Raw genomic sequence first — 113502 nt, forward strand, 5'->3', positions numbered from 1 at the left:
GCCCCGACCACGATGAAGGCCGAGCGCCAGCCGTACCGCACCGCCAGCAGACCGCCCACCAGCGTCCCGGCCGCCGTGCCCAGCGGGATGCCGAACGCGTAGGCGGCCAGGGCCCGGGCGCGCTGCTGCTTGGGGAAATAGTCCGCGATCAGAGAATAGGCCGGCGCCACGCCGCCCGCCTCGCCGATGCCGACGCCCATCCTGGCCAGGAACAGCTGGCCGAAGCCGCCGACGAAACCGCACAGGGCGGTGAAGCCGCTCCACAAGGTGAGGGCGGCGGTCATGATCCAGACCCGGCTGAAGCGGTCGGCCAGCCAGGCGATCGGAATGGCCAGGGTCGTGTAGAGCAGCGCGAAGGCCAGACCGCCCATCAGGCCGAACTGGGCGTCGGTGAGATGGAACTCATCCTTGATCGGCTTGGCCAGGATGCCGAGGATCTGCCGGTCCAGGAAGTTGAACGTGTAGGCCAGGATCAGCATCGCCAGGACGACATAGCGATAGCCTGACGGCTTCGCCGCCCCCGGGCCGGCCGCCGCCGCGTTGTGCTGTTCGCTCATCCGTCGCCCCTTACGCCGCCGCTACATAAAAATGGGCCGGGCTTGTCGCGACAAGCCCGGCCCCAGCTTTCGCCTAGAGGGTTAGAACGCCACCTCGACGGTTCCCGTCACCGTGCGCGGCGGGCCGTAGAAGCCGATGACCGAGTTGTTGTAGGTCGGGGCGCCGAAATTGTAGCCGCCGGTGCGATAGCGCTCGTCGGTCAGGTTCTTGCCGGTCAGCACGAACTTGTACTTGCCGCCCGGCGCGGTCCAGACGGCGGTCAGGTCGACGAGGGTGAAGGCCTTCTGGTCCAGGGCCGGCAGCGGTTGCTCGAACTGCTGGTACTTGTCGCGGTAGCTGACCATCGGGGTGATGGCCAGGGTCCCGCCGGCCAGGTCGCCGCGCCAGGTCAGGCTGACATTGCCCGTGAACTTCGGCGTGTTCTGGAAGCCGTAGAGGTCGGCGACATTGACGATCTGGCCCGTCGCCAGGGTCTGGGACGGATTGACCGGGTTCGGCGCGCCGGCCGGCACGAAGCGGTTGAACGTGTCGTACTTGGCGTGGATGTAGCCCACCGACACGTTGCCCGACAGGCTGTGGCTGAGCTTGGCGCTGGCCTCGAACTCGGCGCCGTACAGCGTCGACGAGCCGGCGTTGTCGACCGAGCTGGCGATGCCCGACGGCACGACGACCTGGGTCGTGACCTGCTGGTCGGTGTACTTGGACAGGAAAACCGCCGACGAGAACGACACGCGGCGGTCCAGGGCGAAGCCCTTCAGGCCGGCCTCGTAGGTCTTCACGACCTCGGGCTTGTAGCCGTTGACCGTCTGCGGGGTGATGAACGCGTCGCCGCGCATGTCCCAGCCGCCCGACTTGAAGCCTTCCGAGAACGAGACGTAGCCCGTCAGATCCGGCGTCAGCTCATACGAGGCCGAGATGCGCGGGGTGAACTTCTCGAAGGTGGTCGCGGCGCTGTAGTTGGTGCGTGTCTGCAGGATCGGACGCTGGGCGCCGCCCTGATACGGCGACGGCGTCGCGCCCAGATAGAAGAAGCGGAAGACGTTGGCGTGCTTGGCGTCGCGGGTGGCGCGGCCGCCCAGCGAGACCTTGAACTTGTCGGTCAGATTGGCGCTGAAGTCGAAGAAGGCCGCGAAGCTCTGGGTGCTGACCTTGCCGCCGTCGGCGATCGAGACGCCCAGATTGCCGGCGATGGTGTCGAACTCGCCCGAGGCTTGGCTGTTCATGTAGTAGAGACCGAAGACGCCCTGGACGATCTCGTCCGAATAGACGGCCTGCAGTTCCTGCGAGAACGAGCGGTCGTCATAGGTGGCCGGCACGTCCAGCGTCGGCAGCGGCGTGCCGTCGAAGTCGATCATGGTCTGGGTGTGACCGCGACGGTTGGCGGTGATCGACTTGAACGTCAGGTGGTTGGTGGCGTCCCACTGACCGGTGAGCGACACGCCCTTGGTCATCACGTGGTTCTTGTCGCCCAGGCCGGCCTGGGTGTCGTAGACGCCGAGGATCGGGTAGTTGCCCGTCGTCGGCAGCGTCTCGCGGTGGCCGTGGCGCGGGTTGGAGTCGTCGGCCACGTGGTCATAGGCCAGGCGGAAGAACAGGGTGTCGGTCGGCTTGTACTCGGCGCTCAGGCGATAGGCCTGGACGTCCTTGTTGTACTGGTCCGCGCCCGTGGTCAGGTTCTTGCCGTAGCCGTCGTGCTTGTACAGCGCGTAGGTCGCGCCGATCGACAGGCCGGTCCCGTCGATCGGGGTCTGGGCTTGGACCAGCAGGTCGCGCTCGTTATAGCTGCCGTAGGTCGCGCGGATTTTGCCGCCGGACTCGTCGCCCAGGCGCCTGGTCACGTACTTGATCGCGCCGCCGATGGTGTTGCGGCCGTACAGCGTGCCTTGCGGGCCGCGCAGCACTTCGATGTGATCGATGTCGAAGATGTCCAGCACCGCGCCCTGCGGCCGGTAGATATAGACGTCGTCGACATACAGACCCACGCCCGGCTCGTAGCCCCACAGCGGGTCCTGCTGGCCGACGCCGCGGATATAGCTGATCAGGGTCGAGTTCGAACCGCGCGCGGTCTGAACGGTGATGTTCGGCGTGGTCTGCTGCAGGACCGTGATATCCGTGCCGCCCTGCTGCTCCAGCTTGGCCGACGAGTAGGCCGAGACCGCGACCGGCACGTCCTTGAGGTTTTCCTCGCGCCGGCGGGCCGTGACGACCACCTGCTCGACGGACACCGAATTGTCGCCGGCCGGAGCCTTCTCCTGAGCCGAGGCGACGCTCGTGACGGCGCTCCACGCCGCGCCGGCCAGCAGCGCGGCCTTCCACATCGAATTCATGGGTTTCCCCTCCCTTGCTTCCGCCCTCCCGAGCATGGTCCTTCTCACGCGGACGTATGCTTGGGCCTCGCCTATTCATCGAACAGCGAATTGCGGACACAATCACCCGAACCGGCGACGGACGCCAGCGTTTTTTCATCAGGTGATGAAAATGAACCGCCGGCTGACGGTCAGGCGGCGGAGGAGGCCTTGGCGATCACCGCCTCGAAGCCGGCGGCGCAGTACGAGAACAGCCGCGCCCGAACGGCCTCGAGGTCGCTGGAGTGGCACTCGCCTTCCGACAGGCTGTCGATCCGTCCGGTCTCGGACAGGGACAGCATCATCGACCCGGTCAGGAACTGGTAGCACCAGTAGAGGTCGCGATACTCCGCCTGCGGCCGAACGATCTTCAGCGTCTCGACCAGCTGATGGACCACGGGATCGAAGAACCGCGCCATGGTCTCGCCGCCCCAGGCCGGCGTGTTGTTCACCTGGGCCACCAGCGCGAAATAGCTCTTCCAGCCGGGTCCGCCGTCCTGGGAGATGCGCAGCAGCGGGGCGATGAAGGCCTCGATCACCCCCTCCACCGTCATGGCCCCGGCCCCCGGAGTTTCGGGGTCGTGCGCCTTCACATAGGCGTTCATCGACGCCTCGCGCGCCTGGTTGAGGATCTCGGCCCGTCGCAGGAACACCGCGTCGAACAGTTCGCGCTTGGCGCCGAAGTAGTAGTGGATCAGGGCGGTGTCGACGCCGGCCTCGGCCGCGACCTGGCGGGTCGTGACGCCGTGGAAGCCATGGCGCGCGAACAGGCCCTCGGCCGCGTCGAGGATGGTCTCCTTCAAATCCAGGCCCTTGGCCTTGGAAGGACGGCCCCGCCCGCTGACGCGGGTCTTGGCTGCGGTCATGAATATGGGCCCGCTTGGTTGCGCTCCGTCCCCGGATAGGCGCAACCAAGCGCGGCTGGCAAGAGACCCTGGGTTATCGAGACCCGCGCAAGGCCGCCGGCGCCCCGGCTCAGCCAAAGAAAACCGCCCACATCAGGCGGCCCGGGATGAAGGTGAAGAGACCCGCCAGCAGCAGTCCGCCGACGAACATTCCGGTCATGGCCCGGCGGTGCGCGGCGACCATGCCCCGCTTGATGGCGTAGACCGCGCCGGGCAGGCCGACGATCACCCAGCCGGACAGCAGGTGGATGAAGCTGAAATGGCCCGGATTGACCACCCGGATGAACAGCGAGCTGACCGCCGTCGCGCCCATGGCCAGCACCCAGGTCCAGCCCAGCAGCTTGTGCGCGGCCGTGCCCTTGACCCGCATCATCAGCGCCGCCCCAATCATCAACGCCGTCAGGGCCGAGAACAGGTGGATCCGGATGACCAGCGACGCCTGTGCGATCTTGTCCAGGTCCGGCGCGTGCGGATGAAAGGACAGCGCGGCCGCGTGGCCGGCGAAACGCGGCGCGATCACCGCGACGATGACGCTGGCCGTCACCGCGCCGATCAGGCCCATCCGAACTCCGATCCAGCGGGCGTCCTGAGACATTGACTTGCCTTGCTCGGCCATCTTCCCTCACTCCGATCCTGGCGGGCCTCCCAGCGCCGCGCCGTCGGAAACCTGAGTGGAGTGGGCGGGTTCGTGTCTCAATCGTCGTTGCGCCAGTCGCCGGCCTCGTTTCGTGAACGGCTGGGGGATGTCGTTCGCGCTTCGCGAATGGCGATGACCTCGAAGGAGAGCCTGCGCGGCCTGGCGGTGTCGGCGGCGGCGGGCGTGTTCCTGGCCCTGATCGGCGCGTTCGGCACCGATGGCATCCCGGTGCTTACCCGCGTCGCGTACTGGGTCGGCCTGTGCTTCACCGGCGCGGTCGTCGGCACCGGGCTCAGCCGGACCATCGGCCGGAACGGGCGGGCCTATGCGCGGCCCTGGCTCTATGGAAGCCTGACCTCGATCGGCGTCACCCTGCCTTTCACCGTGGTGGTCTGGCTGGTCAGCGAGATGACCTTCCAGGGCCGCCCCCGCCTGGCGGCCCTGCCCCTGTACCTGCCGCCGGTGTTCATCGTCACCGTGGCCATGACCGGCCTGAACTTCCTGGCGCAGCGCCCACTGACCGCGACCCACGCCGCCCCGGCGTGCGGGCCCGCGCCCCGGTTCCTGGCCCGCCTGCCGGCCAAGCTGCGCGGCGCGGACCTGTTCGCCGTCGAGGCCGAGGATCACTATCTGCGCCTGCACACCTCGCGCGGCCAGGACCTCATCCTGATGCGCCTGGCGGACGCGGTGGCCGAGCTGGAGGGCATCGAGGGCGCCCAGGTCCACCGCTCCTGGTGGGTGGCCCGGGCCGCCGTCGAAGGCGCCCGGCGCGGCGACGGCCGGGCGACCCTCAAGCTCAAGGGCGAGATCGAAGCGCCGGTCAGCCGCGCCTACGCCAAGGCCCTGCGCGAGGCGGGTTGGTTCTGAACCCGGTCCTCGCCGGCGCGGACGTTTCGGCTCACCCCGTCCATCCGCCACCCAACGCCTTGTAGATCGCCACCACGTCGGTGTTGACGCCGGTCTCGGCGACGCTGAGGGCGTCCTCGGCGGCCAGCAGGGTGCGCTCGGCGTCGAGCAGCACCAGGAAGTCGATGCCGCCTTCCCTGTACTGGATGCGCGCCAGCTCGGCCGCGCGCCGGGAGGCGGCGGCCTGGTCGGTCAGGCTCTTCAGCTGGGCCTGCTGCTGGCGATAGGCGACCAGGGCGTTCTCCAGATCCTCCAGCGCCCGCAGGACGGTCTGGTCGTAGTTGGCCAGGGCCGCGTCATCGCGGGCCCGCGCCGCGCGCAGGCGGGCGTGGGCGCTGCCGAGGTCCAGGGCCGGCCAGCTGACGGTGGGCGCCACCGACCAGGCTTTGCTGGCGCTGTCGCCGAAGCCCGCCGACGTCCCCGACAGGAAGCCGACGAAGCCGCTCACCGAGACGCGCGGGAAGAGGTCGGCCGTGGCCACCCCGACCTGGGCGGTCTGGGCCGCCAGACGACGCTCGGCCGCCTGCACGTCCGGGCGACGGCGCAAGAGGTCGCCGGCCTCGCCGATCGGCAGGGCCGTAACCAACGGCCGCGTATCGGTCGCGCGGGCGACCAGCAGGGCGTCCAGCGCGCCGGGCCGCTGGCCAGTCAGCACGGCCAGGCGGTAGTTGGCGCGTTTCTCGGCCGTGATCAGGCCTGGGATCGCCGCCTCCGTGGCGTTGAGGCGGGCTTGGGCCGAGGCCACGTCGATCGGGCCGCCGGCCCCGGCGTCGAACCGCACCTTGGTCAGCCGCAGGGTCTCGCGCTGGGTCTCGAGATTGCGGTAGGCGACCTTCAGACGGGCCTGGGCGCCGCGCAGTTCGAGATAGTTTCGAGCGACTTCCGCCGCGACCGTGACCTGGGCGTCGCGCAAGTCGGCCTGGGCCGCGCCCGCCTCGGCGCCGGCCGCTTCCACGCCGCGCCGGACGCGGCCGAAGAGATCGATCTCCCAGCCGGCGTCGAAGCCGGCCTGATAGGTCTGGCTCTCGACGCGCCGGCCGTTCGAGCCGGGCTGCTGCTGGTCGCTCTTGGCGTAGGTCCCATCGGCCACGACGTGCGGCAGGAGGTCCAGCTTCTGCTCGGTGAACAACGCCCGGGCCTCGGCGACCCGAGCGACGGCGATCTTGAGATCCAGATTGGCCGAAAGGGCCTGGCCGATCAGTTGATCCAGCACCGGATCGCCGAACGCCTTCCACCACTCCGCTTCCGGATTGGCGGCGTTGAAGACGGCCGGGTCGGCGTTCTGGAAGGCCGCCGGCGGGGTCGCCGGCGCCTTGTAGTTCGGACCCACCGCGCAGGCGGCGGCGGTCAGGGAGACGCCGGCGATAAGGAAGAGTCTGAGAGCGTTCATGACAGACCTCGAAGGTCTCCATTCCCCCTTGGATGGGGGAAGGGTGGGGATGGGGGTGAAAGCGGGTCCGGAGGTGACGCGGCCGAGCTGAAGCCCGCCGGCGGTGTCACCCCCACCCCTGCCCCTCCCCCATCGAAGGGGGAGGGAAACGCGTGTCCCGGCGGTCATCAGTGGGCCTCGACCGCCGCCGGATTGGCCGCCTTCAGCGCGGCCCGGCGGGCCGTGTTGCGGCGGATCACGTAGTAGAAGATCGGGGTCAGGATCAGGCCGAAGACGGTCACGCCCAGCATCCCCGCGAACACCGCCACGCCCATGGCGCGACGCATCTCGGCCCCGGCTCCGTGCGACACCACCAGGGGATAGACCCCCATGATGAAGGCGATCGAGGTCATCAGGATCGGCCGCAGGCGCAGGCGGCAGGCCTCCAGCACCGCCTGAAGCGGGCTTTCGCCATGCTCCTCGCGCTCCTTGGCGAACTCCACGATCAGGATGGCGTTCTTGCAGGCCAACCCCACCAGCACGATCAGGCCGATCTGGGTGAAGATGTTGTTGTCGCCCTTGCTGATCCATACGCCGGCCAGGGCCGACAGCAGGGTCATCGGCACGATCAGGATGACGACCAGCGGCAGGCTCCAGCTCTCGTACTGGGCGACCAGCACCAGGAAGGCCAGCAGCACGCAGAGCGGGAAGATGAAGACCGCCGTGTTGCCCGCCAGGATCTGCTGGTAGGTCAGCTCGGTCCATTCGTAGCCCATGCCGTTGGGCAGCTCCTTCTTGGCGAGGTCTTCCAGGGCCTTCTGGGCCTGGCCGGTCGAGTAGCCGGGCGCCGGGCCGCCGTTGATCTCGGCGGTCAGCATGCCGTTGTAGTGGCTCTCGCGGTCGGGACCGGTGGTCTCGTGGAAGTTCACGAAGGCGCCCAGCGGGATCATCTGGCCCGACCCGTTGCGGGTCTGCAGGCGCAGCATCTGCTCGGGCTGCAGGCGGAAGCGCTGGTCGGCCTGGACATTGACCTCGTAGGTCCGCCCGAAGCGGTTGAAGTCGTTGACGTACAGCGAGCCCAGATAGACCTGCATCGTCTCGAAGAGGTCGGTCAGGGAGACGCCCTGGGCCCTCGCCTTCTCGCGGTCGATATCGGCCTGAATCTTCGGCACGCTGACCTGATAGCTGGAGAAGATCCCCGCCAGGGCCGGGTCCTTGCGCGCCTTGTCCATCAGGTTCTGGGTGGCCTTGTTCAGCTCTTCCGGACCCAGGCCCGCCTTGTCGACGATCTGCATCCGGAAGCCGCCGATCGTGCCCAGGCCCTGGACGGACGGCGGCGGGAAGACGGCGATCTGGGCGTCGGGGATGGCGCCGAACTTCTGGTTCAGGGCGGCCACGATCGCGCCGGCCTGCTTGTCCTTGTCGCGACGGTTCTTGAAGTCGTCGAGCGGATAGAACACCGCGCCGGAGTTGGGGCTGTTGATCAGCCCGTTCACCGATAGGCCCGGGAAGGCCACCGAGTGCTTGAGGCCCGGCACGGTCTTGGCGATCTCGCCCATCTGGCGGATGACCGCCTCGGTGCGGTCCAGCGAGGCCGCGTCGGGCAGCTGCACGACGGCGACCACATAGGCCTTGTCCTGCTGCGGCACGAAGCCGGTCGGGGTCTTGGCGAAGGCGAAGACCGTCAGGGCCAGCAGGGCCGCATAGATGACCAGGCCCGCCGTGGAGCGTCCCAGGGTCTTGGCCACGCCGCCGACATAGCCGTTCGAGGCCTTGGCGAAGAAGCGGTTGAACGGATTGAACAGCCAGCCCAGGCCTGCGTCGATCAGCTTCTGGAAGCGGTCCTTGGGCGCGTCATGCGACTTCAGCAGCACCGCGGCCAGGGCCGGCGACAGGGTCAGGGAGTTGAAGGCCGAGATCACCGTCGAGATGGCGATGGTCAGGGCGAACTGGCGGTAGAACTGGCCCGACAGGCCGCTGATGAAGGCGGTGGGAATGAACACCGCGCACAGCACCAGCGCCGTGGAGACGATGGGTCCCGTCACCTCGGTCATCGCCTTGCGGGTGGCGTCGGGCGGCGCGAGGCCGAGGCTGATGTTCCGCTCGACGTTCTCGACCACCACGATGGCGTCGTCCACCACGATGCCGATGGCCAGCACCAGGCCGAACAGGGTCAGGGCGTTGAGGCCAAAGCCCAGCATCAGCATCACGGCGAAGGTGCCGATCAAGGACACGGGCACGGCGATCAGCGGGATCACCGAGGCGCGCCAGCCCTGCAGGAAGATCACCACCACGATGACGACCAGGATGATCGCCTCGATCAAGGTGTGAACCACCGAGTCGATGCTCTGCTGCACGAAGGCGGTCGTGTCGTAGATGATCTCGTAGTCGACGCCCTCGGGGAACTCCTTCTTGAGTTCCTTCATGGTCTTCTTGACCTCTGCCGCCATCTGCAGGGCGTTGGAGCCGGGACGCTGGAAGATCGGCATGGCGACGGCTGACTTGTTGTCCAGGAGCGAGCGCAGGGCGTAGTTGTTGGCGCCCAGCTCGACCCGCGCCACGTCGCCCAGGCGGGTGATCTGGCCGTCGGGACCCGAGCGGACGATGACCTGGCGGAACTGCTCCTCATCGGTCAGGCGGCCGGGCGCGTTGACCGACAGCTGGAAGTCCGCGCCCGAGCCCGCGTTGGGCGGCGCGCCTAGCTGGCCGGCGGCGACCTGGACGTTCTGCTCGCGCAGGGCCTGGACTACGTCGCCGGTCGTCATGGACAGGGCCGCCAGCTTCTCGGGGTCCAGCCAGATCCGCATCGAATAGGCGCCGGCGCCGAAGATCTGCACGTCGCCGACGCCGTTGATCCGCTTCAGCCGATCGCGAACGTTCAGCTGCGCGTAATTGCTGAGGTACAGCATGTCGTAGCGATTGTTCGGCGAGATCATGTGCACGACCAGGGTCAGGTCGGGCGAGGCCTTGTCCGTCGTCACGCCGATCCGCTGCACTTCTTGAGGAAGCTTCGGCAGGGCCTGGGCGACGCGGTTCTGGACCTGCACCTGGGCCTTGTCGAGGTCGGTGCCCAGGGCGAAGGTCACGGTCAGCACCATGGCCCCGTCGGCGGCCGACTGGGACGACTGATAGATCATCCCCTCGACGCCGTTGATCGCCTGCTCCAGCGGCGCGGCGACGGTCTGGCCGATGACGGACGGGTTGGCGCCGGGATAGGCCGCGCGCACGACCACGGTCGGCGGCACCACTTCCGGATATTCGCTGATCGGCAGCTGCGGCAGCGACACCAGACCGGCGATGAAGATGATGATGGAGAGCACGGCCGCGAAACGCGGTCGGCTCACGAAGAACTTGGAAAAGGACATCGTTGTCGTCCTGGGGAGAGGAGCGCGTTTGGCGAACCCCTCCCCCTTGATGGGGGAGGGGCAGGGGTGGGGGTGATCACCGAGGGGGAAGGCGAGCGCGGCGCTAAGCTTCAGGCGCCGTGGTCACCCCCATCCCCGCCCTTCCCCCATCGAGGGGGAAGGGAGAGTTAGTTCTGGCCTGCGGACCGGCCCTCGACGATCTGGCGGCCGCCGACTTCCAGCTGTCCAAGGTCCGCCAGCTCGGTCTTGACCTTGACCGGCGCGACGGTGTCGCCCGGCTTGACCTTCTGCAGGCCGCCGACGATCACCCGGTCGCCGGGCTTCAGGCCCGAGCGGATGATGCGCAGATTGCCGGCCAGCGGACCGATCTCGACCGGGCGATACTCGGCCTTGTTGGAACCGTTGACGACGACGACGTAGCGCTTGCCAAGGTCGGTCGCGACGGCGCGGTCGGGGGCCAGGGCCACCTCCCGCGACTCGGCGCTGACCAGGCGAATGCGCGCGAACAGGCCCGGCGTGAACTTGCCGTCGGCGTTGGCGAAGATCGCCCGGCCGTTGATCGTGCCGCTCTTGGCGTCCAGCGCGTTGTCGATGAAGGTCAGCTTGCCGACATGCGGATAGCCGTCCTCGGTCATCAGGCCCATATAGACCGGGCTTTCCTTGCCGCGCTCGGCGGCGGCGTATTTCAGGAAGGTCTGCTCGTCGGCGTTGAAGGCCGCGTAGATCGGGGTGTCGGACACCACGGTCGTCAGCAGCGACGCCTGGGTGACCAGGTTGCCTCGGGTGATGATGGCCTTGGAGACCCGGCCGTCGATCGGCGAGGTGACCTTGGTCCATTGCAGATTGAGGCGCGCGGTCTGGAGCGCGGCCTGGGCGGCCGAGACATTGGCCTGGGCGGCGCGCTCTTCCGACGACAGTCGGTCGAATTCGCTCTGGGCCAGGGCGTTCTGCTCGATCAGGCGGCGACCGCGTTCGCGATTGACCACGGCCAGGTCCAGCTGGGCCTTGGCGCGGGCCACCTCGGCGGCGGCGCGGTCGGCCTCGGCCTGGTACGGACGCGGATCGATCTGGAACAGCACCTGGCCCTTGGACACCCGCGCGCCCTCGGCGAAGCGGGCGCCGTCGATATAGCCCGAGACGCGCGGACGGATCTCCACGGTGTCGATCGGCTCGAGGCGGCCGGTGAAGTCATCCCATTGGCGCAGCGATTTGAACGCGACGTCGGTGACGGTGACCTGGACGGGCGGAGCGGCGGCGGTCTGTTCTTGCTTGGCCTGGGCGGAGCAGGCGGCAAGCACGGCCACCGCGGCCAGGCCGGCGAAGGAGGTGATGACGGGCTGGAGACGCATGGGGAGGAACCCTGTCGGACGGTGAAGCGGGGAGGAACGGCGGACGTGTCTGATTGTCATTCCCAAACGGGCCGGCGGGCGGCGCGTCGGGTGTTCGAAGTCCAGGTATCGCCCAGAGCCCGGACCGTGGCGCGGCCAAGCCAGCGATGGCTGGCGCGGACCTCGGGCTTGAGGAAAGCCAGAAACCCCTTGGAAGACTTGGCTTGGGGCGCGTCGGCGTGAACGTTTGTTTGCGGGGGCATTGGCGCGCGCTCCTTTTTTGGGGTTAAAGAGTGAAATGTCGCAGGGCCTGTTACTTGACCCGAGCGACCTGAGAGACGATTTAGGATGTGACGAGACCGTTCGGTATCATCGCGCCACGGCGGAGAGATACTGACCGGTAACTCTCACGTCAAGGAGAGGCCTGCCAAAATGGCGACAAGAAATTCTGGGGACGTTGTCGGGGGCGACACGGAAGCAGCGGTCGGGGCTCCCCCCGGTTCGCCCGCGTCCAAGCGTCCGGCGCGCGACCGGATCTTCGAAACCGCCCGCGAGCTGTTTTATCAGCACGGCATCCGGGCGGTCGGCGTCGAGACCATCGCCGCCGAGGCCGAAGCCACCAAGATGACGCTCTATCGGAACTTCCCGTCCAAGGACGAGCTGGTCGCCGAGGTCCTGCGCGAGCAGGAGCGAGAGTACTGGGCCTGGTGGGAAGAGGTGACGGCCTGCTGCTGCGCCGACCCGCGCGCGCAACTGGAAGCCATCTTCGACGCCTTCGAGACCAAGGCCTGCAACAAGGACGTGCTGGGCTGCCCGCTGTCGAACGCGGCCATCGAGCTGCACGAGGAGGGCCACCCCGCCCAGGTGGTGTCGGTCAACTACAAGAAGGAGCTGTACCGCCGGCTGGTCGACCTGACCCGTCGCGCCGGCGCCAAGGACGACGACTTGGCCGACGCCTTGATGCTTCTGATGGAAGGCGCGTCCGGCGCCCGCGTGACGCTCGGCGCCGGCGGCCCGGTGCGCGCCGTGGCCCGGTCAGCCCGGGCGCTGATCAAGTACCACCTGGACGGCTGCTGAACGGTCCGCGCTCCCGAACTCTCGAAGGGCGAGCGCCCTCGGTCTCGGCGGCGGGAGCCGATCGGCCCGCTCACGATCGGGCGCGGCTGGGGTTCTTCGCGCGCCGCTCCAGCGCCAGCAACGCCAGCAGCGCCAGGAAAGCGAAGACCAGCAGCATCAGCGACAGGCGGTGGGCCTCTCCCCACTCCAGCGCCTCGACCAGGCGATAGATCTCGGTCGACAGCACGGCGGTGTGGCCGGGGATGTTCCCGCCCAGCATCATCACCACCCCGAACTCCCCGATCGTATGGGCGAAGACCAGGATCGCGGCGGCGACATAGCCGGGCAGCGACAGCGGCAGGGCCACGCGCCAGAACCGCGCCCAGGGCGAGGCGCCCAGGGTGGCGGCCGCCTCCAGCGCCTCGTCGCCGACGGCCAGGAAGGCGTTGCGCAACGGCTGCACCGCGAAGGGCAGCGCGTAGATCAGCGATCCGATCACGAGCCCCTCAAAGGTGAAGGCCAGGGTGCGGATCCCGAACGGATGCAGCAACGTCATCAGGGGACTCTTCGGCCCCAGGGCGATCAGCAGATAGAACCCCAGCACCGTCGGCGGCAGCACGATCGGCAGGGCGACCAGCGCCGTCACCGGGGTTCGCAAGGCCGAACGCCCGCGCGCCAGCCACCAGGACAGCGGCGTGGCCAGGGCCAGCAGCAGCAGGGTGGTCAGCCCCGCCAGCTTGGCCGTCAGCCACAGGACATCCGTCACCTCAGCGCGCCTCGTAGCCGTAGCGCCGGATGATCGCCTTCGCCTCCGGCCCCTTCAGGAACGCGAGAAAGGCCCTGGCCGCCTCGCTTTTTTCGCCGGTCTTCAGCAGAACCGCCTGCTGATCGATCGGGGCGTGGTCGGCGGCCGGGATCAGCCAACGCGAACCGCCCGGCTCGTTGATCACCTGCGACAGGGCCACGAAGCCCAGCTCGGCCGCGCCGGTCTGGACGTACTGGAAGGCCTGGGTGATCGAGCTGCCCTGAACGATCTTGGGCTTCAGCGCGTCATAGAGCTTCAGCTTGGTCAGGGTCTCGACCGCCGCCTCGCCATAGGGCGCGGTCTTGGGGTCGGCGATCGACAGCTTCTCGAACTTGCCGGTCTTGAGGACCGCCCCCTTGCCGTCCACCAGGCCCGGCGTCTTGCTGTAGAGCACCAGCCGACCCGTGGCGTAGGTGAAGCGCGATCCCGGAACCGCCAAGCCCTCCGCCTCGGCTTTCAGCGGCCGCTCAGCGTCGGCCGACAGGAACACCTCGAACGGCGCGCCATTGGCGATCTGGGTGTAGAATTGGCCCGACGAGCCGAAGCTCAGGTTCGCCTCATGCCCGGTCTTGGCCTTGAAGCGCGCGGCGATCTCCTTGGCGGCGTCGGTGAAGTTGGCGGCCACGGCCACCTTGATCTCACCGGCCAGGGCGGCGCCGCCCAGCGCCAGCGAAAGGACGCCGACGATGGCGGCGATCAGCATCGGACGACGGGCGATCATCTGGTAATCCTGGTCTTGGCGCAGTGGTTATGCAGCGCAACTACATAACGATGGAAACGCGGGCCGACCAGTGACGGATGACTTCAGCGCCTCCCTGATCCTGAAACGCGGCGGATTGGCGCGCGTGGGGCTTGAGCGCATCGCGCTTCTGGAGGCGATCGCGCGGCTGGGATCGATCAGCGCGGCGGCCAAGGACACCGGCCTTTCCTACAAGGGCGCCTGGGACGGGGTTCAGGCGCTGAACAACCTGTTCGACGCGCCCCTGGTGAGCGCCGCGCCAGGCGGCAGGTCCGGCGGAACGGCCGAGGTCACGCCGCGCGGCCGGGCGGTGATCCGCGCCTTCCGCGCCGCCGAGCGCGAGATCGGCGCCGCCTTCGCTCGATTGGAAGCCGACCTCTCGGGCGACGCGGAGCTTCTCTGGAGCCTGGGCCTGCGCACCAGCGCCCGCAACGCCCTGCGCGGCGTCGTGACCGCGATCGACGGCGACGGCGTCACCGCGACCGTCTCCCTGTCCATGGCCGAGGACCTGTCGTTGCGCGCCGCGATCACCCGGCGCAGCGTCGAGGACCTGGGTCTCGCGGCCGGCCGGACGGCGATCGCCCTGATCAAGTCCAGCCTCGTGCGGGTGGAGGACGGCGACGGCGAGAACCGACTCGCCGGCCAGATCGTCGACCGCGAGGCCAGCGAGACCTCCGCCGAGGCGACGATCGCCCTCCCGGCTGGCAAGACCCTGACCGCCACCCTGAAGCCCGGCGACGCGGCCTGGACCCTGCCCGTCGGGGCGCGCGTGGAAGCCCGGGTCGCCGCGTCCGACGTGATCCTGGCGGTCGACTAAGGTCTCCGGCCGCTCCGCCCGCGCCCCGGAGCCCAGACCGCCCAAGCTTTGCATTGGGCTAGCTGTCACAATCGGCTGATAGCAGACTTGGCCCATGACCCTGGCGACCCAAGAGCGGGCGATCTGGCTGGCGCGTAACGCGCTGCCGCACGAGCCGGCGCTGCGCGCCTGGCTCTCGCGTCGTCCGCTCGCCGGGCTGGAAGTCGACGACATCGTCCAAGAGACCTACGCGATCCTCGCGGCGCTGGAGGCGGTCGACCACATCCAAACGCCGCGCACCTATATGTTCGAGGTGGCCAAGTCGGTGATCCTGCGAAGTCTTCGCCGCAGCCGCATCGTGGCCTTCGAAGCCCTCGCGGAGGCCGAGGCCCTGGTCCCGCCCAGCGCCGAACCTTCGCCCGAGACCGTGGCGGCCGACCGCCAGGAATTGTCGCGCATCGCCGCCCTGATCGCGGGCCTGCCGACCAAGTGTCGAGAGGCCTTCACCCTGCGCAAGGTCCATGGCCTGTCGCAGCGCGAGGTCGCCCAACGTATGGGCGTTTCCGAAAACACGGTCGAGAAGCACGTTGGAAAAGGCATCGGCGTGCTGATGAAGGCGATGGGGCGTGGCGGAAACGGACGCTTCCAGGCATCTAAGGACCGTAGCAGCGAGGACCCGATCGAAGTTGACCACGATCCGAGAGAGCAGCGCCGACATTGACGCCGCCGCGGCCCGATGGGCCGCGCGCGTCGATCGAGGGCCGCTGTCGGACAAGGAGCAGGCCGATCTCGAAGCCTGGGCGGCGCGGGATCCCCGCCGGGCCGGCGCCTACGCCAGGGCCCTGGCGATCAGCGCCCACCTGGATCGCGCGCAAGGTCTCAGCGCCGCGTTTTCGCCCTCGACCCATCCCGTGGCCCGCGCCGCCGACCGGCGCCGCCTGTTGGCGACGGGCGGCGTCCTGGCCGCCGCCTCGGTGGTGGGCGCGGTTGGTTATGGCGCGATGAGCCTGCGCGGCCGCATGACCACCAGCAAGGGCGATATCCGCCGCGCGCCGCTCAGCGACGGCTCGGCCGTCACCCTGAACACCGCCACGACGATCCGCGCGGCCTTCGACGGCAAGATGCGGCGCGTCGACCTGCTGCGCGGCGAAGCTCTGTTCGATGTCGCCAAGGACCCCGCCCGACCCTTCGTGGTCGTGGCCGGCGACGTGCGCGTGCGCGCGGTCGGCACCAGCTTCACGGTGCGCGCCCACGCCGACGGCCAAGTCGGGGTGATCGTCCGGGAAGGCGTCGTCGAGGTCTGGCGTGGATCCCAGGGCAAGCCGGTGCGCCTGGCCGCCGAGCACGCCATACAGGTGGCCAGCCTGGGCGCCTTGACGCCCACCGTGGTCGGGGCGGCCGCTGTCGACCGGGCCCTGGCCTGGCGACAAGGCCAGATCGACTTGGACGGCTTGACACTGGGCCAGGCGGCCGAGGAGTTCGCGCGCTATTCCGATCGCCGGATCGTCATCGACGACCCGACGGTGGCCCGATTGAAAATGACCGGCCTGTTCTCGGCCAGCGACCCCGACGGCTTCGCCAAGGCCGCCGCCATGAGCCTGGGGCTGACCGCCACGCCGCGCGCCGACGGCGTCCGCCTGAGCCGCGGCTGAACTTTTTTCGGAGACGACATGGCGGGAGAGTCTTCGCCGAGGCTCCACCCCGATGAGGCCGGCGCGGGACCGGCGGAATTCGGGGCGACACCATGATGCGAAAGACACTCCTGGCCGGCGGCGTCGCCGCTCTGGCTCTCCTGGCCCACGCCGCGCCGGCGGCGGCCCAGCAGCGCGTCTTCGACGTGCCAGCTCAACCGGCGGCCTCGGCCATTTCGGCCTTCGCTCGTCAGGCCGGCCTTCAGGTCGTCGCGCCCGCCGACGGGCTGGAAGGCGTTCGCACCCAGGCCCTGAAGGGCGCGATGGACGCCCGCGCGGCCCTGCACAAGCTGATCGACGGAACCGGCCTGGAAATCGTCTCCGACAGCGCCGGCGTCATCGTCCTGCGCCGCGTCCCGGCGCCGGCCAAGGACACGGTCGCCGCCGAGCCCGCCGCGCTCGACACCATCATCGTCACCGCCCAGAAGCGCGAGGAAGCCGCCCAGGGCGTGCCGATCTCGCTGTCGGCCTTTTCCGGCCGCGCGGTCGAGACCTATCGGCTGGAAAGCCTGCGTGACATCTCGCGCTTGACGCCGGGCCTGCTGGTCTCGTCGTTCAGTCAGAGCAGCCCGACCATCGCCATCCGCGGCGCGACCAACACCTTCACCCAGATCGGCGCCAACAAGCCTGTCGCCGTGGTGATCGACGACCTGTTCATCCCCCGCAACAGCGCCGCCAGCTTCGAGCTCTACGGGCTGAATTCGGTGCAGGTCCTCAAGGGTCCGCAAGGCACGCTGTTCGGCCGCAACGTCACCGGCGGCGCGATCGTACTGGACACGGGCAAGCCGGCTTACGAAGACGCCGCGCGCTCGGTGCGGATTGGCGGCGGCGACTACGGCCTGAAGCAGGTCGACGGTCGCGTCGACATCCCGGTCGGCCAGGACGTGGCCCTTCGCCTGTCCGGCTCGTTCAAACAGCACGACGGTTACGGCCGCGACCGCCTGACCGGCCGCGAGGAGGACGATCTCGACAGCCGCGGCGTCCGCGCCCAGGCCCGTCTGCGCGCCGCCGACAACGTCGAGGTGCTGCTGGGCGCCGACTATGGCGAGGATCACAACGGCGGTCGCACCCTGTCTTCCAAAGGCGCCGGCTCGGACGGCGATCGCCGCACCTCGGAACTGGGCTATGTCCAGGACTTCGGTCGCAACCAGTGGGGCGCCTCGGCGCGGATCTATTGGACCGCGCCGGTCGGCCAGGTCACCTCGATCACCGGCTACCGCTGGTCGCAGTCGGGCGAGGACTATTCGGGCACCGGCGCCAGCTATGTGTTCCTGACCGGGACCAACACCCAGAGCGTCAATCGCGACGTCGACGACGTGGGGCTGTTCTCGCAGGAGGTCCGCTGGGCCAGCCCGAAATGGTCGCGTGGCGACGTCGTGGCCGGTGTCTACCTCGCCGACGAGAACGCCAAGCGCCAGCTGCGCACGCGCGGCCTAGCCGCCGTCACGGGCGTGGCTTCATCCGACGTGCTGACCGACCAAGCGGTGAGGACCCGCAGCTATGCCGGCTTCATCGATGGCACGCTCCACCTGCCCGCCGCCTTGGACCTGACCCTGGGCGCGCGCTACACCCACGACGAGAAGACCGCTTCGCTAGTGCGAACGGATTTCGTCAGGCCGGCCACCGGCAGCTTCACCGCCCGCGACCTGAAAGCCGACTGGAGCGAGGTCACGCCCCGCGCCGTGCTGAGCTGGACGCCACGCCAGGATCTCAAGGTCTATGGTAGCGTCACCCGCGGCTACACGGCCGGCGGCTTCAATACCGACGCGGCGACGCTGTCGGCCCTGGCGACGCCCTTCAATCCCGAGACCGTCACAAACTATGAGCTGGGGGTGAAGTCGCAATGGCTGGCCGACACCCTGCGGATCAACGCCTCGATTTTCCACATGGACTACAAGGATAAGCAGGAGCTGTTCTTCAACAACCTGACCCGCGTGCTGACCATCACCAACGCCGGCCAGGCCACGGTCAAGGGCGCGGAGCTGGAAGTGACCTGGCGTCCCCTGCCCTGGCTGAACCTGATGGGCAACTACGGCCTGCTCGACACTGTCTACGACAACTTCGTCATTCCGGGCGGGGCGGTGAACACCGGCAATCCGCTGGGCTCGTCGCCGCGGAACAAGGGCGCCTTGGCCGCCGACGTCCGCATCCCGTTGAACGGCAAGGGCTATCTCACCGGTGCGCTGAGCTGGGCCTATACCGACGGCTACTACACCGGCGCGACCAAGGACCCGAACCTGCACATCGACAGCTACGCCCTGACCAATCTGTCGGTGGGCTACGAAAGCCAGAACGGCCGCTGGCGACTGACGGCCTGGGTCAAGAACCTGGGCGATGTCGACTATCTGCTGACCCCTTCCACCCAAGGCGTGCTGGCCGAATATCTGGGCGAACCGCAGACCATGGGCGTCATGCTGTCGGCGAAGTTCTAGGCCATGGCGACAGTGTTCACCCGGCGCGCACTTCTGTCGGCCGCCGCGGCGCTGAGCGCGGCGCCCTTGACCGCCGCGGCGCCGTCGCGGGATGAGGACGTCGTCGGCCAACCGCTGCGCCCCTGGCGGCGCGGCGGCCTTGACATCCACCACATCGCCACCGGTCGCGGCGACTGCGCCCTGATCATAGGACCGGACGGGTCCAGCCTGATGATCGACGCCGGCGCCTCGGCCACGCCGCCGCCGGCCAGCCTGGACATACGCCCCGGCCCCCAACGCCGAGCCGGCGAATGGATCGGCCGCTACGCCCGCCGCCATCTGGCCGCGACGGGCGAGCCGAAGCTGGACGCCTTCCTGGTCACCCACCTGCATCCCGATCACGTCGGCGATGTGGGTCCCGACACGCCGTTGGCGCCCGGCGGGGCCTATCGCCTGACCGGCGTCAGCGACGTCGCCGCCTTGCTGCCGATCGGCCTGCTGGTCGATCGCGACTATCCCGACTATGCCTTCCCCAAGCCCTGGGACGCGCCGTTCGCCAAGAACTACAAGGCGTTTCTCCGCGAGCGCGCGCGGACGGGCGGCAGGGTCGAACGTTTCGAGGTCGGGGCGGCCGATCAGCTCAAGCTCCCCGGCGTCGAGATCCGCAACCTGGCGGCCAACGGCGAGGTCTGGACCGGTCGCGGGACCGAAACCCGTCGCCTCTTCCCGCCGATCGAGACCCTGGCCAAGGACGATATCCCCGACGAGAACGCCTGCTCGACGGCCATCCGCCTGCGCTATGGGGCGTTCGGCTATTTCGCGGCTGGAGACCTCACCAGTAGCAGCTTCGATGGAACTCAGCCCTGGCGCGACGTCGAAACGCCGGCGGCCCAGGTCGCCGGCCCGGTCGACGTCGCCGTCGCCGCGCACCACGGCATGTTCGACGCCACCGGCGCGGATGTCGTGCGAGCGCTTCGCCCCCGCGCCTGGATCATCCAGGGTTGGCACGCGGCCCATCCCAGTCCCGACGCTCTGGAACGGATGCTGAGCCAGCGGCTCTATGCCGGCGCGCGCGATGTCTTCTCCACCGGTCTGTCGTCAGCCAACGTGCTAGCCCACAAATGGCTGACCGATCGCCTGGTCGCTCAGAACGGGCACGTCGTGGTTAGGGTGGCGCCAGGCGGAGGACGCTACAGAATCGTGGTCACCGACAATTCGGATGAAACGGACAAGGTTCTATCCAGCTGGGGACCTTGGTCCGCTTGAGGCGCGTCCGCGCCATGGCCCGACAGGCCTTCCTTCGGACCCTGGACATTCGTCCACGCGATCGCGTGAGACGACGACCTTTCAACGGGTTCGCGCGCCCGCCCCGCAAAGGGCGATGAGCGAGGTCTTCTTATAAATCACGGCCCTGAGAGCGCCCACAAGGAAAGGTCGGCGCATGAGCGCCGACCCAAAGGGACGGAGGGCGGCCGGCGGGTCGCCCTCCGTCTTAACGCTTTCGGCGTCACGCTCTAGAACCGCGCGGTCACGCTGGCGTAGACGACGCGTCCCTCGACGTCGTAAGTCGCGGCGAACGTATTGTCCGACGGGGCCGACGATCCAACAATCGGGGGATTCTTGTCGAAGAGATTACGGAGCCCGGCGGTCAAGCTCACGGCCTTGTTCACTTCGTATCCGGCGGTCAGGTCGAAATAGTTTTGCGCCTTGATCACCGGGGTGGTCAGCGTCGCCTTGTCCGGGAACGCCGCGCCCAGGCGCTTGGGCAGCAGATAGGTGTCGACCGTCACCTCGCCGATATAGCGGTGACGCAGGCTCAACGTCGCCGGACCGGAACGCCAGGTGACGCGCGACACGCCCTTCCAACGGGGAATCGGCTGACCACAGGTCGGGCCGAAGGCGCCGATGCAATAGTTCTTAGTGGCCGGCAGCGCCTGGACGGGCGTGGCCGTGAACTCGTCGGTGTAGGTGAAGTTGGAGCCGATATCGAAGCGGCTGCCGCCGAAAGGCCCCCAGGCCAGGTTGAAGCGATAGTTGGCGTCGAAGTCGACGCCCGAGGTCTTCAGCCCGCCGGTATTGCCATTGGTCGTGGTGACATAGCCTGGGGCGGCGATCTGGCCGGTGAGCGGGTCACGGGTGATCGCCTTGCAGAAGACGCTGCTGGCGTCCTGGATGGTGTTGTAGCAGAGGCTCAGCGTGTTCGAGATGCCGCCCCCCAGCGGCGCGATGGCGCCGTCGAGGTTGATCTTGAAGTAGTCGACGCTCATCGCGAGGCCGGGGACGAACCGCGGCTGCAGCACGACGCCGAAGGTCGTGGTGTTCGACTTTTCCGGGCCCACATTGGGATTGCCGCCCGAAACCTGGCTGATGAAGGTGTTGGGCTGCACCGACAGCGTGAAGACCGAGGCCGCCGGCACGCCGGTGGCGACACAGACCGCCCGCACGGCCGCCGTCTGCTGGGCCGTCGGTTGGCGGCTGGAGCAGGGATCGACCGCCGAGGGGCCGCTGATGGTGTTGCCGCCGAACAGCTCGCCCACGTTCGGCGCGCGGATGGCGTGCTGGAACTGGCCGCGCAGGGTGATGTCGGAGATCGGCGCATACTCGCCGCCCACCGAGTAGGTCCAGACCCCGCCGACGCCCGACAGGTCGTAGTCCGAGTAACGGAACGCGCCGTTGACGCTGGCGCGTTCGCCCAGGGGCGAGTCCTTCAGCACCGGAACGCGGACTTCGCCATAGACTTCCTTGACCGACTCCGAGCCCTGGGTCGACTTCGCGGCGTTGAAGCCTGAAACGTCGCCGGAGGCCAGGAAGCTGTCGGGCACGAACCGCGCCGAGGCCTTGCGGTACTCGGCGCCGGCGCTGAAGTCGATTGGACCGGCCCAGGTGTCGAACAGCTCGCCAGCCAGGCTGGCGGCCAGGACCTGTTGCGAGGATTCGGTGTAGTTGGTCGACGCCACCGCGATCGAGGCCGCGGCCTGAGGCGACAGATTTGCGCCGAAGATGTTGAGCACCGGCGGCGCGCCGTTCGCCGACAGCAGGCCGGCCTGGACCTTGCTCAGCGAGATGGCGCCGCCCGAGGTGCTGGTGTCGGTGGTTCGGGTGTAGGTGTAGTAGGCATCGTATTTGAGGTTCCGAAGATAGCTTTCGGAGACGCTGCCAAGATCGCCGCGCACGCCGAGGGCCGTGCGGAAGGCCGAGCGGTCGGTGGTATTGGTGCGGGCGCCGATTTCCGGCACGCGCCGGTTGACGTTCAGGATCGCCAGGCCGTCGCCCGCCGTCGTGGTGAGCGAAGACGTGCCGTTGGTCGCCCGCACCGTGCCGACTTCCAGCTGGTCGAGCTGCCGCAGGACGTCCTGAAGCTGCGGCGTCAGGTACGGGTTGTTGACGTTGACCAGGAAGTTGCCGCTAAAGCCGCTGGGCGCCAGCTGCATCGATACTCGGTTGTTGCTGTAGTTGGCCTCGGCGTAGCCCGTCACGTGGGCGTTGAAGTCGTAGTGGGCGGCCATGTTGGCCAGCCAGCGACGCTGCGGGATCACGATGTAATTGGCCGGGGCCAGATCGTAGTCGTCGCCAGGCGTCGTCGCCGGGCGGGCCGCCTTACCGGCGTCGTCGAACGTGAAGCCGCGCGAGCCAAGGCCGCTCAAGCCGGCGGCCGCGAGGGCGGCGGTCAGGCCGGGGCTGGAGGGCGAACCGACCGGAACGAAGCGGCCGTTGGGAATGGTCCCGCTGCCGCCGAAGATCAGCCCCGGCCGCCCGCCGGCCGACAGGCAGGTCTGGCCGGCCGGGATGGCCAGGGGCGTGCCGGCGCGCGTGGCGCTATAGCTTGCGGCGGTGACGCAGCCGTCCGCCAGGGTCGGCATGGCCCAGCCGCCACGGTCCGCCCGCGAATATCCGCCGCGATCCAGGTAGTTGAGGGCCACCACGACATTGCCGCGATGATCGGCGAAATTGGTCCCGAAGGTGAGGTCGGCCGTATAGGTCTTGGTCTTGGTATGCGTGTCCTGACGGGCCTCGCCGGTCAGTTCGACGCCCTCGAAGTCGTCCTTCATGATGAAGTTGACCACGCCGGTGATCGCATCGGAGCCATAGACCGCCGAAGAGCCGCCCGTGACGGTCTCGACGCGCTTGATCAGCGCGGCAGGCACGGTGTTGATGTCGGTGGTCTGGTCCGGCCCGGTGATCGTGAACCGGCGGCCGTTGACCAGCACGAGGTTCCGTTGCGCGCCGAACCCACGAAGGTTCAGAGTGGCGGTCCCACCGGGCACCGTATTGGCGGTCGGCCCGTTGTTTTGCGAACCGAGAAACTGCGGCGTGTCATTCAGCAGGGTTTCGACGTTCTGGGTCCCCGAGAGGCCGATCTCCTCGGAGCCGATCACCGTGACCGGCGTGGGCGCCCTGAACCCGCGCGCGGCGAGGCGCGACCCGGTGACGACCACTTCGGCCACGGCCGTATCGGCGCCGGCTGGCGTCGAGCCAGTGGTCTGCGCTTGTGCCAGCGCTGGCACAATAAAGGCCGTGGCCAGAGCGATGGCGGTTTCACAGCCCATGAACACGCGGCGTTTGTGATTGGTCCTCATGCGTCCCTCCCAAGGTACCGCTATCATTCGCGGTGATTGGCGAGGACCGTAGAATGTAATTCCAATATATGCAATAGTATTTCATAAAATGGATCGCTTCCAGCCTTCGCGCCGCGAAGTCGGCGACACGGGGAGGACGCCTAGTGAAACCGCTTGCCCTATCGCGCAGGACCGCGCTCGCCGCCTTGGCGACCGCCGGTTGGGCGCCGCGAAGCGCGCTCGCGGCGCCGGAGCCTTGGACAGGGGCCGACGCGATCGAACGCTCAGCCCGGCCGCCACGGTTCAAGGACGCGCTGTGGAGCATAGCGGCCATGGGCGCGGTGGCGGATGACGTCGCGGCGACGACCACCGCCATTTCGCGGGCGATCGAGGCCTGCGCCGCGGCCGGCGGCGGGCGGGTGCTGATCCCCCCTGGCCGATGGCTAAGCGGCGCGATCCGCCTGCGAAGCGGCGTCGAGCTGCATGTCGCCGAGGGCGCGACGCTCGTCTTCAGCACCGATCCCGCGCACTATCCGCTGGTGGCCACGCGATGGGAGGGGGTCGAACTGATCAACTACTCCCCTCTGATCTTCGCCGACGGCGAGCGAGACGTCGCCATTACCGGACGTGGCGTTCTGGACGGTCAGGGACAGGCCTGGTGGTCCTGGAGCGGCGGTCATAGGTTTGGCTGGCGCCCAGGCCTGCCCGATCAGCGCAAGGCCCGGCAAGCCCTGTTCGAGATGGCTGAGCGCGGCGTTCCTGTCGCTGAAAGAATTTTCGGGGAGGGTCATTATCTGAGACCGATGATGGTCCAGTTCCAGAACTGCGCCAATGTTCTCATCGAGGGCGTCACGCTGCGCGACGCGCCCTGCTGGACCCTTCACCCCGACCTCTGCCGCGATGTGATCGTCAGGGACGTGCGCGTCTTCGGGCACGGCCCCAACACCGACGGCTGCGATCCCGAATCCGTCGAAGGCATGCTGATCGAGCGCTGCGTCTTCGACTGCGGCGACGACTGCATCGCCATCAAGTCGGGGCGCAACGCGGATGGCCGGCGCCTAGCCAGGCCCACGCGCGATATCCTGATCCAGGACTGCGTCATGAAGGACGGCCATGGCGGCGTGGTGATCGGCAGCGAGGTGTCCGGCGGCGTGGACAATGTCTTCGTGCGACGATGTACGATGGACAGCGACCAACTCTGGTACGCCATCCGCTTCAAGAACAACGCGATGCGAGGCGGGCGCGTCGAGAACATCTATGTTCGCGACGTCTCGGTGGGGCGGGTCTCCCGCGCGGCGATCACCTGTGACTTCAACTATGAGGAGGGCGCCAAGGGCGGCTTCACGCCAATGCTGCGCAAGGTGCGGATAGAGCGAATGCGCGTGCGGGCCGGTGCTCAGGCCGTGGACCTGCAAGGCCTGCCGCTCGCTCCGATCGAGGACTTTCAGATCAAGGACTGCCAGTTCGAGGGCGTGACGCGGCCAAGCGTCGTCAGCCACGTGACGGGCCTGACGCTGGCCCGCGTCGAGGTCAACGGTCGCGCCGTCGCCGCGCTATAAGCGCGGCTTCGTCGCGACCGGCGAGACTCATTTCTCGCCTCGCGCAACCCGCACCCAGTCGAAGTCGGCCACGCCTTCTATGGTCCGCGCTGGATCGCCGTAGCTGAACAGCGCGGGACGCGAGCCCTTCCACCAGCTGAAGCGCGGAAGAGGCGCTTCGCCGGCATGGATGAAGGTCTTGCCGCCGTCGAGGCTGTAGCTGTAGCGGGCGATCTGGTCGGCGACGGCCACGCGCAGAGTAACGGTCCGCCCCGGAAGCGACGGCCCGAGCGTGTCGTGGCCCATTGACGAAAAGACGATCCGCGGCGCGCCGTCGGTCTTGAGGACGCCGATGGCGCTGACGCCGGCCCCGAACATCGCGAGGCCCGCCCGCTGCCCATCGACGAGGCCGCCCGCGTCGAGACGCGTGGTGATGACCGAGGTCAGGCTTTGCAGCGACTGGGTCAGCGTATTGCGGGCGCTCACCAAATTAGGCGCGGCGCGGCCGGTCAGGCGCAGGAAGCCTGGGCGCGCGGTGAGACTCCATCGCCGATCATCGGGATTGTGGTTCCATTCCCACTGCGGCCCCAGGGTGGCGCGGTTGAACATGTCGGACGTCTGGGGCGAAACCGACGGGAAGCGCCCGCCCACGTCCGGCATGACGTGCTCGGCGACCGGCTGGCCCGCGGTCTCGTCAGGCCCGGCGCCGGGGATCGGCTCTCCGATGAACGGCCAATCGTCTTTCCAAACGACGGGCTGCAGATGAACGATGCGCCCATAGGCTCCCGCGCTGTTGAAGTGCACGAACCAGCCCTGCCCGGACGGGGTCTCGATCCAGCCGCCTTGGTGCGGGCCCTTTAGTGCTGACTTGCCAGGGGCCAGGATGACCCGGCGCTCGTAAGGCCCCCACGGGCTCTTGGCGCGCAGCGCGACCTGGGGGCCGGTCTCCACCCCGCCGATCGGCGCGAAGATGTAGTAGTAGCCGCCGCGCTTATAGAGCTTGGGCCCCTCCAGGATGGGAAGGGCCTTGGCGTCCTCGACGATCACCGTTCCTGGATCGAGGACCGACTTCCCGTCCGGCGCCATGCGATGCAGCACGAGCGGCCCCGCCCCCACCTTGCCATGGACGAGATAGGCTTGGCCGTCGTCGTCCCAGAACGGACAGGGATCCTCCAGGCCGGGACCGGAGATCACCGCGACGGGCGGGCTCCAGGGCCCTTCGGGACGGGCAGCGGTCGACATGAAGATCCCCTCGTAGGGGGTCGCGAAATAGACGTAGAACAGTCCGTCGTGATGCCGGATCGACGGCGCCCAGACTCCGCCGGCGTAGCGCTGGCCGGAAGCGCGCATGTCCCGGGGCATTCGCGCTCCGGCGTCGTCGGTGGGAACGGGCCCGGGCAGATCGTACTCGGGCGCGAATGGCAACCTTGGCAGGACGTGACCAATGATCGTCCAGTGCACGAGATCCTTGGACGACAGGATGGGTACGCCGGGCGAGAAGTGAAAGCTGGACGCCACGAGATAATAGGTGTCGCCCACGCGGATGACGTCGGGATCGGAATAGTCCGCCGGCAAGATCGGATTGCGGTAGACGGCCGGCGCCTGCCGGGGGGAGGACGCGGTCTCAATCGCCGCCGCGTGAGCCTGGCCGGCCAGCGCCGCGCCAGCCATCCCGAGGGCCGCGAACCATTTTACGCGCATCACATCGACCTTGGACGGAGATGAGGACCGCCTCCCCAGCGGGGCGGGCCTAGAAGGTTTGGCTGACGGTCTCGTCAAAGCGACGGTCCTCGATCCAGCGACTGCCGAACGATCTGAAGGCGCTCACCTGATCCAGATGAAAGCTCGGCCCCTTGGGCACCCGCAGCCGGAAGAAATCGGCCTCGACCACGTCGTTCAGCCAAAACGCCGGTCGGGCGTCGGCCGCCTCGGTGACGATCTCGACATTGCTCATCTCGATGTTGCGGGCATGGCGGATGAAGAATCCCGTCGCCGGGAGGTCGCCGAACATGTCCGGATCCGGATAGGCCTTGTCGGCCTCGGGCGGATTCCGCTTGGCAAGTTCGCTCGAGCCGCCCCCCAACTGATGGAAATAGACGTCGCTGATCTTGACGTCCTCGACGGGATGGCCGGCGACGCCGGCGATGATCGAGGGCTGAGGCGTCGCGCCGTAGCTGACGATGTTCTGGATCGTGATGCGACGCAGCTTGCCGACGGGAACGCCCGCCGGACCGCGCATACGGCTGCCCAGGCGCAGGAACAACGGCGGGAACCCCAGACCGCGCATGGTGATGTTGCTGATGGCGATATCCTCGGTGAGCGCGCCGTCCATGGTCTCGAGCGCGATGCCGTAGCAGTGGTCGAAGACGCAGTTGGTGATCGTCACGTTCTTGAAGCCGCCATTCGACTCCGTTCCGAGCTTGATCCGGCCATAGCCGTGGAAGCCGGCGGGCATTGTCTTCCAAGAGCCGTCGACGACCGAGCCCATCTCGTAATTGCCGGTCAGATAGCAGTCGGAGATCGTCAGGTTCTCGGTCGGCCGAGCATAGCCGAGCGCGAACGAGCTCTTGGGGCAGATGCCGTCGTCCCACGGCGAATTGATCGTGCAGTTGGTGACCCGGACGTTGCGGCAGCAGTCGATGTCGAGACCGTCGCGATTGGTGTCGACGATCAGGTTGTCGATCGTCATGTTATCGACGCCCGTCGCCAGCAGCGCGAACCAACCGCCCCGCAGGATCTTGAAGTCGCGCAAGAGCACATTGCGGCAGTTCTTCAGGGCGATCGCCTTGTCACCGACGCCCGGGCCGGAAACATCCGGAGGATCATCGGCGAAGCGGTGGCCGCGGGTCAGTCCCCTGCCCCAGATCAGCCCTGGCCCGGTGATGGCGATGTCATGCAGGCCTTCGCCGAAAATCAGGCTGTTGGCCCAATGGCTGTGGCCATAGTCCTGATAGGCGTTGCCCGGGCCGGGGCCGGGGTCATCGTAGCCGTTCGGGGCGACGCCGCTCGGCTCGGCCGCCAAGATCACGGCTCCCTGATCAAGATGCAGCGTGACCTTGCTCTTCAGGCGGATCGTGTAACAGGCGTAGGTTCCCGCCGGGAAATAGACGGTCCCGCCGCCCAGCGTCGCGGCGTGATCGATCGCCTTGTTGATGGCTGGAGAGTCGATCGTCGCGCCGTCGGCTCGCGCGCCGAAGTCGCGGACATTGACCCCTCGGGGCGGTGCGCCAACGGCCGGTCCCGCCCCGCCCGCGGCGCGGGCGGGATGATCCGACGCCATGGCCCCGACGCCGACGAGGCCGCCCAGCACCAGCCCTCTACGATCCATGCGCATCGTTCCTCCCGCTGCCCGTTCCTCGGGTCTCGGCTTCATGCAAACAAGGCGGACGGAAAGCTGTCAACGCCGAATGTTACCGGTAGCAAAGATAATGCTAGCGTTGGCAATACACGGCGCCAGCGCTGGCCTCACGCCTTGCGCTTTGGATACAGAAGCTTAATCGTTCGCCCGAGGGGAGCTCAAAAGCATGATCGGGAAACATCCCGCCGCCAGCCTGTCGGTTACGATCGATGACGTCGCCAGAGCGGCTGGCGTCTCCATCAGAACCGTCTCGAGGGTGCTCAACGACTCGCCCAAGGTCGGGGGAGCAACCCGCGAAGCGGTGCAGGCGATCATTCGGGAGCTTGGTTACAGCCCCAGCGCCAGGGCCCGGGCCTTGGCCACGGGTCGCTCCAATCTCATCGCCGTGGTCCAGGATGACCCCAACGCCCACGTGATTGGCGTGATGCAGCGGGGCATCGCCAATGTCTGCGCGCGGCATGGCTTTGAACTCGTCGTCCATCCGGTCCGATTCAGCGATCCCGACGTCGCCCAGAACGTCGAGAGGTTCGCTCAGCGTTCGCGGGTCGACGGGCTGATTGTCTTGCCCCCGGCTTCGGAAATCGATGCGATCCCCCAGCGCCTGACGGCCATGGGTGTGCCGTCGATTGGCATCGCCTCGATCGATGTGACGGCTTACCCTTGTATGCTGATCAGCGATGAGCGATCCGCCGCCGCCGAGCTCGGCCGCCACCTGCTGCAGCTCGGACACAGACGGATCGCCATAATCGAGGGTCCCCCTCGCTTCCAATCGGCTCAACAGCGCAAGGCGGGTTTCTTGGAGGCGCTGGCGGCGTCCGGCGCGCCCGTTGAACTTGAACGGCGCGAGGGCGACTACGGGTTTGAAAGCGGCATGACCGCGGCGGCTTCGTTGCTTGGCATGAAGGCGCGACCAACCGCGATTTTCGCCTGTAACGACATCATGGCCGCCGCGGTGGTCAAGGCCGCGCGTGAAGCCGGCCTCGATATGCCAAGCCAACTCTCCGTCGCCGGCTTCGACGATTCCGATCTCGCCTCGATGATCTCTCCGGCTCTGACGACGATAAGACGGCCGCTCAGCGAGATGGCGGAAACAGCCACTGAGCGGCTGCTGGCGATGATCAATGATCGACCGCCCGAGCTTCGCCGACAGGCGGTGCCCTTGAGCGTTGTGCGCAGGCAATCGACCGCCGCTATTGGAGTTGGCGACGCCCGCACGTGAGGGGAGGCGCAAGCGGACATGTTCGCCAAGGATACGCCCCGCGCCATGCGCCCAAGGCTCTTGAAGCGGCGCGGACCATCGGCTTCGAACTTGGGCTTTCCGCCTGAGGGCCGACAACGTCCACGCCGTCGCCGATGAGGCCTCGGCGCGGCAAAAGCCTCTCTGACCAACTTTCCAACCCTTCCATTTTGTGGCACAGAATTCCACATAATGACAATGACACCGGTTGCAGTGGCATTGCGCGGAGGAAATCAGGGATGTTTAGAGTCTTCTCCACCCCCCGCGGCTTGATCGCTGTCGCGCTGGCCGGAACGGCGTTGGCGAGCGGCGCGACCGCGGCCGCCACGCCAGCGCGCGCGCCACATTCGGTCATTGGAAAGACCGTCTCGACGAAGCAGGAGACGCTGCCTTCGCGCGAGGCGGTGCTGACCGTATTGAACCGCGCGAATTCCGCGCAGATGAAGGCCATGCGCGCCGAGCCTATTCCGCTGACCACGGGCGGCGCGGTGCGTGAGATCTCGTCCAACTGGGTCTCGGCGACCTATTACGTCGGCGCCGCGCGCCTGGCCCGCGTGACGCAGGACAAGGAAACCCTGAAGTTCCTGACCGACGCCGCCGAGCACTACAACTACGCCCTGCGCGGGGCGAAGTCGGGCAAGGCCATGCTGAACGCCGACGAGATGGCGATCGGCGATCTTTATGAAGAGCTCTACGCCCGTCGCCGCCAGGAAGGCGTGATCATGCCCCTGCGCCAGCGCCTGGACTGGGCGCTGCCGCACCTGACCCGCCAGCCGATCCCCGAGCATCTGGTCTGGTGGTGGAGCGACGCCCTGTTCATGGCGCCTCCGGTCCTGGCCAGGATGAGCGCCCTGACCGGCGACGCCAAGTACCTCAAGGCGATGGACACCCAGTGGTGGCGCACCTTCGCCCGGCTCTACGATCCGGACGAGAGCCTGTATTATCGCGACGAGCGCTTCATTGAGCGCCGCGACGAACAAGGGCGCAAGCTCTTCTGGTCGCGCGGCAACGGCTGGGTGATGGGCGGCATGGCCAGGGTGCTTGAGGCGATGCCGGCCGACTACATCCAGCGGCCGCGCTATATCGCCATCTTCCAAGCCATGGCCAAGCGGATCGCCGGCCTGCAACGCGCCGACGGCCTGTGGCCCTCCAGCCTGTTGCAGCCGGACAGGTTCCCGGAGGCCGAAACCTCGGGGTCGGCCTTCTTCGTCTATGCCCTGGCCTGGGGGATCAACCACGGCGTCCTGGATCGCGCGACCTACCTGCCGACGGTCGTCAAGGGCTGGAAGGGCCTGGAAGCCCAGGTTCTGCCCAACGGCATGCTCGGCGCGGTGCAGAAGACCGGCGACCAGCCCGTCGCCACGGCTCCCGACGACATTGGTCCCTACGGCGCCGGGGCCTTCCTGCTGGCCGGCCTTGAGGTCATGAATCTTGGCGAGCCGGCGACCGCCCTGCCCCTGGCCGAGCCCTCGCCAGACGCCGCCGCCTTCGTCGCCGCCACCAGCCCGACGCCGGCCGCGCCGCGCACCGTGCGCGGCCCGGAAGAAGAAGCCCGACACGCCACGGAGATGAAGGCGGTCGCCGCCCTCGCCTATGATCCGGCGATCGAGGGGCCGGGCCTTGCGCCCGCGCGGGTTCCGCCCGCCGCGCCGGGCCAACCGACGCCTCCGAAGATGATTTACCGCATGGCCCCGCCGCCCGTGGGCCAGGACAAGCCGCGCGCCACGGTTCGCTACGCGCCCGAGCGCTATGACGACATCCTGTGGGAGAACGACCGGACGGCCCACCGCATCTACGGTCCGGCCCTGGAGCAGTACGAACCGCCCTCCAGCTCGGGCATCGACGCCTGGGGCAAGAGCGTCCGCTATCCGTTCATGACCCGCCAGCTGAGGACCGGCGATCAGCACGCCTACCACGGCGAAGGCGTCGACTATTACAACGTCAAGACCTGGCGCGGCGCGGGCGGCCTGGGCGTCTGGGACGGCGGCAGGCTTTGGGTGTCGCGAAACTGGAAGGACTACAAGATCCTGAAGGATGGCCCGGACGTCGCGTCGTTCAGGGTCAGCTATGCGCCCTGGAAGGTCGGACAAAAGCGCCAGGTCTGGGAGACGCGGACCTTCGCCCTGCCCTTGGGTACGAACTTCACGCGAATGGTCTCGACCTTCGGCTCGAACGCCAAGGCGCCGATCACCGTGGCCATCGGGATAACCAAGGCCCCGACCGCCAAGACGGCCGGCGACCTGCGCGCCGACAAGGCCAGGGGCGTGTTCTCATTCTGGGACGTCACCGATCCCGACAAGGGCGCGATGGGCGTCGCCCTGCTGGTCGACCCGCGCCAGATCGTCGACCTGGTCGAGACCGAGAGCGACTGGCTGGTTCTAGTCAAGGTCACGCCCGGCAAGCCGTTCGTCTACTACATGGGCGCGGCCTGGGACAAAGGCCTGGACTTCCACTCGCGCGCGGACTGGGAGACCTACGTCTTCGCCCAGAAGCCCGACTTCAACCCGGCGCGCTAAGCCGAACTGCCGGCCCGCGCGGTCGAGGTCGGTTCCCGCTTCCACCCCTTCACTTTCAGCGCCTGAGGCTCCCATGCAACGACGCGCTCTTCTCCAGCTCGGTCTCGTGGCCGCTTCCGCCCCCACCCTGGCGCTCGCCGCCGGCAAGGCGATCTTGGCCAACGCCCACGGCGCGATCGGCGACGGCGAGACCCTGAACACCAAGGCCATACAGGCCGCCATCGACGCGGCCGCCAAGACCGGCGCGACGGTCGCGCTGAAACCCGGCGTCTATCGCACCGGCGCGATCTTCCTGAAGTCGGGCGTCACCCTGCGGCTGGACAAGGGCGTGACCCTGCTGGGCTCGCGGAACATCGCCGACTATCCCGAGATGCCGACCCGCGTCGCCGGCATCGAGCTCACCTGGCCGGCGGCGCTGGTGAACATCTACCGGCAAAAGAACGTCCGCATCGTCGGCGACGGGACGATCGACGGCGATGGGAAGGTGTTCTGGGACAGCTACTGGGCGCTTCGCCGCGAATATGATCCCAAGGGGCTGCGCTGGGCCGCCGACTACGACTGCAAGCGCCCTCGCCTGATCCAGGTGTTCGACAGCGAGAAGATCGAGCTGGCCGGTCCGCGCCTGCGCCGCGCCGGCTTCTGGACCGTGCATGTCTGCTACTCGCGCGACATCCACGTCGCCGACCTGAACATCCGCAACAACGAAGGCGGCCGTGGTCCGTCGACCGATGGCGTCGATATCGATTCCTCGCACGACGTGCTGGTCGAGCGGATCGACGTGGCCTGCAACGACGACGCCCTCTGCCTGAAGGCCGGCCGCGACGCCGACGGTCTGCGCGTGAACCGTCCGACCTACAACGTCACGATCCGCGATTGCGTGATCCGCGACGCCTCCGCCGGCGTCACCTTCGGCAGCGAAACCTCGGGCGGCTTCCACGACATCAAGGTTTCGGGCCTGACCGTGCACCACCCGACGCCGGTCGGCATCCTGTTCAAGTCGGCGCACACGCGCGGCGGCACGGTGAAGGACATCGACATCGCCGACATGCGGCTGCACGACGTCGCCACCGTGCTGCGGGTGAACCTGAACTGGAACCCCAGCTACAGCTACGCGGAGATCCCGCGGGGCATGGCCGATGTGCCGCCATACTGGAAAATAATGACCCAGCACGTCCCGCCAGAGCAGGGTCGCTGCCGCCTGAGCGACGTGCGGATCAGCGACATCAAGGCTGTCGGCGCCAAGACCGCGTTCGAGGTCGCCGCCTTCCCCGACCTGCCGCTGGAGCGCTTCGCGTTCGACAGTCTGGACCTGGACGCCCAGGCCGGCGGCCGCATCGCCAACGCCAAGGACTGGACCTTCACCCGCAGCAAGATCGACACCCTGGACGGCAGGCCGCCCGAGATCGCCGCCTCGACGGGCGTGAAGGGTCTCTAGCTCGAGGCCCGGGGGCGAGCGCAGAAGCCGCTCACGCTTTCGGTCGCCCGGCCTAGTTCGGGCGCTCCAGGGTGACGGCCATCAGCCCGATCACCACCTCGTTGGCCGTCGCGCGCACCGTCAGGTCGCGCAGCGGCTTGCGCGGGTCGAGCGCCAGGGAAAGCACCGTGGCCGCGCCCCCTGGGATCTCGCGGCCCTGCCCCTTGAAGGTCACGGGGTCCAGCACGCGCACCTGTCCGGTCGCGAGGTCAACCCGCGTCGGCGGCGGGGTATCGACCCGGAACTGATAGTCGTCGAGGAAATAGTCCTCCTCGATCGGCCACCAGGTGTCGGGATTGCGCAGGGCGAGGCGATCGATCGTCCCGTCCTGATAGGTCACCACCACCTCTCCGTTGTCGAAACGGCTCTGCATCGGATTGGTCGAGCCAGCCATCAGGAGGTGGACACGGGACGCCTTGCCCGACAGCGGGATGACGTCTTGCCTGGGGTAGTTGTCCCAAAGCGAGGTGAAGACGATGTTGGGCGCATCGGCCGCGCCCGGCGTCCGGAACACGACACCCGAGGGCGTCGCGAATTGGCCGCCCTGCCTGGCCGCGACGCGACGCAAGCCGGTGTCGTCGATCACGGCCATCTGATTCACGTGGCCGGCCCAGCCGCCGAGACCCTGGGCCGGCACGCCCAGCGAGGGCCCACGCGGTCGCGGCGAGCGATACTTGTTCTTCGCATAGATCGCCGTGACGCGGTCGTTGAAGGTCACGGCTACCGGATCCATTCGCCCCGTCACGGTAGTCGGCGCCGACATGAGCGGCGCCTTGACAGAAGCGGGTCCGGCGATCGGCGCCAGCCAGGTCAGCCCGTTGCGCGAGACGCGCTGGAAGCGCCTTGCCGGCCCGATCGCGGAACTGTCGACAGCGGCGCCGCTCCAGCGCACGACCGCCTCGACCGGCTTGTCGCCGGGCGCCGTGATCTCGATGGCCGGACCGCCCACGGCGTCCGCCGCCGATTTCCAGGCCGCCTTCACGCCATTGATAACGACACCCGCCACGGCCTCGCGCGGGGCTCGCAGACGCAGCACCACGGTCTTGAAGCGCCCGTCGCGCGGCGTCAGCGTCCAGTGATCCTCGTCGCCCTGGCGCTTGAACTCATAGGCGAAGACCGGATGCGTGATCGACGCATGCCGCCAGCTCGCGGGGAAACCAGGCCGGATCGTCAGCCTCCCGGCCAGCGCGTCGGGACGGAGACCGAACAACCCCTCGACAAGGGTCCGCGCGGTGACCCCGGCGCTGTCGGCGAAATCGCGCTGAGATTCTCGGCGATAGACATCAGGCCAAGCCAGCGTGCCCATGTTGCCAGGCGAGACCCCCATGAACATGCTGGCCAGCATGCCGCTCTTGGTCAGGCGAAAGGCCTCGTCGCTCCGCCCCGCTTCCCACAGGGCCAGCGCCGCGTGCAGGTTCTCCTGGGTGGCGACGTTGTTGATCGACCACGCATAGGGCATCCAGTCGGTCGTGGCGTAGAGGCCATAGGCGGCGTCGGCCGGCACGCCGGGTCCCTTGATCGGTATGCGCGGCAAGCGCTCGAGGGCGTCAGACATCCGCCAGGCGTCGGCCGGCGAAACGACCTCGGAATCGATGGCGTGGTAATAGGTCCATAGGGCGAACGCCGGGTGCAGCCTCTGCTCGCCCATCAGGTCCTTGTATTCGGCGAAGGCGCCGACGTCGGGCATCCAGAGCAGGCCGCGCATGGCCTCCTGGATGGCGTCGGCCTCCCGATCGTAGGGCGCGGGATCCTCGCCGATCAGCCGCGCGACCCTGGCCGCCATGCGGTTATGATAGGCCAGATAGGCCGACGAATGGGTAGCCCCGCCGCCGTTGTACGACAGGTGGTCACTGGCCCAGATCTGGGCGTAGGCCTCGTAGAGCGGCAGCTTGCGGGGGCCGAATTCGCGGCGGAACAGCCGGCGCTCCCAGGCCAGGTGCCGGGTGATCGTCGGCCACAGATCGCGGGCCAGCTTCAGATCGCCGGACCACATCAGGTGTCGGAACAGCGCGTCGATATAGACCGTGTTCATGTCGTAGTGCGAGTTCGAGAGATCCCCGTTCGAATGCAGCGCCTTTTCGGCGCGCGCCAGATTGGCGTCCTCGTCGGCCGGCGGGATCGCGTCCGGGATCGGCGAGACGTTCTGGCCCTTGGCCCAGTCGCGGAAATGCCGGTCGGCGCGATCAGCGCGCCCCAGGGCGTCCAGCCAGTAAGGGCCGCGCCACCCCAGCAGCTTGGTCCGCCAGGCGACCGCGCCGTGCATGACCGCTTGCTGTGGCCCGTCCCAGGTGGCCTCCGCCCCGACATTCAGGGCGGCCATGGCGGCGTTGATATAGGGGTCGGGCGTCTCGATCCGCACCTGATCCCGCAGGGCCTGGAAGTGGCGCCGCGCCTCCTCGAACCGCGCGGCCAGTTCGGCCCGGGCGAAGGCCGGCGGACGGCTGGCCGGCGCGGCCTTGTCCTCGGGACGGTCGGCGCGCACGGCTTTGTAATCCGCCAGATCGTCGGCGACGCCGGCGTCCACACGCTGCAAGGAGAGGATGAGCGGCGTGTCCGAAGTCAGGTCCGAGCGCCCAATGGCGACAGCGCCCTGTTCTGCCGCGCCGCCAGCCAGCAGGCGCGGCAGGTCGTTCCAGGCGCTCGCCTCGCCACGCTGATAGCGCGCGTGGCTGCTAGCGGCGCCGATGATGGTCGCCTGGGGCGCGCTGAGCCTGAAGCCGTCATCGCTCACGGCGACGCGGTTGGTCTCGGCGAAGGACGGCTTGAACTGGAACCACTCGGAGATCGGAACCTTCTCGGTGCCGATGTCGCCATCGCGAACGCCGCGCTGGCCGGTGATCCCGCCGAACGCCCAGATCAGCTCCAGGCCGGGCGGCAGGTCGACGCCCTCGATCCGCAAAGCCAGGCCTTCGGTGGCGGCGTAGGCCACGGCCTCGATACGCAGCACGCCGTGACCCAGCAGCGGATCGCGGACCTCATAGAGCAACTCGCCAGGACGATAGCGGGTGGTGATCCGCGCCGCTTCCTGCAACCAACGCGCCCCGGAAGGGCCAGCCAAGCCCAGGCGCAGATTGCCACCGCGCCCCGGCAGGTAGAAAACGAACTCTGGCTTATCGCCGCCGTCCACGCGGAACGCGGTGTCGCCGCCATAGAGCGGGCGATTGAAGGTCTCGACGCCATTCTCGATGACGAAGTCGCCGCCGTCCGGGCGGTAGCGGATCGGCCGCTCGATGTTGTCCACGAGATTGGGACGAGGTCCGCCGACCGCCGTCGGCGCGGTCTGGGCGTAGGCTCCGCCGCAGCCGAGTCCGGCGACCAGAACCAGCGCCAGACCGGCGCCGCGACGGATGAAGCTCATGCCCACTCCCTAGAGCCCGCCCGCTTCGAATGGAATCATTTGAAGCGGATAAACAAGCTATAAATTCAGATATTTAGAGCGCGTTCGAGCGGCTTTACGCTCCGGCCTTGGCGACCTCGACGGCGTACACATGATTGGCCCCATGCATGTTCGAGGTGAAGACGATCCACTTCTGGTCGGGGGTGAAGGTCAGGTTCGGCTCAAGACGGTAGTCGTGAGCCGACATGTCCACCAGCCGCTCGCTAGCCATCTTGTCCACGGTGATCAGGTCATCGGTGTAGAACTGGGTCGCCGCGTCGCGGATGGTCTCGGGCCGGAAGGCGTAGATCCATTTGCCGTCGGGCGCGTGGGCGACCATGTCGGCGTCGCCGCCGTCGCCGGCGAACAGCTTGCCGTCGGGCGCCACGTTGTAGTGAACCGACCACTCGTTCTGCTCGACCCGGCGATAGAGCTTCCTGCCCGTCGCCAGTTCGTGGCCGGCGATCCAGAACACCTGGCCGCGCGGGGTCTGCAGATCGTACCAGATCCATTTGCCGTCGGCCGAGAAGAACTCGTGTCCGGCGATCTCGAAGTTCATGGTCCGGGTGTGGATCTTGGCGAGGGCCGTCCCGTCGGCGCGGATCGTCCAGATGCGGTCGACGCGGTGCCAGGGCCCCTCGTGGCAGAACATCACCAGGGTCGGATCGGTCGGCGAGAACTGAGCGTGACCCAGCCACTTTTCGGAGGCGTGGACGACCTTGCGCTCGCCGGTCTTGAGATCGACCGTGAAGATCTCCATGGGCGTCGGCGTCTCGAAGCGCTCGGTCATCCGCACGCCCTTGGCCTTGGCGAACGACAGCGGCTTTCCGTCGGGCCCCAGCGCGGCGTACTCCGCCTGGCCGAAGCGCTTGAGATCGTCGGCGGTCTTGGGCTGCAAGGGCTTGCCGCCATAGGTCACGACGCCCAGCAACAGCGTCTCGTCGGCGTTGATCGACGTGATCCCGCCCTGGGCCAGCTTCGCCACGACCTTGGCTTCGCCGCTGTCGATATCGAGGGCGTGGATGGTCTTGGGGCGATCGGCCGGCTGACCTTCGCCAGGCGCCGTGACCGAGTAGTACAGCCGCCGCGACGCGCGTGGGAAAAAGAGCAGGTCCGCGCCCTTTGTGTTGGGCAGCGGCGTCAACTTGAAGGTCCCGAGATCCACGAGCGCGATGCCCGACGGCGTCGTGATCGCCAGCTTGTCTCCCCGCGGCGTGTAGCCGTGCTGGTGGAAATAGAGGTTCTTGCTGCCCCCCTCTTCCGACAGCCGCACGATGCGGTGACCCGTCTTGGGATCGATCCAGTCCTTGGGCGCGGGCGCGAGCGGACTCGGCGACGTTTCCCGCGCCAGGGCAGGCGCCGCCAGGCCCGCGGCGGCCAGGCCCAGAACGGTTCTGCGAGCGATCACGACTTTAACTCTCCAAAAAAACGGGGCCTGGCGGGAGGGAAGGCCCACGCCAGGCCCCAGGGAGGAGGCTCTTGAAACGTCAGTAGGTCCAGCGCACGCCCAGCAGAATCTCCCGCCCGGTGTGGCGGTAGTCGCTGACGCGGTCTGCGGCGTCGACATAGGCGTCGGTGAACTTGTCGCCGAGGTTGATGCCTTCCAGCGTCACGACGAGGTTCGGCCGCAGCTTATAGCTCGACGAGAAGTCGTAGTAGGTGCTGCCGTGCGTGCCGTGCTCGCTATTTCCGTTCGAGCCGGGGAACTGGGTGAGGAAGCCGGACCGACGCGCCAGCGAGGTGCGAGCGCTGAACTTGCCGCGCTCGAAGTACAGCGTGGCGTTCGCCGTGGTCTTCGACTGGCCGGTCAGCTTGTTGTAATTCGGCGCGGCCTTCGTGCCGTAGTTCACGCTCGAGTCGACGTAGGTGAAGTTGCCGATGAAGCCGAAGCCGCGCAGGTAGTCCGGCAGAAATTTGAACGGCTGCTGGTACTGGACCTCGACGCCCTTCAGCCAGCCGCCTTCGCCGTTGTACGGGTTGGTGACGTCGAAGATGTCGTTGACCGAGACGCCCGCGCTGGTGCTGAGCAGGCTCGCCGGCAGGCCCAGCGAACTGTAGACGGCGCGGGTGGTCTGGTTGGCGATGAAGCTATCGATCTTCTTGTAGAAGATCGCCACGCCGAGCAGCGATTCCGGGGCGAAATACCATTCCGCCGACAGGTCGAAATTGGTGGCGCGAAACGGCTCCAGGTCCGGATTGCCGAAGTTCACCGTGCGCGTCGAGGCGCCGACCGAACCGCCAGGCGTGAGGCTGCCCAGGGTCGGACGGGCCATGACCTTGGCGACGCCGCCGCGCAGGATGAAGTTGTCGCGCGGCTCCAGGGTGATGTTCATCGACGGAAGGACGTCGGTATAATCGTTGTTGGCCGTCAGATAGACGCCGCTGCCGATGAAGCCCCGCGAAGTGACCTTGGTGTGGGCCACGCGGAAGCCGAAGTCCGAACGCAGCGGCATGCCGCCGAAGATCGTGGCGTCGACCACGGCCTGACCGAAGCCCGAAAGGTCCTTTTCCTCGACATCGCGCGTGTCGCCTTGCAGGACGACCAGCGGGTAGCTCAGCAGGTTGGTGTAGGCCAAGGCCTTGCCGATGTCGGCGACCACGTACTTGCGATCGCCGCCCGGGAACGGAAAGTCGCGGCCGAACTCGACGATCTTGGAGAAAGCGCCCACGCCGACCACTTGGTTCGCGCCGGTCAGGACCTGGTTGCGATTGGCGCCCCGGTACTTGACCACATATTGCTGGGCGTCGAGCCCGCCGCGCAGCTTCAGGTGCTGGTCGACGTCGAACTCCAGATCGCCGCCGGCGGTGCGGGTGATGTTCAGCGAGGTCTGCACCGCCGAACGCATTTCGGTCAGGGTGAACAGCGCCGGATTGGTGACGTCGAAGCCGTAGGTGATGATCGGCGTGCGGTCGTTCTGGCGACCATCATAGATGTAGCCGTTGACGTCGTTGCGATCGAGCTGGAACGAGATCTGCTCGGGCATGCGGTAGTCGGAATTGGCCACGCCGATGCGGGCCTGGCCGCGCAGCCGGTCGCTGAACGCGTACTTTCCGGTCAGGGTGACCTGACTGAAGGTGGTGTGATCGCGCTGCGTGCCATTCTCCGAGCGGACGTCGACCTTGTCGAACACCCCATAGGTGAAGGTGTTGCGGTCGTTGATCGCGTAGTCGCGGACGATGGTCGCGCCGACGCCCGCCGCGTTCGAGCGGCTGAACGAGATGGCCTCCAGGTTCGGGCTTTCGGTGAACTGGTTGAGGTCCGAATACAGGACGTCCAGCGACAGTTCCGCCTTTGAACTCGGCCGCCACTGGGTGGAGAAGGTGACGCCCAGGCGTTCGGAGTCGATCTTGGAGGCGGTGTAGCGCGGGATGCGCGGGTAGAAGGCGTTCTGAACCTTCGCAAGCTCCGCGGGCGTCGCGCACTTCGAGCAACCGGCGAAGTTGTCGCTGGCGTCGGCGCCTTGCCAGCGCGTCGTATTGAAGCCCTCGGCCACCGGCTGGCGCTTGGAGTATGCCACCGAGGCCAGCACGCCGAAGGTCTTGTCCGGGTTGGACCAGCTGAGCAGGCCGGCCGCCCGCGGCAGGACGCGGTCGGTGATGCTGTTCAGGCTGCCTTGGGCCGACGCGGCGGCCTTGAAGCCGGTGTAGTCGAAGGGGCGACCGCTCTGCAGGTCGACCGTCGCGCCCAGCGATCCCTCGGCGATGTCGGCTGACTGGGTCTTGCGCACCGTGATGCTGTTGAAGAGTTCCGAGGCGAAGACGTTGAAGTCGAAGCCGCGGCTGCGATTGCCGCCGCCCGTGGCGATGGCTTCCACGCCGTTGATGCGCACGCGGGTGAAGTCGGCGTTCAGGCCGCGCACCGAGATCTGGCGACCTTCGCCGCCGACGCGATCGATGGTCACGCCCGGCAGGCGCTGGATGGCTTCGGCCAGGTTCTGGTCGGGAAAGGCGGCGATGTCCTCGGCCAGGATCGTGTCGATCGCGCCGATGCTGGCGCGCTTGGCGCCCAGAGCCTTGCCGAGGCTAGAACGGTAGCCGGTGACGATGACTTCCTCGACCTGGGTCTGGCCCGAGGCTGGAGGAGCGGCGGTCTGGGCGGAAGCTTTGCCAGCGCTGGCAAAGCCAGCAATGGTCATGGCCGCGCAAGAGACCAGCAGACGCGCCTTGAAGGTGCTCGACATCATCCTGTGTTTCTTCCCAAACGGCGCTTTGACACCGGTGTCTTCATTGCCCACAATTTTTCATATTGTGGGATATTTATCCATATATTGCTCATCATCTCGAAGAAACGCAACCCCCCGTTTTGCCATTTGGCCAGGATGTCCGGGAAATTGACGTGCGGATAGGGAGCGGTGGCTCGGGCGACGCACGCGCCGCGGCCGCGCCTAGAACGCGTTGGGTATGAGCGACTGAACCGCTCGACCGCGCTCCAAATATTGAGCTCTAGGGAAGCCGCTTAAAGCCTTCGGCGCGAACGGTCCATTTGCCGTTCTTCGGGAAGCCCGGCGCGGGCCCCTTCGAGCCGTCCCATCCCCCAGCCATCATCGCGACGGCCGCCAGCAGCGAGCCGTTCGACGGGAAATAGGTCTCGGCGGCTCGCGTGTAGCCAGGGCCGTCGGGACCGACCTCGCCCCCCTCCCCGGCCTTGGGCACGAAGGCCTGGGCGTGTTCGTCCAGATGCACGCGGGGCGTCATGCCCGACACGCCGAACTTGTTGTTCTTGGCGTCGTAGAACAGCCAGTCAACGGCCTTCTCGGGCTCGTTCAACCGGGCGGCGGTCATCGCCGCCATCGGATAGTCCCAGCCCCAGGTCTGGCGCAGATCCCAGTCGCTCTCCACCGCCCGCAACGTGCGCCGCATGGTCTCCGGATCCGCCTTGCCGGGGATCAGGCCATAAGCCATCAGGAACGAGGGGTGGTCGCGGTTCATACACTGGGCGCCAACGGCGCGCCTGGAACACGGCTGGCTCTTGGCGACGGCCCAGAAGTCGGGCGCGGACTCCGCGGGCAGGTATAGTCCATCCTTGGTCGCCAACGGGGCGAGACCGTTGATCACCGCGTCCCATTCGGGCTTGCGCGCCAGGCCGGCGCGTAGGCGCCATCGCTGCGCCGTCTCCAGGCCCCATCGGTAGTATTCCAACTCGAACGCGGGATTGAAGGTCGTCAGCGGATCGTGGTTTTCCTGTACCGGAATGATCGGCGGACCGACCACGAAGCGGCCCTTGTCGTCGCGATGCGGGAAGCTGGCCAGCAGGTCGGCGGTTTCGGAGACCAGTTGGCCGTACTTGGCCAAAGTCGCCTTGGTCGGCTTGTCACGCCAGATCAGCTCCGACATCCAGATCGGATGCGGTTGCTGCCACATGATGAAGGGCGAGACCTTGCTAGGACTGTCAACGCCGTCAGGTCCGACCATCTTGGGCCACCAGGCGCCTTTCAGGCCGTGACTAGCGGCGCGAGCCTTGGCGTCCTTCAGATGGCCAATGTACCAGGGCAGGCTACGCTCGAGATATTCCGGCTTGTTCCAAAGCGCGAAATGGCCGGCGTGCCAGGCATGCATCTCGAGATGGAACTTGCCATTCCAGCTGTTTGAGAACAGCCCCTCCTCCTGCGGCGGGACCTCGCCCGCGCCGTTCAGGGCCATCAGATATTGCGACAGCACGACCCGCCGCTCCAGCTCGGCGGCGCGCGGATCCGCGCTGCCCGAGAAGTCGACGGCGGCGCCTTCGGTCCAATAGGATCTCCAGTGCGATCGCGTCGCCTGATCGGCCGCCTTCACCGTCGGCAGTTTCGGCAAGGCCTGGCGCGAGAAGGCGACCTCGAGGCCCAACGTCCGGCTCCTGGCCTTGGGGCCGACGAGATAGGCGTGCGGCCCGGCCGCCGTGAAGTCCACGGCGCGATCGGCTTGCAGAGCGGCGAAGTAGCGCGTGTCGTCCAACCGGCGCGCGACGTCGAGGCGCGCGGCGCCCTCGGCCGTCACCTTGGTCGTGTGCAGCGCCGGATGGCTCCAGTCGGAGGGATCCGGGTTCAGCGTCCTTGAAACGCCCGGGAACTTCACCGACAGCTTCAGACGCCCCTGCTCGACCAGGGCGGACTCCACGTCGACGACGATCATGTCCAGTGTCGGATGCACCCGCGTGCGAACCGTCACGGTCTGGCCATCATAGACGAAGCGGCTGGTCAGGACGCCGGTCCAGAGATCGAGCGTCTGCTCCGTCCCGGTGAGGTCCTCGAACCTAGCCGGATTGCCAGCCCGATCCCGCAGATCCAACCCCACGCGCCCCAGCGAAAAGCGGTGGGGGTTTTCGCGTAGATAGGCCATGGCCGGGCGGCTCTCGGCCTCGCTCCAGTCCTTCATATAGGCGTAGGGCTGCTTGGTCCCGCGCACGTCGATCGGCGTCGTGACGTCGGCGTAGCTCCAGTTATTCGGGTTCGGAAAAGCGTGCCAGGCCCACTGCGCCTCCGTCAGGAGCGGCGCGAGTTTGGAATAGGCTTCCGGAAAGGTCTGCAGGCCCGTGATGTCGGCGGTGAACCCGATCTGGCCGTTGCCGACCATCAGAGGCGCGGAAGGGTCGACCTTGGCCAGCTTGACATTGTGGCGGGTGACGAGCGCGTGGCGGTCGATGGGCTGGGCCACAGCTGGCGCGACCAGAACAAGGGCGGCCAAGCCGGCCAGAAGCGCGCTTCGCATCGTCTACTCCCAGAACGCTTTGTCCGCGGTTGGACCACGGTTGAACGCCACGTCTACCACTTCGGGCCGGCGCCCATTACCCATTTTATCGGATCACATCTCATATTGTACGATTTCTAGCGATCGAGGCGTCGCCGGATGAAGACGCCTCGATCGGAGCGGTCTTTAGGGCAGGCCAAATCTCAGGGCGGGCTCGGAGATCAGGCCCGACGGCAAGGGTTTCAGCGCGCTCATGTTCTGCGGTTGGAAGCGGTCGCCGTAGACCCGCCGCAGGGCCGTATAGTCAGTCGGCGGACGGCCAGCCAAGCTGTTGATCGCGGTATTGTAGACGCGGATCTCCAGGCGATTTCGTCCAGCCCTCAGCCATGGCTTCACGTCCAGCCAGAATGGCGCGCACCAGATCGCGCCGGCCCGCTGGCCGTTGACAAAAACTTCGGCCGCGTCACGGACCGGCGCGTCGTATTGGGCGTAGTAGCCCGGCCCTTCGCGCTCGGTCGCGGCGCCGGGACCGCCCTGCCCCAGGTCGAGCATGATCACCGGCGCGGTCAGGTCCGTCGCCATCAGCTCGACCTCCCGAGTGTAAGTTCCGCGGCCGGAGAAGTGCTGAAGCGACGGCGCGTCGGTCCAGGACCCGAAGGCCCGCACCGGAAGCTCCCGCGCGTTGGCGCCGACCCGCAAACGCCATCCGCCCGACAGGGGAAAGCCACGCGCGCCGGCGGGAAAACTCTCGCTCGACGCGGGAAGGTCTCGACCAAAGACGAAGACCCGCGACTCGAACGGCGCCAGACGGATCTCGTCGCCCGGTCGGAAGTCGTCGATCGTTCCGGTGACCGGGCTCCAGGCCTGACCAAGCTTGGACGCCGCGCCGAAGGCCAACGGCGCGGCGATCGAGGCGTTGGTGGTATTGGCGACGAAATAAAGATCGCCGTCCGCGAGGCGGCGATGGACATAGCCCACGCCCTTGGGCGCCTGGCCAAGATCGGGCGGCAGGAAGCGGTTGAGCACGCCGATCAGTCCCGCCTCGTCGGTGATGGCGGCCCGCTTGGCGCCGAATACCGCCTTGGACAGAGCGTTGACGCGTCGGCTCCGGGCCTCGGCGTCCTTCAGGCCCGGCGCCGTGGACGGCGGCGCGCCAACGGCGATGACGACACCGCCGGCCTCGGCGAAGGCTCGGATCCGCTCGTAAACTTCGGGCGCGATCCGCTGGATGCGCGGCAGCAGCAGGACGTTGTGGCGGATCCCCCGCCGCAGGACGGCGTCACCGTCGATCAGGTCGAAGTTGTAGCCGCCGTCGATCAGCCCTTCGACAATGCCGACCGGAAGCGTTTCGCGCAGGGCGTCGTTGATCGAGACGCCCTTGCCCGGCTTGAAACCGGACATGATGTCCTCGGTGGGCGCGTAGATCGCGACATCGGCGACATTCTCGCCCTGGCGCAGCAGGTGGCTGAGGCGCTGGAGGTAGAGATTCACATCCGCCATCACCGGCCACCACGGATTGTGGTCGTTGAACACCGCGGCGGCATAGAGCGCCCAGCCAGGCTCGGCGACCTTTGGCGGCGAATAGGGCCAGCCATGAACAACGAACTGGTTGACGCCTTGCAGCATCAGCACGTCGGCCTCGGCCTTGATGTCCAGCGGCGTCGCTCGAAAGGCGCCCTTGTGCAGCCAGGTGAAGCTCTCGGCCGAGGTCACCGGCTGGCCGTAAAGGTGGTTGGCCGAGCTGGCCCAACGGGTCGAGCTCGCCTTACGCCACTCCGCGCCCTCCCCCTCCGCCAGATCGACCAGGCGGTTGGCGGACAGGGTCACGGCCGGCGTCCCGTAGGTCTGCGACCGGAAGAGGGTTTGGCGCGACTTGGCCCACGCGCTCACCTGGGTCAGGTAGCGCTCGCTGATCAGCTCCGAAAGGGTTAGCCCCCAGTCATGGCGGACACCGGCCGAGCGGCCGGTGTCGTGGAACAGATCCAGCAGATAGGGCGTCAGGTCGTAGCCTCGGCGAGCCTCGAACTCGGGCAACAGATCGTCCGTCCAGTTGGCCCCATAGACCTCCAGGCTGTCGCTGAAGACGGCGTAAGGACGGTCATCGCCAAACGCCGCCATCAGCGGTTCGCCTACCGCCTCGAGATGCTTGCGGACGGCGCGGGCGTTCAGGTGGTCAAGCACGAAGCCCTCGGCGCCGACCGACGCTCGCTTGACTTGCTGGCGGGTCCGCGTTTGCAGAACGAGATAGAGGGTCCGCGCCGTCTCGGCCTTGACGAACAAGGCCCGCGAGCCGTCGATCGTGGCGGCCCGGGCGTCGTCGGGCGAGGTTCCCACGAAAGCGGCCACATAGCGCTGGCCCGTTTCAAGCGCCGGCAGATCCAAGGCCTCGACACCGCCGGGCGCGGGCAGGTCCAGCTTGACGATGCGGGCGGCGGCCAGTTCGGCGTCGATGTGGGGCCCGCCGAAGGGCCAGCCGGACCCGAGCGTGATGTCCGCGCGCAAGCCCTCCGCCCTGCCCGTCCGCGCCGCGACAGTGACCATGTCGAGGAAGTCTTTCGACAGATAGGGCTTGTTCCGCACGCCCAGCTTGGGATCGTCCAGCGACAGCGGATAGACCGGCTGGATTTCGAAGCCGCCGAAGCCGCCGGCCTTCATCGCCTTGATCTCACGGACGATCTCTTCGGCCTCGACGGCGCCGCCAAACCACCACCAGCGGGCCATGGGTCGGCTTTCGGGTGGCGGCCGGACGAAGCTATCCGCCAATCGCGATAGACCAGCCCGGTCAGCCGCGCGCGCGGACACGGCGGCGACCAGGCCCAGCGCGCTGGCGCCGAGCAGAAATCCCCGACGTGAGGCTCCGTTTGCCGGCATGGTGTCTTAAACTCCAAGGCCCAGCCTCCTTCGAGGCCAGGCCTGTCTTCGAACTTAGAACTGGGCGATCAAGCCGAAGTAATAGCGGCGACCGAGGTAATAGGTGTCGTAGATGTAGGGCGTACCCCCGCCGATGTTGCGGTACTTCTCCGGCGTGTAGCGAGACACGCTGTCGTCGAGCAGGTTCTTGCCCTCGGCGAACAGCTGGAGCCGCGAGGTCAGCTTGTAGGACGCTCGCGCATCCAGCGACTTGTTCCCCGTCTTGAAGATCGGCGAGACCATCTTGTAGTACGACGTCGCCGCGCCGCCGAGGGCCGTCGGCACGCGGTTGATGCTGGCCGAAGCGTCGGTGCGATCATAGTAGAAGTCGCGGCGTTGATAGGCCACGCGCGCGTTCAGACGCCCGTCGTCGTACCAGAAGTTCAGGTTGTAGGTGTAGTTGGACTGCTTGGTCGGCGGCAGGGCCTTGCCCGTGAACAGGTCGACGACCGTATTGGTCTCGTTCGACCTATTGCGCGCGTAGTTGAAACCCGCGCCGGTATATTTCAAGCGCCACGGCAGGAAGGTGAACGCCGTGCGGCCCGCCACTTCGAAACCCTTCTGCTTCAACCCGCTCGGGCCGTCCATGTAGGTGTCGACCGTGTAGGTCTCGCCCTGGATCTCGTAGCCGTTGATCGTGGTGGTGTCGGGATAGCCCGACTTCACGTCGATCGCGAAGAAGCCGACGCTCAGCTGGGTGTCGCGGTTCGGATACCACTCCGCCGACAGGTTCTGGGTCGTCGCGGCGTAGCCCTTCAACTGCGGATTGCCGATGCGGCCAGAGCAGTTGTTGGCCGCGTCGCCGCGGATCGTCGCGCCGGCGTCCTCATCGTCGACGTTCGGGTCGTTGAACTGATTGGGATATTGCGCGATCAGCTTCTCGATGGCCGCCCGGGTCGTGGCGTCGATCTTGCTGCAGGTCGCCGCCGAGTTGCCCGTCAGCTGCAACATGCTGGGCCGCGCGCGCTGCTTGGCGATCGAGTAGCGGACCACGAACTGATCCTCGATCGGCCACAGCGCCAGATTGAAGCTGGGCAGGAAGTCGTTCGACTTGCGGCTGATGCTGGTCTGCTGGCGCGAAACGAAGGTGCTGTTGATCACCTTGTTCGGATCGACGGTCTGGCCGGCGTTAAGGGCCGCCAGGATCGCCGGATCGATGGTGAGGTTGTTGATGACGATCGACGGCTGTCCATTGACCTCGACCTGCTGATAACGCACGCCGAAGTTGCCCGTGACGGGCATCCAGCCCAGGCGCGTCTCGAAGTCGACCATGGCATAGGCCGAGGTCGTCTTCTCGTTGGTCGAATAGGACGGTCGCTTGTACGTCTTACCGTCGGAGGCGAGGCAGCTGTAAAGGCAGCTGGGATTGTGGCGGCTAAGATCGGCGTACTGACCCAGCTCGTTGAAGAAGGTCTGGAAGTTGAAGGCCGACCAGCTGTCGAGCAGGTTGCCCCGGCCCGGCATCCCGCCGAAGAACTGACCGCCAGGAATGTCTTGCAGGCTGTTGTTGATTAGCGACTGATACTGAGCCTGTGTCAGGGTGTAGGTGCGGTACTGCTGGTCCTTGACGGTCGTGCTGGGCCGGTTGGCCGTTCCAAACACGCAAGGCGCGCTGGCGGGGGCCGCCGAAGGGACGCAGTACTGCAGCAGGTCCAGGCTGCGCGCGCGATACAGGGTCACGCCAGGCGCGATGTCGAAGCTGTCTTCCCGCCAGGTGTTGTTGTCGTGATCGCGGCGTTGCAGACCGAACTTGAAGGTCTTCAGCGGACCGAAATGGTCGAAATCGCGCGTGACGTCGATCTGGTAGTTCAGTTCAGAACTCTTGTCGGCCTGCGGTGTATATTCGAGTTGCGAAGTGGCGCTCAGTCCATTGGCGCCCAGGACCGGATAGTAGGCGGCGGCGCTCGTCAGATCGACCGATGACGGCGCGAACATCGTCCACAGGCCGTTTTCGGGAACCATCTGGAAGGTCGCCTGCGGGATCGAGGCGACGAAACTGAACGCCTCATCCTCGCGCTTGCTCTTGGCCAAGGCGTACTGGGCGCGGGCCTTGACGGTCCAGGCCCCCTTGTTGAAGTCCGCGCCGGCCTGCAAGTAATGCTGCTGGTCTCGCCTTTCGATATAGCGATCCTGCGAGGTCCAGTTCAGGGTCGTCGAGCCGTTTCCCCGGATCAGATCGTACTGCGTGACATAGTGGTTCGCATTGACCGTCACGTTCCGCATGCTGGTCGTCAGGACGCCCGCGGCGCTGGTCGAGCCGGTCGGGCTGGCGACGCTTAGGTTGAAGGCGTCGGAATTCTGACGATTGATGTTGGGGTTGTACGACGCGAAGACCGTCAGGTCGTTGTTGACGCGAAAGTCGGCGCGAAACTGAGCCGAGTAGCGTTTGTCCTCGCGGACCCCGCGGCTGAAACGCACCAGCGAGGGGACGAAATCCTCCCACTGCGCGAAGCAGTTCAGACGGGAATCCGGCTGTCCGGCCGCTGGCGCCCCAAGGGCGGCGCAGCCGGCCTTGGTGGTCACCGCCGCCGCGCGAGGGTCGTAAGGCGTCGAGAAACTCTTGTTCGGCGAGTTGTCCTGGTCGCCGAGCGGCAGATAGCCGGCCTGCTTGTCCGAAACGCGCGCGGTGTCGGTCACCGTGCGCGCATCGTCGTAGGTGAAGTTGATCAGGATCCCGAGGCGATCGTCGAAGAATTTGCGGGTGGCGAACCCGTTGATGCGCGGCGTCCACTTACTCTCCAGGGAATTGTTCTGGTACTGGACGTTTAGCTTGGCCGTGGGCTTGGAGAAATCCAGGCCGCCGCGCTGCTCGATGCGCACGGTCCCGCCGACGCCGCCCGGCGTCATGTCGGCGGTCTGGCCCTTGATCACGTCGACGCTCTTGATCAGGTCCGAAGACATGTCGCCCAGGCTCGTCACCGAGCGGCCGTCCTGGCTGCTGGTCGACAGCATCGACATGCCATCGACCTCGACCCGCACCAGGTCCGCGCCCTGGCCCCGGATGGTGAAGCCGCCCTGCTGGCCGTCGTCGGCGACATCCAGCGCGACGCCGGCGATACGGGCGACGGCTTCGCCGACGTTCTTGTCCGGGAAGTTGCCGACGTCATCGGCGACGATCGAGTCCTGGTTGGTGGCCGCGCGCTTCTTGCGCTGGATCGCCGACTGCTCGGCCTTGCGCGCCCCCACGACGACGACCTCCTCGACTTGCTCGCCGGCGACCGGCGAGGCGGTCGTGGGCGCGACGCTCTGGGCGCGGCCCACGCTCGCGGCCCCGGCGGCCAGCGCTAGGATCGAGGCGCCAACCATCAGCTTCACGGCGACGGCGTCCGCGGTAATTGAGAGTTTCATCTGTTCCCTGCCCCCGGCCTCGCGGCCTTTTGTTTTCGTGTCTCGACAGGCGCGCCGCGTTTTCACGGTCACGCCCATGGATCTTCCCGGCCGCCCCACCCCCGTGGGAAAGCCCCCCTTTCGCGTCCAGTCGATGTCGTCCTGGTCTTCGCCGCTCAGGCGCCAGCCGCCCTATGGATTGGCGGGCGCCCAGCGCTCATAGGCGTCCAGCGCCTTCTGAGGGCCGGCCGAGTACCAGGAATAGCCGTTGCGGCGCCCCTTGGAGATCTCGTTGACGTCGTCATGGATCGTCTTGCCCCAGTCGCCGAAGATCGGCTGGCCGGTGCGAATGTCGTAATTGCGCGACCAGATCGGACCCGCGCCGGGCTTATCGATCAGCTTGCGCCCCTCTTCGTCGCTCACCTTGGTGAAGGCCTTGTCGTAGATCGCATGGGCCTTGAGCCACGCCACGCCGGCATGGATCGCGCCTTTGACTTCTGGCGTTGGCTTGGGCTGGCGCATAAGGAACAGCAGGATGTCGGTGCTTTCGCCGCTGGCCAAAGACCGCATCTCGTAGTCGCGGGCCGAGCTGGGCTTCAGCGTCAGCGGGTCGACCTGCTGCGGCCACAAGGTCTTCTTGCCGTCGACCACGACCTGGGAATCCAGGATCGGCCGAATGGCGCGAGCGGACGCCTCGCCGGCGGCCTTGCGCAAGCTCGGCGACGCGAAGGCGAATTCGGGCCGAGCCTCGGCGACGTCCTCCAGGATCATCGCGGCCTCGGCCACGGCGTTATCGTTGAACGTCACGGCGTCGTGGAACCCGCCTTCGATCGGATAGATCTGCGGCCAGCCGCCGTTCGGGTACTGGGCCGCCAGCAGGTATTTGACACCCCTGATGATGCTGGCGCGATAAGCGTCGCCGTCCTTGCCGGGAAGCTGCTGCTGGACCTTCGCCAGGAAGCGCATCTCGGTCGTGGTGGCGTCGTTGTCGAGCGTGCCGACAAAGGTCCAAAAGCGGTCCTTGGGAGCATCGAAACTGTCGTCCAACGCCATGTGCTCGGCGTTGTTGGCGTAGCGCTGGCCCTTCAGGCGCGGCGGCTTGGTGCGGTCCTGATTCTTGCTCCAGCCGCCGGCTGGCGTCTGAAAGCTGAGGATCGTGTCGGCGATCGCGCGGGCCTCCGGGCCGGCGTACCACGCAGGGTCCCTGTCGAGCGGCATGTGGCCGCTGCCCGCCTCCGGCGGCGGAGGCGGCTGTTGGCCGGGCGCGAGCTCGGCGGCCAATGTCGCCTTGTCCGTCGCCATCTGGGCTTGCGAACGCTTGATGTAGGCGGCCCAGGCGGCGCGCTGCGCGGGCGGCAGCTCCGAGAGACGCTCCACGGTGAGCGATTGCGCGGGCTGGTTCTTGCCGATCACGGCGGCGTGGACGACGGTCGACTGGGCAAACGCCGTCAGGGCGGCGACGCAAACGCCGCCGACCAGTCCCGAGCGACCAAGGATCATCCTTACGGTCGTGCCGATCCGTCCGTTGTTCCGCATCACTTCCTCACCTGACCGTTTTTCTTGGGACACCGCCGATGCGCTGACCGGGCTCACCGCGATCGCCGCGACGCCGGGGCGCGCTTCACAGCACGTAAATCCCATATTTTGGTATAGTTAGTCACATCATGGAAATACCTTGCTCGACGGAAGTCAACCACCGATGGAACAAATTTCATCCATGCGGATCGGCTGCCCCTCCTCACCCAGCGTTTCCATGAATTCAGCGCTGAGCGGGGCGAGCCACCCGACGGGCGCGCGCGGTGTTTTTCCAGGTCGAAGGCGACCCCGCGCGGGGCTTAGTCGCGCATCGACGTCCAGCGGATCCAGGCCACGGAAGAGGGTCTGGCTGCCGCCGACGGCCTTGGGCGCCGCGTTTCGTCATCCGCCACCGACTCCGGTCCCCTTGACGCCGGTTTCATTTTATAGCACAACTTCTCATATTGTGGAACAGAAGACGAATAGACCGACGAACGCTGACTGAGCGCGCCGCCCCCCGCTGACCGATGGCGTGTCACGGGTTGTGTTGGGGAGGGAGGCGCGGGCCAAATCGCGTGGAGTCTTCCCGAGGGATAGCTTCCCGACAAAGCGCCGCTCCGCACCGCCGACCATCGTTTTTCCGCCTCGCCGAACCGGCGCAACAAAGACAAACAAGGGAAGAGACCATGACGCCCAATCCGCTGCTCGGCGTGCTGTTCCACTGGTTGGGCGGCCTAGCCTCGGCGAGCTTTTACGTGCCCTATCGCGGCGTGCGCCGCTGGTCTTGGGAGGTCTTCTGGCTGACGGGAGGGATCTTCTCGTGGCTGCTGGCCCCATGGTTCTTCGCCGCCGTCCAGACCCGAGACCTGCTCGGCGTGATGAGCCAAACCCCAGGAACCATCGCCGGCCTTTGCATCCTTTTCGGCGTCCTCTGGGGTTTCGGCGGCCTGACCTACGGCCTGACCATGCGTTATCTGGGCCTGTCGCTCGGCATGGCGGTGGTGCTCGGCCTCTGCACGGTGTTCGGCACCCTGATCCCGCCGATCGTCCAGGGCGACTTCGCCGAGAAGCTGCTGAACAACGCCTCGGGCAGAATCATTCTGTTGGGCCTGGCCATCACCCTGGCGGGCATAGTCGTTGTGGCGCTGGCGGGGGCGCGCAAGGACGCCGCGCTCTCCGAAGACGCCAAGAAGGCCGTCATCGCCGAGTTCGATTTCAAGAAGGGGGTCGCCGTGGCCATTTTCTCGGGGATCATGTCCGCCTGCTTCGCCTTTGGCCTGGCCGCGGGCGAGCCGATCAAGGCGATCTCCGCCGCCGCCGGCACCGGTCCCCTGTGGACCGGTCTGCCCGTGTTATGCTTGGTGATGTTTGGCGGCCTTCTGACCAATGGGCTATGGTGCGGCTACCTGATCGCGCGCAACAAGAGCGCCGGCCAATGGCTGGGCGAGAGCGTGGAGGCCGACGCGTCGAAGCCGCCGCTCCTGGTCAACTATCTGCTCTGCGCCCTCGCTGGCGTCGCCTGGTACTTCCAATTCTTCTTCTACACCATGGGCGAAAGCCAGATGGGCAAGTTCGGCTTTTCCAGCTGGACCCTGCACATGGCCAGCATCATCATCTTCGGCACCGTTTGGGGCTTCGCCCTACGCGAATGGAAGGACGCTCGACCAGCCGTGAAGGCCACGGTCTGGAGCGGCGTCGCCCTCCTCATCGTCGCCACCATCGTCATCGGCTACGGCAACAAGATCGGCGCCGCCTAGGCCATGCATCGCGTCGGCTCTACCAAGCATACCTTTCGGGAAATGAGCCTCAGACTACAATCATATCGCTATGTCTTTGATTAAATGGCGAAACCATGTTCCCGCCGACTGCTTTCACGCAGAAAGGCCAAGCTGGTTACAGCCGTTACAGCCGCCAGCGACGCGGCAAGCTCAACCGAGCGCCCGCGAACCATTTGAAATCATTAGGAGAAAATGGCGCGCTGAAGCGGTAGGTACTGAGAACTATGCGTACCACATGGCTCTCTAGCTGAATGCACGATCATGACGAACTAACGCCATAGGATTTCTTGTCCGCACCCGCCAAGCTACGCCTCGCCCAGGCCGCGATGGGCAAGCCCGAAACCAAGGTCGCCGAGCTGTGCGCCGAACTCGGTATCACCCGCCAGACGCTCTACCGACACGTCACGCCCAAAGGTGAGATCAGGCCCGATGGCGAAAAGCTGCTGGCAAGGAAACGATGATCCGCTGTCATCGATGTTCCACGCAGCCGTTCGACACCATCCAATCCGGCGAAAGCTTGAGGCTCCATCCCGCTCCGGCATAGTCGTTGCCACGCGCGCTACCGGGACCGGCGATCGATGCCGACTTCCAGTCCTGCGCGATCAGTACGCCTTGCTCGACCGTCAGTGTGCCCCAGGCGTCGCGGATGGTGGCTGTCGGATAGACGGTGCCTGATGGTGGCAGCGTGAAGACGTTCTGCGGATTAAACTCGATCCGCATGTCGATCAGCGGCAGCCGTATGACCGGCCCATCTATCAGCACGGTTCTCCAGTGCGCGGCCTGGCGCGTATGGGCCTCTGCCTTCGCCGTTTCTTCCGATCGGATGCCGGCAAAGCCGTAACGATCGCGGATCGCCTCTACCGGCAGCAAGGCTCCGTGACCAATGGCATGATGCAGCAATGTCCCCAGATCGCTATCTGGTCGCAAGCCGTTCCGCCATCCTGGAGACAGCCGGTCGAGCAACAGACCATAGGCGGGGCCGGACGCATAGGCGAAGCTACGCACATATCCGTCGCGCCGGTCGTAATCGGTTAGCGTGCCGATCGTCGAAGCCACGGCATCCTTGCCGGCGCCGAGGCGCTTGCCAGTATATTCGGCGATCCCTTCGTTGATCTCCAGCGCGTTCTCCCGCCCGGTCGCCTCAATCGCCAGACTGCGCCGGAGCGCGCGAAACGCCAGCGCATCACCGATCGCCGCGCGTTGCGGCTCGCCATCCGTTTGCAGTGCCCGGGCCAGCGCTCGCCATTCGAGGCGCAGGAGCAGGCGCCCGTCGAGTGTGTCGAGATGATCCGGCAGAGCCGCCACGGGCGGGGGAAGGCGATCGGGCTGGATGCGGTGGAATGCCTCGTGCATCAGCAAGGTCTCGCGTCGGTCGCGATTGGAGGGCAATGGCAACAGCACCATCGTCCAGCGGGTGCCTGCCCAGTCGATCGCTGTGTTCGCCATGCTGATGTCCTGAGGCAGCGTCCCGATGAACAGCGCGCCCGAGGCTCGCAAATCATGGCCGGTAGTATCCCTGTCGGCGTAAACCGCCCGTGTTTCGGGATCGACCAGCATGATCGGCCCGCACAGGCTCCTGCCCCACAAGCGTCCGCCATCGCGATGGCACAGGATGTGATATTCCGTGATGGCTTCGCTGGCGGCCTTGGCTTGCTGTGTGGATAGAGGCTGCGCCGGCGCGGCGGTGGAAAGGAGGCATTCCGCTATCACGCCGATCGTAAGCCACAGACGACGATGATGCTTGATGGGCATTATGTGCGATCCCTGCCTTGACTGCGAGGCGGGCTTTCTGGCGGGCGAACGTATCGCCTTCATGGCCTCTTTGTATCCCGGACGGCGATCATGACATGAACGCGATACGATCCGTCGATAAGAGAAGGCATGACGAACAGCGTGGCGCGGATCATCGTAGTGGAGGACGACGACAGCGTGCGTGACGCGATCGTCGGCTATCTGTCGCGGCATGATTTCGCCGTCACGGGCGTCCCCGATGCGCGGGGCTTCGATGCGCTGACGGACGGCGCCCGCGCCGACCTGATCATTCTCGACGTGATGCTGCCGGGAGAGGACGGGCTTTCGCTTTGCCGCAGATTGCGTGATGCGGCTCCTCCCATCCTGATGCTCAGCGCACTCGGGGATACGACGGACCGTATCGTCGGGCTGGAGATCGGTGCGGCGGATTATCTGGCCAAACCCTTCGATCCGCGTGAGTTGCTCGCTCGCATCCGAGCGATTCTCCGGCGTGAAGCTGCGCCGGTCACGCAATTTCCTCAATCCTATCACTTCGATGGATGGCTGTTTGAGCCGGATAGCGCACGCCTGACCGCACCGGACGGCGCGCCCGTGTCACTTACTGCGGGCGAACTGCGGATGCTGCTCGCGTTCGTCCGGCACCCGGCACAGATTCTCGATCGCGATCGGCTACTCGATCTGACCCATGGCGCGGATGACGGTCCCTTCGACCGGGCGATCGATCTAGCGGTCAGCCGGCTGCGACGGCGATTGTCCGACGCGGGCGGGACAAGCCTGATCGAAACCGTGCGGGGGCTTGGCTATCGGTTTCGGGCCGCAGTTACCCGTCGATGAGGTGGTCGCCCTCCATTCTGGTCCAGGTGGCGACGCTGGCGCTGACCACGCTGGTGCTTGGGTTCGCCCTGAGCCTGAGCATCGTGTTGCTGACGCCCACCCCTGCGCCGGTGCGGATGACGGTTCGCGATGCGGCAAGGATATTGGGAGGCGAGCGGAACGGCGCCTTTGGTCTGACGATCCGGTCGGCGCCGCCCGCATTGCCCCGAGTGGTGGAGGTCGAGGCTTCGCTGGCGCGGATGTTGCGCGTCCGTCCCGATCAGGTTCGCGCGCGCTGGCTCGACAGCGATGGCGCGGGAAAGGGAAAGGCGACAGGGCAAAGCGTCATTTTGGTCGGTGATAGGACCTTACTCGTCGACAGCGGCGCCGGCAGTTTTCGGATGCGATTTGGCGCGGATGTACGGATCGGCCCCGACGTGGAAATGCCCGCGTTCGAAGCAGCCGTTCGGCAGGACGATGGCCGTTGGCGCACTGTCACGCCGACCGATCGGCAACTTGGGGCGTGGCGACTGCGGCTGTTCGTGGCGTTCGGCTTGGCCCTGATGCTCTCCGCAGTCCCGGTTTGGATCGCAGCGCGTCGGCTGTCGATCCCGGTGCGCAATCTGGCGGAAAGTGCAGCGCTGAGCGACCTGGTCAGCCAACCGCCGTTTCAAGATGATGGCCCGGCCGAGATCAGAGCTGTCGCCACAGCGATGAACGCCATGCACCAGCGCCTTGCCGATCAGGCGGAGGAACGCTTCCAGGCGTTCGCCGCAATCGCGCACGACCTTCGCACGCCGCTGACCGGGCTACGAATCCGTGCAGAACTGGTCCCGCCGGGCGAACGCGAACGCATAATCCAAGACCTCGACCGGATGGCGGCGATGATCGGCGACGTGCTCGGCTTTTCGCTGATCGATCGGCATCGATTGCGTCCCCAGCACACCGATCTTGTCGCCTTTCTCACCGCAATCCGGGATGATCGGCGTTCGCTGGACCAGGATGTCGATCTGGCCGGCCAATTCGATGATGGCTGGGCCATGGTAGACAGACCCCTTCTTCACCGCGCGCTCGACAATCTCATCGACAATGCCGTGCGCTACGCGGGAAATGCCATCCTGTCGGTGGAGGATCGCGACACGCAGGTGTGCATCCATGTCGATGATTCCGGACCCGGCATCCCTCTGAACAACGTCGGTGGCATCGTCGCACCGTTCAGGAGGCTCGAACCATCGCGAAGCCGCGCGACAGGTGGGGTAGGCCTCGGCTTGGCGATCGTGGATCGTATCGCCGTCGCGCATGGCGGCAGGCTGATATTGGACAATCGGCAACCGCATGGCCTCCGCGCAACACTCCGTCTCCCGTCACGCTCCCTCGCTTAGCGTACGTTCAAAAAGACATTCTGCGAGCGTCTCCCGCAGGGCATCGGGAACACGTCGCCGGTAATAGAGGCGACCGGCCCTTCGGACGAAATGCGTTCGAACTTTGTGTAGACGGTCTGCGTAGCAGTCGCGCGCGTGCTTTCCTGAGTGTTCGCAAACACTTAGGGTCTGATCGTCGGTGCGATTGTGTAGCAGGTTTGTGTAGCAATCGTCCGAAGACGGTCTTCCAGACGGTGAAACCGCAGGGTTTTCAACGATGTTTGGAAGAATGGCGCGCCCGGAACGATTCGAACGTCCGACCCTCAGATTCGTAGTCTGATGCTCTATCCAGCTGAGCTACGGGCGCGCACTGCCTTGCGGCGAGGCGGGGGAGATAGCCGGTTCATTCCGGGGACGCAAGCCCGGTTTTCCGGAAAATTCGAAAAGTTTCGCGCATCGGCGTTCGGCGGACGGTGGGACCTTGCCGCGCCGGGGATCATCGGGGCGATTGGCGACGCTCAAAGAGGATCTGGGCGTGACAGGGCCGCGGGTTTGGTGTCCATGAACCCCTTCCGGGTCGGCGGGCAGGCCGTCCCTCGCGCTGGTCAAGAGGATCCGAATGCGTCGTATCTTGTCGCCCTCCCTGCTCGCCCTGGCCGCCTGCGTCCAGTTGGCGGTCGCGCCGGTCGCGGCCCAGGCGGAATCGATTCCGCTGGCCATGCCCAAGCCCAGGCCGGCGGCCCACTCGCCGATCGCCAAGGGCATGGTGGCCGCCGCCAATCCGCTGGCCGTGCAGGCGGGCCTGCGGGTGCTGCGCGAGGGCGGAAGCGCGGTCGACGCGGCCGTGGCGATCCAGGCCGTGCTGGGCCTGGTGGAGCCGCAAAGCTCGGGCCTGGGCGGCGGCGCGTTCATGGTCTTCTACGACGCCAAGACCGGCAAGGTGACGGCCTATGACGGCCGCGAGACCGCGCCGGCCGCCGCGGGCCCGGACATGTTCCTGGGCCCTGACGGCAAGCCCCTGCCCTTCATCACCGGCCTGATGTCCGGCCGCTCGACCGGCGTGCCCGGCGCGGTGGCGATGCTGGCCCAGGCCCAGAAGGAACACGGCAAGCTCGCCTGGAAGAGCCTGTTCAAGGACGCCCAGACGCTAGCCGCCGACGGCTTCGTGGTCAGCCCGCGCCTGGCCGGCATGATCAACAGCGCCCGCGCGCCGCAGGCCAGCGCGCCCGACGCGGTGAAGTACTTCACCAAGCCGGACGGCAATCGCTACCAGGCCGGCGACGTGCTGAAGAACCCGGCCTATGCCGAGACGGTGCGGCGTCTGGCCGCCGAGGGCCCCTCGGCGCTCTACGAAGGTCCGATCGCCCAGGCGATCGTCGATCGGGTGCATCAGGGCGACCTGCCCGGTAGCATGACCCTGACGGACCTCAAGGCCTACAAGCCGCGCTCGGCCGACGCCCTGTGCCGGCCCTGGAAGGTCTATGCCGTCTGCGTGCCCAATCCGCAGTCGAGCGGCGTCGCCCTCCTGCAGGCCCTGGCCATGCTGGAACACACCGACATCGCCAAGCGCGGCCCGACCGATCCGGTGGCGTGGACCCTGCTGGCCCAGGCCGAGCGGGTCATGTACGCCGACCGCGACCGCTATGTCGGCGATCCGTCGTTCGTCACCGTGCCGGTGCAGGGCCTGCTGGATCCGAAATACGTCGCCGAACGGGCTAAGCTGATCACGACGACGGCCGGCGATCCGCCGCCGTTCGGCCACCCGGCCGGCGCGCCCAAGGTCGGCGTCGACGCCACCAAGGAGCCCGGCGGCACCACCCACTTCGTCGTCGTGGACACGAAGGGCAATGTGGTCTCCATGACCACCACGGTCGAGAGCATCTTTGGCAACGGCCGGATGGTGAACGGCTTCTTCCTGAACAACCAGATGACCGACTTCTCGTTCTCGCCGACCGAGAAGGACGGCGCGCCGGCGGCCAACGCCGTGGCGGGCGGCAAGCGGCCGCGCTCGTCGATGTCCCCGGTCATCATGTTGGACAAGAAGACGGGCAAGTTCGTCGCCGCCCTGGGCTCGCCCGGCGGCAACGCCATCCTCTCCTACAATCTGAAGGCCATGGTCGGCGTGTTCGACTGGGGCCTGAACATGCAGCAGGCGGTGTCGTTGCCGAACCTGGTGGCGCGCGGCGACGCCTATTCGGGCGACGCCGACCTGTTCGGCCCGGCGATGCTGTCGGCGCTGAACGCGCGCGGCGTGGGGGTGAAGACCGGCCAGATCGAGGGCTCGGGCCTGCAAGGCGTCATCGTGCGCAAGGGCGGCGTTCTGGAAGGCGGCGCCGATCCGCGCCGCGAGGGCGTCGCCAAGGGCCTTTAAAGCCGGTCAGACGCGGGCCTGGTGCTCTTCCAGGCCCGTCTCGACCTCGGCGCGGGAGAACACCTCCTCCTGGCCGTCCAGCAGCAGGTCAGACGCCGCGGCGTCCTCGACCGCGATCATCGCCGCCACGCGCCGCAGGGCGGTCGGCGCGTCGGGCGCCTCGACCGTCACCTGATGCACCGGCGCGCCGTCGGGCGAGGCGCCGATCATCACCGCGATGGTCCAGGTGGTCGCCATGCGGGACATTCTCCTAATTCGCCGATGCGTCGGCGCGATCATCGCTCTCCGGCGAGGGCTCTGGGACGCCGGCTAGAGTCAGGTCGAACACCGAGCCGCCCGGACCGGTTTCCACGAGCGTCAAATCCCCGCCGTGGCCCTGGGCCAGCTCGCGGGCGATGGCCAGGCCAAGGCCCGTCCCGCCGCGCCGCGCCGAGCCGACGAAGGGCTGGAACAGGTTGGTCCGCGCCCGCTCGGGCACGCCCGGACCGTCATCGGACAGGCGCAGGACGCTCAGGCCCTCGACGCGACGCAGCTCGACGAACACCTTGCCCTTGCCGCCGCGATCCGGCGCGCCCTCGATCGCCTCGCGGGCGTTGCGCAGCAAGTTCGTCAGAATGCGGTGCAGTTGGTCCGGATCGGCCAGGATCTGTTCGCGCGGGCCGATCACCGTCTGCAGCACCACCCCCTGGGCGGTCAGGCCGGCGTCCTCGGCGGCCATGTCCAGCGCGGGACGCAGCGGGATGACGCGGGTCACCGGCTCGGGCTCCTTGGACTTGCCATAGGCCATGACGTCCGAGGCGAGGGTGATGGCGCGGTCGAGGGCCCGCTCGAGACGCGGCAGGGCCTGGGCGACCTTGGGATCGCCGAGCGCGGCCAGGCGGTCCGACGCCATCTGGGCGCTGGTCAGCATGTTGCGCAGGTCGTGATTGATCTTCGCCACCGCCTCGCCCAGGGCCGCCAGGCGGGCCTTGGACGACAGGGCGGCCAGCAGGTCGGCCTGCATCCGGTCGAGCTCGGCCTCGGCCCGACCGATCTCGTCGCGGCGCTTGGAGACGGCGATGCGGGCTGCGGGATCGTCGGGGTCGCCCCGGAACGCCTCCATGGCCCGGGTGATCCGCTGCATCGGCCGCACCAGGAAGATGTTCAGGAACGCATAGACGAACAGCCCCGCCAGGCTGGCGACGAACACCGTCACGCCGGTCAGCTTCCAGAAATAGCTGATCAGCTGCGCCTTCAGCGGCGCGTCGGGCAGAACGACCTCGACGAATTCAGCCTTGCGGAAGCGCGGCTCGGCCATCACGCGGACCATGCTGCCGGGCGGGCTGGTCAGGGTGAAGAAAGGGGCGGCCAGCCACGAGCCGGGGTTCTGGCGGCGCAGATCAACCAGATAGGGGGTCTTGAACGGCTGCTTGGGCGGCAGGACCAGGCGTCGGGCGCCCTCGGCCTGGACGGCCACGGTGACGGCCCCGGCCTGGTCGAACATCTGGTTGGCGACCGCGTCGCTGACCCGCAGGTTGGGATCGGATTCGGCGATGGTCGAGGCCAGTTCGCCCGAGCGCACGCGGTCCAGCAGCCAGCTTTCCTCGTAGGCCGCCAGGGTCGGCGGCAGGACCAGCAGACCGCCGAAGGTGACGACGATGGCGGTGAACAGCAGAAGGCGCGCCGACAGGCCGCCCGGCCACGGAAACCGCTTCCGCGTCAGGGCGATCTCATTCTCCGACGGCGAAACCGGATCGGCCATCAGTCGCGGCTACTTCTCGTCCAAGGGCGTCGCTCCGCGCCCTTTGCGCCAATGGCGCCACAAAGGCGGCAGAAAGGCTAGAACGCCCATGCCGATGATCGGAAGATAGATCCGCGGCGACAAGAGGGTTCCCAACGTCACCGGGCCGCCCTGGGCGAAGATGTGGCCCAGCCCCGCGCCGATGCCGGCATAGACGAACGAGCTGGGGATCATGCCCAGCACCGAGGCCAGCAGAAAGGTGCGGGCCGGAACGCTGGCGATCGCGGCCGCGATATTGACGATCAGCAGGGGAAAGGCCGGGATAAGGCGCAGGGTCAGAAGGTAGTGGAACGCGTCCTTGCGCAGCCCCTCGGCCACGCGCGCGATGAAGGCGTCGGGCGCCTTGCGCAGCATGTCGCCAAAGGCCGTGCGAAACACCAGGAAGGTGACGGTCGAGCCTCCCGAGGCGCCGGCGACCGCCGCCAGGCCGCCGCCCAGCGGGCCGAACAGGAAGCCGCCGGTCAGGGACAGCACCAGGGCGCCCGGCAGCGAGATCGCCACCGAACCGACATAGACGGCCAGATAGATTTCCGCGCACAGCACCGGGTGCTCGCGAGCATAGGCCTGCAGCTGGGCGCCCCGCGCCCGCAGCTCCTCCAGGGACAGGTGCTCGGGCAGGCCGCTGGCGAAGGCGATCACGAACAGAACGACGATGACCGCCAGCGGCCCGAAACGACGAAGCAGCGTCAGGGCGCGCGCGGACGTCATGGCGCCCCGACCGCGTCCTCGACGGCGGCGAAGCCATCGGCTCGAAGACGGGCGGCCAGATCGCGCTTGATGCGCTTGACCAGGCCCGGACCGCCATAGACCAGGGCCGAATAGAGCTGCACCGCCCGCGCCCCGGCGCGGATCTTGGCGTAGGCGCCCGCGCCGTCGGCGATCCCGCCCGCGCCGATCAGCGCCACCCGTCCGGCGGCGGCGGCGTGGAAGCGCTTGAGCACCATCGTCGAAGGCGCCAAGAGCGGCGCTCCGGACAGGCCGCCGCCTTCGCTGGCCAGGGCGGACCTCAGGGAGTCCGGCCGGGCGATGGTGGTGTTGCTGACGATGATGGCGTCCAGGCCCGCGCCGACGACGGTCTCGACGATCGCCTCGACCTCGCCGTCCTCGAGATCGGGGGCGACCTTCAGGAAGATCGGATAGTCGCGCCCGGACGAGGCCTTCAGCGTCGCCCGCGCCTCGGCCAGGCGACCCAGAAGCTCCTCCAGCGCCGCCTTGGTCTGAAGAGCGCGCAGGCCGGGCGTATTGGGCGAGGAGATGTTGGCGGTGAAATAGTCCGACAGGCCCCAGAGGCGGGTCAGGCCGGCGACATAGTCCTGGATGCGGTCGTCGGCGTCCTTATTGGCCCCGATATTGGCGCCGACCACGCCGCCCCGGCCCTGGCGGACCGACAGGCGCCGCGCGAACGGCTCGAGGCCGCCGTTGTTGAAGCCCATGCGGTTGATCACCGCCTGGTCCTCGGTCAGGCGGAACAGGCGCGGACGCGGATTGCCGGCCTGGGCGAGCGGCGTGACCGTGCCCGCCTCCACGAAGCCGAAGCCGGCGGCCAGCATGGCGTCGGGAACCTCGGCGTTCTTGTCGAAGCCGGCGGCCAGGCCCACGCAGTTGGGAAGGTCGAGGCCCGCCAGCTTCACGGCCAGGATCGGATCGTCCGGACCGCTGTCGCGCGGCCCCAGACCCCATTTCAGCCCCCGGATGGCCCAGCCGTGCGCCTCCTCGGGATCGAGCACATGCAGAGCGCGGGCGGCGAGGTCGTGCGCGCTCATGCGAGATGGTCGCCCAGCCGCGGGACGCCGTCGGCGTCGAGCGACAGCGCGGCCTCGCTCAGCACCTCGGAGATCAGCAAAGGCCGGTAGAGATGCGGGAACAGCGCCCCGCCGCGCGAGGCCTCCCACTTCAGCGCCTCGCCCAGGCCCTCCGCCTCGATCCCCAGCAGGACGAGATCGGCCTGGTCCTTGAAATATCGGGCCGCGGTCTCCTGCGCCTGGTCGGCCGCCGAGAGGTGGATGAAGCCGTCCTGGTGATCGACGGCCGAGCCCTCGAACCGGCCGGCCGCCTTGGCCGCCTCCCATTCCGCGCGGGAGAGGATCTTGTAGATCAGGGTCATTCGCCGCCGGCTCCGCCATTCTCGTGCGCGTAGAAAAGCCGTTCGAGGACCGGCTTGCCGCCCGTCCAGCCGAACACCACGGCGGTCGAAGTCGGGAAGCGGCCGCGCAGCTTGCTGGTGTGGATCGGCGGTGCGCCGGCCTGGGCGGCCAGGCGCAGCGCCAGTTCATGCATTCCGGGATTGTGGCCGACCACCATCACCGTGCCGGCCGTCTCGGCGTGGTCCTCGACCGCCCGGACGATGTCCTCGGGATCGGCGTGATAGAGGTCGCGCAGGTGCTCGACCCGAACCGGGGACGGGAAGTGGGTGACGACGCGCTCGGCCGTCTCGCGGGTGCGCCGCGCCGAGGAGACCAGCATCAGGTCGGGCGTGAAGCCGGCTTCGGCCAGCACCCCGCCCATGACCAGGGCGTCGGCCTGGCCGGTCTCGGCCAGGGCGCGCTCGAAATCTCCGCCGCTCTGGGCGTGCCGCTCGGCCTTGCCGTGGCGCATCAGGATCAGTCGCTCCATGGCGTCCTCCATAGCCGGACGCCGCTCTATCAGGAAGCCGGCGGTTGACACCTTCTTCGCCAAGCGCTCCAAGGCGGCATGGCTGCGCTCGATCTGGTCACGCCCGTCCTGTCCGACGGGGGAACCTGGCGGTTTCCCGCGAACGAACCCCTGCGGCTCGATTCGGGGGGCGTGATCGAGGGCTTGGAGATCGCCTACCAGACCTATGGCCGGCTGAACGCCGACAAGTCCAACGCGGTGCTGGTCTGTCACGCCCTGACGATGGACCAGTACGTGGCCTCGCCGCACCCGGTGACCGGAAAGCCCGGCTGGTGGCCGCGCCTGGTCGGCCCCGGCAAGCCCCTGGACCCCGCGCGGCACTTCATCATCTGCTCGAACGTGATCGGCGGCTGCATGGGCTCGACCGGCCCCGCCTCGATTAACCCGGCCACGGGGCGGCCCTACGGCCTGTCGTTCCCGGTGATCACCATCGCCGACATGGTCCGCGCCCAGGCGATGCTGGTGACGGCCCTGGGCGTCGACACCCTGTTCGCCGTCGTCGGCGGCTCGATGGGCGGGATGCAGGTGCAGCAGTGGGCGGTGGACTATCCCGAGCGGATGGCCAGCGCGGTGATCCTGGCCTCGGCCTCGCGCCACTCGGCCCAGAACATCGCCTTCCACGAGGTGGGCCGCCAGGCGATCATGGCCGATCCGGACTGGCGCGGCGGCGCCTATGCCGAGCACGGGGTGCGCCCCGAGAAGGGCCTGGCCGTGGCGCGGATGGCCGCCCATATCACCTATCTGTCCGAACCCGCCCTGCAGCGGAAGTTCGGCCGCGAGCTGCAGCGCGACGGCCTGTCGTGGGGCTTCGACGCCGACTTCCAGGTCGAGAGCTATCTGCGTCACCAGGGATCCAGCTTCGTCGACCGGTTCGACGCCAACAGCTATCTCTACATCACGCGCGCCATGGACTATTTCGACATCGCCGCCAGTCATGGGGGCGTTCTGGCCAACGCCTTCACGCGCGCCCGCCACGTGCGGTTCTGCGTGCTGAGCTTTTCCAGCGACTGGCTCTATCCGACCGCCGAGAACCGCCATCTGGTGCGCGCGCTGACCGCGGCCGGCGCCCGCGCGGCCTTCGCCGAGATCGAGAGCGACAAGGGCCATGACGCCTTTCTGCTGGACGAGCCGGTCATGGACGCGGCCCTGGCGGGCTTCCTGGGCTCGGCCGAGCGCGAGCGGGGGCTGATTTGACGAACGCCGTCATCCGCGAGGACTTTCGCGAGATCCTCCGACTGGTGCGGCCGGGCTCGCGCGTGCTGGACGTCGGTTGCGGCGAGGGCGCGCTGCTGGATCTGCTGGCCCACGAAAAGCAGGTCGACGCCCGGGGCCTGGAGCTGAGCGCCGAGGGCGTGGCCGCCTGCATGGCGCGCGGCCTGTCGGTGGTGCAGGGCGACGCCGACCTGGACCTGGACCACTTCCCCGATCGCTCGTTCGACTACGCGGTGCTGTCCCAGACCCTGCAGGCGACGCGCAGGCCGCGCCACGTGCTGGACGAGCTGCTGCGCATCGCCGACCGAGCCATCGTCTCGTTCCCGAACTTCGGCCATTGGCGGGTGCGCTGGTCGCTGCTGAGCCGTGGCCGGATGCCCGAGACCAAGGCCCTGCCCCTGCCGTGGTGGTCGACGCCGAACATCCACCTGTGCACCCTCGCGGACTTCATGGCCCTGACGGAGGACCTGAACCTGCGGGTCGACGCCAGCGCCGCCTTCGCCGGGCGAGGTCCCGCGCGGCCCATGAACCCGGCCAGCGCGATCGAGAACTGGCGGTCCGAGACCTGCCTCTTCATGCTCAGCCGCAACGGAACGCCGCCCAGCGGGGAACTTCCGGCCGCTTCGGGCGATCTCTTCGGCGGATGAAGACGCTTCGTCTGATGACCTACAACGTCCACCGTTGCGTGGGCGCGGACCGCAAGCTCGATGTCGAGCGTGTGGCCGAGGTCATCGCGGCCGAAAAGCCGGACGTCGTGGCCCTGCAGGAACTGGACGTGCGCCGCGCCCGGACCAAGGGCGTCGACCAGGCTCACCGTCTGGCGGAACTCCTGAAGATGAGCTTCCACTTCCACCCGGCCATGGCGGTCGAGGAGGAACTTTACGGCGACGCCATCCTGACCGCCCTGCCCGAACGACGGGTCAAGGCCAAGGGCCTGCCGCTCTACAAGCGCGTGCCGGGGCTGGAGCCGCGCGGCGCCCTGTGGGTCGAGGTCGAGGTCGGCGGGACCAAGGTCCAGATCATCAACACCCACCTCGGACTCGTGCCCCAGGAGCAGAAACGCCAGGCGGCCGCCCTGCTGGGTCCCGACTGGATGGGCGACGACGACTGGGTCGCGCCGGGCGTGGTGCTGGGCGACTTCAACGCCACCCCCTATTCGGCGACCTATCGGATGTTGCGCACGGCCCTGCGCGACGCCCAGGCCCCCAGCCCGGCCTGGCCGCGTCCCGCGACGGCGACCTTCCCGTCCAGCTTTCCGTTCATGCGCATCGACCACGTCTTTCTGACCAAGGGCCTGGAGACCCTGGCGGTCAGCTCGCCCTATGACGCCCGCGCGCGGGTCGCCTCCGACCACCTGCCGCTGGTGGTCGAGCTGGCGATCACGGCCGAAGGCGCTCCGGAGGCTGCGGCGGCGGCGCGGTGAGCCTGGCGATGTCGCGCCGCAGGCGGGCGCGCCGCCCCCAGGGCCGCCAGGCGTCGTCGGGCGAGATGGCGTCGCCCAGGTTCCAGTCGGCGATGAATTTCTCGACGCCGCTCAGGCGCCGCTCCGGCACGGGTTGCAGCCGGCGAGGCGGTCCGCCCTTGACGTCCAGCGCGTTGATCGCCGCCGCCAGGCCGCCTTCCCGGTCCATCGCCTCCAGAACGTCGGCGGCGGAGCGGTCGATGAAATGGCCGACCAGCCGCCCCAGGAAGCCTCGCACAGTCTCGCGCTCGAGGTCGGTGCGCGCCTCGAAGGCCAGGTCGCACTCGCTGTCCAGGCCGATCGAGCGGTTGTTCAGATTGGCGCTGCCGATCCGCAGCATCCAGTCATCCATGATCGCCACCTTGGAGTGGACGATGATCGGCCCGCCCTTCGGCGTATGGGCGGAAAACGCCGAGAAGCGCTTGTGGACATCGATCGCGCGCAGGCGGTTGATCGCCGAGGTCCGGGCGCTGTCCATGGTCATCTGGTCGAAATAGCTGGGACTGCGGGCCGGGCCGACCGTGACCACCTCCGGACCGTCGGGCTCGGCCAGGCGTTCGGCCAGCACTTCGACGATGACCGGCGAGGTCAGGTATTGGTTCTCCAGATAGATCAGTCGCCGGGCGCGCTTGATCGCCGCGAGGTGCAGCAACATGCACTCGGTGATCTCGGGCCGCTCGCGCCAGGCCGCCGAGGTGCGGGCCACCGCGATCGGGAGACGGCGAAGATCCGGCGTCAGGTCGTTAGGCCAGGGCGTCTCGTCGGGCCGGGCCGGCCGCTCGACCGGCTCTCCGCCCGATGCTTTCCACCGGTCGATGAAGAGATCGGCCATCGCCTCGCCCGCCCGGCCGTCGACCAGCATCGAGACCTCGTGCCGGGCGGGATAGTGGCGGCCGGTCGGCAAGCGTCGCAGCGGATTGTTGTCCAGGTGCCGGGTGTCGTCCCAACGGTCGACGCCGATGTCGCCGCCGCTGACGAAGGCCGTGACGCCGTCGATGATCACCGCCTTCTGATGATGACAGGCGCTGGCCGGCAGGGTGGCGTCCAGGCGGTACTTGACCCGCGACCCCGCGAAGAACGCTGCGCCGCGATGCGGTCCGAACAGCTGCGAGGCCGCGATCGGGAACGGCATGTCCCAGGTCAGCACCCGCACGTCCAAGGCCGGGTTCAGCGCCGCCTGCCGTCGTAGAATCAGACCGATGCGGTCGGCGTGGACGGGATCGCGGCTCTTGCGCACGCGGTCGGGATCCAGGCGGGTCAGGGGGTCGAACACCCAGGCCAGGATCCAGATCGACTTGCGCGCCGCCAGCAGCAGCGGCTTCAGCGCATCGAACGCCTCGTCGTTGTCGATGAACAGCGCGACCCTGTCGGCGGTCTCGACCCGCCAGCAGTTGTAGCCCGGTTGGAAGACGGAAGCGTTCGGACCCATGTCGCCCCTGAAGTCGTGAGATTCGACAACGCGCGCGTCCGTCTTATGGCTCCGCTCGATCGCTCCGTCTCGTGAACTCTCCGTAGGGCCAGCCGATTAGCCCGCGATCGCGGCGGCGTCGCGTTCGCCGGTGCGGATGCGCAGCGCCTGCTCCAGATCCAATACGAAGACCTTGCCGTCGCCGATCTTGCCGGTGTTGGCGGTGCGCTGCAGGGCCTCGATGACCGGTTCCAGCACGTCGGTGGGAACGGCGATCTCCAGCTTGACCTTCGGCAGGAGCTTCACCTCGTACTCAGCGCCGCGATAGACCTCGGTCTTGCCCTTCTGGCGGCCGTAGCCGCGCACCTCGGTGACCGTCAGGCCCGACGCCCCCGCGTCGGTGACCGCTTCGAGCACCGCGTCGAGGCGGCTCGGCTTAATCACGGCGACGATCATCTTCATGGCGGTGTTCCCGGGGAGCGAACGGTTGTGGTGATTCCAAGCTAGGCGTCCAATCGCTTCGCTCCAAGTAAGATCAGACGTCCTTGCGGCCAGGCGCCTGTGGAACGGGCGCCGGATGAGCCGGAATCGGACGTTCGCCGCCGCGCCGCGCCGGCGTCGGTCCCGCGGGGCTGGGCAGGAGGACGCCGGGCGCGAACACCCTGGCGCGGGCGCGGTGGCCGCGCGGCTTGACCGCGAAGGTCTGCTTGATCGCCTCCATCAGGATCAGGCCGGCGAAGCGCGGCCACAGGCGCGCGCCGACCTGTTCGAATCCTTCCGACCAACCCGCCATGGCGCCGAACGGCGGGACATAGAGCGCCCGGGTCCACCCCGCCGGCTCCAGCTCGGCCTCGCGGATCAGGCGTTCCAGCTGGCTTCGGCTATAGGGACGGCCGTGGCCGAACGGCGTGGTCTCCGCCCCCGCCCACGCGCCGTCGCGGGACGCCACGGCGACGATCAGCCGGCCAGTCGGCGCCATCACCCGGCCGATCTCGGCCAACAGGGCGGCCGGATCGTCGGCTTCCTCCAGGGCGTGAACCGCCAGCACGCGGTCGAACATGGCGTTGGGCAGCGGCAGCGCCGCTTCCTCGACGAGGCAAGCCTGGTTGCGCTCGCCCAGCGGCCAGACCTCGACGCCCTGCTGAGCGGGCATGGCGGCCACCACGCGCCGGGCGTTGAGGCGCGCGGCGTCCAGAAACGGCGTGGCGTAGCCCAGGCCCAGCACATCCAGGTCGCGGACATCGCCCCAGGCCTCGACGACCTTGCGCGTCAGCATGGTCCGCGCGGCGCGTCCCAGAGGCGCGGCATAGAAGGCCCGCAGGTCGAGCACGTCGCGACGCATTGAGTCTCCCGTCTATAGGCCCCATCCTTGTAGGCGCGCCCGTTCCCCCGCACCAGAGCACCCCATGCCCGTGACCGTTCACCAGTTTCCCTGCCTGTCCGACAACTACGGCTTCCTGGTCCGCGACGCGGCGACCGGCCAGACGGCCTGTATCGACACGCCCGACGCCGCCGCGATCCTGGCGACGCTGAACAAGCTGGGCTGGACTCTGGACCTGATCCTCAACACCCACTGGCACCCGGACCACGCCGGCGGCAACGAAGCGGTCAAGGCGGCGACGGGCGCCACGATCGTCGGTCCCGCCGAGGTGACCCGCATCGCGCCGCTGGATCGCGTCGTGGTCGGCGGTGACGTGGTCATGCTGGGCGAGACCCGCTTCGACGTCCTGGGCGCCGGCGGCCACACCCTGGGCCATATCGCCTATCACGACGCGGCCGACGCCATCGCCTTCGTCGGCGACACATTGTTCGCCCTGGGCTGCGGCCGGCTGTTCGAGGGAACGCCGGAGCAGATGTGGGACTCGCTGAGCCGCCTGACCGACCTGCCCGACGAGACCACCGTCTATTGCGCTCACGAATACACCGCCTCGAACGCGCGCTTCGCCCTGTCGGTCGACGACTCACCGGCGCTGAAGACCCGCGCCGAGGCGATCTTCGCCGCGCGCGAACGCGGCGAGGCGACCGTGCCGACCTCGATCGCCGCCGAAAAGGCGACCAACCCGTTCCTGCGCGCCCCGCTGCTGCGGCCGGACGCGCGGACGCCGGCCCAGGCCTTCGGCGAGATCCGGGCCGCCAAGGACAGCTTCAAGGGATGAACGCGCGCGTGACCGACAAGGGACTTTCGGGCGACCTGGGCGCCAAGGAAATCATCCGGCTGCTGGACATGCGGCCTCACCCCGAGGGCGGCTGGTACGCGCGGACCTTCGAGGACGCGCCAGGCCCGGACGGCCGCGCTTACTCGACGTGCATCTATTACCTGCTGGAAGCCGAGCAGATGTCGGCTTGGCACCGCGTCGACGCGGTCGAGACCTGGCACTGGTACGCCGGCGCCCCGATCTCGCTGACCCTGTCGCCGCCCGACGGCAAGGGCGCGACCGCCCATGTGCTGGGTCCGGACCTGCGCGCCGGTTGCCGGCCGCAGGTCGTGGTCCCCAACGGCTGGTGGCAGACCGCCGTCAGCCTGGGCGCCTGGACCCTCGTCGGCTGCACGGTCGCCCCCGGGTTCCGGTTCGAGGGCTTCGAGCTGGCCCCGCCCGACTGGCGTCCTTCCAAGGCCTGATCCGGAGCGCGCGAGGGGTGCGGCGGAGTGTCGCGGGCGCCCGACATGGGTACCCATAGTGGGCAATTCGGTCGCATGGCGTCGTTATGTGAGCCGTGCAATCCTTTTCCGGCCGCTATCCCGCGTGACCAGGGGAACCGAGTTATCCATGTCCGATGAGTACGCCAATGCGCGCGCGGCCACCCGCTACGCGACGGATTACATCCTGCGCTGGGTCGAGATCGCTAACGAAGTCCACGGGTCCGACCTGCTGTACGCCTTGGTTTTCACCACGCTTTGGGCCGGCAACTGCTCGCATATCCGGGGCGGCGTCTATTCGGATGTCGATGACGTCCCCCCCGACCACGAACGTCGCCCCCTGACCGTGCGCCAAGTCGCGGACTCGCTGGGCCTGCCCTACGAGACCGTGCGGCGCCGATTCGTCGAGATGCTGGAAAAGGGCATGGCCCAGCGCGTGGGCCGCGAGGGCTTCATCGTCCCGCAGTCGGCGCTGTCCCGGCCTGAAATGGTGCAGGGTCTCAAGCGCTCGCACCAGAGCCTGACGCGCTTCCTGAAGGAACTGAAGTCGATCGGAATCGAAGCGGCTTAGGATAAACGGTCTAGACGCTCGATCCGCGGACGATCAGCTCGACCGGGGCCATCACCGACGGCGCGTCTTCGCCCGCCATGCGGCGGAACAGAAGATCGACCATGGTCTGGGCGCCATGCTCCAGGTCCTGGCGGATGGTGGTCAGCGGCGGCGACCCGTAACGCGCCAGCATGATATCGTCGAAGCCGACGACGGCCACATCGCCGGGCGCGCTTCGTCCCGCCTCGCGAAGAGCTTCCAGCGCGGCCAGGGCGATGACGTCCGAGAAGGCGAAGACCGCGTCGAACGAAGGGCCCGAGGCGATGAACCTGGCCACATCGTCCCGCGCCTTTTCCAGGCTGTGGGAGACCGGCGCGACCAGGGCCGGGTCGAACGTCAGACCGGCCTCCGCCAGTCCCCGACGGTAGCTTTCGAACCGCAGCGCGGCCTCCGGCGCTTCGGTCGCGCCGAAAAAGGCGATGCGCTCGCGCCCCAAGCCCGCCAGATGGGCCACGGCCAGCCGTCCGCCCTCCAGATGATCGCCGCCCACCGCGCAGTAGCGCTGGCCGGGGAGCTGGGCGCCCCAAACGACCATCGGCCTGTAGGTGTCGGCGACGGCGTTCAGCGCCGCGTGCTCGACGCTCTGGCCGATCAGGATCAGGCCGTCCGCGCGCTGCGACTGGATGATCCGCTCCAGCCAGCCCGGCTCGGTCGCGATCACCTTGTGAACCAGGACGGCGTAGCCGCGCCGGGCTATCTCGTCGACGAGCCGACCGACCATTTCCAGGAGGAACGGGTCTGATATGAGCTGGCCGGTCTGGCGCGGCAGGGGAATGACGACCCCGATGATGTCGGTCTTGCGCAGGCGAAGGCTGCGGGCCGACTGGTTGACCACATAGCCATGGGTCCGCGCGATCTCGACGATCTGATCACGGAGCGTCTTGGGGATCAGGGGATTGCCCGCCAGAGCGCGCGACACCGTCGAGATCGAGACGCCCGCCATGCGCGCGATGTCGGCCATCTTCAGCCGTCCGCGTTCAGGAGCCTTGGCCGGGTCGGATTGATCCATGATCTGACAATAGAACCTTGGAGGCGCGCGAAAGGGCGCGCTGGCGTCGCACTGGGCGGCGCAACGGCGCCGTCGGCTAACACTGCTATTCGGGCCGGGTAAATGGCGGCTAAGACTTTATGGTTACGCTTTCCGGACGCTTCGCCGCCTCGGATATCAGCGATTCATCACCTTGAGGATGCGCTTGGACGATGGCCGTCCGGCCAAGCCCTCGCCCGGGGCGTAGGTGACGATCAGCTCGCCGTCCTTGACCTGGGCGCCGGGCTTGTGGCCCTCGGCCAGCAGCACGCGCATGATCTTGGCCAGGACCGAACGGTCCTTGCGGGCCGCGCGTTCGAAGGCCTCGGCCGTCAGGGTGGCGGAGTCGGCGATCAGCACCGAGGTCTCGGGACGCGCGTCCTGCAGCGTGGCGAACTCGATCTGGCGCTGAGCCACGCGGCTGGCGCGATTGGCGGCCAGGGCCAGACGCTGGAACAGGGCCGCCACCGAAAGCACGGCCGGCGGCTGGATCGACGAGGCCCGGCCCGACAGCGCCGCCGCCGCGCCCATCGGCGCGTCGTCCGTGAACAGAATCACGCCGCCAAGCTTGGTGACCCGCAGAACGGGCTCACCGAGGTCGTTGCGATAGATGACGTCGCCGCGCGAGGCCGGCTGGGGCGACAGCACCCAGACCTCGTTGCTGTTGTCGAACTTCATCAACGGCTGAGGCGAGGCCTGATCGAAGATGAAGCCGCCGCCACTGTCGGAGACGTAACGCGCCACCGGCGGCGCGGCGCTCATGCGGTGGGTGTCCGGCGGACCGTGGCGTCCCAGCAGGGCGTCGCGCAACCCGTGGGGCCCCTGCTGGGCGAAAGCGGTCCCCGCCAAGGCCAGCGAGGCGACGATCGCCAGGACGCAGCGCGTCCCCAGGTCGTTCAGCTCCACCTTACGAAATATCATGTGATCGTACTGCCCGCCGACTAGGGCGAATCTTGGACGTCAAAACGTCCGTTCTCCAAAGCCGCGCGCATGAGGCCAAAAGGTCGCACTGGCCGTCAAGCGCGGGCTTCGGAGGGCCGAGGCCGGCGAGCCTCAGGCCATGTACTGGCCGCCGTTCAGGGTCAGCGTGGCGCCGGTGACGAAGCCGGCCCGCTCGCCCGCGAGGAACGACACCATGTCGGCGATCTCCTCGCCCCGGCCCAGACGACCGACGGGGATGCCGGCGATGATGCCGGCCAGGACGTTTTCCGGCACGGCCGCCACCATCTCGGTGTCGATATAGCCGGGACAGATGACATTGACCGTCACGCCCTTCTTGGCGTTCTCCAGGGCCAGGGCCTTGGTGAAGCCGATCAGGCCGGCCTTGGCGGCCGAATAGTTGGTCTGGCCCATCTGGCCCTTCTGGCCGTTGATCGAGCTGATATTGACGATGCGGCCCCAGCCGCGCTCGCGCATCCCCTCGATCACCGGGCGGGTCATGTTGAAGGCCGAGTCCATGTTGACCCGGATGACCTCGGACCACTGCTCGTAGGTCATCTTGTGCAACATGCCGTCGCGGGTGATGCCGGCGTTGTTGACCAGGATCTCGATGGGACCGAGCTCGGCCTCGACCTTCTTCACCGCCGCCTGGCAGTCCTCGAAGTGGCCGACATTGCCCTTCACGACCATCACGCCCAGCTCCTTGGCGCAGGCCTCGGCGGCGGCTTCGTTCCCGGAATAGCCCGCCGCCACCTTGTGGCCGTCGGCGATCAGCCGTTCGCAGATCGCCCGACCGATGCCGCGGGTGCCGCCGGTCACGAACGCAACTCTCGTCATACCTGTCTCCCGGTTATTCTTATGGTTGCGCCGGCCCGCGCGATCCTTGTTCGGAAGGACCGCGCGACCCCGGCAAAGGTCGCGCGGATCGCGTTCAGATGGCTTCGACGCACATGGCGACGCCCATGCCGCCGCCGACGCACAGCGTGGCCAGGCCCTTCTTGCCGCCGGACCGCTTCAGCTCGTGCAGCAGGGTGGTCAGGATCCGCGCGCCCGAAGCGCCGATCGGGTGGCCGATGGCGATCGCGCCGCCATTGACATTGACCTTGGCGGGGTCGAGGCCCAGCTCGCGGACCACGCACAGCGACTGGGCGGCGAAGGCCTCGTTGCTCTCGACGAGGTCGAGGTCCGAGATCGACCAGCCCGCCTTTTCCAAAGCCTTGCGCGAGGCCGGGATCGGGCCCGTGCCCATGATCTCGGGCTCGACGCCGGCATTGGCCCACGAGGCGATCCTGGCCAGGGGCTTCAGACCGCGCTTGGCGGCTTCCTCGGCGCTCATCAGCACGAGGGCCGCCGCGCCGTCGTTCAGGCCCGAGGCGTTCGCGGCGGTGACCGAGCCGTCCTTGGTGAAGGCCGGCTTCAAGCCCTGGATGCCTTCCAGGGTCACGCCGTGGCGAATGAACTCGTCCTTGTCGACGACGGTGTCGCCCTTGCGGCCCTTGATGGTGACGGGGACGATCTCGTCATCGAACTTGCCGCCCTTTTGCGCCGCCTCGGCCTTGTTCTGGCTGGCGACGGCGAACCTGTCCTGATCCTCGCGGGTGATCTGCCAGCGCGCGGCGATGTTCTCCGCCGTCTGGCCCATGTGATAGCCGTGGAAGGCGTCCCACAGGCCGTCCTTGATCATGGTGTCGACGAAGGCCAGGTCGCCCATCTTCTGGCCGCCGCGCAGGTTCTGGGCGTGCGGGGCCTGGCTCATGCTCTCCTGGCCGCCGGCGACGACCACCTTGGCCGAGCCGTCGGCGATCTGCTGCGCGGCCAGGGCGACGGCGCGCAGGCCCGAGCCGCAGAGCTGGTTCAGGCTCCAGGCCGGGCTCTCGACCGGAATGCCGGCCTTCACCGAGGCCTGGCGCGCGGGTCCCTGGCCGGCGCCGGCCTGAAGCACCTGGCCCAGGATCACTTCGTCCACGTCGGCGGGCTGGAGGCCCGCTCGAGCAACGGCGGCCTCGATGGCGACCTTGCCCAGCTCGGCGGCGGGCAGGCTGGACAGCGCCCCGTTGAAGGAACCGACCGGCGTGCGGGCGGCGGAGACGATGACGATGTCGCTCATGAGTAGCTCCCGTGACATTCTCGACGTGACGCCCTAGCGGCCGCGGCGCCCGTTTCTTTCGTAACGCGGCGCAGCGTGGCACATCCGGACCTGATCCGTCATCCGCACATTTTCACGGCTTGATGACGTCTCCAAGTCATCTGACCACTGGCGCGGCGCCTTTGCATTGGCGATAGTGCGACGCGAAAAGCGGACGAGAACGCTTCAGGGAACGAAATGTCCGAGAACCCGGAAAAAGGCGAAGCGACCACCGGCGCCGACAAGGCGAACGGTCAGCGCGTGATCATCAAGAAGTACGCCAACCGCCGTCTCTACAACACGGCGTCGTCGTCCTACGTCACCCTCGAACACCTGTCCGACATGGTGAAGGAGGGCGTCGACTTCGTGGTCTATGACGCCAAGACCAACGACGACATCACCCGTTCGGTCCTGACCCAGATCATCTTCGAGGAAGAAAATCGCGGCGAAGGCCAGAACCTGCTGCCGATCCAGTTCCTCCGTCAGCTGATCGGCTTCTACGGCAACTCGATGCAGGCCTTCCTGCCGTCCTATCTGGAAATGTCGCTGGAAAGCTTCGCCAAGCAGCAGGAACGCCTGCGCGGCCAGCTGTCGAACCTGGCGCCGGGCAAGATGCCGGGCATGGGCGTCTACGAGGAGCAGATCCGCCAGAACATGGCGCTGTTCGATCGGGCGATGAAGATGTTCTCGCCATTCGCCTATGTTCGCCCGGAGGACGCCGCCGCGCCCGCCGAACCGCCGCCCGCGCCCCCGGCGGCGTCGACGTCCAGCGACGACTCCCTGGCCGACCTGAAGCGTCAGATGGAGGCGATGCAGGAGCAACTCGCCAAGCTGGCCAACAAGTCTTAACCAAGACGATCCAGCGGTTCTTAACCGTCCTGGCCCTAGCGTTGGGGACATGAACGGCCCGATCGATCCCATTCGACGCTCTGGTCCCGCGCGCCGCGCTCTGCCGGCGCCGCGCGATGGCGATCGTCGGGAGAGTCAGGAAGAGGTCGTGTTCGTCGTCGAGGACGAGACGCCCTCGCCGCCGCCCGAGCCGCCGCGCCGCGGAAGCTTCGCCGCCTTCGCCGCCCACTTGATGGGCCAGCGCGGTCAAAAGCGCGGCCTGCGGGGTGGGCAGGAAGTGCTGGACGCGGCCAGATCGACCTATCTCGGGACGGAATATTCCGGCGAAAGCGACCGGCGTCCCAAGGCGGGCCTGCTGAAGAAGACCAACATCTAGCCCTTCGCGCGCCGCGAAGCCTCGACGATCGCCAGGCCGGGCGGGCCGCGCGGCGGCCTTGGCGACCGCGACGACGAAAGTTTGGCGGGAACCGGCGGGTTGGCGCCGGTCTTGCTTAACCGTTGGTGAATTGATCGCCCACGGGTCCTTCCATGCTGTCCGTCGCCATCCGCATCTTCGACGTCGCCGTCGTGGCCCTGATCTTCACGGTCCTGACCTGAGGACTCCAGCCCGGGTTAGGCGCTTTCGAGCAGCATCATCGTGCCCTGTCCGCCGTCGGCGCAGATGCTGACGATGGCGCGTTCGCCCTTCGGACGCGCGGCCAGCTCCTTCACCGCCTGGCTGAGGATCCGCGCGCCGGTGGCCCCGAACGGGTGACCCAGCGCCAGGCTGCCGCCGTTGGGATTTACGCGATCGCGCGGGAACGCGCCTAGCGGCGTCGTCACCCCGGCCTTGTCGCTCAGGAACTTGGCGCTCTCCCAGGCGGCGATATGCGACAGCACCTGGGCGGCGAAGGCTTCGTGGATCTCCCACAGCCCGACATCGGCATAGGTCATGCCGTTGCGCGCCAGCAGGCGCGGCACGCCGTAGGCCGGAGCCATCAGCAGGCCCTCATGGCGCAGGTCGATCGAGGTGACCTCGTGGTCGACGATCCTGACCTTGGGCGTCTCGCCGGGCAGGCGGGCCATGCCGGCTTCCGATCCCACCCAGATCGCCGCCGCCCCGTCGGTCAGGGGCGAGGAATTGCCCGCCGTCAGCGTGCCCTTGCCGCTGGTCCGGTCGAAGGCGGGCGCCAGCTTGGCCAGCTTTTCCAGCGTCGAATCCTTGCGCGGGATAGTGTCGCGCCGCGTGTCGCCGACCGGGATGACCAGGTCGTCGAAGAAGCCCTGCTCCCAGCCCTTCACCGCGCCCTGATGGCTGGCCAGGGCCAGGGCGTCCTGGTCGGCGCGGCTCAAGCCCCATTCCTTGGCGGTGATCTCGGTGTGCTCGCCCATCGACAAGCCGGTGACCCGATTGGCCACCTTGGGGATGAAGAGCTTGACGTCCTTGAGGTTCAGCGCGCCGAGGGCGGCGAGGCGCTGCTGGCCGGTCTTGGCGCCCTGGAACTTGCGGATCCAGTCCGAGAGCGCGACCGACAGGCCGATCTGCACCCGGCTCATGCTTTCGACGCCGCCGACCAGGGCCAGGTCGCGTCCGCGCCCGTCGACCATGCCCGCCGCCTCGATCGCGCCCATCATGCTGGTCGAGCAGGCCATGATCGTCGAGAAGGCCGGAATGGTCGGGTCGGCGCCGGCGTCCAGCAGCACCTCGCGCGCCAGATTGCTCCAGGTCAGGTTGGGGATCACCGTGCCCCAGACGGCGAAATCGGGCCGGGCGCCGCCGCCCGGACCTTGCGGCGCCAGCATCGCCTTGACGACCGGGACGGACAGCTGGATCGTGTCGAGGGACGCCAGCGGCCCGTCGACCTTGGCGAATGGCGTGCGCAGACCGGCGGCGAGCCAGACCTTGGCGGAAGAAGCGGCGGGCATGGGGAATCTCCGAGAATCGGGGCGGCCTTCGACCCTATATGGGAGCGACGCGACGCCTTTGCTTCTTGTCGAATATCGCCCTCGCGCGCGGCGTGATGGCCTTCGCCATTTGCGCGCGGGCGCGCGGCGGCTTAATCGGCAGGCATGAGCACCGAACTTTCCCTCGACGACAAGAAGGCCGCGGCTCGCGCCTGGTTCGAAAGCCTGCGCGACCAGATCTGCGCCGAATTCGAACGGCTCGAGGACGCGGCGCCGGCCGACCTCTATCCCGGCGCGCCCGGCCGCTTCGAGAAGAAGCCCTGGGAGCGCCCGGCGGGCGGCGGCGGCGTCATGGGCATGATGCATGGCCGCCTGTTCGAAAAGGTCGGAGTCCATGTCTCGACGGTGTTCGGGACCTTCACGCCGGAGATGGCCAAGTCCATGCCGGGCGCGGCGGACGATCCCCGGTTCTTCGCCACCGGCATCAGCCTGATCGCGCACATGACCAATCCGCGCGTGCCGGCCGTGCACATGAACACCCGCTTCATCGCCACGACCCAGAGCTGGTTTGGCGGCGGCGGCGACCTGACGCCCTTGCTGGGCTATCAGCGCAGCCAGGACTTCCCCGACGCCATCGACTTCCACGCCGCCTACCGCAAGGCCTGCGACCGCCACGACCCGGCCTGGTATCCCAAGTACAAGGCCTGGTGCGACGAGTACTTCTTCCTGCCACACCGCAACGAGCCGCGCGGCATTGGCGGCATCTTCTACGACCACCACGACAGCGGCGACTGGGACCGCGACTTCGCCTTCACCCAGGACGTCGGCAAGGCGTTCCTGGAGGTCTATCCGGATCTGGTCCGCCGTCGGATGGGCGAGGCCTGGACGCCGGAAGAGCGCGATCAACAGCTGGTCCAGCGCGGCCGCTATGTCGAGTTCAACCTGCTCTATGATCGCGGCACCATGTTCGGCCTCAAGACCGGCGGCAACGTCGAGTCGATCCTCAGCTCGATGCCGCCGACGGTGAAGTGGCCGTAGGATAGGTCTTTTTCCTTTCGAACACGCGCTCGCCGCTTCACGCGGCCAGCCGCTGAAGGTCTATGGGGAGGCGACGGAGCGGCCGGGCGAACCCGGAGACCGTGAGTGGTTTTGTGTTTCGGCTCGCGAGTCCGCTCCGCCAGGCTGTTCTTGCCCGTGAGGATGGGAGGCGTGAGCGTATTTCAGCTCGGGTCCCCACTAGCCCCCGGACGGGCGCGGACCAAGTCGATCGGCTACATCCGTCTCGACCCCGACGATCCACGATAGGCGGCTTGTACGATCACCGCCCTGTCGCTCCGCGCTCGCCTGTCCACGGCCTCTTCCGAGATCCCGGATCTATCCAACGAACAGACCCCGGTCGAAACCGCTTCGAGACCACGCGGCCCCGCTCAACCTAGCCCCGCCGCCGTTTTGGGCCGGATCCAAACGCCCTCCCCCGCGACGGGGATGGCTAGGATTATGGAGCGGCGCTGAACGCCGAGGATTGGCGGGGGTGTAAAATCGACAAGGCGTTGATTTCGCTGGGTTCGAGATCGCGAATTCCGAGGACAGAGCGCCTTCAATCCCCATACCTCCGACTTCCCCGGCGAAGGCCGGGGTCCAGATCGAACCCACGAGCGATCGAAGCTCCGGGTCAGGCGCGCGATCGCGAACACCCCAAACGCTCCGGATGACTCTGGGCCCCGGCCTTCGCCGGGGAGGTCGGGTGTGGGGATGGCGGTGAAGAGCGGCCCACTCCGTTCACCCTCACCCTTCCACCGCCTACGCGGCGGGCCCCGCCCTCTCCCGACGGGAGAGGGATTGGGTAAGGCTGCCCCGCCTTCAGTCCCGCACCCCTTCCGCCCTCGAACAGACGATTGGGATGTCAACTTACAGTGCCGAAACCCGACGTTGCCTTTTGCGGCCTATACTCGTCATTTCAGGCGAGTAATGAGGATTGGCCTCGGCGATCTAGGCAAAAGTTAGAATGGCGCATCCCAAAGACGTTGTTTTCAATCCACCCTGGTCGCTTTCAGCCCCCTGTCCCTGCGGCTTTTCAAGCAGGCCCTACGGTCGATGCTGTCGCGTCAACTCCGCCGAGCCCTATGTAAGATTTCCCTCCTTGCAACCTCCTGGGCCGCAAACTGGCTATTCCAACCCGCGTTGCTTTGCACGATCCACCTGTGACTGTTCGGAAAAGATCAGCCGTGAGCACTACGTTTCCCGTGGCGTCTTGGACCTAATGCAAACGCTGTCCTTAAGCGGAGTCCGCTGGCATGCGCCGGGAGAAACCAGGACATACGGAGTTGAAGCACTTACGGCGAAGATCCTGTGTAAGCGCCACAACGAGGCGCTGGCACCACTGGACAGTCACGCCCAACGCTTCGCCAAAGCGTGGTTATCCGCGATTAATCACGTGTCTAGACCCTCGCGGTCAGAGCGGTCCGAATACCATTTAGTCAGTGGGGAAGCCTTCGAGCGATGGCTTTTAAAAGTATTTCTAGGATTATTGGCAGGAAATATCGCCTCTTTTGATCATACGCCAGACAATGCCAAAATTAATTTAGATATAGATCCTTTGGTGGCTGCGCTTTTTGGACAAGGACTCCAAGCACCCAAGGGGCTTTATTTCGTCCCACATGTCGGTGAGACGACCACAAACACAATATCGTTCGCACACCTTCGCATGGACGAACAAAGCAACCTCTACGGCTTGATGGCCAATTTTTATGGCTATCAATGGTTGCTGGTGACTGACGAGATGGGCGGCGAGTATCAAGTGAAGGCTATGGCAAGGCTGTTTCGGCTCCAACTGGCGGACCTGAAGGGCCCTCGGCGCACAGGCCAGATTTTCATGACATGGCCTGCCAAAGTCCGATCACAGATGAGTATCACGTTGAAACTCGGTGAGGCTGAGTCACTGCCCGATAAAGCCTCGCCTCTAGGTTAGTTAGAAAGGCACCCGCTAGCTTGCCGCTAACAGAGTCCGCCTCGCAAGCATCGCGGATAGTCCAACCCGCGCACCGCCTAAGCCTTCGGGCACTTCGCCCCGGTGTCGATCCAGGCCTGGATCAGTTCGCCGAACTGGGCCTGCGCGCCCGGCGCCGGCTTGCGGCCCTCGCCGGGGTTCCAGGCCCAGCCGACCAGATGGTCCTCGGCCATGTGGTGATGCAGCTCCGCCAGCGAGCGGCCGCCATTGGTGACCGGGTTCTTGATCTGGGCGCAGATCGCGCCCAGCGACTTGCCCTGCCAGGCCATCTCGGCCGGGGCCAGGCCCCATTTGGGATCGCCGGGAATGCTCTTGATGCTGTCGCCCCAGGTCGGGACGTTCTTCTGCTGATGGCAGGCGAAGCACGGCATCCCGTCGGGGCCGTGGCCGCTGTCGCCGGCGACCATCGGCGGATTGTGCGGATGCAGATCATCGCCCTGGGTCGGGGCGCGCTGGACCGGGTGGCAGTTCAGGCAGCGCGGGCTCTGGATCACCTTGCCCGCCTCGGTGAACAGGGCGACCGACCGGGCGGCCGGGTCCCTGATCGACTGGAAGCTGGCGACGGTCTTCAGCGTATCGGGCGAGGCCTCGGCGGGCGCGGACGGCGACGTCGCCACGCTGGCCATCACGGCGCCGGCCGCGGCCAAGCCGCCGGCCACGATCAGGACGGACACGATGCGCATCAGGAGTTCTCCGCTTTGGCCCAGGGCCAGAACGCGCCAGCTTAGCCTTGGGTTTCCTGGGCGAGAAACCGCGCGATCCAGGCCGCCATGCGCTCGCGATCGTTCGGCCCCGACAGGCTGGCGATCGCGGCGTCGGCCTGTTCGTCGGTGAAGCGAGACCCGCGCCGGGCCTCGATCAGCGCCTTGGCGTAGGCCGGCGAGAACTCCGGGTGGAACTGCATCGAGATCGCCTTGGCGTCGTCATAGGCCAGCACGCCGTAGGGCGTGAACGCGCTGCCGGCCAGCACCCGCGCGCCGGGCGGCAGCTCGACCACCTGGTCCTGGTGCGAGGCCGGAACGGCCACTTGGCGCGCCGCGTCCATCCACGGCGCCTGGGCGGCGACCTCATAGGCGTGCAGGCCCACGCCCCAGCCCTTGTCGGACTTGACGACCTTGCCGCCGAACGCCTCGGCCATGATCTGGTGGCCAAAGCACACCCCGACCAGCGGCGTCTCGCCCTTGGCCTGACGCAGGAAAGCCTTCAGCGGCGCGATCCACGGCAGAGGATCATAGACGCCGGCCGCCGAGCCGGTGACGATATAGGCGTCGTTCTCGGCGGGATCGGCCGGCAGCTCGCCCTTTTGCACGTCGTAGACGCGGTAGGCGTACCCCGTCCCCAGCAAGGCCTCGAACATCGAGGAATAGCTGCCATACGTGTCCAGCAGATCGCCCGGCGGTTCGCCGGTCTCGAGCAGGCCGATCCTCATCCTAGTACGCCATCCCTTGGGCCACCGCTTTCAGCCGCTCGATCGCGCTGAACTTGTCCTCGATGAAGTCCTGGTCGATCCACCAGATCTCGATCTCGCGCATCACCTCGCCGACCAGGGGCCCCTTGGGCACGCCGGCCTTCATGACCTCCTCGCCGGACAGCGGGAAGGCCGGCGGCGTCCAGGTCTCGGCCAGGGCCAGCAAGGCGCGCCACTGGGGCGCCGCGGACTCGCGGCCCGAACCGGCCCAGGCCAGCTTGACCCGGTCGCAGAAGGTCCGCGCGCCAAGGCCGTAGACGGCGCGGCGCGCCTCGCGCGGGCTCATCCACGAGACGACCCGAGGAGTCTTGCCGACCGCGTCGACCAGCCGGTCGCGGACATTGTTGGGCAGGCGCAGACGCTCGGCCAGTTGCTCGGCGACCTTGGGATCATCCGGGATCAGGGCGGCCAGACGCAGGTTCGGGTCGTTCTCGAACAGCTGCTCGGTCTCGATGGCGACCAGGGCCTCGAAACGCGCCAGCGACTTCACCGACGGCAGGATCGAGGCCAGCACGCTGGTGGCGGCCATCAGGCGGAAGGCCGGACGCGGATCGTCCGCGGCCAGCATCTTCATCAGCTCCTTCTGGGTGCGTTCGGCGGCGCGGCCCGAAACCATGCCCTTCAGCGCCTTGCAGGCCGCGAGGGCCTTCTGGTCGGCCTCCCCCCGGCCATACCAGGCCTGAAAGCGGAAGAAGCGCAGGATCCGCAGATAGTCCTCGCGGATGCGGGTCATGGGGTCGCCGACGAACACCACCCGGCCCTCGCGCGCGTCGTTGACGCCCTCGCCGGTCGGGTCGAAGACCCGGCCCTCGGCGTCGGCATAGAGCGCGTTGAAGCGGAAATCCCGGCGCTCGGCGTCCTGGGTCCAGTCCTGGGTGAAGGCCACCACCGCCCGGCGACCGTCGGTCGAGACGTCGCGCCGCAGGGTGGTGATCTCGTAGGGCCGGCCGCCCGACAAGGCGGTGATCGTGCCGTGGTCGACGCCGGTCGGGATCGCGCGCAGGCCGGCCTGCTCCAGCGCCTCGATGATCAGGTCGGGCGTCAGGGTGGTGGCGATGTCGATGTCGTCGATCGGCTTGCCCATCACCGCGTTGCGCACGCAGCCGCCGACAAAGCGGGCGCAGCCGGCATAGCCGCGCGCCTCCAGCGCGGCGATGACCGCCCGGGTCTCCGGCAGCGCCATCCATGGCTGCACGCCGATTGAAACAGTATTCAACGCCTGACTCCCACTCACGCGTCTTGGTCCCCCCAAGGGGCGCCATTGTTAGGCCAGAAGGCGGCTATTTCACCAGATGGCAAACACTCTATTCGGAGAGCGCTTGCCCGGCGTCGTCGTGGAGGGCCTCGTACAAGGACCGCAGCATTCCCGCCGTCGCGCCCCAGATGTAGCGGTCGTTCCATGGCATCGCATAGAAATGACGACGCCCGCCGGTCGGAGCCTCCCGCGATTGCCGCTGATGGTTGGCCGGGTCCATCAGAAAGTCGAACGGCGTCTCGAAGACGTCGGCCACTTCCTCGGGGCTGGGCGTGAAGGTCGCCTTCGGATCGATGAAGCCGACCACCGGCGTCACGTGAAAGCCCGTCACCGTCTGATAGCCGTGCAGCAGGCCGGCCAGGGCGACACGGGCCGGGTCCAGCCCCACCTCCTCCTGGGCCTCGCGCAGGGCCGTCTGCCAGGGCAGCTCCCCGGGGTCGCAGCGCCCGCCCGGAAAGGCGATCTGGCCGGTATGGCTGCGCAGGGTGTCGGCCCGGCGGGTGAGCAGCACGGTCATGCCGTCGTCATGCTCGACCAGGCCGACCAGCACCGCGGCGGGACGCAGGGCGTGCGGGTTGTCGACCTTCAGCCCCGGATTGAGGTCGTAGTCGGACTTCCTCGGATTGGCCAGGCTGGGGTCGTAGCGCTCGATCGGGTGCAGGCGGCTGGCGATCCAGGCGCGCCGCTCGCTCCCCTTCAGGTCCCCGAGGCTCATGCCGACGCGCCCCCCGGCGAAGCGATCGGGAAGAACGCCCCATTCGAGCTCACGCCCCAGACGTCGCCCCGTTGCGTGGCCATCTCGGCCAGCTCGTAGAAGACCGGGCGAGCGATCAGGGCCTCCAGGCCCCGCCGGACATGGACATAGGGGCGCGGCTCGCCCGTCGCGGCGTCGATCTCCACGCGGATTGCGTTGTCGGGTCCGGCCTCGACGGCGTCGCCGACATTGGTCTGGAACACCAGGGCCTCGCCGATCCGGTCGACGCGCGTGGCGATGAACGGCGCGTCCTCGACCGTGATCCTCATCTTCTCGACCGGCGTGACCAGATGATAGCCGTCGGGGTCGAGGCGCAGCACGGTCGAGAACAGGCGCACCAGGGCCTCGCGGCCGATGGGCGTTCCCTCATGGAACCAGACCCCGTCCTTGCGGATGCGGATGTCGATCTCGCCGCAGTGAGGCGGGTTCCACAGGTGGACCGGCGGCAGGCCGCGCGCGCTGGCGGCCTTGGCCGCCGAGGCGACGCCGTCCAGACCAGTCTTGGGGGATGCCTCGGTCATCGCTGACCAGTTAGGCCCTTAGGCCCTTCCCCTCAAGCCCGAGGATCGATCGCCACCAGGCCCGAGAGTTGCTGATCGCCGCCTTGCCGCAACGGCAACAGCAGCACGCGGCGCTGGTCCACCGGGCCGGGCATGACGATCCCGGCGGAATGGGTGTTGGCGAAGCCGACCCGGCCGAAATAAGGACCGTCGCCGACCAGCAGCACGGCCCGCCAGCCGGCGGCGCGAGCGGCCTCGACGGCGCTTTCCACCAGAGCCTGGCCCAGGCCCGCGCTCCGCTCGTCCGGATCGACGGCCAAGGGCCCCAGGAAGGCCACCGGCTCGCCGCCGACCGTCACGGGCCACATGCGGCAGCAGCCGACGGGCTGGCCGCCGCGCAAGGCCACGAACGAACAGTCGGCCAACAGGGTATTGCCCTCGCGCAGCCGCTCGGACGACTTGGCGAAGCGGCCGGGGCCGAACACCCGGTCGATCAGGCGGGTGACGGCGGCCTCCATCTCCGGGGTCTCGCGGACCAGCGGCGGATAGGCGGCCTCGGCGGAAGCGGTCTTTTGAACGGAAGAGGTCATCGGCCTTCGAAATGCGAAAGGGCGTCGGGGAGCTCCCGACGCGAAGGCGCGTGGGAGAGGCGTCAGATCGTGGCGCGTTCGCGCATCATTCGTCGCAGGCGTCGCATACCCGCATCCCTTCGGGACAATCGAGCATGGCCGGCGCCACGCCCGAGGGCTTCAAATATGCGGGCGCTGTAGGGCCTTGAGTTTCTCCGGTCAATAACGTTGCGGCGCGGCGGCTTGGCCCTATGTTCGGCGCGCCATGTCCGACCAAGCTTCTCCGGCCGAAGACGCCGCCCCCGACACGTCTAACCGCGCCCTGTTGCGGGAACGTGACTTCTTGCTTTTCTGGGTGGCGCGCTTCGTCTCCACCCTGGGGGTGCAGATCCAGTCGGTGGCCCTGGGCTGGCAGGTCTATGACATCGCCCGCCGCACCCACACGGTCGGCGAGTCGGCCTTCATGGTCAGCATGATCGGCCTGGCGCAGTTCCTGCCGTTGTTCCTGCTGACCCTGGCGGCCGGCGAGACCGCCGATCGGCGGACGCGCAAGCTGATCGTCGCCGTGACCCTGGGCCTGGACGCGATCAGCGCCGGCGTGCTGCTGGCCCTGGCCCTCTCGGGGTCTCATCAGCTGTGGCCGATCTTCGCCGTGTCGGTGGCGTTCGGGGCCAGCCGCGCCTTCCTGTCGCCGGCCAGCAGCGCCATGGGTCCGATGCTGGTGCCGCGCCCGTTGCTGCCGCGCGCCATCGCCTGGAACTCGCTGTCGTGGCAGGCCGGTTCGATCGCCGGCCCGGCGCTTGGCGGACTGTTGCTGATCCACTCGTCGGCGACGGCGTTCGGCGCCTCGTTCGCCCTTTATCTGGTCGCCGCCCTTCTGGCCCTGATGATCCGCAAGCCGACCAAGCCCGAGGCGCAGCCCGGCTCTCGCATGGCGCTGATCAAGGAGGGCCTGGCCTATGTCTGGAACAACAAGATCGTCTTCGGCTCGATATCGCTCGACCTGTTCGCCGTGATCCTGGGCGGGGCCACGGCCCTGCTGCCGGTGTTCGCCAAGGACGTGCTGCACATCGGCCCCGGCGGCTTTGGGCTGCTGCGCGCCGCCCCGGCGATCGGGGCGTGCGTGGTGGGCGTCTATCTAGCCAGCCAGCCGATCCGCCGCCACGCCGGCCGGATCATGTTCGGCGGCGTCGCCGTCTTCGGCCTCGCCACCGCCATCTTCGGCCTCTCCAAGCTGGAATGGCTGTCGGTCGGAGCCCTGGCGGTGCTGGGCGGCGCCGACATGCTCTCGGTTTATGTCCGCCAGACCCTGGTGCAGATCGTCACGCCGGACGCCATGCGCGGCCGGGTCGCCGCCGTCTCGGGCGTGTTCATCGGCGCCTCCAACGAACTGGGCGAGGTCGAGAGCGGCGCGGCGGCCTGGCTGCTGGGTCCGATCGGCGCGGCGGTGTTCGGCGGCGTCGGGGCCATGGCGGTCACCGCCCTGTGGGCCTTCCTGTTCCCCGAGCTGCGCAAGGCCGACCGGCTAGAATAGGCCGGCCAGCTTGCGGATGTTCTCGCCGGTCAGGCGTCGGATGATCCATTCGTCCATCGAGGCCGCGCCCAGGCTGTCGTAGAAGGCGATCGACGGCGCGTTCCAGTCCAGCACCGACCATTCCAGGCGGCCCAGGTCCTCATCCACGCAGCGCTTGGCCAGGGCCGACAGCAGGGCCTTGCCCGCCCCCGCGCCGCGCGCCGAGGGCCGGACGAACAGGTCCTCCAGATAGATCCCGTGGCGGCCGACGAAGGTCGAGTAGTTGTAGAACCACAGGGCGAATCCGACCGGCTGGCCGTCCAGCTCGGCGATATCGGCGAACACGCGAGCCTCGGGACCGAACAGCGCCGCGGCGGTGTCGGCCTCGGTGGCCCGCACCGTGTCGAGCAGCTTTTCATAGTCCGCCAGATCGAGGATGAACTGGTGGATCAGGGCGGCGTCGGCGGGCGTCGCGGAACGGACGGTGACGGTCATGGCGGTCTCTTCGGACTATCTGGACTTCGTTCTGGAGCAGCTGGCCCCGCTGGGCCACGTCGCCTCGCGCCGGATGTTCGGCGGAGTCGGGGTCTATGCGAATGGGCTGTTCTTCGCGCTGATCGCCGACGACGTGCTCTATTTCAAGGGCGACGACGCCTTGAAGGTCGCGTTCGAGGCGGCCGGCTCCCAAGCCTTCGCGCCGTTCGGCCACGACAAGCCCATGGCCTACTGGACCGTCCCAGCCGAGGCGCTGGACGACCAGGAAAGCCTGCTGGACTGGGCCCGCCAGTCGCTGGAGGTCGCGGCCCGCGCGGCGGCGGGCAAGAAGAAGCGCTGAGGCGACACGGCGGCCGGCGCGGACCTATGCCCGTTCTGGCCCGCCGCGCGCGGCCTTGAACAGGTCCAAGCCCGCCGCGACGAAGCCGCCAGAGAAAGCCAGCTTGGGCAGATGCGAAGCCAGGCCCTCGACCTTGATAGCCATCGTCGCGAGCCCGAGCGCCAAGGCCAGAATCCACAGCCCGCCCGCCTTTCGGAACAGGGCCTTGGCGCGAAACAGGTCCGCGCTCCAGATCGCCATGCCGATCGACCAGACCGCGGTGGCGATCATGTAGGAGCCCTCGCCAAAGATCTTGGCCGAAGAGGTTCGCACCAGCATCACGCCGAGCACCGCGATGACGAAGCCGGCAAGCCCCAGCGGGCTGGTCGCCTTTTGGCTCGCCGACCAGACGCCCAGCATCGCCAGAAGAAGCAGCAGATCGATGGCGACATAGATCAGATGCGGCCACGGCTCGGCCAGGCGCGGATAGATCGCCGGGCCCAGCACGTCGATCACCGCGCCCGCGACGGCGGCGCGGCCCGCCAGGCGCAGGACAACGCGCCGGTCCATCAGGCCTTGGTCCCGACCAAGGCCTCCGACAGCGCCCACAGCCGGTCCGCCGCCTCGGGATCGAGAGCGTGCGGCATGACGCCGTTCCAGGGGTGGTCCTTGCTCCACGGAACCGCCTGGGCGCAGTCCTCGAGATAGAGCCCGCCAACGCCGTCCAGCTCGGCGCCCACGGCGGCCCAGACGCTGGTCGCCGCGCCCTGCTCGGTGGTCTTGAAGCCCTCGCGCGGCTTGTCGTTCTCGTCCAGCCAACCCATGGCGCGCTGCTCGTCGAGGGTCATGTGGCGCTGCAGCGGGGTCATGATGCCGCCGGGCATGACGGCGTTGGCGTTGACGCCGTGGTCCTTGAACCGCTTGTCGAAGCCGACCGCGAACAGGCTGTTGGCCGTCTTGGCCTGGCCGTAGGCTTCCCACTTGTCGTAGTCGCGATGCTGGTAGTTCGGGTCGTCGAAGTTCACGCCCGAGCGACGATGACCGATCGACGACAGCGAGACCAGCCGCGCGCGCTTGCCCGACGCCTTGGCCGCCGCGACCAGGTTGGGCGCCAGCAAGGTCGACAGCAGGAAATGGCCCAGATGGTTGGTGCCGAACTGCATTTCGAACCCGTCGACCGTGCGCATCAGCGGGCTGGCCATGACGCCGGCGTTGTTGATCAGCAGATCGATGGGCCGATCGCCCCAGACGTGGGCGAAGTGACGGATCGAGTCGAGGCTGGCCAGGTCGACCATGCCGAAGCTGGCGCGCTTGAGGCCGGCCTCCGCGTTGATCGCGTTGGCGACCTCTTCGCCCAGATCCGGCTTGCGGGCGGCGATGATCACCTCCGCGCCCGCCAGGGCCAGGGCCCGCGCCGTCTCGACGCCGATGCCGGTCGCCGCGCCGGTGACGATCGCCACCTTGCCCGAAAGGTCATGGCCCGCGACGACCTCGCGCGCCGTGGACTTCGCCCCGAAGGGCGAGGTGATCCGTTCCGCCATGTCGATCCTCCCAGATCGTTGGTTATTGGGGTGAGCTTAGCCGACTTTCGTGAAATCGGGCGGCCGGCGCTCCATGAAGGCCATGAAGGCCTCGCGGGCCTCGGCGGTCTTGAGGCGTTCGCCGAACAGCGCGCCCTCGGCGTCCATCAGCTCGGCGATCTTCTCGGCGTCGCGCATCAGGCGCTTGGTGATGGTCAGCGCGCCCAGCGGACGCTTGGCCAGCTGATCGGCGGCCGCGCGGGCGCGGGCCCGCAGGTCGCCCAGCTCGGCCGAACCATTGGCGAGGCCCCAGGCCACCGCCGTGGCGCCGTCGACCGCCTCGCCCAGGGCGAACATGGCGTAGGCGCGAGCGTGGCCCACGCGGGCCGGCAGCAGCCAGCTCGACGCGGCCTCCGGCACCAGGGCCAGGTTCACGAACGGCGTCGACAGCCTGGCGTCGGGCGACACATAGACGAGGTCGCAGTGCAGCAGCATCGTCGTGCCCACGCCCACGGCCTGGCCCTGAACGGCGGCGACCAGCGGTCGGGTGGCGTGGGCCAGGGCCTTCAGAAAGCGGCCGACATGCCGCTCGCCGGTGAAGGCGCCCGAGGCCTGGGCGGCGAAGTCCTGCAGGTCGTTGCCGGCCGTGAAGCTGTCGCCATCGGCCTGGAACACCACGACGCGGATCGCCGGGTCCTTCTCGGCCGCCTCCAGACTGTCGGCCAGCACGCCGTACATGGCGTTGGAGAGGGCGTTCTTCTTTTCCGGACGGGCCAGGGTGATGGTCATCACGCCCGCCTCGACCTCGACCTTCACATGATCGGTCACGTCTAGCACTCTCCCTTGGGGAACTTGGTCTGAAGACTGCCCAGCCAGCGGGCGACCACCCCGATCTCCTCGGGGGTGAAGCCCTCGGTCAGGTGGGCGTTGAGGCCGTCCAGGCCCGCCTTGGCGGCTTCGTGGGCGGCGCGGCCCTTGTCGGTGAGGCGCAGACGCATGGCCCGGCCGTCCTTCGGATCGGCGTGGCGCTCGACCAGTTCGGCCCGGGTCATGCGGTCGATCAGGCCGGTCATGGCCGAGGGCGCCAGGTCCAGGGCGTCGGCCGCCTCGCCGATCAAGGCCCCGTCACGCTCGCCCAGAAAGAACAGCACGCCCGACTGGGCGGCGGTCAGGCCGCCCTTGGCGGCCATCTTGGCCTCGATCCAGCGCTGCACGCGCCGGTGGCCGGCGTTGAGCAGGAAGATGAGACGCCGGTCGGGCTTCTGGGGATCAGGCTGAACGGACATGCGCCCAGCCTATATTTCACATGCGAAATGTCAAACGTGCGTTTCTAGTCCTCGCTAGAAATCGTCCCCGCGATCGGCGCGTACCAGGCCACCCCGTCGGCGTCGATGTCGCGCCGGACCCGGCCTCGGCCGATCAGGCAGTTGAGATGCGCCAGCGCCTCGCCCGTCGCCATGCCCAGAAGATCGGGGCCGATCGGCCGGGCGAACAGCGCGCCGAAGGTGTCGACCACGCGCTTGGGCTCGGCCAGCTTCTTCTCCAGCCGCGCCAGGCCGCGCTCGTGCCCCGAGATCAGGGCGTCGATGCGGGTGTGCAGCCCCTCGAACGGGTCGTTGTGAGCCGGCAGGACGATCACTTCGTCGGGCACGGTCGCCTTGACCTTGGCCAGCGAGCGCAGCCAGTCGCTCAACGGATCGGCGTCCGGCTCGGTCGGGAACACCGAGACGTTCGACGAGATGCGCGGCAGCACCTGGTCGCCCGAGATCAGCACGTTCAGCTCGGGGCACCACAGGCAGGCGTGGTCGGGCGAGTGTCCCTGGCCGGTCACCACCCGCCAGGTCTTGCCGCCGATCTCGAAATCCTCGCCGTCGCTGAGCCGCCGATAGCTGTCGGGCAGGGCGTAGATCGCCTTGCCGAAGCCGCCGAAGCGGGCCTTGTAGTTTTCGATGGCGTCCTCGTCCCAGCCGGCGGCGTGGAAGAACCGCACCCCGTCCTCGGGCGCCTCGCGCCCGGTGTCGGCGACCAACATGCGGCACTGGAAATATTCCAGCCGGGTCATCCACAGGCGGCAGTCGAACTTGCGGGTCATCCAGCCGGCCAGGCCGATATGATCGGGGTGTAGATGAGTGACGATCACGCGGGTGATCGGCTTGCCGCCCAGGGCGTCGGCGAAGGCCGCGCGCCAGGCCTGGCTGGTCTCGCGGGTCTGAAGGCCGGTGTCCACCACCGCCCAGCCCTCGCCGTCGGCGATGGCCCAGACATTGATGAATTGCAGCGAGCCGCCCAGCGGCATCCTCAACCAAAGGACGCCCGGGGCGACCTCGACGGCCTGGCCAGAGCCCTGCTCCGGCGCTGTCTCGAACGGATAGACCAGCCGTCCCTTGGGCGGCTCCCGGCCGCCGTCATCCTCGAACCCGTCGCGCATTCCGTCCCTTCTTCCGCCGCTCAACCGGCGCTTGTCGTTGATCCGACCCATTTTTCGCGTCCGGACCCAGCCATCAACGCGCCTATGTCGGACGGTATCTTGACCCCCGATGCAAGCACGCGCTTATGTCCGCGCGAGGAATCCACCCAGGAGATGTTTCCCATGAGGCCTTTCGCGATCGGCCTGTCGGCCGCCCTCGCGGTCGCCATTCTCATTCCGGCCGCCGTCATTTCGGCGCCGAAGGAAGAGAAGGGCAAGCCCGCCATCGACGCCAAGGCGCGCGAGCAGGGCATGAAGGAAGCCCCGGCCGTCATTCAGGCCAGCGGCGCCGGCTGCACGGTTTCGGACGCCCGCTATATCGGCGCGGACGCCAAGTCCGGTTCGAAGTACTACGAAGTCGCCTGTAGCGAAGGCATGGGCTTCGCCGCCATCGCCAAGAAGGACGCCGCGCCGCAGCTCTATAGCTGCCTGGAATCGAGCGCGCCGCAGGCCGACGGCAAGCAAGGCGGCCTGGCCTGTATCCTGCCCGGCAACGCCAACCCCGGCGCGGCCCTGGCCCCCTACGTCAAGAAGGCCGGCGTGACCTGCGACGTGGAAAACGCCCGCGCCATCGGCTCGTCGACCAAGAACTCGTATTTCGAAGTCGCCTGTAAGGGCGGCGCCGGCTACGTGGTCCAGACCGCCGCCCCGATGAACCTGGCCGGCGAGGTCGTGGTCAACAGCTGCCTGCTGTATGAGGAAGGCGGCAACATCAGCTGCAAGCTGACCAACCGTCAGACCCAGCTGCAGGTCGTCGACACGCTGAACGCCGGCGCGGGCACGAACTGCGCCATCAAGGACAAGCGCTACGTCCTCAGCACCAAGACCGACAACTACTTCGAAGTCGCCTGCCAGGACGGCAAGGGCTACATGTACCAGCAGACCTCGGCCACCGGCGCCTTCGCCCGCGCCATCCCGTGCGCCCAGGCCGGCTTCGTCGGCGGCGGCTGCACCATGACCGACGCCGTGGCGGCCCAGACCGAAGCGGCCGGCCTCTACACCAAGCTGGCCACCAAGGCCGGCTTCCCCTGCGACGTCGAAAAGTACGGCATGCTGCCCAGCAACGACCCCAAGAAGGAAGTCGTCGAGCTGAAGTGCAAGGGCAGCGACGTCGGCGGCATCGCGATCTTCACCGCCACCGGCGGCACCGTCTATGACTGCCTGACCGCCGAGTTCAACGGCTACCGCTGCACCTTCACCAAGAAGGAAACCCAGTACGCCCGCCTGACCAACGACCTGAAGGGCTTCAACAAGGCCTCGTGCCAGGTCTCGGACGTCCGCGTCATGGGCTCGAACGACAGCGAGGGCTTCGTCGAGGTCGCCTGCTCGGACGGCCTGCCGGGCTGGGTCCTGGGCTACCCGGTCGGCGTGGCCAAGCCTGCCGCCAAGGAGTTCCTGTCCTGCGTGCAGGCCAAGGGCATCGGCGGCGGCTGCAAGCTGCCGACCAACAAGGTCAAGAGCTGATCCCAGCTTGAAAGCCTAGGAACGAGGCCCGCCGGAGCGATCCGGCGGGCTTTTTTCTTAGCCCATCGCCGCTTCGATCAGCCGAGGCCCCGACGCCGCCATCGCCCGGGCGAAAGCGTCGTCGAAGGCTTCGGCGGTCTCGGCCCGCTCGGCGTCCATTCCCATGCCCCGCGCCACCTGGACCCAGTCGATGCGCGGATCGCCCAGGTCCAGCAGCTTCGAGGCCGCCGGCCCCGGATTGCCCGCGCCGGTGCGCCCCAGCTCGATGCCCAGGATGCGGTAGGCGTGGTTGGCGAAGACCACCACCGTCACGTCCAGCCGCTCGCGGACCAGCGTCCAGAGCCCTTGGACGGTGTACATCCCCGCCCCGTCGCCGGTCAGGGCCAGGACCTTGCGGTCCGGACAGGCCACGGCCGCGCCGATCGCCAGCGGGATGCCCTGGCCGATCGCGCCGCCGGTCAGGGAGAGCCAGTCGTGCGCCCGCGCCGACTTGGTCTGGGTGAAGATCGGCAGGCCCGCCGTCACCGCGTCGTCGGAGATCACCGTCTGGGCCGGCATGTGGCGGGCGATCGACGCGCCGATGGCCCAGGCGTCCAGCCGCCCGGCCGGGGCGTCGGGAACGGCATAGGCCTCGCCCGTCGCCATCGCCGGCGCGCCAACCGCGTCGGCCAGGGCGTCGAGCGCCGCCGCCGCGTCGACCTCGCGACCGCACAGGGTTTCGAGCGAGCAGCCTTCCGGAACGAGCACGCTGGGCCGGTCCGGATAGGCGAAGAAGGCCACCGGACGCTGGGTCGCGACCAGGACCATCAGGTCGACACCCTCCAGGTCCTTCAGGGCCTGCTCGCCGAAATAGGGCAGCTTATCGGGGCGGAAGCGCCCCTCGCCCCGCGCCTGGCGGGCCGTGAAGGTGTCGGTCAGCACGCGGACGCCGTGGGCGGCCAAGCGCCCGGCCGCCGCCAGAGCGACCTCGCCGCACGCGCCCGAGCCCAGCAGCAGCACCGGCTTCTTGGCCAAGCCCAGGGCCTTGGCGACGGCCTCGACGGCGGCCAGGTCGGGCGCGGCGAAGGCCGGCGGCGTCACCACGGGCCCCTTGACGGTCGCCGGGTTCCAGGCCGCGTCGGCGGGCAGGATCAGGCAGGCGTTGCCGCCGGGCGTTCCATGGCTGGCCGTGATCGCCTCGGCGGCCAGCGGTCCGACCGCGTCGGCGCTCTCGGCCGACTTGACCCACAGCGAATTGGGCGCGGCCAAGGCGGCGATGTCGCTGTTCAGCGGCGCGTCGAAGTCTCGGTGATAGGTGGCGTGGTCGCCGATGACGTTGACCACCGGCGTGAAGGCCCGGCGGGCGTTGTGCAGATTGGCCGCGCCATTGGCGTAGCCGGGGCCCAGGTGCAGCAGGGTGCAGGCCGGCTTGCCCGCCATGCGGCCATAGCCGTCGGCGGCGCCGGTCGCCACGCCCTCGAACAGGCAGAGAATCGACCGCATTCTAGGCTCGCGATCCAAGGCCGAGACGAACTGCATCTCGCTGGTGCCGGGATTGGCGAAGCAGGCGGTGACGCCGTTGTCGGCCAGGGTGGTGATCAGGGCGTCGGCGCCGTTCATGTGCTTCCTCTCCAGGCGGCGGGTCCGCCCTCGTATTCTAAAGGCTCGGATGACGGCGCCTGGCGCGCACCCGAAATCCTCGTCCCGAGCCTGTCGAAGGACGAGGGTTTCGTCATGGCGTCAGAACACCATGACGCCCTCATCCGGATTGTCCGCGAACAGGCGGGCCAGTTCGCCGGGCCGCCGATCGCGGGCCAGGGCCTGGTTGATATAGCCCTTGTCGGTCAGCTCGCCGCTGGCCGCGTCGGGCGCGCCGTCCAGGATCAGGGCGCGGGCGATCCGCCCGGTCCCGCCCTTGGCGGCGAGATTGAAGGCCCTCAGCCGCTCGGCGATCGCCTCGCGCGCCGGGCCGCCGAAGGCCGCGCAGGCCTTGGCGTCGAGGAACAGCATCAGACCGACGCCCTCCTGGCCCTCGCCGCAGACCACCGCGTCCGACACCAGGCCGCCGATCGCCGAGACCGCCGCGACCCGCAGCGCCCCGGCCGCGACGAAGGCGCCGCTGGCCAGCTTGAAGTTCTCCACCAGCCGCCCATCGAAGACGAGGCCCGCCGACGGGTCCTCGGGATCGGCCAGCCGCGCGGCGTCGCCGAGGCGATAGAAACCGTCCTCGTCGAAGGCCTGGGCGGTCGCCTCGGGCTGGTCGAGATAGCCGGGCGAGACCTGCGGTCCCTGGACGCGGATCTCGAACTTGCCGCCCTCTCCGGCCGGGACCAGCTTCACGGCGGTGCCGGGCGTCGGCAGGCCGACCATCCCCGAGCGCGCGTTCAGCCAGTGGATGTTGCAGGCCGTCGGCCCGGTTTCGGTCGCGCCATAGCCGGCGGCGAAGGTGATCCGCTCGCCCACCGTCTTAACCGCCACGGCCTGCACGCGGTCGAGGATCGACTGGGCCATCGACGCCCCGCCGTATTGCAGCACCCGCACCGTCTGGAAGAACTTGGCGGCCAGGGCCTCGTCGCGCTCCAGCTCGCCGATCAGCATGGCCCAGCCGGCCGGCACCATGTTGTGATAGGTGGTCGCCACCTCCCGCAGGTTCCGCACCGTTTCGTCGAAGCGGCCGGGCACCGGCTGGCCGGCGTCGATATACAGCGTCCCGCCCCGGTGCAGCACCATGTGCAGGATGGCGTTGGCGCCCAGGCTGTGGCTCCAGGGCGCGGAATTGACCAGCACCGGCGGATCGGGATCGGCGTAGCAGGCCTCGATCTGGGCCGCGTTCAGGGCGATGTTGGCGTGGGTGCAGAGCACGGCCTTGGGCTTGCCTGTCGAGCCGGAGGTCAGCAGCAGCTTGGCGATGTCGTCCGGCTGGGCCACGGGCGCGACGGGGGCGCTGGCCAGCAGATCGACGAAGGCGATGTCGCCAGGGCGGGGGCTCCGGCTGACGATCGTCGGCAGACCGGCCAGGAACGGCGCGGCCAGGGCGTCGCCGAACGCCTCGGCGTCGTCCGCATAGACGGCGGCGGGCTTAAGGCGATCGACAGCGTGCTGGAGACGCGTCAGGTCCGCGCCCCTCAGGCCGTACTGCGGCGAGACCGGCGCGATCGGCGCGCCCAGACCCATGGCGCCATAGCTGACCAGCGCATGGTCGACGCCGTTGCGAGCCAGGATCAGCAACGGCCGGCCTCGCGCTAGGCCCAGGCCCGCCAGCCCGCCAGCCAGGGCCGCGACCTGGCGCTGCGCCTCGCCGAACGTCACCGTCCGCCAGCCCGCCCCGTCACGCTCGGCCAGCCAGACCCTTTCCGGCGCCTCGGCGGCCCAGCGCGCCAACGGCGCGGTCGTGGTCTGGACCGCGTCCGAATAGGGCATCGGATTGCGCAGGATCAGCGCGTCGCCCCGGCGTTCGACCTGCAGCGCGCGGGGCGCGTAGCGGGCGTCGCGGAAGGGAGCGGTGTGGGGCGCGTTCATGACCTCTAGTTATGTCGCGGGTCATAAGGCTGTTCAATCGGGGCGCGACATCGCCGCTTCACGTGGCCAACCGCTGAAGGGGTATGGAAAAGGACGCGGAGCGCCTGGGCGACGCCCGGAGCGTTTGTAAGTACCGTTTCGACGAAGCCAGACACTGCGCGCGGTCGTTATCCGATGGCGGGTGGCTTTGAACACGGAGGATTCGAAGCCGTCGAACGGAGTCCAGCCCCGCGAGCGCCCGTAAGTTCCTCCCCCGCTTTCGCGGTAGAGCATCCTTACTCCCGCCGCAGGATCTTGTCGGTGAGCACCTTCCCCAGCATCCCGGCCCGGAAGGTCTTCTTCATCTCGACCGGGTCGTAGTCGTCGCTCTCGACCCATTCGCTGAAGCTCAGCCCCTTGGGCTCGCCCCGCTCCAGATACTGCTCGAACACGTAGTCCAGCACGCCGGTGTTGCCGTGCCTGATGTGCAGGTAGCGCGGCCCCAGTTGCTTCATCGCCTCGCGGATCGGCTGGCCGAGGCGATAGTGGGCGTAGAAGACGCTCATGATGCCGGCCCGGTCCGCGCCGGACTTGCAATGCATCAGGGCCGGATACTCGATCGTCTCGAACAGCGTCTTGGCGCCCCGCACGCGCTCGCGGATCGGGACCTCGCGCGAGGTGATGACGAAATCGACGAAGTTCAGGCCCAGGCGCTCGCAGGCGTCCTTTTCCAGCGCGTAGAAGCTGCCGTCGAACCCGCCGCGCAGGTTCACGACCGTCTTGATCCCCTGCTTCTTCCACCAGGCCAGCTGGAACGGCCAGGGCTGGTTGGCGCGGACCAGTTCGGGACTGATCCAGTGGGCGTTGGAAAAGCCCAGCCGCAGATAGGCGTGGTCGTTCCACAGATAGTGGAGATAGGCCTTGAACCGGCCCCAGGGCGTGGCGAGGTCGAACTTGGCCAAGAGGGCGCGATCCTTCGGAAATTCCGCGTCTAAGTAGGGGCAATGGCCCCGAAAGGCAAAACGCCGCGACGATCCGCCCTCATCCCGTCGCTTTTCCCAACGACTGCGTCCCGCGCGCGCTTGACAGTTCTCGCACGAAATCCGACCCCTCCCGCATGACCGCCCAGGATGATCCGCAGCCCTCGAACCGCGCCCTGATGGGCCGGGTGTGGCGCGAGTTCCTGGCCCCGCGCTGGAAGGGCCTGACGATCTCGATGATCAGCGCCGCGATCGTGGCGGCGCTCAGCGTGCGGCTGGCCACCATCGTCAAGTCGGCCATCGACCAGCTGATCACCCATCCCAAGCCAGGCGCGGTGATCTTCATCCCGCTGACCATCGCCGCCCTGGCTCTGGGTCGCGGGCTGTTCCAGGTGATCCAGTCCAACCTGATCAACCGGATCGGCAATGGCGTGGTCGGCGACATGCAGGTCAAGCTGTTCGGCCGCCTGATCCGCTCGGACCTGGCCCGCCTGCGCGGCGCCCACTCCGGCTCCTACGTGTCGTCGGTGCTCTACGACGCCGGCCTGATCCGCGAGGCGGCGACGACCGGCGTCGTCAACTATGTCCGCGAGTTCCTGACCGTGGTCGGAGCCCTGATCGCCATGTTCGGCCTCGACCCGCTGCTGGCCCTGGGCGTGCTGGTCATCGCCCCGATGGCTAGCCTGATCATGCGGGGCTTCTCGAGGAGGACGACCAAGGCCGCCAAGGGCGCGATGGGCGAGACCTCCAACCTGTCCACGGCGATCATGGAGAGCTTGGACGGGGTCAAGATCGTCAAGATGGAGAACCGCGAGGCCTACGAAGAGGCCCGCGTCGCCGCCGTGGTCGAGCGCCGCCAGCGCCACCTGATCAAGGGAAGCAACGCCCGCGCCATGGCCGCCCCGGCCACCGAGACCTTCACGACGCTGCTGGTGGCCCTGGTCTTCGTCTATGCCGGCTGGCGGGCGACGACCGGCACCCTGACGGTCGGCCCGCTGACCCTGCCCCCGATCACGGCCGGCGTTTTCTTCGCCTTCCTGACCAGCCTGCTGATGGCCGCCCAATCCCTGCGCCAGGTGGCCAATCTGCAGACCGTGTTCAGCGAAGGCCTGACCGCCGCGCGGCGTCTGTTCGCCGCCCTGGACGTCGCGCCGTCCATCGTCGATCCGGCCGACGCCAAGACCCTGCCGGACGGCGACAGCGCGATCGCCCTCGACCATGTCGGCTTCGCCTACGGCCCCGACGCGCCGGCCCTTACGGACGTGTCGATCGAGGCGCGCAAGGGCGAGACGGTCGCCCTGGTCGGCCCCTCGGGCGGCGGCAAAAGCTCGATCCTGAACCTGATCCCGCGCTTCTACGACGTCAGCCGCGGCGCGGTGACGATCGACGGCCATGACGTGCGTTCGGTGACTCTGGCGAGTTTGCGCGACCGCATCGCCCTGGTCACCCAGGAGCCGTTCCTGTTCGACGACAGCATCCGCGCCAACATCGCCTATGCCCGGCCCGGCGCCAGCCAGCTGGATATCGAAGCCGCCGCGCGCCAGGCCGCCGCCCACGACTTCATCCTGGCCCTGCCGGAGGGCTACGACACCCCCGTCGGCGAGGCCGGCGCGCGCCTGTCGGGCGGTCAGCGCCAGCGGATCGCCATCGCCCGCGCCTTCCTGAAGGACGCGCCGATCCTGCTGCTGGACGAGGCCACCAGCGCCCTCGACACCGAGAGCGAGGCCCAGGTGCAGGCCGCTCTCGAACGGCTGATGGCCGGTCGGACCACGATCCTGATCGCCCACCGCCTGTCGACCGTGAAGAACGCCGACCGCATCTACGTCATCGACAAGGGCCGGGTCGTCGAGACCGGGACTCATCCCGAACTGGTCCGCGCCGGGGGGCTCTATGCACGCCTGGCCAAGGCGCAGGATCTTGATCACGTCCCCGACGCGCCGATGCTGGAGGGCGACGCTTGAGGCCCCTGCGTTCGCCGTTCGTGATCTGGCTGCTGTCCTCGATCTTCGCCGGCTATTCCAAGCTCGTCTTCCGCACCCTGCGCATGACCGAGGAGGGCCGCGAGCAGGCCGAGGCCGTCTGGGCGCAAGGCCGCGAGACCGGCGTCGGCGCGATCCTGTGCTTCTGGCATTCGCGCATTCCGATGTCGCCGCTCAGCTGGCCGCAGGATCTTTCGCGCCGCCAGGACATGCGGGCCCTGATCTCGCGCTCGAACGACGGCGAGTTCATCGCCCGCACGGTCGAGAAGCTGGGCTTCCCGTCGATCCGGGGCTCCTCGGCCAAGAAGACCGACCTGGCCAAGAACAAGCACGGCGAGCAGGCCTTCCGTGACATGGTCAAGTGGGTCAAGGACGGCGGCGGCGTGGCCATCACGCCCGACGGCCCGCGCGGCCCGGCCGAGCACATGGAGAAGGGCACGCCGTCCCTGGCGCGCGTCACCGGGGCTCCGGTGATCTTCGTGGGCCTGGCCGCCAAGCCCTGCCTTCGCCTGGGCTCGTGGGACCGCACCGTGGTGCCCCTCCCCTTCGCCAAGGCGGCCATGGTCTGGGACGGTCCGACCGGCGCGGGGCGAGGCGATGATCCCGACCAACTGGTCGAAAACTGGGCCCAGCGCCTCTCCGCCGTCACCCGCCGGGCCGAGGCCCTTGTCGAACAATAGCGGGTCGAGATTGATCCCGCCCGCCCTTGGTGGGATGAGAGAGCCCATGCCGCACGATCACGCCGGACACCCGCCCAAATCCGAGGGGCACGACCACGACGAGCATGACCACGATCATGATCACCACGATCATGATCACGGGCATGACCATCGCCATGATCACGCGCATGGGCACGGCCACCATCATGGTCACGCCCATGGGCACGGACATCACCACCACGTCCCGAAGGACTTCGGCCGCGCCTTCGCCATCGGCACCGCGCTGAACCTGGGCTTCGTGATCGTCGAGGCCGGCGCGGGTCTCGTCACCCATTCGCTGGCCCTGCTGGCCGACGCCGGTCACAATCTGTCGGACGTGCTGGGCCTCCTGATGGCGTGGGGGGCGACCGTGCTGGCCAAGCGCGCGCCCAGCGCCCGCCGCACCTACGGCCTGCGCAAGGGCACGATCCTGGCCTCGCTGGCCAACGCCGCCCTACTGCTGATCGCCATCGGCGCCATCGCCTGGGAGGCCGTCCGCCGCTTCGCCACGCCCGAGCCGATCCAGACCGGCGAGGTGATGGTCGTCGCCGCCATCGGCATCGTGATCAACACCGCCACGGCCCTGATGTTCATGAAAGGCTCCGAGGAGGACCTGAACGTCCGGGGCGCCTTCCTGCACATGGCCGCCGACGCCGCCGTCTCGGCCGGCGTGGTGGTCGCCGCCCTGGTCATGGCCTATACGGGCTGGCTGTGGCTGGACCCGGCGGTCAGCATCGCGATCTCGGTGGTCATCGTGCTCGGCACCTGGGGCCTGCTGCGGGACTCGCTGGACATGGCCCTGGACGCGACGCCGCGCGGCATCGACACCCAGAAGGTCCGCGAATGGCTGACCGCGCGTCCCGGCGTCACCGAGGTGCACGACCTGCACATCTGGGCGATGAGCACCACCGAGACGGCGATGACCGCCCACGTGGTCCGTCCGCTGGACGCCGACCACGACCAGTTCCTCCACGACGCCTGCGCCGAGCTGGCCAGCAAGTTCAACATCGGCCACGTGACCATCCAGGTCGAGACCAGCCATGGCGCGCACGCTTGCCGACTGGCGCCGGCCGACGTGGTCTGACGGACCACGCGTGATCCGGCCGGGCGCTCTCAATCTGTATCGGGCCGCCACGGGCCTGGCCGAGCCGCTGGTTCCCGCCCTGCTGGCCAGCCGCGCCCGCAAGGGCAAGGAGGACCCGGCCCGCCTCGCCGAGCGCCTGGCCAAGGCCCCAACGCCCCGCCCCGACGGCGCCCTCGTCTGGCTGCATGGCGCCAGCGTCGGCGAGAGCCTGTCGATCCTGCCCCTGGTCGAGCGCCTGCGCGTCGAACGGCCCGAGGTCACGGCGCTGGTCACCTCGGGAACCACCACCTCGGCGGCCCTCCTGGCCCAGCGCCTGCCGCCGGGCGCGATCCACCAGTACCTGCCGGTCGACACGCCGGGCGCGGCGAGGCGCTTCATCGCCCACTGGACGCCCAGCCTGGGCGTCTTCGTCGAGAGCGAGCTGTGGCCCAACCTGCTTCTGGAGGCCAAGACCGCCGGAACGCGTCTGGCCCTGGTCTCGGCCAAGCTTTCCGACCGCAGCTTCGCGGGCTGGCTCAAGCGCCCGGCCGCCGCGCGCCAGTTGCTGACCGGCTTCGATCTGATCCTGGCCCAGGACGCCCGGGCCCGCGAGCGGTTCGAGACCCTGGGCGGCCGGGTCGCCGGCGAGGCCGATCTGAAGTTCGGCGCCGCGCCCCCGCCGGTCGACGAGGCCGCCTTGGCGACCGAGCGCGCCCGGTTTTCCCGGCCGCCGCTGCTGATCGCCAGCACCCATCCCGGCGAGGACGAGATCGCGCTGGACGCCATCGCCGCCCTGCCCGATCGCCCGCCGGTCGTCCTGGTCCCGCGCCATGTCGAGCGTGGTCCCGCGATCGCCGAGCTGGCCCGGGCGCGCGGCCTTTCGGCGGCCCTACGCGGCCAGGCGCCGGACGCGATCGCCGACATCCGTGTCGCCGACACCCTGGGCGAGATGGGCCTGTGGTTCAGGCTGGCGGCGACCTCGGTGATCGCCGGCAGCCTGGTCCCCGACATCGGCGGCCACAACCCGCTGGAGGCCGCCCGCCTGAACTGCCCGACGATCAGCGGACCGTTTGTCGAGAACTGGGCCTCGGCGTTCGCCGGGCTGGAAGCGGCGGACGGGGTCGTGATGACGACGCCGGCGGCCCTGAGGGACTCCCTGGCCGCCGATCTGGCCGCTCCGGACAGGGCCGGGGCCCGAGCCGCTCGCGCCCGCGCCTTTGTCGACGCCCGCGACGGCGAGGCCCGCGCCGGCCTGTCCCGCATCCTCGAGCTCGTCCCATGAAACTCGGCACGCCCCGTTGGTGGTATCGGCGAGACGGCGGCCCGGCGCCCCTGACCCGCGCGCTGCTGACGCCGCTGTCATGGCTGTGGGCCGACGCCACCCGGCGACGCATCGCCCGAACGACGCCGGCCATTATCGGCGCGCCGGTCATCTGCGTCGGCAATGTCACCATGGGCGGCGCGGGCAAGACGCCGATCGTTCGCGAACTGCTGTTGACCCTGACCCAGCGCGGGGTCGCCGCCCATGGCCTGTCGCGCGGCTATGGCGGCAAGCTGAAGGGACCGGTCCAGGTGGATGCCGCCCGCCACACCGCCGCCGATGTCGGGGACGAGCCGCTGATGCTGGCCCAGGACTTTCCGATGTGGGTCGCGGTCGACCGCGTCGCCGGCGCCAAGGCGGCCGCTGGCGCCGGGGCTCAGGTCATCGTCATGGACGACGGCCACCAGAACCCGAGCGTCCGCAAGGCCCTGTCGCTGGTCGTGGTGGACGGCGAGACGCGCGGCGGCGAGTGGCCGTTCGGCGACGGCCGTGTCTTCCCCGCCGGCCCGATGCGCGAACCGCTCGAGGTCGGACTGTCCCGCGCCGACGCGGTGATCGTGCTGCTGCCGATCGATGTCGAACAGCCCGACTTCGAGCTGCTGGTCCAGTTCGGCGACATGCCGGTCCTGGTGGCCCGGCTGGAGGCCGCCGCCCCCGTCCCACGCGGTCCGCAGGTCGGGTTCGCGGGCGTCGGCAAGCCGTGGAAGGTCGAAAAGGCTCTGACCGCGGCCGGCTGCCAGCTGGTCGATTTCGCCCCGTTCCCGGACCATGGCGACTATGACGCGGCGACGCTGCGGATGCTATCCGACCGCGCCAAGGTCTATAACGCGGGCCTGGTCACCACCGAGAAGGATTGGATGCGCCTCCCCCCGGAGTGGCGCGAGAAGGTCACGCCCTGGCCGGTGCGGGCCCGATTCGACGACCCCGCGGCGGTGGACGCGCTTCTGGCCAGGGTGGGCTTCTAGACGCTACAGCGTCTCCGGCGCGTAGGTCGCCAGCACCTCGGGATCCCAGTTGGCCACGATGCGGGGAAGGTTGACCTGGATCCAGTCGGCGAGGCCCCGGGTCCGCTCGGCGACTTCCAGGCCCAGCGGCGTCAAGCTGTACTCGACGTGGGGCGGCACGACGGCGAAGGCCTCGCGACGCACAAAGCCGTCGCCTTCCAGCAGCTTCAGCGTCTGGGCCAACATCCGCTCGCTCACCCCGCCGATGTGCTTCTTCAGCTGGGAAAACCGCAGCGTCCGCGTCTCCAGCGCCATCAGGACCAGCACGCCCCAGCGGCTGGTGACGTGGTTCAGCACCTCGCGCGAGGGGCAAGCCGCCGCCATCAGGTTCCCCTCGGCGACGATGTCGGACAGCGGCCGGCGCGGCGCCGTCTGGGAGCGATCAATTTGTTCCATGCTTACATTTATGTACGTACTTACGAAAAGTAAGCAAGGCTTCTAGATGGAGCGGGTCCGCCAAAAGGGAGAAGGAACATGACGACCATCGCCGTCACCGGATCGACCGGCCAGCTGGGCCGCCTGGTCATCGAGAAGCTGAAGGCCCGCGTCTCGGGCCAACAATCCATCGTGGCCCTGGCCCGCGATCCGGCCAAGGCCGCCGACCTGGGCGTCAAGGCCCGCGCCGCCGACTACGGCCAGCCGGAGACCCTGGCCAAGGCCTTGGCCGGCATAGACGTCCTGCTCTTGATCTCCAGCGACGCGATCGGCCAGCGCGTGGCCCAACACCGCAATGTCGTTGAAGCCGCCAAGGCGGCCGGCGTGGGGCGGATCGCCTATACGAGCATCCTGCGCGCCGACGTCACGCCGATCGGCCTGGGCCAGGAGCATCGCGCCACCGAGACGCTGATCGCCGAGTCCGGCCTTGGCTTCACCCTGCTGCGCAACGGCTGGTATCTGGAGAACTATGCCGGGGCCATCGCGGGCGCGCTGCACGCCGGCGCCTTTGTCGGCGCGGCGGGCGACGGCCGTATCTCCGCCGCCGCGCGGGCCGACTACGCCGAAGCCGCCGCCGTGGCGCTGACCGGCGAGGGTCACGTCGGCAAGACCTACGAACTGGGCGGCGACGACAGCTTCTCCATGGCCGAGCTGGCCGCGGAGGTCTCGCGCCAAGCTGGGCGCTCGCTGCCCTATAACGATCTGCCCGAGGCCGAGTACGCCAAGATGCTGGAAGGCATCGGCCTGCCCGCGCCGGTCGCCGCCATGCTGGCCCAGTCCGACGTCGGCGCGTCCAAGGGCGGACTGGTCGAGAACGGCCGCCAGCTATCGGCTCTGATCGGCCGTCCGACGACGCCTCTGCCCGCCTTTGTCGAAGGCGTGCTGAAAGGCCTCTGACGCCGCCCCTCGCGACCGCGCGCGAAGTCTGTGGGCGGTCGCGGTTTTCCCCTCGCCAGGACGCGGCGGGTTTGCGATGGGCTGACGATGAAACGCGTCGGCTATTATCGCGTCCCGCCCGCGCCGGGGATCTTCTTCAGCCCGGCCCAGGAGGAGCGGCTGCTGCTGCTCGGCTGCGAGCAGGTGTTCAGCGACCGCTGCCTGGCCTCGGGCGTGGTTCGCCCCGGCCTGGAGCGCGCCCTGGCGGCGCTCGAGCCCGGCGGCGTTCTGGCCGCGCCCAGCCTCCACGCCCTCGGCGGCGATCTGGTCGCGGTGATGGATGTCGTGCTGAAGCTCCGCGCCCGCGACCTGCATCTGCTGGTCCAGCAGCCCGAGATCGACACCCAGGCCGATCCGGGCTTCTTCGAGACCTGCCGGGCCCTGACCGCCTTCAACGGCGAGCGCGCCATGATCCGCCGCGCCGAGGCGGCCATGGTCGCCCGTGGCGTTCGCGGCGCGGGACTCAAGGGCCTGAAGGGCGGCGTCGCGCCGATCGAGGACGAGGACAAGGACAAGGACGAGGACGACTGAAGCCGAAAGCTCTAGACCTTAAGCCGGTATCCCGTCTGGAAGATGCGCCAGACCACGAACAGGCCCAGGACCAGGAAGAGCGCCGTCATGCTCAGACTGACGCCCACCCCGACGTCGGAAACGCCGTAGAAGGCCCAGCGGAAGCCGCTGATCAGATAGACCACCGGATTGAACAGCGTCACCGCGCGCCAGGCCGGGGGCAGCATCGAGATCGAATAGAAGCTGCCGCCCAGGAAGGTTAGGGGCGTGATGATCAGCATCGGCACGATCTGCAGCTTCTCCCAGCCGTCGGCCCAGACGCCGATGATGAAGCCCATCAGGCTGAAGGTGACGGCCGTCAGGATCAGGAAGAGGCCCATGACCAGCGGATGGGCGATCTGGAAAGGCACGAAGATCCGCGCGGTGGCCAGGATCAGCAGGCCCAGCAGCACCGACTTGGTGGCCGCCGCGCCAACATAGCCGACCACCGCCTCCCACCAGGCCACCGGCGCCGACAGCAGCTCGTAGATCGTGCCGGCCCACTTGGGCATGTAGATGCCGAACGAGCCGTTGGAGACGCTTTCCGTCAGGACGGACAGCATGATCAGCCCCGGTACGATATAGGCGCCGTAGCTAACGCCGTCGATCGGCTGCATCCGCGAGCCGATGGCCGAGCCGAACACGACGAAATACAGCGTCGTCGAAATCACCGGCGACAGCACGCTCTGGGCCAGAGTGCGGAACCAGCGCTCCATTTCGAAACGGTAGATGGCCTTGATCGCGAAGAGGTTCATCACGCGGCCTCCCGCACCAGGCTGACGAAGATGTCTTCCAGCGAGCTCTGCTCGGTCTTCAGATCGACGAAGTCGACGCCGGCGCCGGCCAGGCGTCGCAGAAGGTCGGCGATGCCGGTGTCCTGCGACTTGGAGTCGAAGGCGTAGACCAGCGCCAGACCGTCCTCGGAAAGACTGAGGGGCTCGCCCTCGAGCCCCGCGGGCAGAGCGGTCAGCGGACTTTTCAGGTGCAGGGTCAGACGGCGCTCGCCCAGCTTCTTCATCAGCTCGGTCTTGTCCTCGACCAGGATGATCTCGCCCTTGCGGATCACCCCCACCCGGTCGGCCATCTCCTCGGCCTCCTCGATATAGTGGGTGGTCAAGATGATGGTGACGCCGCGCTCGCGCAGCTTGCGGACCATCTCCCACATGTCGCGGCGCAGTTCGACGTCGACGCCGGCCGTGGGCTCGTCCAGGAACAGGATGGTCGGCTCGTGGCTCAGCGCCTTGGCGATCATCACCCGGCGCTTCATGCCGCCCGACAGCGCCATGATCTTGGCGTCCTTCTTGTCCCACAGCGACAGGTCGCGCAGGATCTTCTCGATCAGGGCGTCGTTGCGCGGCTTGCCGAACAGGCCCCGCGAGAAGCTGACCGTGGCCCAGACGCTTTCGAAGGCGTCGGTGTGCAGCTCCTGGGGCACCAGGCCGATCTTGGCGCGGGCGGCGCGATAGTCCTTCACCACGTCATGACCGTCGGCGACGATGGTCCCGCCGCTGGGGTTGACGATGCCGCAGACGGCGCCGATCAGGGTGGTCTTGCCCGCCCCGTTCGGCCCCAGAAGCGCGAAGATCTCGCCCTTTCGGATCTCCAGGTCGATCGACTTCAGGGCCTGATGGCCGGACGCATAGGTCTTGGTCAGACCCTTTACCGAAATGATGGAGGTCACGCCGTCTCCCGGAGGCTCGCGAGCGCCTCAGATGGTGTTGCTCGCGTCGGATAACAGGGGGACTCGTGCTTAAGCGTCGCCCCGCTTCAGTTGGACAGGTCGCGAACCCGCAGAATCGAGCCCTCGACGCCGATGACGACCACCTCCTGGCCGATGACGGGAACCGGTTCGTCGGTCAGGGCCGCCCAGTCCTTGCCGTCGACGAAGACGCGGCCTCGCCCCTGGTCGAAGGTCGTCAGCACCTGGCCGCGCTGGCCGATCAGGCGTTGCGACGGATCGTTCAGGTCGGGGCTCTTGGGCTCGAGAACCGGTCTCAGATAACGGCGGGCCAGATAGGTCGAGGCGATGGCCAGGACGACGAACAGGCCGATCGACACCAGGCCGTTCAGCCGCAGCGCCTGGGCGATCGCGCCGGTCGCGGCGGCGCTGGCGGCCGGCCACAGCAGCCAGCCCGTGCCGCTGGCCACTTCCAGCGCCAGGAAGACGGCGGCCACGGCCAGCCATAGCCAGAAGGGATGCAGGACGTAGAAGCCAGCCAGGGCGTCCATCGGCTCAGGCTCCTCGCTTGCCGCCCGTCGGGGCGCTGGTCGCGCCACGCGGGGCGGGCGTCGCCGCCGGACGCGCCGGGGCGTCGGCGCCCAGAGACTTGATCAGCTCGCCAACCCCCGCGACCGTGCCGGTCAGGCCCGAGAAATCGGCCGGCACGATCACCGTCTTCTGCTGCGGGCTGCGGGCCAGCTCGCCGAACGCCTCGACATATTTCTGGGCGACGAAATAGTTGATGGCGTTGACGTCGCCCTTGGCGATGGCCTCGGAGACCAGGGCCGTGGCCTTGGCCTCGGCCTCGGCCGAGCGCTCGCGGGCCTCGGCGTCGCGGAAGGCCGCCTCGCGACGCCCCTCGGCCTCGAGGATGGCCGACTGCTTCTGACCTTCGGCGCGGGCGATCTGAGACTGCTTGTCGCCCTCGGCCTCGGTGATCACCGCCCGCTTCTCGCGTTCGGCCTTCATCTGGCGGGCCATGGCGTTGGTGATGTCCGGCGGGGGGGTCAGGTCCTTGATCTCGATCCGCGCCACCTTCACGCCCCAGGGACCGGTGGCGTGATCGATGGTCGAGAGCAGGCGGGTGTTGATCTGGTCGCGCTGGGACAGCACCTCGTCCAGCTCCAGCGAGCCGACGACCGTGCGCAGATTGGTCTGGGCCAGCTGGGTGATGGCGTAGATCAGATTGTCGACCCGATAGGCCGCCGCCGCCGCGTCCATCACCTGAATGAAGACGATGGCGTCGACCTTCACCGAGACGTTGTCCTTGGTGATCACCTCCTGCTGAGGCACCTCCAGGACCTGCTCCATCATGTTGACCTTGCGGCCCACGGTCTCGAGGAACGGCGTCAGGATCGAGATGCCCGGCTTCAGGGTGCGCGTGTAGCGGCCAAAGCGCTCCACGGTGAATTCACGGCCTTGCGGCACGATCTTGATGGCGCTCCACAGGAAGGCGAAGGCCAGCACGAGGAAAATCAGAACGACGACGCCCACGGCGCTTCTCCCCAGAGGACTGGACGGCTTAACTCTGAGTGGAGCTTAGAGCGGGACGCGACAAAGCGGGAGCGTTTTCGGCGGACGCCCTCAGTGGGCGACCTCGTCCGCGCCGTCGGCCGGCGGCGCCTGGGCCACGCGCAGGGTCTGCGACAGTTTCAGGGCCAGGGCCTGGCCGCGCCTGGCCGATTGCTGGGCGGCCTTGCGGGCGGCGTCATCGCAGGCGGGATACCCCCCGCGGGCCGCCGCGAAACCGGTGTTGAAGCGCTCGCGCAGCTGGGCGTCGAAGGCTTGGTCGGCCTGCTCGACCTCGGTCAGCCGCACCATGCGCGCCCGCCAGTACTGGTCGCCCTCGCCCTGACAGACCTGACGCAGGGCATGGCTTTCGCCCAGCGCGTAGGCGAGGTCCAGCAGACGCTGACGCTCGCCGGCGTCGCGCTCCTGCGCGTGGGCCATCGACGCGACGACCGGCGAGGCGCTGAGCGCCATAGCGACGAAAGAGACGAGGAACGGGCGCGCCATGACGTCGTTATCGCCAATCCGAGCCGCCCTGTCATCGCCCCGCGCCTGTCAGGCGAGACACATCGCCACCGCCTGGGGATGAATATGACAAAGCCGAGCCGAATTAACGCCTTGCGATCGCCATGGATCGGGAGTTCCCTGTGGATACTGCAAGGAGGTCAAGCCATGACTGAGGTGCATTACGGCGTCGTGCGCGTCGGGGATCGCTGGTCGATCATCGGCGACAATCTGCGCTTCGGCGCCTACGCCACCCGAGGCGAAGCCAGCGCCGCCGCCCGACGACTCGCCGAACATCCGGCTGGCCTGGGCCTGCCCGTCCTGCTGCACGAGCAGGAAGAGGACGGGGTGCTGCCGGGTCCGACGCTGCTGAGCTGACCCGCCGCGCCCGCCGGCTCCTCGCCGGTCACGCGGCGGGCGCATCGGCTCGTGAACGCAAGAGTCTCGCCGTCGGCGGAAACTAAGCCGTGCCAGGCGCGCTTAAACAGGCGAGCTTCACGGGAGATATCCATGACGGCCTTCGCCCGCATCGTTCGCGGCGCCTCAGAGGGCGCCGCGGCCCCGCCTTTCGAGTCCAATCGCCTGCTCGCCGCCCTGCGGCCCGACGCGCTGGCGGAGTTGTCTCGCTATCTGGCGCTGGTCGACCTGCCTCAGGACGCGGTGCTGTTCGACGCCGGCGACGATGTCGAGAACACCTACCTGCCCAGCGGGCCGACCCAGGTGTCGCTTCTGGTGGTCACCTCGGACGGCCAGGAGATCGAGGCCGCAAGCATCGGCTTCGAGGGCGCGATCGGCGGCGTGGTCAGCGCCGGCTTCAAACCCGCCTATGGCCGCGCGGTCGTGCGCGTCCCCGGCCGCGCCTTCTGCCTGCCGACCAACCGGCTCGAAGAGGTCAAGACCCATCATCCCGCCGTGGCCGACCTGTTCGATCGCGCCGCCGACGTCTTCATCGCCCAGATGATGCAGGTCGCCGCCTGCAACGCTCTGCACCCGATCGAACAGCGCGTCTGCCGCTGGCTGCTGTTCGCCCACGACCGCTCCGGCGACGAGCCGATCCGCCTGACCCAGGAGACCCTGGCCCAGATGCTGGGCGTGCAGCGCACGACGATCAGCGCCGTCGCCCGCGTGCTGCAGGAGGCCGGGGTCATGGACATCGGCCGCGGCAAGGTCACCATTCTGGACCGCCCGGCGCTCGAAAAGCGCGCCTGCGAATGCCACGGCGCGGTCGAGGCGCATTTCCGCAGGGTGCTGCCGAAGGTCGCGCCCTGATCGGCGACTTCTAGACCCGAAAGGCGGCCGCCTTGGCCAGGGCGGTCTCCGCCTCGGCCACCAGACGAGTCACGATCTGGCCGGCCGGCAAGACGTCGCGAACCCCGCCGGCGCTCTGCCCCATGGCGAAGCAGGACTTCTCGGGGTCCAGGCCGTCGATCTGGCCGCCGATGCCGCCCATGGCGCCGTTGCGCACCGAGACCATGGCCTGTTGCGGGAAGGGCTGGATATCGGCCGGACGGCTTTCCCAGTCGTCGACATAGGGGTTCTTCTTCACCCGCATCGGCTTGCCCGAATAGCAGCGGGTGCGGATGGTGTCCTCGTCCGCGGCCTCGACCACCGCCTGGCGATAGAGGTCTCCGGCATGGGCCTCCTGGCTGGCGATGAAGCGCGTGCCCATCCAGACCCCTTGCGCCCCTAGGGCGAGCGAGGCGGCCAGCCCTCGGCCGTCGTACAGGCCGCCGGCCGCGATCACGGGGATCTTCACCGCCTCCACGGCCTGGGCGACCAGCGGCAAGGTTCCGACGAGACCCGTGTGGCCGCCGCCTTCCCCGCCCTGGCAGATGACGGCGTCGCAGCCGGCCTGCTCGGCCTTCACCGCGTGCTTCACCGCGCCGCAAACCACCATGACCTTCAGGCCCGCCGCCTTCAGCCGCGCGATGATCGGCAGCGGCACGCCCAGCCCGGCGATGAAGGACGAGGCGCCTTCCGCGATGATCACCTCGACGCTGGCGGTCAGGGCGTCGGGCGTGGCCGCCAGAAGATCGACGCCGAACGGCTTGTCGGTCAGTTTCCGGACCTCGCGCATCTGGTCGCGAATGAAGTCTGGCGTCGTCCCGGCCATGCCCAGCACGCCGTAGCCGCCGGCGTTCGACACCGCCGCCGCCAGCGGCGCGTAGGACACCCCGCCCATGCCGGCTAGCAGGATCGGATGCTCGATATGCAGAAGATCGCAGAGCGGCGTGCGCAGACCCATGCCGGTTCCTCCCTCGTTTTTAAGGAGGATTTCGGTCCGGGCGCGGCGCGGCAAGGATGCCGCGAGGTTAGGCGCGACGGACTCGTTCCAGCTCGGCTTCCGGTTCGCAGGTCCAGAAGCAGCCCGCCATGGCGGTCAGGACCAGGGCGATCAGGGTCAGGAAGCCGCGCGCCGGTGTCAGACCGACAACGTCTTGGGGCGTCATCTCTTCGTTTCCTCGCCGGCGCCCGGATCTGATGTCCAGGCTGCCGCGAGAAGAGCTTCACATCGTCGGCGCGGTTCGGCAAGGGGCTGTTTTCCATCGCCTTTCCTGGACTTTGGAGTCCAAAAAACAGCCCCCCGCTACCGCCTCTAGAAGATCGAGTACCCGCCGTCGATCACGATCGTCGTCCCGGAGTGATAGCTGGACGCGTCGGAAGCCAGATAGACGGCCATGCCGCCGAAATCGTCGGGCTCCCCCCAGCGGCGGGCCGGGACGCGCGGGATCACCTTCTCGGCGAAGGCCGAATTGCCCTGGGCGCCGGCGGTCATGTCGGTGGCGATCCAGCCCGGCAGGATGGCGTTGGCGCGAACGCCGTAGCGGGCGTGCTCCACGGCCACGGACTTGATCATCGAGATCACCGCGCCCTTGGTCGCCGCATAGGCCTCATTGCGGGCCGCGCCCTCGATGGCGGCCAGCGAGGCCACGCCGACCAGCGAGCCGCCGGCGTCGCCGGTCTTGGCCCGTTCGACCATGTGGCGGCAGGCCTCGCGCAGCGTGAAGAAGACGCCGTCCAGATTGACCGACAGCACCTTGCGATAGGTCTCTGTCTTCATCTCGACGAAAGACGGCGAACCGAAGCCGACGCCGGCGTTGGCGAAGACGCTGTCGACCCGCCCCATGGCGGCCACGGCTTCCTCCATGCCCTCGCGCACCTGGGCCTCGTCGGCGACGTCGACGGTCTGGGCCTTCACGCGGACGCCCAGAGCGGTCAGCTCCTTCTCGGCGGCCAGGTTGCGCTCGGCGTTGGAGCCCCAGATGACGATGTCGGCGCCGGCCTGCGCCATCGCCTTGGCCATGCCAAAGCCGATGCCGCGATTGCCGCCGGTGACCAGGGCCACCTTGCCCGACAGGTTGAACGGCGCGTAGGCCATGGTCGACCCTCCCTCTGCTTACGTCTTGAAACGTTCGTTTGAAGGAGAGGCGCTGACGTTGCGTCGGTCAAGAGCCGTCTGGGGCGAAGCGCTCGTAAGCCTCGGCGATCACCCGGCGCGTCTCGTCCCATTCCACAAGCGCCATGGCCTCGTCGTAGCTGACGAACCTGGCCTCGGCCGCGTCGTCGCCGGCGATGGGCTCGCCGCCGGTCCAACGGGCGGCGTAGTCGATCAGGACGTAGTGGCGGGTTATCTCGCCCCCCGGCCGAGCCGGAAGCACGCCGTCGACCACATCGACGAGGCCCAGCAGTTCGGCGTCGATCCCGGTCTCTTCCTTCAGCTCGCGCAGGGCGGCGTCCATCGTCGTCTCGCCCCATTCGAGACGCCCGCCGGGAAGGCTCCACTGGTTCAGCCGAGGCGGCGTGCCGCGCCGGATCAACAGCACCGCCTCGCCCTTCAGGCAGACGACGCCGACGGTCGGCACGGGGTGGCGCGCGTCGGCCATCAGGGAAACCCGACCTTCAGATCGACGGTGGAGCGCACGCCGATGCACCCCTCGCATTCCGTTAGCC

100 protein-coding genes, 1 tRNA gene and 1 pseudogene (1 of these 102 only partly in view) are annotated in these 113502 nt (G+C 68.0%); 38 read left to right on the plus strand and 64 right to left on the minus strand.

All coding sequences use genetic code 11. The annotated features are described in order from the left end of the window. The 4 genes from FCU40_RS00895 to FCU40_RS00910 form a co-directional block, all read right to left on the minus strand. A partial coding sequence (locus FCU40_RS00895) for an MFS transporter (protein ID WP_168072283.1) occupies nt 1-557 on the minus strand: 557 nt, incomplete at its 3' end. Nucleotides 558-638: 81 nt separating this feature from the next. Beyond that, on the minus strand, nt 639-2885 hold the full coding sequence (locus FCU40_RS00900) for a TonB-dependent receptor (protein WP_168072285.1): 2247 nt from the start codon (nt 2883-2885) through the stop codon (nt 639-641). A gap of 170 nt (nt 2886-3055) precedes the next feature. Next, nucleotides 3056-3769, minus strand: a complete 714-nt coding sequence (locus FCU40_RS00905) for a TetR/AcrR family transcriptional regulator (RefSeq protein WP_004619234.1) — start codon at nt 3767-3769, stop codon at nt 3056-3058. A gap of 109 nt (nt 3770-3878) precedes the next feature. Then, nucleotides 3879-4424 (minus strand): DUF2306 domain-containing protein, encoded by a 546-nt coding sequence (locus FCU40_RS00910; RefSeq protein WP_168072287.1) that lies wholly within the window; start codon nt 4422-4424, stop codon nt 3879-3881. A 153-nt stretch (nt 4425-4577) separates the two neighbouring features. On the opposite strand from FCU40_RS00910, the gene FCU40_RS00915 reads away from it, so the two are divergent. After that, nucleotides 4578-5312, plus strand: a complete 735-nt coding sequence (locus FCU40_RS00915) for a LytTR family DNA-binding domain-containing protein (RefSeq protein WP_342672522.1) — start codon at nt 4578-4580, stop codon at nt 5310-5312. Nucleotides 5313-5343: 31 nt separating this feature from the next. Here the strand turns inward: FCU40_RS00915 and FCU40_RS00920 are convergent, their stop codons facing one another. The 4 genes from FCU40_RS00920 to FCU40_RS00935 all read right to left on the minus strand — a co-directional run bounded on the left by FCU40_RS00920 (nt 5344) and on the right by FCU40_RS00935 (nt 11676). Beyond that, nucleotides 5344-6741 carry an efflux transporter outer membrane subunit gene (locus FCU40_RS00920; RefSeq protein ID WP_168072290.1) on the minus strand — a complete coding sequence of 466 codons (1398 nt, stop codon included), beginning with the start codon at nt 6739-6741 and terminating at the stop codon, nt 5344-5346. A 167-nt stretch (nt 6742-6908) separates the two neighbouring features. Then, nucleotides 6909-10085 (minus strand): efflux RND transporter permease subunit, encoded by a 3177-nt coding sequence (locus FCU40_RS00925; RefSeq protein WP_168072292.1) that lies wholly within the window; start codon nt 10083-10085, stop codon nt 6909-6911. Nucleotides 10086-10252: 167 nt separating this feature from the next. Beyond that, nucleotides 10253-11434 carry an efflux RND transporter periplasmic adaptor subunit gene (locus FCU40_RS00930; protein ID WP_168072294.1) on the minus strand — a complete coding sequence of 394 codons (1182 nt, stop codon included), beginning with the start codon at nt 11432-11434 and terminating at the stop codon, nt 10253-10255. A gap of 56 nt (nt 11435-11490) precedes the next feature. After that, complete coding sequence (locus tag FCU40_RS00935; RefSeq protein ID WP_004619246.1) at nt 11491-11676, minus strand: hypothetical protein; 186 nt, start codon at nt 11674-11676, stop codon at nt 11491-11493. A 169-nt stretch (nt 11677-11845) separates the two neighbouring features. Between FCU40_RS00935 and FCU40_RS00940 the strand changes: the two genes are divergently transcribed. Then, nucleotides 11846-12490, plus strand: a complete 645-nt coding sequence (locus FCU40_RS00940; RefSeq protein WP_004619247.1) for a TetR/AcrR family transcriptional regulator — start codon at nt 11846-11848, stop codon at nt 12488-12490. Nucleotides 12491-12560: 70 nt separating this feature from the next. On the opposite strand, the gene modB is transcribed toward FCU40_RS00940, so the two are convergent. Next, the gene (gene modB / locus FCU40_RS00945) at nt 12561-13235 is read right to left on the minus strand and encodes a molybdate ABC transporter permease subunit (protein ID WP_168072296.1); all 675 of its coding nucleotides are present in this window, start codon (nt 13233-13235) and stop codon (nt 12561-12563) included. Nucleotide 13236: 1 nt separating this feature from the next. Then, nucleotides 13237-13995, minus strand: a complete 759-nt coding sequence (modA, locus tag FCU40_RS00950; protein WP_168072298.1) for a molybdate ABC transporter substrate-binding protein — start codon at nt 13993-13995, stop codon at nt 13237-13239. A 70-nt stretch (nt 13996-14065) separates the two neighbouring features. Here modA and FCU40_RS00955 point away from each other — a divergent pair, with 70 nt between their 5' ends. From FCU40_RS00955 to FCU40_RS00975, 5 genes are all read left to right on the plus strand, one after another. Next, nucleotides 14066-14830 (plus strand): TOBE domain-containing protein, encoded by a 765-nt coding sequence (locus tag FCU40_RS00955; RefSeq protein WP_168072300.1) that lies wholly within the window; start codon nt 14066-14068, stop codon nt 14828-14830. Nucleotides 14831-14924: 94 nt separating this feature from the next. After that, complete coding sequence (locus FCU40_RS00960) at nt 14925-15530, plus strand: RNA polymerase sigma factor (protein WP_004619255.1); 606 nt, start codon at nt 14925-14927, stop codon at nt 15528-15530. Continuing rightward, a complete protein-coding gene (locus FCU40_RS00965) occupies nt 15496-16461 on the plus strand; it encodes a FecR domain-containing protein (protein ID WP_168072302.1) in 966 nt (321 codons plus the stop codon). Before FCU40_RS00960 ends, FCU40_RS00965 begins: the two co-directional genes overlap by 35 nt. Before the next feature lie 95 nt (nt 16462-16556). After that, a complete protein-coding gene (locus FCU40_RS00970) occupies nt 16557-18932 on the plus strand; it encodes a TonB-dependent receptor (protein WP_241693523.1) in 2376 nt (791 codons plus the stop codon). 3 nt (nt 18933-18935) lie between these two features. Then, a complete protein-coding gene (locus FCU40_RS00975) occupies nt 18936-20177 on the plus strand; it encodes an MBL fold metallo-hydrolase (RefSeq protein ID WP_168072306.1) in 1242 nt (413 codons plus the stop codon). Between the two features lie 248 nt (nt 20178-20425). Here FCU40_RS00975 and FCU40_RS00980 read toward each other — a convergent pair whose 3' ends face one another. Further along, on the minus strand, nt 20426-23488 hold the full coding sequence (locus FCU40_RS00980; protein WP_168072307.1) for a TonB-dependent receptor: 3063 nt from the start codon (nt 23486-23488) through the stop codon (nt 20426-20428). 311 nt (nt 23489-23799) lie between these two features. On the opposite strand from FCU40_RS00980, the gene FCU40_RS00985 reads away from it, so the two are divergent. After that, the gene (locus FCU40_RS00985) at nt 23800-25026 is read left to right on the plus strand and encodes a glycoside hydrolase family 28 protein (RefSeq protein WP_168072309.1); all 1227 of its coding nucleotides are present in this window, start codon (nt 23800-23802) and stop codon (nt 25024-25026) included. A 27-nt stretch (nt 25027-25053) separates the two neighbouring features. Here FCU40_RS00985 and FCU40_RS00990 read toward each other — a convergent pair whose 3' ends face one another. Beyond that, nucleotides 25054-26706 carry a glycoside hydrolase 43 family protein gene (locus FCU40_RS00990; RefSeq protein ID WP_168072311.1) on the minus strand — a complete coding sequence of 551 codons (1653 nt, stop codon included), beginning with the start codon at nt 26704-26706 and terminating at the stop codon, nt 25054-25056. Between the two features lie 49 nt (nt 26707-26755). Then, nucleotides 26756-28333, minus strand: a complete 1578-nt coding sequence (locus FCU40_RS00995) for a glycoside hydrolase family 28 protein (protein WP_168072313.1) — start codon at nt 28331-28333, stop codon at nt 26756-26758. 196 nt (nt 28334-28529) lie between these two features. On the opposite strand from FCU40_RS00995, the gene FCU40_RS01000 reads away from it, so the two are divergent. From FCU40_RS01000 to FCU40_RS01010, 3 genes are all read left to right on the plus strand, one after another. Continuing rightward, nucleotides 28530-29582: a LacI family DNA-binding transcriptional regulator gene (locus FCU40_RS01000; RefSeq protein WP_168072315.1), complete on the plus strand. Its 1053-nt coding sequence runs from the start codon at nt 28530-28532 to the stop codon at nt 29580-29582. 257 nt (nt 29583-29839) lie between these two features. Then, entirely contained in the window at nt 29840-32116 is a 2277-nt protein-coding gene (locus FCU40_RS01005) for a glycoside hydrolase family 88 protein (RefSeq protein ID WP_168072317.1), read from the plus strand. 73 nt (nt 32117-32189) lie between these two features. After that, nucleotides 32190-33551 (plus strand): glycosyl hydrolase family 28 protein, encoded by a 1362-nt coding sequence (locus tag FCU40_RS01010; RefSeq protein ID WP_168072319.1) that lies wholly within the window; start codon nt 32190-32192, stop codon nt 33549-33551. 52 nt (nt 33552-33603) lie between these two features. Here the strand turns inward: FCU40_RS01010 and FCU40_RS01015 are convergent, their stop codons facing one another. The 7 genes from FCU40_RS01015 to pelA all read right to left on the minus strand — a co-directional run bounded on the left by FCU40_RS01015 (nt 33604) and on the right by pelA (nt 51405). Then, nucleotides 33604-36948 carry a DUF4450 domain-containing protein gene (locus FCU40_RS01015; protein WP_168072320.1) on the minus strand — a complete coding sequence of 1115 codons (3345 nt, stop codon included), beginning with the start codon at nt 36946-36948 and terminating at the stop codon, nt 33604-33606. A gap of 94 nt (nt 36949-37042) precedes the next feature. Then, the gene (locus FCU40_RS01020) at nt 37043-38374 is read right to left on the minus strand and encodes an oligogalacturonate lyase family protein (RefSeq protein ID WP_168072321.1); all 1332 of its coding nucleotides are present in this window, start codon (nt 38372-38374) and stop codon (nt 37043-37045) included. A 79-nt stretch (nt 38375-38453) separates the two neighbouring features. Continuing rightward, nucleotides 38454-41150, minus strand: coding sequence for a TonB-dependent receptor (locus FCU40_RS01025; protein WP_168072323.1), 2697 nt, complete (start codon nt 41148-41150; stop codon nt 38454-38456). 259 nt (nt 41151-41409) lie between these two features. After that, a complete protein-coding gene (locus FCU40_RS01030) occupies nt 41410-43653 on the minus strand; it encodes a hypothetical protein (RefSeq protein ID WP_168072325.1) in 2244 nt (747 codons plus the stop codon). 165 nt (nt 43654-43818) lie between these two features. Further along, on the minus strand, nt 43819-46503 hold the full coding sequence (locus FCU40_RS01035; protein WP_275052034.1) for a glycosyl hydrolase: 2685 nt from the start codon (nt 46501-46503) through the stop codon (nt 43819-43821). Between the two features lie 54 nt (nt 46504-46557). Beyond that, on the minus strand, nt 46558-49890 hold the full coding sequence (locus FCU40_RS01040) for a TonB-dependent receptor (protein WP_241693524.1): 3333 nt from the start codon (nt 49888-49890) through the stop codon (nt 46558-46560). 171 nt (nt 49891-50061) lie between these two features. After that, a complete protein-coding gene (gene pelA / locus FCU40_RS01045; protein ID WP_168072331.1) occupies nt 50062-51405 on the minus strand; it encodes a pectate lyase in 1344 nt (447 codons plus the stop codon). Nucleotides 51406-52070: 665 nt separating this feature from the next. On the opposite strand from pelA, the gene rhaT reads away from it, so the two are divergent. Further along, the gene (rhaT, locus tag FCU40_RS01050) at nt 52071-53141 is read left to right on the plus strand and encodes an L-rhamnose/proton symporter RhaT (RefSeq protein WP_168072332.1); all 1071 of its coding nucleotides are present in this window, start codon (nt 52071-52073) and stop codon (nt 53139-53141) included. Between the two features lie 308 nt (nt 53142-53449). Continuing rightward, nucleotides 53450-53623, plus strand: coding sequence for a Hin recombinase (locus FCU40_RS01055; protein ID WP_241693525.1), 174 nt, complete (start codon nt 53450-53452; stop codon nt 53621-53623). A gap of 7 nt (nt 53624-53630) precedes the next feature. On the opposite strand, the gene FCU40_RS01060 is transcribed toward FCU40_RS01055, so the two are convergent. Next, the gene (locus FCU40_RS01060; protein WP_168072333.1) at nt 53631-54914 is read right to left on the minus strand and encodes a hypothetical protein; all 1284 of its coding nucleotides are present in this window, start codon (nt 54912-54914) and stop codon (nt 53631-53633) included. 129 nt (nt 54915-55043) lie between these two features. On the opposite strand from FCU40_RS01060, the gene FCU40_RS01065 reads away from it, so the two are divergent. Continuing rightward, complete coding sequence (locus FCU40_RS01065) at nt 55044-55748, plus strand: response regulator (protein ID WP_168072334.1); 705 nt, start codon at nt 55044-55046, stop codon at nt 55746-55748. Beyond that, complete coding sequence (locus FCU40_RS01070; RefSeq protein WP_168072335.1) at nt 55745-57109, plus strand: HAMP domain-containing sensor histidine kinase; 1365 nt, start codon at nt 55745-55747, stop codon at nt 57107-57109. The genes FCU40_RS01065 and FCU40_RS01070 overlap by 4 nt, the downstream gene beginning before the upstream one ends. A 269-nt stretch (nt 57110-57378) precedes the next feature. On the opposite strand, the gene FCU40_RS01075 is transcribed toward FCU40_RS01070, so the two are convergent. Then, nucleotides 57379-57455 (minus strand) — tRNA-Arg (locus tag FCU40_RS01075). A 252-nt stretch (nt 57456-57707) separates the two neighbouring features. Here FCU40_RS01075 and ggt point away from each other — a divergent pair. After that, nucleotides 57708-59459, plus strand: a complete 1752-nt coding sequence (gene ggt, locus FCU40_RS01080) for a gamma-glutamyltransferase (RefSeq protein ID WP_168072336.1) — start codon at nt 57708-57710, stop codon at nt 59457-59459. A 6-nt stretch (nt 59460-59465) separates the two neighbouring features. Here the strand turns inward: ggt and FCU40_RS01085 are convergent, their stop codons facing one another. From FCU40_RS01085 to FCU40_RS01110, 6 genes are read right to left on the minus strand one after another with little or no spacing between them, the layout of a single operon-like run. Beyond that, nucleotides 59466-59696 carry a hypothetical protein gene (locus FCU40_RS01085; protein ID WP_168072337.1) on the minus strand — a complete coding sequence of 77 codons (231 nt, stop codon included), beginning with the start codon at nt 59694-59696 and terminating at the stop codon, nt 59466-59468. Nucleotides 59697-59709: 13 nt separating this feature from the next. After that, a complete protein-coding gene (locus FCU40_RS01090) occupies nt 59710-61200 on the minus strand; it encodes a HAMP domain-containing sensor histidine kinase (protein WP_168072339.1) in 1491 nt (496 codons plus the stop codon). A gap of 9 nt (nt 61201-61209) precedes the next feature. After that, nucleotides 61210-61947 carry a VTT domain-containing protein gene (locus FCU40_RS01095; RefSeq protein ID WP_168072340.1) on the minus strand — a complete coding sequence of 246 codons (738 nt, stop codon included), beginning with the start codon at nt 61945-61947 and terminating at the stop codon, nt 61210-61212. Continuing rightward, nucleotides 61944-63002 carry a quinone-dependent dihydroorotate dehydrogenase gene (locus tag FCU40_RS01100; RefSeq protein WP_168072342.1) on the minus strand — a complete coding sequence of 353 codons (1059 nt, stop codon included), beginning with the start codon at nt 63000-63002 and terminating at the stop codon, nt 61944-61946. The genes FCU40_RS01095 and FCU40_RS01100 overlap by 4 nt, the downstream gene beginning before the upstream one ends. After that, nucleotides 62999-63343 (minus strand): DUF952 domain-containing protein, encoded by a 345-nt coding sequence (locus FCU40_RS01105; protein WP_004619307.1) that lies wholly within the window; start codon nt 63341-63343, stop codon nt 62999-63001. The genes FCU40_RS01100 and FCU40_RS01105 overlap by 4 nt, the downstream gene beginning before the upstream one ends. Further along, nucleotides 63340-63852 carry a histidine phosphatase family protein gene (locus FCU40_RS01110; RefSeq protein WP_168072344.1) on the minus strand — a complete coding sequence of 171 codons (513 nt, stop codon included), beginning with the start codon at nt 63850-63852 and terminating at the stop codon, nt 63340-63342. Before FCU40_RS01110 ends, FCU40_RS01105 begins: the two co-directional genes overlap by 4 nt. 78 nt (nt 63853-63930) lie before the next feature. Here FCU40_RS01110 and FCU40_RS01115 point away from each other — a divergent pair, with 78 nt between their 5' ends. From FCU40_RS01115 to FCU40_RS01125, 3 genes are read left to right on the plus strand one after another with little or no spacing between them, the layout of a single operon-like run. Continuing rightward, on the plus strand, nt 63931-65085 hold the full coding sequence (locus FCU40_RS01115; RefSeq protein WP_168072346.1) for a homoserine O-acetyltransferase: 1155 nt from the start codon (nt 63931-63933) through the stop codon (nt 65083-65085). After that, nucleotides 65082-65750, plus strand: a complete 669-nt coding sequence (metW, locus tag FCU40_RS01120; RefSeq protein ID WP_168072348.1) for a methionine biosynthesis protein MetW — start codon at nt 65082-65084, stop codon at nt 65748-65750. Before FCU40_RS01115 ends, metW begins: the two co-directional genes overlap by 4 nt. Then, nucleotides 65747-66526, plus strand: coding sequence for an endonuclease/exonuclease/phosphatase family protein (locus tag FCU40_RS01125; RefSeq protein ID WP_168072349.1), 780 nt, complete (start codon nt 65747-65749; stop codon nt 66524-66526). Before metW ends, FCU40_RS01125 begins: the two co-directional genes overlap by 4 nt. On the opposite strand, the gene FCU40_RS01130 is transcribed toward FCU40_RS01125, so the two are convergent. The 3 genes from FCU40_RS01130 to FCU40_RS01140 all read right to left on the minus strand — a co-directional run bounded on the left by FCU40_RS01130 (nt 66483) and on the right by FCU40_RS01140 (nt 69315). Beyond that, the gene (locus FCU40_RS01130; protein ID WP_168072350.1) at nt 66483-67994 is read right to left on the minus strand and encodes a phospholipase D-like domain-containing protein; all 1512 of its coding nucleotides are present in this window, start codon (nt 67992-67994) and stop codon (nt 66483-66485) included. The genes FCU40_RS01125 and FCU40_RS01130 overlap by 44 nt on opposite strands. A 96-nt stretch (nt 67995-68090) precedes the next feature. Beyond that, nucleotides 68091-68435 carry a P-II family nitrogen regulator gene (locus tag FCU40_RS01135; RefSeq protein ID WP_004619318.1) on the minus strand — a complete coding sequence of 115 codons (345 nt, stop codon included), beginning with the start codon at nt 68433-68435 and terminating at the stop codon, nt 68091-68093. A 73-nt stretch (nt 68436-68508) separates the two neighbouring features. After that, nucleotides 68509-69315, minus strand: coding sequence for a methyltransferase domain-containing protein (locus FCU40_RS01140; protein WP_168072352.1), 807 nt, complete (start codon nt 69313-69315; stop codon nt 68509-68511). 64 nt (nt 69316-69379) lie between these two features. Here FCU40_RS01140 and gloB point away from each other — a divergent pair, with 64 nt between their 5' ends. From gloB to FCU40_RS01155, 3 genes are all read left to right on the plus strand, one after another. Continuing rightward, nucleotides 69380-70129: a hydroxyacylglutathione hydrolase gene (gene gloB / locus FCU40_RS01145; RefSeq protein ID WP_168072353.1), complete on the plus strand. Its 750-nt coding sequence runs from the start codon at nt 69380-69382 to the stop codon at nt 70127-70129. After that, the gene (locus FCU40_RS01150) at nt 70126-70593 is read left to right on the plus strand and encodes a cupin domain-containing protein (RefSeq protein WP_168072355.1); all 468 of its coding nucleotides are present in this window, start codon (nt 70126-70128) and stop codon (nt 70591-70593) included. The genes gloB and FCU40_RS01150 overlap by 4 nt, the downstream gene beginning before the upstream one ends. Before the next feature lie 148 nt (nt 70594-70741). Then, on the plus strand, nt 70742-71182 hold the full coding sequence (locus FCU40_RS01155; RefSeq protein ID WP_004619326.1) for a hypothetical protein: 441 nt from the start codon (nt 70742-70744) through the stop codon (nt 71180-71182). 10 nt (nt 71183-71192) lie between these two features. Here the strand turns inward: FCU40_RS01155 and FCU40_RS01160 are convergent, their stop codons facing one another. From FCU40_RS01160 to FCU40_RS01175, 5 genes and pseudogenes are all read right to left on the minus strand, one after another. After that, the gene (locus FCU40_RS01160; protein ID WP_275052035.1) at nt 71193-72056 is read right to left on the minus strand and encodes a substrate-binding domain-containing protein; all 864 of its coding nucleotides are present in this window, start codon (nt 72054-72056) and stop codon (nt 71193-71195) included. A 3-nt stretch (nt 72057-72059) separates the two neighbouring features. Next, nucleotides 72060-72230 (minus strand): annotated as a pseudogene (locus FCU40_RS23195) (LacI family DNA-binding transcriptional regulator); the annotation flags it as partial. 156 nt (nt 72231-72386) lie between these two features. After that, nucleotides 72387-73169 (minus strand): DUF4908 domain-containing protein, encoded by a 783-nt coding sequence (locus tag FCU40_RS01165; RefSeq protein WP_168072358.1) that lies wholly within the window; start codon nt 73167-73169, stop codon nt 72387-72389. A gap of 132 nt (nt 73170-73301) precedes the next feature. After that, the gene (locus FCU40_RS01170; RefSeq protein ID WP_004619333.1) at nt 73302-74024 is read right to left on the minus strand and encodes a beta-ketoacyl-ACP reductase; all 723 of its coding nucleotides are present in this window, start codon (nt 74022-74024) and stop codon (nt 73302-73304) included. Between the two features lie 94 nt (nt 74025-74118). Then, on the minus strand, nt 74119-75294 hold the full coding sequence (locus FCU40_RS01175) for an acetyl-CoA C-acetyltransferase (RefSeq protein WP_168072359.1): 1176 nt from the start codon (nt 75292-75294) through the stop codon (nt 74119-74121). A 216-nt stretch (nt 75295-75510) separates the two neighbouring features. Here FCU40_RS01175 and phaR point away from each other — a divergent pair, with 216 nt between their 5' ends. Then, the gene (gene phaR / locus FCU40_RS01180; RefSeq protein ID WP_004619336.1) at nt 75511-76161 is read left to right on the plus strand and encodes a polyhydroxyalkanoate synthesis repressor PhaR; all 651 of its coding nucleotides are present in this window, start codon (nt 75511-75513) and stop codon (nt 76159-76161) included. Between the two features lie 49 nt (nt 76162-76210). Then, the gene (locus tag FCU40_RS01185; RefSeq protein WP_035017214.1) at nt 76211-76537 is read left to right on the plus strand and encodes a hypothetical protein; all 327 of its coding nucleotides are present in this window, start codon (nt 76211-76213) and stop codon (nt 76535-76537) included. Nucleotides 76538-76773: 236 nt separating this feature from the next. Here FCU40_RS01185 and FCU40_RS01195 read toward each other — a convergent pair whose 3' ends face one another. Continuing rightward, entirely contained in the window at nt 76774-78066 is a 1293-nt protein-coding gene (locus FCU40_RS01195) for an acetyl-CoA C-acyltransferase (RefSeq protein WP_168072361.1), read from the minus strand. Nucleotides 78067-78210: 144 nt separating this feature from the next. Between FCU40_RS01195 and hemF the strand changes: the two genes are divergently transcribed. Continuing rightward, a complete protein-coding gene (gene hemF, locus FCU40_RS01200) occupies nt 78211-79083 on the plus strand; it encodes an oxygen-dependent coproporphyrinogen oxidase (protein WP_168072363.1) in 873 nt (290 codons plus the stop codon). 1222 nt (nt 79084-80305) lie between these two features. Then, on the plus strand, nt 80306-81013 hold the full coding sequence (locus tag FCU40_RS01205) for a hypothetical protein (RefSeq protein WP_168072364.1): 708 nt from the start codon (nt 80306-80308) through the stop codon (nt 81011-81013). Between the two features lie 77 nt (nt 81014-81090). Here FCU40_RS01205 and FCU40_RS01210 read toward each other — a convergent pair whose 3' ends face one another. The 7 genes from FCU40_RS01210 to FCU40_RS23060 all read right to left on the minus strand — a co-directional run bounded on the left by FCU40_RS01210 (nt 81091) and on the right by FCU40_RS23060 (nt 85726). After that, nucleotides 81091-81735: an Isoquinoline 1-oxidoreductase subunit gene (locus FCU40_RS01210; protein WP_175582048.1), complete on the minus strand. Its 645-nt coding sequence runs from the start codon at nt 81733-81735 to the stop codon at nt 81091-81093. Between the two features lie 41 nt (nt 81736-81776). Beyond that, nucleotides 81777-82481: a gamma-glutamyl-gamma-aminobutyrate hydrolase family protein gene (locus FCU40_RS01215; RefSeq protein WP_168072366.1), complete on the minus strand. Its 705-nt coding sequence runs from the start codon at nt 82479-82481 to the stop codon at nt 81777-81779. A gap of 1 nt (nt 82482) precedes the next feature. Continuing rightward, nucleotides 82483-83736 carry a CCA tRNA nucleotidyltransferase gene (locus FCU40_RS01220; RefSeq protein WP_081612995.1) on the minus strand — a complete coding sequence of 418 codons (1254 nt, stop codon included), beginning with the start codon at nt 83734-83736 and terminating at the stop codon, nt 82483-82485. Nucleotides 83737-83824: 88 nt separating this feature from the next. Next, nucleotides 83825-84475 (minus strand): CoA pyrophosphatase, encoded by a 651-nt coding sequence (locus FCU40_RS01225; RefSeq protein ID WP_085953283.1) that lies wholly within the window; start codon nt 84473-84475, stop codon nt 83825-83827. An 11-nt stretch (nt 84476-84486) separates the two neighbouring features. After that, nucleotides 84487-85050 (minus strand): DUF1285 domain-containing protein, encoded by a 564-nt coding sequence (locus FCU40_RS01230; protein ID WP_168072368.1) that lies wholly within the window; start codon nt 85048-85050, stop codon nt 84487-84489. Nucleotides 85051-85082: 32 nt separating this feature from the next. Continuing rightward, nucleotides 85083-85619 (minus strand): N-acetyltransferase, encoded by a 537-nt coding sequence (locus tag FCU40_RS01235; protein WP_168072370.1) that lies wholly within the window; start codon nt 85617-85619, stop codon nt 85083-85085. 62 nt (nt 85620-85681) lie between these two features. Next, nucleotides 85682-85726: a hypothetical protein gene (locus FCU40_RS23060; RefSeq protein ID WP_175582050.1), complete on the minus strand. Its 45-nt coding sequence runs from the start codon at nt 85724-85726 to the stop codon at nt 85682-85684. A 137-nt stretch (nt 85727-85863) separates the two neighbouring features. On the opposite strand from FCU40_RS23060, the gene FCU40_RS01240 reads away from it, so the two are divergent. Then, nucleotides 85864-87132: an MFS transporter gene (locus tag FCU40_RS01240; RefSeq protein ID WP_168072372.1), complete on the plus strand. Its 1269-nt coding sequence runs from the start codon at nt 85864-85866 to the stop codon at nt 87130-87132. Here the strand turns inward: FCU40_RS01240 and FCU40_RS01245 are convergent. After that, nucleotides 87124-87606 (minus strand): GNAT family N-acetyltransferase, encoded by a 483-nt coding sequence (locus FCU40_RS01245; protein ID WP_168072374.1) that lies wholly within the window; start codon nt 87604-87606, stop codon nt 87124-87126. The two genes, FCU40_RS01240 and FCU40_RS01245, sit on opposite strands and share 9 nt — an antisense overlap. On the opposite strand from FCU40_RS01245, the gene FCU40_RS01250 reads away from it, so the two are divergent. Then, the gene (locus tag FCU40_RS01250) at nt 87596-87946 is read left to right on the plus strand and encodes a TfoX/Sxy family protein (RefSeq protein WP_168072376.1); all 351 of its coding nucleotides are present in this window, start codon (nt 87596-87598) and stop codon (nt 87944-87946) included. The genes FCU40_RS01245 and FCU40_RS01250 overlap by 11 nt on opposite strands. A gap of 24 nt (nt 87947-87970) precedes the next feature. Here the strand turns inward: FCU40_RS01250 and FCU40_RS01255 are convergent, their stop codons facing one another. Genes FCU40_RS01255 through FCU40_RS01275 form a run of 5 tightly spaced genes read right to left on the minus strand, consistent with a single transcriptional unit; the run spans nt 87971 to nt 91873 of the window. Further along, nucleotides 87971-88495, minus strand: a complete 525-nt coding sequence (locus FCU40_RS01255; protein ID WP_168072378.1) for a hypothetical protein — start codon at nt 88493-88495, stop codon at nt 87971-87973. Next, on the minus strand, nt 88495-89466 hold the full coding sequence (locus tag FCU40_RS01260; protein WP_168072380.1) for an SDR family NAD(P)-dependent oxidoreductase: 972 nt from the start codon (nt 89464-89466) through the stop codon (nt 88495-88497). Before FCU40_RS01260 ends, FCU40_RS01255 begins: the two co-directional genes overlap by 1 nt. A 36-nt stretch (nt 89467-89502) precedes the next feature. Then, complete coding sequence (locus FCU40_RS01265; protein ID WP_168072382.1) at nt 89503-90273, minus strand: enoyl-CoA hydratase; 771 nt, start codon at nt 90271-90273, stop codon at nt 89503-89505. 2 nt (nt 90274-90275) lie between these two features. Further along, the gene (locus FCU40_RS01270; RefSeq protein WP_168072383.1) at nt 90276-90731 is read right to left on the minus strand and encodes a MarR family winged helix-turn-helix transcriptional regulator; all 456 of its coding nucleotides are present in this window, start codon (nt 90729-90731) and stop codon (nt 90276-90278) included. Nucleotides 90732-90775: 44 nt separating this feature from the next. After that, nucleotides 90776-91873 (minus strand): MBL fold metallo-hydrolase, encoded by a 1098-nt coding sequence (locus tag FCU40_RS01275; protein ID WP_168072385.1) that lies wholly within the window; start codon nt 91871-91873, stop codon nt 90776-90778. A gap of 153 nt (nt 91874-92026) precedes the next feature. Here FCU40_RS01275 and FCU40_RS01280 point away from each other — a divergent pair, with 153 nt between their 5' ends. Continuing rightward, complete coding sequence (locus tag FCU40_RS01280; protein ID WP_168072387.1) at nt 92027-93376, plus strand: hypothetical protein; 1350 nt, start codon at nt 92027-92029, stop codon at nt 93374-93376. A 57-nt stretch (nt 93377-93433) separates the two neighbouring features. Here the strand turns inward: FCU40_RS01280 and FCU40_RS01285 are convergent, their stop codons facing one another. The 3 genes from FCU40_RS01285 to FCU40_RS01295 form a co-directional block, all read right to left on the minus strand. Then, on the minus strand, nt 93434-94975 hold the full coding sequence (locus tag FCU40_RS01285; RefSeq protein ID WP_168072389.1) for an acetolactate synthase large subunit: 1542 nt from the start codon (nt 94973-94975) through the stop codon (nt 93434-93436). A 120-nt stretch (nt 94976-95095) separates the two neighbouring features. After that, entirely contained in the window at nt 95096-96874 is a 1779-nt protein-coding gene (locus FCU40_RS01290; RefSeq protein WP_168072390.1) for a feruloyl-CoA synthase, read from the minus strand. Between the two features lie 275 nt (nt 96875-97149). Beyond that, entirely contained in the window at nt 97150-97815 is a 666-nt protein-coding gene (locus tag FCU40_RS01295; RefSeq protein ID WP_168072391.1) for a tyrosine-protein phosphatase, read from the minus strand. A 155-nt stretch (nt 97816-97970) separates the two neighbouring features. Between FCU40_RS01295 and FCU40_RS01300 the strand changes: the two genes are divergently transcribed. Genes FCU40_RS01300 through lpxK form a run of 5 tightly spaced genes read left to right on the plus strand, consistent with a single transcriptional unit; the run spans nt 97971 to nt 103859 of the window. Further along, nucleotides 97971-99794 (plus strand): ABC transporter ATP-binding protein, encoded by a 1824-nt coding sequence (locus tag FCU40_RS01300; RefSeq protein WP_168072392.1) that lies wholly within the window; start codon nt 97971-97973, stop codon nt 99792-99794. Next, nucleotides 99791-100492: a lysophospholipid acyltransferase family protein gene (locus FCU40_RS01305; protein ID WP_168072393.1), complete on the plus strand. Its 702-nt coding sequence runs from the start codon at nt 99791-99793 to the stop codon at nt 100490-100492. Before FCU40_RS01300 ends, FCU40_RS01305 begins: the two co-directional genes overlap by 4 nt. A 46-nt stretch (nt 100493-100538) precedes the next feature. Further along, nucleotides 100539-101594, plus strand: a complete 1056-nt coding sequence (locus tag FCU40_RS01310) for a cation diffusion facilitator family transporter (RefSeq protein WP_168072394.1) — start codon at nt 100539-100541, stop codon at nt 101592-101594. Then, nucleotides 101551-102855: a 3-deoxy-D-manno-octulosonic acid transferase gene (locus tag FCU40_RS01315; protein WP_168072395.1), complete on the plus strand. Its 1305-nt coding sequence runs from the start codon at nt 101551-101553 to the stop codon at nt 102853-102855. Before FCU40_RS01310 ends, FCU40_RS01315 begins: the two co-directional genes overlap by 44 nt. Then, entirely contained in the window at nt 102852-103859 is a 1008-nt protein-coding gene (gene lpxK / locus FCU40_RS01320) for a tetraacyldisaccharide 4'-kinase (protein ID WP_168072396.1), read from the plus strand. Before FCU40_RS01315 ends, lpxK begins: the two co-directional genes overlap by 4 nt. A gap of 3 nt (nt 103860-103862) precedes the next feature. Here lpxK and FCU40_RS01325 read toward each other — a convergent pair whose 3' ends face one another. Then, complete coding sequence (locus tag FCU40_RS01325) at nt 103863-104294, minus strand: helix-turn-helix domain-containing protein (protein ID WP_004623481.1); 432 nt, start codon at nt 104292-104294, stop codon at nt 103863-103865. 78 nt (nt 104295-104372) lie between these two features. Here FCU40_RS01325 and FCU40_RS01330 point away from each other — a divergent pair, with 78 nt between their 5' ends. Both FCU40_RS01330 and FCU40_RS01335 read left to right on the plus strand, forming a co-directional pair. Further along, entirely contained in the window at nt 104373-105230 is an 858-nt protein-coding gene (locus FCU40_RS01330; RefSeq protein WP_168072397.1) for an SDR family oxidoreductase, read from the plus strand. A gap of 87 nt (nt 105231-105317) precedes the next feature. Then, nucleotides 105318-105800 carry a recombinase family protein gene (locus FCU40_RS01335; RefSeq protein WP_168072398.1) on the plus strand — a complete coding sequence of 161 codons (483 nt, stop codon included), beginning with the start codon at nt 105318-105320 and terminating at the stop codon, nt 105798-105800. An 11-nt stretch (nt 105801-105811) separates the two neighbouring features. Here the strand turns inward: FCU40_RS01335 and FCU40_RS01340 are convergent, their stop codons facing one another. The 5 genes from FCU40_RS01340 to FCU40_RS01360 form a co-directional block, all read right to left on the minus strand. Next, nucleotides 105812-106573 carry an ABC transporter permease gene (locus FCU40_RS01340; protein WP_004623488.1) on the minus strand — a complete coding sequence of 254 codons (762 nt, stop codon included), beginning with the start codon at nt 106571-106573 and terminating at the stop codon, nt 105812-105814. Further along, a complete protein-coding gene (locus FCU40_RS01345; protein ID WP_004623489.1) occupies nt 106573-107499 on the minus strand; it encodes an ABC transporter ATP-binding protein in 927 nt (308 codons plus the stop codon). Before FCU40_RS01345 ends, FCU40_RS01340 begins: the two co-directional genes overlap by 1 nt. 86 nt (nt 107500-107585) lie before the next feature. Further along, nucleotides 107586-108047: an NfeD family protein gene (locus FCU40_RS01350; protein WP_004623492.1), complete on the minus strand. Its 462-nt coding sequence runs from the start codon at nt 108045-108047 to the stop codon at nt 107586-107588. A 4-nt stretch (nt 108048-108051) separates the two neighbouring features. Next, nucleotides 108052-109032: an SPFH domain-containing protein gene (locus tag FCU40_RS01355; RefSeq protein ID WP_004623493.1), complete on the minus strand. Its 981-nt coding sequence runs from the start codon at nt 109030-109032 to the stop codon at nt 108052-108054. Between the two features lie 90 nt (nt 109033-109122). Then, entirely contained in the window at nt 109123-109554 is a 432-nt protein-coding gene (locus FCU40_RS01360) for a TIGR02301 family protein (RefSeq protein ID WP_168072400.1), read from the minus strand. 165 nt (nt 109555-109719) lie between these two features. Here FCU40_RS01360 and FCU40_RS01365 point away from each other — a divergent pair, with 165 nt between their 5' ends. Further along, a complete protein-coding gene (locus FCU40_RS01365; protein WP_004623496.1) occupies nt 109720-109929 on the plus strand; it encodes a hypothetical protein in 210 nt (69 codons plus the stop codon). 132 nt (nt 109930-110061) lie between these two features. Continuing rightward, a complete protein-coding gene (locus FCU40_RS01370; RefSeq protein ID WP_168072402.1) occupies nt 110062-110820 on the plus strand; it encodes a Crp/Fnr family transcriptional regulator in 759 nt (252 codons plus the stop codon). Between the two features lie 10 nt (nt 110821-110830). On the opposite strand, the gene FCU40_RS01375 is transcribed toward FCU40_RS01370, so the two are convergent. From FCU40_RS01375 to FCU40_RS01395, 5 genes are all read right to left on the minus strand, one after another. Then, nucleotides 110831-111796, minus strand: coding sequence for a nitronate monooxygenase family protein (locus FCU40_RS01375; RefSeq protein WP_004623502.1), 966 nt, complete (start codon nt 111794-111796; stop codon nt 110831-110833). 67 nt (nt 111797-111863) lie between these two features. Further along, nucleotides 111864-112001, minus strand: coding sequence for a hypothetical protein (locus tag FCU40_RS01380; protein WP_004623503.1), 138 nt, complete (start codon nt 111999-112001; stop codon nt 111864-111866). 146 nt (nt 112002-112147) lie between these two features. Continuing rightward, a complete protein-coding gene (locus tag FCU40_RS01385) occupies nt 112148-112930 on the minus strand; it encodes an SDR family oxidoreductase (RefSeq protein ID WP_004623505.1) in 783 nt (260 codons plus the stop codon). A gap of 67 nt (nt 112931-112997) precedes the next feature. Further along, the gene (locus tag FCU40_RS01390) at nt 112998-113435 is read right to left on the minus strand and encodes an NUDIX hydrolase (RefSeq protein ID WP_168072404.1); all 438 of its coding nucleotides are present in this window, start codon (nt 113433-113435) and stop codon (nt 112998-113000) included. Continuing rightward, nucleotides 113435-113502, minus strand: the final stretch of a protein-coding gene (locus tag FCU40_RS01395) for a patatin-like phospholipase family protein (protein WP_168072405.1). 991 nt of this gene lie beyond the right edge of the window; the window shows 68 of its 1059 coding nt (coding positions 992-1059); its start codon lies beyond the right edge, outside the window; it ends in the stop codon at nt 113435-113437. Before FCU40_RS01395 ends, FCU40_RS01390 begins: the two co-directional genes overlap by 1 nt.

Source organism: Caulobacter sp. SSI4214, from assembly GCF_012184455.1.
Classification (GTDB): Bacteria; Pseudomonadota; Alphaproteobacteria; order Caulobacterales; family Caulobacteraceae; genus Caulobacter; species Caulobacter vibrioides_E.

Excerpts from the sequence above, each read along its gene's own strand:
- FCU40_RS00900 (WP_168072285.1), bottom strand. The coding sequence starts at position 2,885 with ATGAATTCGATGTGGAAGGCCGCGCTGCTGGCCGGCGCGGCGTGGAGC.
- FCU40_RS00905 (WP_004619234.1), bottom strand. The coding sequence starts at position 3,769 with ATGACCGCAGCCAAGACCCGCGTCAGCGGGCGGGGCCGTCCTTCCAAG.
- FCU40_RS00910 (WP_168072287.1), bottom strand. The coding sequence starts at position 4,424 with ATGGCCGAGCAAGGCAAGTCAATGTCTCAGGACGCCCGCTGGATCGGA.
- FCU40_RS00915 (WP_342672522.1), top strand. The coding sequence starts at position 4,578 with ATGACCTCGAAGGAGAGCCTGCGCGGCCTGGCGGTGTCGGCGGCGGCG.
- FCU40_RS00920 (WP_168072290.1), bottom strand. The coding sequence starts at position 6,741 with ATGAACGCTCTCAGACTCTTCCTTATCGCCGGCGTCTCCCTGACCGCC.
- FCU40_RS00925 (WP_168072292.1), bottom strand. The coding sequence starts at position 10,085 with ATGTCCTTTTCCAAGTTCTTCGTGAGCCGACCGCGTTTCGCGGCCGTG.
- FCU40_RS00930 (WP_168072294.1), bottom strand. The coding sequence starts at position 11,434 with ATGCGTCTCCAGCCCGTCATCACCTCCTTCGCCGGCCTGGCCGCGGTG.
- FCU40_RS00935 (WP_004619246.1), bottom strand. The coding sequence starts at position 11,676 with ATGCCCCCGCAAACAAACGTTCACGCCGACGCGCCCCAAGCCAAGTCT.
- FCU40_RS00940 (WP_004619247.1), top strand. The coding sequence starts at position 11,846 with ATGGCGACAAGAAATTCTGGGGACGTTGTCGGGGGCGACACGGAAGCA.
- modA (WP_168072298.1), bottom strand. The coding sequence starts at position 13,995 with ATGATCGCCCGTCGTCCGATGCTGATCGCCGCCATCGTCGGCGTCCTT.
- FCU40_RS00960 (WP_004619255.1), top strand. The coding sequence starts at position 14,925 with ATGACCCTGGCGACCCAAGAGCGGGCGATCTGGCTGGCGCGTAACGCG.
- FCU40_RS00970 (WP_241693523.1), top strand. The coding sequence starts at position 16,557 with ATGCGAAAGACACTCCTGGCCGGCGGCGTCGCCGCTCTGGCTCTCCTG.
- FCU40_RS00975 (WP_168072306.1), top strand. The coding sequence starts at position 18,936 with ATGGCGACAGTGTTCACCCGGCGCGCACTTCTGTCGGCCGCCGCGGCG.
- FCU40_RS00980 (WP_168072307.1), bottom strand. The coding sequence starts at position 23,488 with ATGAGGACCAATCACAAACGCCGCGTGTTCATGGGCTGTGAAACCGCC.
- FCU40_RS00985 (WP_168072309.1), top strand. The coding sequence starts at position 23,800 with ATGGGCGCGGTGGCGGATGACGTCGCGGCGACGACCACCGCCATTTCG.
- FCU40_RS00990 (WP_168072311.1), bottom strand. The coding sequence starts at position 26,706 with ATGCGCGTAAAATGGTTCGCGGCCCTCGGGATGGCTGGCGCGGCGCTG.
- FCU40_RS00995 (WP_168072313.1), bottom strand. The coding sequence starts at position 28,333 with ATGGATCGTAGAGGGCTGGTGCTGGGCGGCCTCGTCGGCGTCGGGGCC.
- FCU40_RS01000 (WP_168072315.1), top strand. The coding sequence starts at position 28,530 with ATGATCGGGAAACATCCCGCCGCCAGCCTGTCGGTTACGATCGATGAC.
- FCU40_RS01005 (WP_168072317.1), top strand. The coding sequence starts at position 29,840 with ATGTTTAGAGTCTTCTCCACCCCCCGCGGCTTGATCGCTGTCGCGCTG.
- FCU40_RS01010 (WP_168072319.1), top strand. The coding sequence starts at position 32,190 with ATGCAACGACGCGCTCTTCTCCAGCTCGGTCTCGTGGCCGCTTCCGCC.
- FCU40_RS01015 (WP_168072320.1), bottom strand. The coding sequence starts at position 36,948 with ATGAGCTTCATCCGTCGCGGCGCCGGTCTGGCGCTGGTTCTGGTCGCC.
- FCU40_RS01025 (WP_168072323.1), bottom strand. The coding sequence starts at position 41,150 with ATGATGTCGAGCACCTTCAAGGCGCGTCTGCTGGTCTCTTGCGCGGCC.
- FCU40_RS01030 (WP_168072325.1), bottom strand. The coding sequence starts at position 43,653 with ATGCGAAGCGCGCTTCTGGCCGGCTTGGCCGCCCTTGTTCTGGTCGCG.
- FCU40_RS01035 (WP_275052034.1), bottom strand. The coding sequence starts at position 46,503 with ATGCCGGCAAACGGAGCCTCACGTCGGGGATTTCTGCTCGGCGCCAGC.
- FCU40_RS01040 (WP_241693524.1), bottom strand. The coding sequence starts at position 49,890 with ATGAAACTCTCAATTACCGCGGACGCCGTCGCCGTGAAGCTGATGGTT.
- pelA (WP_168072331.1), bottom strand. The coding sequence starts at position 51,405 with ATGCGGAACAACGGACGGATCGGCACGACCGTAAGGATGATCCTTGGT.
- rhaT (WP_168072332.1), top strand. The coding sequence starts at position 52,071 with ATGACGCCCAATCCGCTGCTCGGCGTGCTGTTCCACTGGTTGGGCGGC.
- FCU40_RS01060 (WP_168072333.1), bottom strand. The coding sequence starts at position 54,914 with ATGCCCATCAAGCATCATCGTCGTCTGTGGCTTACGATCGGCGTGATA.
- FCU40_RS01065 (WP_168072334.1), top strand. The coding sequence starts at position 55,044 with ATGACGAACAGCGTGGCGCGGATCATCGTAGTGGAGGACGACGACAGC.
- FCU40_RS01070 (WP_168072335.1), top strand. The coding sequence starts at position 55,745 with ATGAGGTGGTCGCCCTCCATTCTGGTCCAGGTGGCGACGCTGGCGCTG.
- ggt (WP_168072336.1), top strand. The coding sequence starts at position 57,708 with ATGCGTCGTATCTTGTCGCCCTCCCTGCTCGCCCTGGCCGCCTGCGTC.
- FCU40_RS01085 (WP_168072337.1), bottom strand. The coding sequence starts at position 59,696 with ATGGCGACCACCTGGACCATCGCGGTGATGATCGGCGCCTCGCCCGAC.
- FCU40_RS01090 (WP_168072339.1), bottom strand. The coding sequence starts at position 61,200 with ATGGCCGATCCGGTTTCGCCGTCGGAGAATGAGATCGCCCTGACGCGG.
- FCU40_RS01095 (WP_168072340.1), bottom strand. The coding sequence starts at position 61,947 with ATGACGTCCGCGCGCGCCCTGACGCTGCTTCGTCGTTTCGGGCCGCTG.
- FCU40_RS01100 (WP_168072342.1), bottom strand. The coding sequence starts at position 63,002 with ATGAGCGCGCACGACCTCGCCGCCCGCGCTCTGCATGTGCTCGATCCC.
- FCU40_RS01105 (WP_004619307.1), bottom strand. The coding sequence starts at position 63,343 with ATGACCCTGATCTACAAGATCCTCTCCCGCGCGGAATGGGAGGCGGCC.
- FCU40_RS01110 (WP_168072344.1), bottom strand. The coding sequence starts at position 63,852 with ATGGAGCGACTGATCCTGATGCGCCACGGCAAGGCCGAGCGGCACGCC.
- FCU40_RS01115 (WP_168072346.1), top strand. The coding sequence starts at position 63,931 with ATGGCTGCGCTCGATCTGGTCACGCCCGTCCTGTCCGACGGGGGAACC.
- FCU40_RS01125 (WP_168072349.1), top strand. The coding sequence starts at position 65,747 with ATGAAGACGCTTCGTCTGATGACCTACAACGTCCACCGTTGCGTGGGC.
- FCU40_RS01130 (WP_168072350.1), bottom strand. The coding sequence starts at position 67,994 with ATGGGTCCGAACGCTTCCGTCTTCCAACCGGGCTACAACTGCTGGCGG.
- FCU40_RS01135 (WP_004619318.1), bottom strand. The coding sequence starts at position 68,435 with ATGAAGATGATCGTCGCCGTGATTAAGCCGAGCCGCCTCGACGCGGTG.
- FCU40_RS01140 (WP_168072352.1), bottom strand. The coding sequence starts at position 69,315 with ATGCGTCGCGACGTGCTCGACCTGCGGGCCTTCTATGCCGCGCCTCTG.
- gloB (WP_168072353.1), top strand. The coding sequence starts at position 69,380 with ATGCCCGTGACCGTTCACCAGTTTCCCTGCCTGTCCGACAACTACGGC.
- FCU40_RS01150 (WP_168072355.1), top strand. The coding sequence starts at position 70,126 with ATGAACGCGCGCGTGACCGACAAGGGACTTTCGGGCGACCTGGGCGCC.
- FCU40_RS01155 (WP_004619326.1), top strand. The coding sequence starts at position 70,742 with ATGTCCGATGAGTACGCCAATGCGCGCGCGGCCACCCGCTACGCGACG.
- FCU40_RS01165 (WP_168072358.1), bottom strand. The coding sequence starts at position 73,169 with ATGATATTTCGTAAGGTGGAGCTGAACGACCTGGGGACGCGCTGCGTC.
- FCU40_RS01170 (WP_004619333.1), bottom strand. The coding sequence starts at position 74,024 with ATGACGAGAGTTGCGTTCGTGACCGGCGGCACCCGCGGCATCGGTCGG.
- FCU40_RS01175 (WP_168072359.1), bottom strand. The coding sequence starts at position 75,294 with ATGAGCGACATCGTCATCGTCTCCGCCGCCCGCACGCCGGTCGGTTCC.
- phaR (WP_004619336.1), top strand. The coding sequence starts at position 75,511 with ATGTCCGAGAACCCGGAAAAAGGCGAAGCGACCACCGGCGCCGACAAG.
- FCU40_RS01185 (WP_035017214.1), top strand. The coding sequence starts at position 76,211 with ATGAACGGCCCGATCGATCCCATTCGACGCTCTGGTCCCGCGCGCCGC.
- FCU40_RS01195 (WP_168072361.1), bottom strand. The coding sequence starts at position 78,066 with ATGCCCGCCGCTTCTTCCGCCAAGGTCTGGCTCGCCGCCGGTCTGCGC.
- hemF (WP_168072363.1), top strand. The coding sequence starts at position 78,211 with ATGAGCACCGAACTTTCCCTCGACGACAAGAAGGCCGCGGCTCGCGCC.
- FCU40_RS01205 (WP_168072364.1), top strand. The coding sequence starts at position 80,306 with ATGCAAACGCTGTCCTTAAGCGGAGTCCGCTGGCATGCGCCGGGAGAA.
- FCU40_RS01210 (WP_175582048.1), bottom strand. The coding sequence starts at position 81,735 with ATGCGCATCGTGTCCGTCCTGATCGTGGCCGGCGGCTTGGCCGCGGCC.
- FCU40_RS01215 (WP_168072366.1), bottom strand. The coding sequence starts at position 82,481 with ATGAGGATCGGCCTGCTCGAGACCGGCGAACCGCCGGGCGATCTGCTG.
- FCU40_RS01230 (WP_168072368.1), bottom strand. The coding sequence starts at position 85,050 with ATGACCGAGGCATCCCCCAAGACTGGTCTGGACGGCGTCGCCTCGGCG.
- FCU40_RS01235 (WP_168072370.1), bottom strand. The coding sequence starts at position 85,619 with ATGACCTCTTCCGTTCAAAAGACCGCTTCCGCCGAGGCCGCCTATCCG.
- FCU40_RS01240 (WP_168072372.1), top strand. The coding sequence starts at position 85,864 with ATGTCCGACCAAGCTTCTCCGGCCGAAGACGCCGCCCCCGACACGTCT.
- FCU40_RS01245 (WP_168072374.1), bottom strand. The coding sequence starts at position 87,606 with ATGACCGTCACCGTCCGTTCCGCGACGCCCGCCGACGCCGCCCTGATC.
- FCU40_RS01255 (WP_168072378.1), bottom strand. The coding sequence starts at position 88,495 with ATGGACCGGCGCGTTGTCCTGCGCCTGGCGGGCCGCGCCGCCGTCGCG.
- FCU40_RS01260 (WP_168072380.1), bottom strand. The coding sequence starts at position 89,466 with ATGGCGGAACGGATCACCTCGCCCTTCGGGGCGAAGTCCACGGCGCGC.
- FCU40_RS01270 (WP_168072383.1), bottom strand. The coding sequence starts at position 90,731 with ATGTCCGTTCAGCCTGATCCCCAGAAGCCCGACCGGCGTCTCATCTTC.
- FCU40_RS01275 (WP_168072385.1), bottom strand. The coding sequence starts at position 91,873 with ATGCGCGACGGGTTCGAGGATGACGGCGGCCGGGAGCCGCCCAAGGGA.
- FCU40_RS01280 (WP_168072387.1), top strand. The coding sequence starts at position 92,027 with ATGTTTCCCATGAGGCCTTTCGCGATCGGCCTGTCGGCCGCCCTCGCG.
- FCU40_RS01285 (WP_168072389.1), bottom strand. The coding sequence starts at position 94,975 with ATGAACGGCGCCGACGCCCTGATCACCACCCTGGCCGACAACGGCGTC.
- FCU40_RS01290 (WP_168072390.1), bottom strand. The coding sequence starts at position 96,874 with ATGAACGCGCCCCACACCGCTCCCTTCCGCGACGCCCGCTACGCGCCC.
- FCU40_RS01300 (WP_168072392.1), top strand. The coding sequence starts at position 97,971 with ATGACCGCCCAGGATGATCCGCAGCCCTCGAACCGCGCCCTGATGGGC.
- FCU40_RS01310 (WP_168072394.1), top strand. The coding sequence starts at position 100,539 with ATGCCGCACGATCACGCCGGACACCCGCCCAAATCCGAGGGGCACGAC.
- FCU40_RS01315 (WP_168072395.1), top strand. The coding sequence starts at position 101,551 with ATGGCGCGCACGCTTGCCGACTGGCGCCGGCCGACGTGGTCTGACGGA.
- lpxK (WP_168072396.1), top strand. The coding sequence starts at position 102,852 with ATGAAACTCGGCACGCCCCGTTGGTGGTATCGGCGAGACGGCGGCCCG.
- FCU40_RS01325 (WP_004623481.1), bottom strand. The coding sequence starts at position 104,294 with ATGGAACAAATTGATCGCTCCCAGACGGCGCCGCGCCGGCCGCTGTCC.
- FCU40_RS01330 (WP_168072397.1), top strand. The coding sequence starts at position 104,373 with ATGACGACCATCGCCGTCACCGGATCGACCGGCCAGCTGGGCCGCCTG.
- FCU40_RS01335 (WP_168072398.1), top strand. The coding sequence starts at position 105,318 with ATGAAACGCGTCGGCTATTATCGCGTCCCGCCCGCGCCGGGGATCTTC.
- FCU40_RS01340 (WP_004623488.1), bottom strand. The coding sequence starts at position 106,573 with ATGAACCTCTTCGCGATCAAGGCCATCTACCGTTTCGAAATGGAGCGC.
- FCU40_RS01350 (WP_004623492.1), bottom strand. The coding sequence starts at position 108,047 with ATGGACGCCCTGGCTGGCTTCTACGTCCTGCATCCCTTCTGGCTATGG.
- FCU40_RS01360 (WP_168072400.1), bottom strand. The coding sequence starts at position 109,554 with ATGGCGCGCCCGTTCCTCGTCTCTTTCGTCGCTATGGCGCTCAGCGCC.
- FCU40_RS01365 (WP_004623496.1), top strand. The coding sequence starts at position 109,720 with ATGACTGAGGTGCATTACGGCGTCGTGCGCGTCGGGGATCGCTGGTCG.
- FCU40_RS01370 (WP_168072402.1), top strand. The coding sequence starts at position 110,062 with ATGACGGCCTTCGCCCGCATCGTTCGCGGCGCCTCAGAGGGCGCCGCG.
- FCU40_RS01375 (WP_004623502.1), bottom strand. The coding sequence starts at position 111,796 with ATGGGTCTGCGCACGCCGCTCTGCGATCTTCTGCATATCGAGCATCCG.
- FCU40_RS01380 (WP_004623503.1), bottom strand. The coding sequence starts at position 112,001 with ATGACGCCCCAAGACGTTGTCGGTCTGACACCGGCGCGCGGCTTCCTG.
- FCU40_RS01385 (WP_004623505.1), bottom strand. The coding sequence starts at position 112,930 with ATGGCCTACGCGCCGTTCAACCTGTCGGGCAAGGTGGCCCTGGTCACC.
- FCU40_RS01390 (WP_168072404.1), bottom strand. The coding sequence starts at position 113,435 with ATGGCCGACGCGCGCCACCCCGTGCCGACCGTCGGCGTCGTCTGCCTG.